The following is a 104,323-nucleotide window of genomic DNA, read 5'->3' as shown; positions in this document are numbered from 1 at the left end:
TGAAACACATTCTTGGCCAGATCGATTCCAAATCTGATAGCTTGCATGACGGACGGTCTCCTCCGCTGGTGTTTCAACACGACCAGCTTGGCACATTCGATGCCGCAAGGGGCCGTCCACCCATCATTCTAGGGCGGAGCAAGGAGCGGAGCGAAGCGCGCAGACCCTAGAATCCATGCCGCGACCGCGGCGCGCCGCAACAGTGCAGAATTCCGTTCCACGGCATCCTTCGGCAAGGTCACGGCATGGATCCTCGGGTCAAGCCCGAGGATGACGAAGCGATAGGAGGCTTCGCTAATCGCAGAGGTCTTGTGGGAGCCTACTAACCCTACTGCTCTTCCACCGTCGTCATGCCCTCGAATTCCGGAAGCCAGTGCAGCGCCGACCGGTGCCATTTCTGGTGTCTCGGGACCAGGTCCTGACGCTGCCGCGAGGTCCCGACCCTGATCCCATAGACCTTCGGACCGTCGCCGACCGATGTCGCATAAAGGTGCGAGCCGCAATCGGCACAAAAAGCCTGGGCGCGCTTGGCGCCGCTCGCCACGGTCTTGATATAGATTTTCGGCGCGCCCCTGGTGATCCGGTAGTGATCCTGCGGCGCGGGAACGGTGACGCGAAAGGCCGTACCGGTCAGCTGTTGGCAATCGGTACAGTGGCAGATCGAGGTCTTTTCCGGGTCGACCTCCGCCTCGTAGGTGATAGCACCACAATGACAGCTGCCGTCGATCTTCATCGTCATTCCTCCAAAATCGCTCGGCTGATCTTAGCGACGCGGGGATGCGAGGCAACGGCGCGGCGCTGGTCCAGAGGCCAGGGCATGATCAGGAAGAGGGTTTCGGGGTCATGCTCAACTTTCTCCTGACGCGGATTCGATCACCTTGCGCCGCTTTTCCCAGGTGCCTGACGTCTGCGGCTTGACGAACAGGCGCGCGATCTCAGGCATTTCCTTCTTCAGCCGCGCCTCGATGCGCTCGACACAGGCCTCGATCTCCGGCGCCGCCAGATGGTCCTCGAATTCGACGCTCAGGGCGGCAACGATCTCTTCCGGTCCCATATGCACCGTCAGCACACCGTTCGCCCGCTGCACCGCCGGATCCTGCTGGACGATCGCCAGTACCTTCCTCTGCACCTCGGGTGAGGCCGGCTCGCCGATGAGCAGGCCCTTGCTTTCACGCGCCAGGAAGATTGCCGTCGCGCCGAGGATGAGCGCGATGCCGATCGAGCCGGCGCCGTCGAGTTCGGGCATCTCGAAAATCTCCGCCGCCAGGATGCCGGCAAAGGCGACGGTCAGGCCGAGCAGCGCGGCACTGTCTTCGAACAGCACCGTATAGACGCTTGGGTCCTTGCTCGATTGCACGGCCTGCAGCCAGCCTTGCCTTCCCTTCTGCTTGCGGAATTCCTTCAGTGCCACCAGCCAGGAGCTGCCTTCGAACAGGAAGGACAGGCCCAGAACGATATAGTTCACCTTGACGTTGGAGACCGGCTCCGGCGCCAAGATGTGGACGACGCCCTCGTAGAACGACACGCCGGCGCCCAGCGCGAAGACCAACAGGGCGACGATGAAGCTCCAGAAATAGAGTTCGCGGCCATGGCCGAGCGGATGCGTACTGTCCGCAGGGCGCGCGGCGCGGTGCATGCCGTAAAGCAGCAGGCCGCCATTGCCGGTGTCGACCAGCGAGTGCACGCCTTCCGACAGCATGGCCGAACTGCCGGTGAAAAAGGCGGCGGCGAACTTGGTCAGCGCTATGGCGAGATTGCCGGCAAGCGCCGCATAGATGACCGTTCTGGAGCCGCCGTGCCCTGCCATCTTCCTCGCCGCCTCCGATACTCGCGAGCTTGTGCCGGGGAGCTTAGCCACCCGCGCGCTGAAGCTCCATATCCATCCTGAACGCATAACCCGTCGATCCGTTCAGGCCTCGGCGTTGCCCGCCCGAGGCCATTGGGGGCCGGAAAAGCGGTTGATACGGGCACTGGCAGTGGTGGCGGGACGGAAACAGCCCCTTGCCTAGAGACGCTTGTCTTGTTTCACTCCGTTTCCCGCAACTGGAGGAACGAATCATGGCTAAAGGTGCGATGAAGGCAGGCAAGGAAGCCCGCAAACCGAAGAAAGACGCCAAGAAGCCTGTAGCCGCTCCGGCCCTGAAGGCGCCGCCGGTCAAGGCAATGAGGCTCAAGGAAAAGTAAGTCCCGGCAACCCGGCGCGGCGGGATTTCACCGGCGGCATTCGACAATGCCGCCGGCACGTGTTGATCGGGCATTCGGACAGCCCTATATCGACGGCGCGGGGACGACCTCGCACTTTCCGAAAATTCGGCCGGGACGACCCGCCATTGTCGAGTGAGCAGCCAAGGCCGGAAGCCTGGATGCTCCGATGGAGCGTTGCGATGTCCTGGACTTTTCTGTTTTTCGCCGGCCTGTTCGAAATCGGCTGGGCAATCGGCCTCAAATACACCGACGGGTTCACCAGGCTGGTTCCAACCGTGCTCACGGTCGCGTCGATGATCGTCAGCCTCACCTTGCTCGGCCTGGCGCTGAAGGCGCTGCCTGTCGGCACCGCCTATGCGGTATGGACCGGTGTCGGCACCGTCGGCACGGCGCTGCTCGGCATCTGGCTGCTGGGCGAGCCCGCCACGGCGATCAGGCTCGGCTGCATCGCGTTGATCGTCTGCGGCATCATGGGGCTGAAATTCGCGGCCTGAACGGCCTTGTCCGCCGGCGGGCGACATCGACCGAGCCGATATCCCCGGATGTCCAAGCCGACATCCTGGATGCAGGGGCTTCCGGTCGGCGACATGGACAAGCGAAAAAGGGCCGCGCCTTGGCGCGTCCCTTGTTGGTCATCCGTCGAGGCGAGTGCGCTCTTAGCGACCCGTAAAGCCGGGAGGAGTCCTGCCGGTGCGCTGCTTGCGTGCTGCGTAGCGCGCGTCGCGCTTTGCCTTGCGCTCGGCTTCATCGGCAAGCAAGCGAGCAATACGCTCGTTCTCTTCAGCCTCCCGAAGCTTTGCTTCCGCCTCCGCTGCCTCTTCGGCGGCAATGCGCGCCGCTTCAGCTGCTGCCTCACGCTCGGCCTTCTCGATCGCCTCGCGCGCCAGCTTTTCCTGCTTCAGCTTGGCCTTTTCGGCCTCGCGGATCTCACGTGCCGCAAGAATTGCCTTGCGTTCGGCCTGTCGTGCCAGCACCGCGGGATCGTCTGCTGCCGGCTTTGACTTGAAGCGCTCCAGAAGCGCCTTCTTTGCCTCGGTCGCGGCATTGCGCCGCTCGAAAATGTCTTTTTCCCTGTAGATAGCCAAGTCCACTTCCTTGAAGTCTATTCGCGAGGCTTACATACGCGTGAAAACCGGGAGTTCAAGCGCCAAAACGGTATGGCAGCCATGAAATTCCGGGATGTTGCACCGGGGAGACGCATTTCCCGCCGAAATCGACATGCACTGTTCACCAGCCACCCTCTGGCGGCGCGACGGACGCGTCGCTACCTCTAGGGCGACAATCAACACACTGGGATGACATTCAAATGGAACTCGGCCTCTACACTTTTGCCGATGTGAGCCCTGTGCCGGGTCCCGGCGCCATCGGCCCGCATGAGCGGCTGCGCAACCTGATCGAGGAGGTCGAACTGGCCGACCAGGTTGGCCTCGACGTCTTTGGCCTCGGCGAACACCATCGGCCCGACTATGCCGCCTCGGCGCCGGTCGTGGCTTTGGCCGCGGCGGCGGAGCGTTCGAAGCGCATCAGACTGACCAGCGCTGTCACCGTGCTCTCCTCCGACGATCCGGTACGCGTCTTCCAGCAATTCGCCACGCTCGACCTTCTGTCAGGCGGCCGCGGCGAGATCATGGCCGGGCGCGGATCGTTCATCGAATCCTTCCCGCTGTTCGGCTACAACCTCGAAGACTATGACGAGCTGTTCGCCGAAAAGCTCGACCTTTTGCTTGCCATCCGCGATCAGGTGAAGGTGACCTGGTCGGGCAGTCTGCGCGCGCCGATCAACGATCGCGGCGTCTATCCCAGACCCTTCCAGGACAGGCTGCCGGTCTGGATCGCGATTGGCGGAACGCCGCAATCGGCAGCCCGCGCGGGCGCGCTCGGCCTGCCGCTGGCGCTTGCCATCATCGGCGGCGAACCGGCGCGCTTCGCGCCGCTGTTCGACCTCTACCGTGATGCAGCCAAGCGCGCCGGCAGCGATCCGGCAGGCTTGGCCACCAGCATCAACGTGCATGGCTTCATCGCCGACACGACCGAGCAGGCGGCGGACGATTTCTACGGCCCGCAAGCCGAGGTGATGAACCGCATCGGCCGTGAGCGCGGCTGGGGTCCGACATCGCGCGCGCATTTCGACCAGTCGCGTGGTCCCGATGGTGCGCTGTTCGTCGGCAATCCGGAGCAGGTGGCGGAAAAGATCGTCGCCCAGCACAGGATTTTCGGCAACGACCGCTTCCTGCTGCAAATGGCGATCGGCACCATGCCGCACGCCAAGATCATGAAGGCGATCGAGCTTTATGGCACCAAGGTGGCGCCGATCGTGCGCAAGGAAACGGCGAAATCCGTGCCGGCCGTGGCGGCGCCTGAGGGCTTGGATTTCTCCGGCGCCGACTCGATTGTCTGAAGGGTAAATCTTTGCATCGTATTGTCCTTTTTTCAGGGTAGGTGTATCGCGCGGGCGATTTCTCGCCGCGCTGGCCCTGCGACCGTTGCGAAGGCTTGCTCCCGTACCAGGCCCGCCACCTGCGCGGGCTCAATTACACCGCATGTAATATGGCGCACTCGCAGCCGAGTCTCCGGTTGCGCAATTGGCGGCACGATCCCTTGACGGCGGCCCGTGCGGCAGTGCCGGCTAACGGAACCTTGAAGCCGTGCCGGCGTTTTCGTCTGCGGATTGCATCAGTTGTGGTGCGCCACCGAGGGGGCCACGATGAAAGCCGAACCCGCCGCTTTGGGCGCAGGCGTTGCCGAGGCCGAGGAGTCACGTTTGGTAACGCGCGCCGACACACGCCTGATGCGCTCGCTGCTCATCGGCATCTTCCTGTTCATGAGCATCTATGCGCTCTATTTCGCGCGCGCCTTCTTCATGCCGGTCATCCTGGCCTTTCTGCTGACGCTGACACTGACGCCGATCGTGCGGCTGCTGCGCAAGCGCGGCATTCCCGAAGTGGTCTCGGCGACGCTTCTGGTGCTTGTGTCCCTCTTCGTCTTCGCGAGCGCCGGCTATGTGCTCAGCGGCCCCGTCATCGATCTCATCAACAACACGTCGTCCATCGGCCAGCAACTGACCGAACGGCTGGCGCAGTTGCGGCGGCCGGTCGAGAGGATCATGGAGATCGCGCACCAGATCGAAGGGCTGACCGAGACCTCGCAGGAACCGGGTGTGCAGAAGGTCGCGGTGGCGCAGTCCGGCTTCCTGTCGTCGGCGGCGAGCAACATCCTGTCGGCCGGAACAAGCCTGACCATCATCTTCGTTTTGTCGCTGTTCCTGCTCGCCTCGGGCACGATGTTCTACGAGAAGATCATCCAGTCCTTCGCCAGCCTCACCGAAAAGAAGCGGGCGCTGCGCGTCGTCTACGACGTCGAGCGGGAAATCTCGCACTATCTGCTCACCGTCACAATCATCAACACCGGCCTCGGCACGGTCATCGGCCTCGGCCTGTGGGCGCTTGGCATGCCCAATCCGCTGGTCTGGGGCGCCGCGGCCGCTCTGCTCAATTTCCTGCCTTATGTCGGGGCCATGATCACGCTCGTCCTGGTCACGGTCATCGCGCTGATCAGCTTCGACACGATCGCCTACGCGTTGTTGGCGCCTGCCTTCCTGGTGTTGTGCGACATCGTCGAAGGCCAGTTCGTGACGCCGATGGTGGTCGGGCGGCGGCTCGAGATCAACGCCGTGGCGATCTTCATCGCCATCGCATTCTGGTCATGGCTGTGGGGCTTCGTCGGCGCGCTGATGGCTGTGCCGCTGCTGGTCGTCGTCAAGGTGTTCTGCGACCATTTCGAGAGCCTTAGCCATGTCGGCAATTTTCTCGCCGCCCAACATACGGCGGTCGTGGAGGAGGACGCCGACGAACAGGACGGCACGACCGCCGCATAACAGGCGCACCGTTTGCGGCGGCGGGATCGAATGCCTATATCCGCCCGATCAGTGCCCGGTGCCCTTCCCGATGAACGACGCTCCCTTCGACCTCGACGCCTATTTCGCCCGGATCGGCCATGCCGGTTCCAGTGATGCTTCGCTCGACACGCTGAAGACGCTTCATTTCCTGCATCCGCAGGCGATCCCCTTCGAGAACATGGATCCGTTTCTGGGGCGCCCGGTCCGATTGGACGCCGCATCGCTGCAGGACAAGATGGTCCTCGACGGGCGTGGCGGCTATTGCTTCGAGCACAATCTCATTTTCATGCACGCGCTGAAGGCGCTTGGCTTCGAGGTCGGCGGCCTCGCCGCCCGTGTGCTCTGGGGTCAGAGCGAGGACGCGATCACGGCGCGTAGCCACATGCTTTTGCGCGCCGAGCTCGATGGCCGGACCTATATAGCCGATGTCGGCTTCGGCGGCCTGACGCTGACCGCCCCGCTGCTGCTCGAGCCGGACCTCGAACAAACGACCCCGCACGAAACGTTCCGCATCGTTGAAACCGGCGATCACTTCCGCCTGCAGGCCGCCATCGGCGGCGGCTGGCGCTCACTGTATCGCTTCGATCTGCAGCCGCACTATGAGGTCGATTATTCCGTCACCAGTTATTTCATGTCGACCAACCCGGCATCGCATTTCCTGACCTCGGTTCTGGCGGCGCGCGCCGCGCCCGACCGGCGCTACGCGCTGCGCGGCGATCGCCTGTCGATCCATCACATTGATGGCCGCACCGAACAGAAGCAGATCGCCACAGCCACTGAACTCGCCGACACGCTGGAAGGCCAGCTCGGCATCACCATTCCCGACCGCACGGCCCTCGAGGCTCGGGTGCGCGAGAAGAAGATCGTGGAGACCAGTACATGACCGAACTTTCCGTCCTCGACCTGTCGCCGATCGTCGAAGGCAGCGATGCCTCGCAATCGCTCGCCAATTCGCTCGACCTCGCCCGCCACGCCGAGCGGCTCGGCTACAAGCGCTACTGGCTGGCCGAGCACCACAACATGCCAGGCATTGCCAGTGCGGCCACATCGGTTGTCATCGCCCATGTTGCCGGCGGCACCAAAACCATTCGCGTCGGCGCCGGCGGCATCATGCTGCCCAACCATGCCCCGCTGGTGATCGCCGAGCAGTTCGGCACGCTGGCGGCCTTGTTTCCAGGCCGCATCGACCTTGGCCTCGGCCGCGCTCCCGGCACCGACATGAACACGGCGCGGGCGCTACGCCGCAATCTCGAGGCCGGCGTCGACAATTTCCCGCAGGATGTCGTCGAGCTGATGGGTTATTTCCTGCCGGCCGAGGAAGGCCAGCGCCTGCGCGCCGTGCCTGGCGAAGGCCAGACGGTGCCGATCTGGATTCTCGGGTCGAGCCTCTACGGCGCGCAGCTCGCCGCCATGCTCGGCCTGCCCTATGCCTTCGCTTCGCATTTCGCCCCGGCGGAACTCGACCACGCGCTGGACATCTACCGCTCGCGCTTCCAGCCGTCTGAGCAGCTCGACAAGCCACATGTCATGCTCGGCCTCAATGTCTTTGCAGCGCCCACCGACGCCGAGGCACGTCTGCTGTTCACCTCGCTGCAGCAGGCCTTCGTCAATCTGCGCACCGGCAGGCCCGGAAGATTGCCGCCGCCGGTCGAGAGCTATGACCGGAATCTCGACCCGATGGCCAAGACCATGCTCGGCCAGGCGCTGTCCTGCGCCGTCGTCGGCTCGCCGGAAACGGTCCGCCAAGGCATCGATGCGTTCGTACGCCGCACCGGCGCCGATGAGCTGATGGTCACCGCGCAGATATTCGATCACGCCGCCCGCGTGCGTTCCTTCGAAATCCTGGCCGAGGCACACAAATCGCTGTCGCAAGCGGCCTGACGTCTTGTACTTCGCCGGGTGCTTTTGCCGGTCACAATGCTCTGCTAAGTGCAAGGCATCCATCGGCAGCAAGTGAGCTTTCCCGTGACACATGATCTCGAAGCACGCATGCGGTTCGCCATCGATCTGGCGCGGCGCGCCGGCGAACTCGGCCTGAGGTATTTCCGCGATCTCGACAGCCTGACCATCGAGAGCAAGGGCCATCAGGACCTGGTCTCGCAAGCCGACCGCGAGGTCGAGCTGTTCATCCGCGCGGCGATCGCCGCCGACTATCCGCGGGACGGCATCATCGGCGAGGAGCATGCCTCGGTCGCCGGCTCTACCGGCCATGTCTGGGTGATCGACCCCATCGACGGCACCGCCAATTTCGTGCGCGGCATTCCGGCTTGGTGCGTGGTGATCGCTTGCGCCCGGGATGGGGAGACGATCGTCGGCGTCATCCACGAGCCATCGACCGGCGAGACCTTCCACGGAAGGCTGGGCGGCGGCGCCTTCGTCAACGGCAGGCCGATGAGGACGAGCGCGGCGACCAGCCTTGAAGAAGGTTCGGTGGGCACCGGCTTCTCAAACCGGGCCGAGGCCGAAAACATCGCCGTGCTGATCAAGAAGATCCTCGCCGAAGGCGGCGTCTTCTTCCGCAACGCGTCAGGCGCCCTGATGCTCGCCTATGTCGCCTCGGGCCGGCTGCTCGGCTATGTCGAAGAACACATGAACGCCTGGGACTGCGTGGCCGGCATGCTGTTGATCGAGGAGGCTGGCGGCACCGTTCTGAAGGCGGACCCGAAGACGGTGCTGCAGAGCGGCACGCAGGTCATCACGGGCGGCAAGGGCGTGTTTTCGAAGCTGCAGGCGCTGTGTTCCGGTGTCTTTACGCCCTGATCAGGCTCCAAATCTCGGGAAGCAGGATGGCGTCCGAAAACCGCTTCACATTTTTCGGCATCATGCTTTAGGCACTGACGCTCTGAACCGCCCCCAGCGGCCGGCATGAATTGCGGATCATCAGGCGGCCCTTGAGCACGAGCTTGCGCGGCGGCGTGTCCCGGTTGCCGGCGAGGCGGTCGAGCAGCAGATTGGCCGCTTGCTCGCCGATGGCCTGCACCGGCTGCGCCACCGTGGTCAGCTGCGGCTGGAACACGTCGGACCAGGGAAAATCGTCGAAGCAAGCGACCGAAATGTCCTCCGGACAGGACAAGCCGATGTCGCGGATCGCCTTCATGGTTCCGATCACCATCGGGTTGTTGGCCGAGAAGATCGCGCTTGGCCGGTCATGCAGCGACAGCAGCTGCATGGTTGCGTTGTAGCCGTCGATCTCGTGGAAATTGCCGGAGCGAACCAGTTCCTCGGCCACCGGCAAGCCGGCGGCCTGGAGCGCCTCGCAATATCCGGTCATGCGGTCATGCATGGGTGAAATATCCGAGGTGCCGGTGATGTACCCGATGCGGCGGTGGCCGAGGTCGATCAGATAGCTGATGGCGTCGAACACCGCGCGCTGGTTGTCGAGAACCACGGCGTCGGTGTCGACCCCCTCGCACAGGCGATCCATCAGCACCACCGGCACGTTGGCATCGGCGACGATCCGCTCGAGGATCGCGCCGTCACCGACGCGCGCCACGATCAGCCCGTCGACCATGCGGTCGAGCAGCAGCCTGATCTGGTCGTCCTGGGTGTTCAAATCCTCGTCCGTACAGCACAGCATGACGGCATAGCCGGCGCGATCGAAGGCCTGCTGGATGACCGAGACGACGGCGGTGAAGAACGGGTTGGTGATGTGGGGAACGGTCAAGCCGATGGTGCGCGTCGTACCCATCTTCAGGCTGCGGGCGATGGCGTTGCGCTTGTAGCCGATATCGCGGATCGCCTGCTCGATGCGAGCGCTGAGCTCCGGACTCACGGTTGCGGTGCCGTTGATCAGCGCCGACACGGTGGCGACCGAGACACGCGCCGCTTCGGCCACGTGCAACATGGTGGGCGCGGTGGATTTGCGTTGTTTTTTTGGCCCTGACGCTGTCATTTTCGAAACGTTTCGTCACCCCTTGCCAGCAATACCTACGGAATCCCGTCATTTTAGGCAAGAATTGAAATGCATCAAAGTTTCGTCACCCTATATCGGCTTGACAGGATCGAAACGTTTAGATTAGCGTTCGAGAAGCTGACGAAGACGGAAGGGAGGCCGCCATTGTCATGGAACAGAGCAATTCCCTTTCCTCGGCGCGCAATGCGACATCGGATCGCTCGGACACCGTTCTGAGCGCCGAGCATATTTCGAAGAGCTTTGGCGGCATCGCCGCGCTCGTCGATGTCGGCTTCGAATTGCGGCGCGGCGAAGTGCATGCCTTGATGGGTGAGAACGGCGCCGGCAAGTCGACGCTGATGAAGATCCTCTCCGGCGTCTATACCGGCTACGAAGGCACGGTCAGCATCGACGGAAGGCCGGTCAGCTTCGCCGGCGTGCGCGACGCCGAGGACGCGGGCATCGCCATCATCCACCAGGAGCTCAACCTGGTGCCGGAGCTCAGCGTCGCCGACAACATCTTTCTCGGGCGCGAGAAGCTGATCGCGGGTCTGATCGTCGACCGCAAGGCGAGCAGCCGCGCGGCAAGCGCCCTCCTGCAGCGGCTCGGCATCGAACTCGATCCGGACGCACGCGTCGGCGCGCTGCGTGTCGGCGAACAGCAGCTGGTCGAGATCGCCAAGGCGCTGTCGATGTCGGCGCGTATGCTGATCATGGACGAGCCGACCTCGGCACTGTCGCCGGCCGAATGCCAACGGCTGTTTCGCATCATCGGCCAGCTTGCCGACAGCGGTGTCGCCATCGTCTACATCTCGCACCGCATCGACGAGGTCATGCATCTGGCCGGCCGCGTCACCGTGTTCCGCGACGGGCGCCATGTGCTGACGCGGCCGATGGCCGAGCTTGACGAAAATGCCATCATTTCGGCGATGGTCGGACGGGACCTGCTCGCATCCTCCCAGGACGAGCGGGATCCCGGCGGCAGGATCGTGCTTTCGGTCAGCGATCTGTCGCTGTCGAAGCCAGACCGCCAGGGCTGGCGGCAGGTGATCGGCGGCGTCAGCTTCGATCTGGCCGCCGGAGAAATCCTCGGCATTGGCGGGTTGCTGGGCTCCGGCCGCACCGAGATCATGGAAGCGATCTTCGGCTCGAGCGATGGCCGTGCGGGCGGCGAGATCCGGCTCGACGGCCAGCCGGTGGATATCCGCTCACCGCGCGATGCGCGGCGGCTGGGCATCGCACTGGTCACCGAGGACCGCAAGACGCAAGGCTTGCATCTACAGGCCTCGATATCGGACAATGTGGCGCTGCCGCTGGTCGGAGCGCTGGCCCGCTTCGGCATCCGTTCGCTGGCCGGCGAACAGGGGCTGGCGCGGCAGGCTGTCAAGGCGCTCGGCATCCGCTGCCGGGATATCGACCAGCCCGCCGGCACGCTGTCGGGCGGCAACCAGCAGAAGGTCGTCATCGGCAAGTGGCTGGCGACCAGGCCGAGGGTGCTGTTGCTCGACGAGCCGACGCGCGGCATTGATGTCGGCGCCAAGCGCGAGATCTACGACCTCATCTTCCGGCTGGCGGGCGATGGCCTGGCCATCGCCGTCATCAGTTCCGAGCTGCCGGAATTGCTGCATCTTTCCGACCGCATCCTGGTGATGGCCGACGGCCGCCAGACAGGCATCCTTTCCCGCGAAGCGGCGAGCGAGGAGGCCATCATGCGCCTCGCGGCACCGCGCCGGACCCTATCGAGACCCGCCGCATGACCGCACTGAAACTCCTGTCCCGCACCAAGCTCTACTGGGGCCTGATCGCCATCTTCCTGATCGGCGTGCTGGGCTCGCCAGTGAGTTCCAAGGGCAACAACATCTTTCTGTCCTACGGCAATCTCCTCGACGTGCTGCGCCAGGTGTCGACCACCGGGCTGATCGCCACCGGCATGACGGCGGTGATCATCACCGGCGGCATCGACCTTTCCGTCGGCTCGCTGATGGCCATCTGCTCGGTGGTGTGCGCCATGCTGCTGACGGTTCCGGGCGTGACGCCGGGCGTCGTGCTGGGCGTGCCGACGGTTGCCCTGGTTGCGCTGTGTCTCGGCTTCGTGGTCACGCGCTTCATCTTCCTCAACGTGGAAAAGTCCCGCGCCGGCGTTGATGCCGTGGCCCGCGACGTGAGGCTGGACACCGTTCGCGGCCTGGTCACGCCGGCAATCGTCGGCATCGTCCTGTGCTGCCTTTCGCTCTCGTACCTGCTGCCGCAGATCGAGCCCAAATTCGGCGTTCTCGGCGTGCTTCTGGTGGCGCCTTGCGTTGGTCTGCTGTTCGGCGCCATCAACGGTTTCATCATCGTCGGCGGACGGCTGCAGCCTTTCATCGTCACGCTGGCGATGATGGTGACGGCGCTCGGCATCGCCCGGCTCACCGCCGGCCAGAACAATGCCGTGTTGCCGGTCTATACCGGTTCCAACGCCACCGCCGATTTCGAGCTGCTGCGCTCGCTGGTGTTCGGCGTCATCCCGATGCCCGGCCTGTTCTTCCTCGGCGCCATCGTCATCTACGGCGCGGTGCTGCGCTTCACGCCGTTCGGCCGCTATGTCTATGCCATCGGCGGCAATGAGGAGGCGGCCAGGCTTTCCGGCATCGCCGCCGGCCGCGTCAAGATCGCCACTTATGCCATATCAGGACTGCTCGCCGGCATCGCCGCCGTGCTCTACGTAGCGCAGTACCGGCAAGGCAAGCCGGACGCCGGCGCCGGGCTGGAGCTCGACGCCATCGCCGCCGTGGTCATCGGCGGCACCAGCCTGATGGGCGGGCGCGGCAGCCTGATAGGCACCTTCTGCGGCGTGCTGATCTTCGGGCTGCTGTCCAACATATTGCAGCTCCACAACATCAATTCGAACCTTCAGCTGGTGCTGAAGGGGATGATCATCATCGGCACCGTGCTCGTGCAGGAGCGCAATGCCGGCGATCTCATGGCCTATCTGCGCCTGCCCGGAGCGGCGCACAGGGAAACGGCCGCCGCGAAACGGCCGTCGCAAGAGACACCGTCTCTCAATCTCGGAGGAAACAAGAAATGAAACGACGTGACATGCTGAAGCTTGCCGCATTCGGTGCGGCCCTGCTGACCACCACGGCAATGCTCTCCACCGGACATGCCTTCGCCCAGGACAAGAAGTGGAAGATCGGCTTCTCGCAGGTGACCACCATCGAGCCCTGGCGCGCCCAATTCAACAAGGACATCATTGCCGAGGCCGCCAAGCATCCCGATGTCGAGCTGATCATCACCGACGGCGAGGACAAGACCGAGAAGCAGGTCGCCGACGTCGAGAACCTGATCCGCCAGGAAGTCGACGCGCTCCTGGTGTCGCCGAAGGAATCGGCCGGCCTGACCGGCGTCGTGCAGCAGGCGATCGACGCCAAGATTCCGGTCTTCGTGCTCGACCGCAACGTCGACACCAAGGACTTCACCCAGTTCGTCGGCGGCGACAACAAGCTGATCGGCCGCGCGGCCGGCGAATATGCCGTCGAACTGCTCGGCGGCAAGGGCAAGGCGGCAGGCAATGTCGTCGAGATCTGGGGCGGCATGGGCACCCAGCCGGCGCATGACCGCCATGACGGTTTCCATGAATTCACCGACAAGGAACCGGGCATCAAATATCTGCTCGACCAGCAGTCGGGCGACTGGAAACAGGACCAAGCCTATAATTTGATGGCCAATGCGCTGAAGACCAACGAGAAGATCGATCTCGTCTACGGCCATAACGACCCGATGGCCTACGGCGCCTATCTCGCCGCCAAGGATGTCGGCCGCGAGAAGGACATCAAGTTCATCGGCATAGACGGCCTGCCCAACGAAGGCGTGCAGATGGTGAACAAGGGCGAGCTGACGGCGACCTTCACCTATGTCACCCCAGGTGCGGAAGGCCTGCGCCAGGCGATCAAGTTCCTGAACGGCGAGAAGGTCGAGAAGACCATCACCTTGCCGACGCAGAAGATCACCAAGGAAAACGCCGCCCAGGTGCTGAAGGACAACGGCCTGTGAGATAGTGGAGCTTGAGGGGCCTCGGTTGGCGCAGCCCCTCATCCGCCTGCCGGCACCTTCTCCCCGTATAGTGACGGGGAGAAGGGAGCTGTGGTGAAGCCGGCGCCCTTCTGCAACGCCGGCGACTAGCGAAGCCGTCGATGACAGCGCCTTTCTCCCCGTCCCTATACGGGGAGAAATGTCCGGCAGGACAATGGGGGGCAGCGCAGACCAACCAATTCTACTCAACTCAATCGTTCGGTGACCAGCTTCTGCAGGCTGGTAAGATCCGCACCTTACGCCAGCTTGGCCAGCAGCTTCATGAAAGTGGCGGCCTCCTTGGCCGTGAGCGGCGCCAGGGTCTCCAGCGTGATCTCGCGGGCCAGCGGGATCAGGCGCTCGATCGCGTCGCGGCCCTCCGGCGTCAGGTTTACCAGCAGCCGCCTTTTGTCGACCTCATGCCTGGAAAGCTCGACCAGGCCACGCGCCTTCAGCCGGTCGATGACGCCTTTCACCGTCGCCGCGTCCATGGCGATCAGCGTGCCGAGCTGGTTCTGCGAAGTTTCGCCAACGTCGCGCAACTTGGCGAGTGCGGCGAATTGCGGCGGCGTCAGATCGGCGATACGGGCAGCGAAGATCGAAACATGGCGCTGGTGCGCCTTGCGCAGAATGAAGCCGACCTGCTCCTGCAGGAGGTAGTCGTGATCGTCGGCCTCTTCGGCCTCGACCAGCTTGAGCAGGTTGTCCTCGCCGCTCACCGCAGCCCGTCCCAGGCTTTTATGTCATCCGCAGCGAGGCCACCCATCCGATTATGGACGCGCGGGCCGCAGGTCATGGCGAGGCAGAACAGGATCTCGTCGGGACGCGGGCCGTCACTGATGCCGACTTCCATGGCGTCGAAATGGCTGCGCACATAGGCGGCGTTGATGTGGCCGAGCGGCACGTCGAGCTTTGAGCCGAAGGCGCCGACCTTCTTGGCCGACGGCACGATCGCCTTGGCATCGCCCAGCCGCTCGCGCATCGCATAGCCGCCCGGCACATGCCACAGCGCGCCATGTTCCAGCTCGCCCGCGCTGCCGACGATGGCGCCCTTGCCGTAGCCGTCGATCTGTTTGACGTCGCCGCCGAGGGCGGCGATCAGCCGGTCGGCGAGCAGCAGGCCGAGCGGCTTCAGATCATCCATGGCGCTCTGCAGATCCTCGACATAGCGCCCGGCGAACGGGTTCCTGACCACGGCCATGGCAGCGGCACGCCGGCGCGGCACCGCGGCGGCCGGTCCGCCATCGTGGAAGATTTCTTCGCTCAGCACCGCGATCTTGCGGATCGGAAATTCAGGCATGGGCAACTTCCTCCGGTTCATGCTTGTTGGGCGCGACGAGTGCAACGGAGCCGCTGATGCGGGCTTCCCCGCCAAGAAACAGCGCCGATGCGGCGATCAGGCCGCGCCGGCGAAAATCTTCGGCGACGGCAAGGCCATTGTCCAGGGCGCGTGCCACCTCATCAGGTGCAAGCGTGCCGACGGCTTGCGTCACCAGCCGCGCGCCAAGATCGCTGTCGGGCGACAGGTCGCGTGCGGGAACGCGCCTGATGGCGAGATTGCCGGGCAGGTCCACCGCGTTGGCTATCAGCGTTGCCGCCGCATCGGCCTCGGCGCCAGTCCGCGCCAGCACGGTGACGGCGTCGGCAATGCCAAGCGAGAAGGAGCGGCCACGCCAGCCGCTGGTTGCAACGCCACGCACGCCATCCTGCGCGCGGATCGTGATCCGGTCGGCCATGCCGTTGCCGGTGCCGGCGACCGCCAATCCCATCGAGCGGCCTCTGCCGATGTGGAGGGCGCTGTCGCCGCCATTGTTGACATAGGCGCGATCGAGCTTGCGTCCGGCAAGCAGCGCGGCAAGCATTTCGTCGGCTACCGACCCGGCAACGGCGGCCATCGGTGTGATGAAGCATTCCGCCATGGGCATGACGGCTGCTTCCATGCGGCGCGCCGTCGGGCCGGCGAAGGCTCGCGGCGCCAAGAAAAATGCCGGGAGCCGCAATTCGGGAAGCTCCTCGACCAGCTCGATCAGGATCGTTTGGAAGCGCGCGACGGCCTGGACGTAGGCGGCTCGACACTCATCAGCCTCGCCAAAGGCCTCGACGATCAGGTCGATCGGCCCATGGTTGAGATGCAGCCGCTTGCCGTCCTGCAGCCAGTGCGCTTGCGGATCTTCCATCACCCCGCCCCGTTCGGACCCACGCGGCGCAATTGCGCCAGCGGCGGCCATGGATTTTGGGTTGCGGCGCCTGTGCCGCGTCGGGGATTGAGATACTCGCCGCCCTTGGCGACGATGTCCGCAACGCTGCGGATTTCGGCCTCGTAGCCGCCGAGCCTGACATAGTCGTCGCGACGCAGCGTGAACTCGATCGGCGCCACCAGCGCCGGCGTCGGCACATAGCCGAAGGCGCCTTCCGGAACCCTGGTGACATCGACCATCAGCGTGATGCCGCCGCCCGGCCAGACATAGACCGGGGCGCCGCCAACGGTGACATAGGTAGTCAGGCCTTGCACCGAACGGGTGAGATTGACCGGGTTTTCGGTGACGCCGGCGCGCAGCGACCCGCCGGCGCCGCCGATGAACAGCACGGTGCACAAGGCCGGCTCGCAATTGTCCTCGATCAGGTTGACCGATTTCCTAAGCCGTTCCGGAAACGGTTTTTCGACCGGCTTCAGGTCGTCATCGAGCTCGTAATAGGCGAACTGCTCGCCGGTGGTCGAAACCATCAGCAGCGACAGGCCCGGGCGCGCGCCCTTCTTGGCGTTCCATTCGCCGAGTATCGACAGCGGATCTGAAATGCTGGTGCCGCCCCAGCCGAGGCCTGGCTCGGACACTTTGAAATAGCGGCCCGGTGTCGAGCGGCGGCCAACGATCTTGATGCCCGTATCCTGCCAGCCCAGCACCTTGCCGGCCTGGTGTTCGGAGACGACACCGGTGATGTGATCGTCGACCACCACGACCTCGTCGACCAGCCCGCGCCATTGCGTGGCGAACATGCCGATCGTCGCCGAGCCGCAGCCGACACGCATGCGGTGTTCCTGCTTGCCGTCGATGACGGGCGGTTTGCCGGCTTCGACGATGACCGTGGCGCCGCCGTCTATGCTGAGTTCCACCGGTTTGCGGTTGCACAAATTGAGCAGGGCGTCACAGGTGGCGCGGCCTTCCGCCTTGGAACCGCCGGTCAGATGATGCACGCCGCCCAGCGACAGCATCTGCGAACCGTACTCGCCCGTCGTGACATGGCCGATGGCCTCGCCCTCGGCCCGCACGACAGCCGTTTCGGGTCCGATATGACGGTCGGTGTCGATCTTCACCTTGACGCCGCAGTAGGAGAAGATGCCTTCCGTCACCACCGTGACGAGATCGACGCCCTCGACCTCCTGGCTGACGATGAAGGGAGCAGGCTTGTAGTCGGGATAGGTGGTGCCGGCGCCGATTGCCGTGACGAAGCGGCGGCCGGTGTTGATGAGTTCGCCGTCCCACTGCTCGCCCTCGGCGACAAAGGGCACCATGGCAGCGCCGGTCTCGGCCGCATGGTCGAGGATGGTCAGCGGGTCCATGCGCACGATCCGGCCCGCGACATTGCCATAGCGGTCGCAAGCGCCGGTGCGGCCGTCGGCGATGTAGCACATGACGGGACAGGCATCGCAGCGGATCTTCTCCGCCACCAGCTTCTCGCCGGGATCATGGGTTTCGAAGCGTTCGGCAAGCTCGCTCATGCCCGTGCCTCCTTCTCGCGGATGGCCGCCAGGATGCGGCTTGGCGTTGCCGGCACCTTGGTGACCAGCACGCCGGTGGCGTGGCGGATGGCGTTGAGGATCGCCGGCGCCGTCGGGATCAGCACGTGCTCGCCCAGGCCCTTGGCGCCGAACGGCCCTTCGGGATCGGGCACCTCGATAAGGATGGTCTCGATCGGCGGCACGTCGCCAATGGTCGGGATGAGATAGTCGTGCAGGTTTTCGGTGCGCCCGGGAATATATTCTTCCATCAACGCCATGCCGATGCCTTGGGCGATGCCGCCTTCGATCTGGCCCTCGACCAGCAACGGATTGATCGCCTTGCCGACGTCATGCGCCGCCGTGATCTTGATCAGCCTGACAGTGCCGAGTTTGAGGTCGACCTCAAGTTCGGCAATCTGCGCGCCATAGCCATAGACCGCATAGGGTTTGCCCTGGCCCTTGGCATCGAGGGGCAGCGTCGGCGGATCGTATGTCTCTTCGGCGCGGAAGACGAAGCCGTCGGCATTCGCATCGAGCGCGGCAAGGTCGATGCGGCGTGTCGCCTCGCCTTCGCGGATGACGATCACCGCGCCATCCAATTTAAGGGAAGCCTTATCCGAGACATTGGCAAAGCGCAGGATTTTTTCGCGAAGGGCCCGCCCAGCCTTTTCAGCCGCCTTGCCGGTCACGAAAGTCTGTCGCGAGGCCGAAGTCTTGCCGGCGTCTGGGCTGATTGCCGTATCGGCGCTCTTCAGCTGGAATTTCTCCAGCGGCAGGCCGAGCGCGTCGGCGCAGATCTGCGTAATGACGGTGTTGGACCCCTGGCCGATATCGACGGCGCCCTGGTGCAGGATGACGTCGCCCGATGGCGCGATGCCGACCCTAATGGTCGACGGATTGGGAAGCGAGGTGTTGCCGCAACCATACCAGCAGCACGCGACGCCGACACCGCGCTTTCTATCTATGCTGGTGCTGTTGAAAGTATCCGCGTCGACCGTCGCCCGCGCCCAGTGCAGCCGCAGCGCTTCGAGGCATTCGGCGATGCCGACGCCAGACACCAGAAGCTGCCCGGTAACCGTTTCGGAGCCGTTCCGAAGGCAGTTCTTCAGGCGAAAGTCTAGCCGATCCATGCCGAGCTTGCCCGCAAGCTCGTCATAGAGCGTCTCCTGCATGATCGTCGCCTGCGGCACGCCGAAGCCACGGAAGGCGCCGGCAATCGGACCATGGGTGTGGATGGCGCGGCCCTCGGCACGATAGTTGGGCGTGAGATAAGGGCCGGAGGCATGCACCGGCACGCGGTTGGCGACCGTCGGACCCCAGCTGGCATAGGCGCCGGTGTTGAAATCGCCGGTAAAGACCATGCCGGTGACGTAGCCGTCGGAGGCGGCACCGATGGTGGCCTTCATCTGCGCCGGATGGCGCTTGGTGGTCGACATCATCGATTCGTTGCGGGTGTAGGCAAGGGCCGCGGGCCGTCCCGTCTTGATGGCGACGAGGCCGATCAGAGGCTGCAAGGAAACGTCGAGCTTGGAGCCAAAGCCGCCACCGGTCGCGGTCGGCACGATGCGCACCTTGTTGACGGCAAGGCCGAGCACTTTCGCGGTGTCGTCACGGTCCATGTAAGGCGCCTGGGTGCAGGCGACGACGACAAGCGTGTCGCCGTCGACATATGCATAGCCGGCTTCCGGTTCGATATAGGCGTGCTCGACATAGGAGGTGTCGATCGCGCCGCTCGCGGTGACGGCCGCATTGGCAAGTGCCGCCTCGGGATCGCCGCGTTCGACAAAGCCCTTGGTCAGCAGGTTGTCCGGCCGGTTGCCGTGGATCAGCGCAGCACCCTCGGCCTGCGCGTCACGAGGCTGGAGAACATGCGGCAGTTCGGTCCAGCGGATAGGGAAATCCGACAGATCGAGATCGAGGATCGCCTCTCGCTCGCCGGCGACCAGGGCGACCGCCTCGCCGCGAAGCCGGGCAAAGCCTTCGGCCAGCGCCGGCTGGTCGGCGAATGGGCCGATAACGCCGAAACAGTTTTTTCCCGGGATGTCGGCGGCCGTGAAAACGCCCACGATGCCTGGATGCGCCTTGGCCCAGCCGTCGAGGTCGCCGAAATCGAACTTTGCATGATAGTGCGGCGAGCGGACCACCAGCACCGCAAGCGCATCGGCCGGGAAGGAATCGCCGCCGAATTTCTCGGCGCCGGTCACCTTTGGCACGCCGTCGAGCCTGATCGGCGACGCGCCAATGGCGTGGCCCGAGGCCGGCATCCTCCGATCGAGATCGCGATCCAGTCCATAAAGTTGGCGCTGCCCCTCACCCTTACCCTCTCCCCGCAAGGGGCGGGGAGAGGGGGGCGCCAACGCTGGAGCGCTTCCCTTCTCCCCGTCACTATACGGGGAGCCAGCAGGCGGATGAGTGGCGGCGCTGGCAGTTGACCGTTCACTGCCGAACCATCCCGCCTCCATCACCGCCGCGATGATCTTCCGGTAGCCGGTGCAGCGGCAGAGGATGCCGCCCAGCGCATCCTGCACCTCGGTCTCGGTCGGCCTGGGTTTCGTGTCCAGCAACGCGGTTGCGGCGACCAGCAGCGCCGGCGTGCAGATGCCGCATTGCGCGGCGCCATGCGCCAGGAACGAGGCTTGCAACGCCGACAGCCGGCCATTGGCCAGTCCTTCGACCGTCGTCACCGCGGTGCCAGCGGCCGAGGCCGCCGGCATCAGGCAGGCGCAGACGGGATCGCCGTCGACCAGCACCGTGCAGGCGCCGCAGTCGCCGGCATCGCAGCCGACCTTTGTGCCGGTCAGCCGCAATTCATCGCGCAATACCGAAGACAGCCTGCGCAGCGGCGGCACGTTGACCGAGACAGCGGCGCCATTGACGGCGAAGGCGATATCGGCGCGGTCCATGCTCATGCGGCCACCTTGTCGCCTGCTGGCGTCTCCGTGGCCGCGAGCACGGCGCGGGCAACGATCTCGCGCACCGCGTCAAGCCGGTATTCGGCGCTGCCGCGCACGTCGGCGATCGGCGACAGCTCAACCATCGGCGCCGACCGAACCGCGGCGACAAGCCCGGCGCCCACGGCAAGGCCGCGCAGTGCCGTCTCGACACCGACCAGCCGCCTGGCGACGGCGGAACACGAGCCGACGGCCACGGCCGCATCCGCGACAGTGCCGTTCTCGACAACCAGACGCGCCGCCACCATGGCGATGGAGATGACGAGATAACGCCGGGCGCCGAGCTTGACGAAGGCCGATGTGCCGGAGGGTTTCGGCACGCGGATGGCAGTCACCATCTCGCCAGGCTGCAAGGCGGTACGGCGGTTGCCGAGGATGAACTGCGACAAGGGCAGATAGCGTGTCGCCGCCACCGAGCGCAGTTCTACCTCGGCGTCGAGCACGAGCAGGCCCGGCACACCATCGGCGGCAGGTGAAGCGTTGCAGAGATTGCCGGCGACCGAGGCGACGTTCTGGATCTGCGCCGAGCCGACCTCCCGCGCCGCCTGTTTCAAGGCGTCAAAGGCTGGCGGCAAGGGGTGGCGGATGACATCGGTCCATGTCGTGCGCGCGCCGACGATCCAGTGGCTGGCGGTTTCGGCGATGCCGCGCAGCGTTGTCAGGCCGTTGACATCGAGGACATTGTCGCGAAACGGCTTGCTTCCCTGTACCGGATAGAAATCCGTGCCGCCGGCAAGAATGCGCCAGGTGCCGCCGCCAAGCAGCGCGAGCGCCTCGTCGACCGTGGTGGGTTTCGCGTAACGGATCACGCTTTCCTTCCCAGTAAGATGGGCCTTCCCAACACAAAATGGGCTTTCCCAACAAGATGGGCCTTCCCAGAGATCGGCCCTCCCAAGACGTTTCGCCTGGGAATATCCTGCCGGCTTTCGATCCAGCAAATTCATTCGTATGCAAATGATATCAAGACGGCGGAATTTGTCAAAGCCAGAGTTTACGCCGGTGCCCATGTGGCGGGCATCGCCACGTATTTGTTATTCCGCTGGAGGTTGACGCGGCCCGCCATCTGGTCAAGTTTCTCCCTCCGGTCGCGCCAGCGGCTTCTTCTTTCGCCGGGCGCCTCATTCGGAGCCCGACCGCAGCCTGACAGGAAGGAAACTCCATGGCCGACGAAGCGCTCGTTGTCATCGACCTGCAGAACGACTTTTGCCCGGGCGGCGCGCTGGCCGTTGCCGGCGGCGACGAGATCGTGCCGCTGGTCAACGACATGATCCGGCGAACCGACCATGTCGTGCTGACGCAGGACTGGCACCCCGCCGGCCATTCCAGCTTTGCCTCCAGCCATCCGGGTTCGCAGCCCTATTCGACGATCGAAATGCCATACGGTGCGCAGACCTTGTGGCCGGACCATTGCATCCAGGGCAGTCTCGGTTCGGATTTCCACTCGGGGCTGGCCTGGACCAAGGCCGAACTCGTCATCCGCAAGGGATTTCGTCCCGCCATCGACAGTTACTCCGCCTTCTTCGAGAACGATCACGCGACGCCCACCGGACTCGCCGGTTATCTCCGGGAACGCGGCATCGACACGCTGATCCTGGTCGGCCTGGCGACCGATTTCTGCGTCGCCTTCTCGGCGCTGGATGCGGTCAAACAGGGGTTTAGAACCACGGTCAGGCTCGATGCCTGCCGTGGCATCGATCTCAACGGATCGCTCGAGACAATGCTGGCGAGAATGCGCGACGCCGGCGTGACGCTCGAAGATCATACGTCGGACTGACCGCACCGTGGCGGGCAGAGGGGGATGCATGCCGATGGCGATCGGGGCGGCCGGCGCGATCATCGTCGCGTTGCTGTTTCCGGCATCGGCCTTGGCGGCAGAAGAGCATGGCCTGCCGGGCGCCGCCATGTCGCTCTGGTGGGCGCTGCCTTTTGCCGGACTGCTCCTGTCGATCGCCACCGGTCCGCTGCTGTTCCACCATGTCTGGGAACACCACTACGGCAAGATCGCTGCCTTGTGGGCGGCGCTGGTGATCGTGCCGCTCGCGGTCGCCTTCGGCACCCCGGCGGCAACCGAGGCGGTGCTGCACGCGCTGCTCACCGAATACATGTCGTTCATTGTCCTGCTGTTTGCGCTCTACACGATTTCAGGCGGCATCCTGCTTGCCGGCAACATCCACGGGACACCGCTGGTCAATGCCGGACTGCTGGTCGTCGGGGCGGCGCTTGCCTCGGTGATCGGCACGACGGGCGCCTCGATGATCCTGGTCCGGCCGATCCTGCGCGCCAACGACAACAGGCCTTTCAATGCCCATGTCGTCATCTTCTTCATTTTCCTGGTGTCCAACATTGGCGGCTCGCTGACGCCGCTCGGCGACCCGCCGCTGTTCGTCGGCTTCCTGCGCGGCGTCGATTTCTTCTGGACGACCGCCAATCTCTGGCGCGAGACGCTGTTCGTCGTTGTGGTCGTGCTCGCCGTCTTCCTGGCGATCGACCTCATCCTGCACCGGCGCGAGGCCGGGGCACCGAAGATCAAGGATCCGACACCGGACACGAAAGTGCGCCTGCGCGGCCTGGCCAACCTTCCGCTGCTGGCCGGCGTGATCGGCGCCATCCTGCTGTCGGCGGCCTGGAAGCCGGGTGTGAGCTTTTCCGTGTTCGGCGTTAGTCTCGAACTGCAGAACCTGGTACGCGACGCCATCATCCTCGCGCTGGCCCTGCTATCGCTCCCCCTCTCCTACAAGAGCCACCGCCGAGCAAACGGCTTCAACTGGGGACCGATCGCGGAAGTGGCCAAGTTGTTTGCCGGCATCTTCATCTGCATCGTTCCGGTCGTCGCCATTTTGAGAGCCGGCCATGACGGCGCGCTGGCGCCGCTGGTCGCGCTCGTCACCTCGGCGCAAGGCACGCCCAACGACCTCGCCTATTTCTGGCTGACCGGGGCGCTGTCGTCCTTCCTAGACAATGCGCCGACCTATCTGGTGTTTTTCGAGCTGGCCGGCGGCGACCCCCAACACCTGATGACGGAGTTCGCCTCGACGCTTGCCGCGATCTCGGCGGGCGCCGTGTTCATGGGCGCCAACACCTATATCGGCAACGCGCCCAACTTCATGGTCTATGCCATTGCCAGGCATCGTGGCGTCAAGATGCCGGGCTTCTTCGGCTATATGCTGTGGTCCGGGCTGGTGCTGATTCCGACCTTCTTGATCGCCGGCTTTCTGTTTCTCGGTTGATCAGCCGACACCGACATAGCGCCTGACCGCCGACGGGTCGGCGCGCAGGGCGTCGACATCGACCGTCTCGCGGTTGCGGCCGTTCTCGATGAACGAGACTCGGTCGGCGATCGACAACACAGCGTCGACCCGCTGCTCGACCAGGATGGTGGAGACGCCCAGCTCGCGCAGCTTCGATACAGTCTCGCGGATCTTGGCGATCATGGACGGCATCAACCCTTCGGTCGGCTCATCGAGCAAAAGCACCTGCGGCTCGAGACAGAGCGCACGCGCCATGGCCAGCATCTGCTGCTCGCCGCCGGACAAGGTGCCGGAGCGCTGCTTCAGCCGCTGGCGCAGCAGCGGGAAAAGGTCGAGGACGTTCTCGCGCGTCGCCTTGCCCTTGCCGCGCGCCATCAGCCCGATCTCGATGTTTTCAGCCACCGTCATCTCGGCGAACAGCCGCCTTCCCTGCGGTACATAGGCGACGCCGGCCTTCGGTACTTCATGCGCCGGCAGGCCGGTCAGCTCCCGGCCGGCGAGCCTGATCGAGCCGGCACTCGCCGGAACCAGGCCCATGATCGCCTTCAGCGTCGTCGTCTTGCCGGCGCCATTGCGGCCGAACAGGCACAGCACCTCGCCCTTGTTCAGCACGAGATCGAGCCCGTAGAGCACCTGGACCTCGCCGTAGAAGCAGTCCAGCCCCGAGATCACCAATGCATCGGTCATGGGGCGGTCCCCAGATAGGCGTCCTGCACCGCCGCGTCGTTTCGGATCGCTTCGGGCGCGCCCTCGGCCAGGATCCTGCCGGCGTTGAAGACGGTGATGCGGTCGGCCAGATGCATGACCACAGGCATGTTGTGCTCGATCAGCAGCACGGTGGCGCTCTTGGCGATGTCGCGTACCAGTTCGACGAAATTGTCGATCTCGCTATCGGCAAGGCCTTGCGTCGGCTCGTCGAGGATCAGCAGGCGCGGTTTCAGCGCCAGGCCCATCGCCACTTCGAGCAATCGCTGATGCCCGTAGGACAACTGCCCGGCCGGCATATGGGCGCGGTCGGCCAGCCCGGTGCGTTCGAGCGCCGACATGACGCCGGCGCGCACCGCACCCTTCGAGCGGCCGTCGCTCAACGTGCGCTGCACCGGCAGCGCGACATTGTCGTAGGCAGGCAGGTTGGCGAAAACGCTGGTGATCTGGAAGGTGTAGGCGATGCCCTGGCGGACCCTGACATAGGCCGGCAGGCCGGTGATGTCGGCGCCGTCGAAGAGGATCGCCCCCGAAGATGGCCGGATGCGGCCGCTGACCAGGCTGACGAAAGTGGTCTTGCCTGCCCCGTTGGGCCCGATGACGGCGCGGATTTCTCCGGGCATCAAGGTGAAGTCGACGCTGTCGACGGCGCGCAGGCCGCCGAAATTGCGCGACAGGCCCTTGGTGGTCAAAAGCGGCGTCATGGCAACCACCCGAGCCAGCGCTGGCGGATGCTGCCGAGAATGCCCTTGGGGAAGAACAGCACCAGCAGGATCAGCGCGATGCCGACGATCAGCAGATAGGCCGATGTGTAGCCGCTGGTGACGTCGATGACATAGTACATGAACAGCGTGCCGATCAGCGGTCCGAGCGTCGTGGCGGCACCCCCGAGCAGGACCCACAGCAGCGGCAGGATCGAGTATTGCACCGAGGCGAAGCTCGAGCCGACATAGCCGAACAGCAGCGCGTAGGCGGCACCCGAGGCAGCGCAGATCGTGCCGGAGACGACGACGGCGGCGAGCTTGTTGGAGAAGGTGTCGTAGCCCAGCATCTTCGTGCGTTCTTCGTTCTCGCGGATGGCGACCAACACGCGGCCATAGCGGGACCGGACGATGGCGAGCGTGATCAGCAGCACGAGTGAGAACAGCGACAGCGCGCAGATATAGCGCACGGTCGGGTTGGTGAGGTCGAGCGAGGTTGCGCCGAACGTGAGGACACGCGCCGGCTGCGGCACCACCATGCCCTGGTCGCCCCCGGTCCAAGCCGCGAAATAGAGGATGAGAAGATAAAAGACCTGGGCGAACATCATGGTGACGATCATGAAGGCAACGCCCGTGGTGCGCAGCGCCAGAAGGCCAATGATCAGGGAGAGGACGGCACCACAGCCGAGACCAGCGGCGAATGCCGCGGGCACGCTCCAGCCGAGCTGGATGACGGCGAGCCCGGCGCCATAGAGCCCGGCGCCGAAGAACATGGCGTGGCCCAAACTGAGCAGGCCGACATAGCCGAACAGCATGTTGTAGCCCATGGCGAAGACCGCTAGCACCATGATGCGGGCGAGCAGGCCGTGATAGTACTCCGGCAAAAGGAAGCTCAGCACGAAGAGCAGGGCGATGACGCCGAGATGCAGCGCGTAGGCCTTTGCCGGCGAAGCTTCGCTCATCGCGATGCCGTCCCGAACAGGCCTTGCGGCCGGAACACCAGCACCATGGCGACCAGCAGCGTGGCGATGATCTTGGCCAAGGTCGGCGAGAAGAACATCGAGATGATGCCGTCGGACAGCCCGATCAGCACGGCGGCGACGACGGTGCCGCGCAGCGAGCCGAGGCCCCCGATGATGACGACGATGAAGGACAAGAGCAGCGGGTCCTGTCCCATCAGGTAGTGCGCCTGGCTGATCGGCACGATCAGCACCGCAGCGATCGCCGCCAGCATGGCGCCAAGCGCGAAGACGCCGCCATAGACGCGGCCGACAGAGATGCCGAAGGCTTGCGCCGTCTCGCTGTCGTACTGCGTGGCGCGCATGATGAGGCCGATCTTCGTGCGCGTCAGCACCAGCCATGTCGCGATCAACAGGACAGCGGATGCGGCGATGATCGACAGCTTGTAGCCGGAATAGCCGAACCACGGCAGAAGGATGCGATAGCTGAAGGGCGGCTCCACCGGCCGCGCTTCGGGACCATAGAAAGTCAACGCCAGCTGCTGGATGATGTAGAGCATGCCGATGGTGGCGACGATGGTGGCTTCAGGGTTGTAATTGAGCCGGCGCAGCACCAGCCGTTCGGCGACCACCGCGATGGCGCCGACGATCAGTGGCGCGATCACCAGCGCCGCCAGGAAGCCGAGCGCGGGGTGGCCGCCGATTGCTGATGTGATCGCCCAGGCAAGCACGGCGCCGAGCATGAAGAACTCGCCGTGGGCGACGTTGACGACACGCATGACGCCGAACACCAGCGACAAGCCCAGCGCCGTCAGCGCCAGCACGGCCGAGGTGACGAGGCCTTCGAGGGTTGCCAGGAGGAGATGAGGTCCGAAGTGCATTGATTACACGCTTGATAGGGCGGCGCGAAGCGCCCCCCTCTGCCCTGCCGGACATCTCCCCCTCAAGGGGGGAGATTGGCAGCTCCTGCGACGGCTCTTTTTTTCCATCGTCTGCGATTGGCGAAACCCGCCGTAAAATCCAATCTCCCCCCTTGAGGGGGAGATGTCCGGCAGGACAGAGAGGGGGGCCTGGGCGCTCACGCTTGCTGGAAAAGCAACGCCTACAGCGCCTGCGTCGTGTAATCCCCTTCGGCCTCGTAAAGCCCGTCCTCGATCTTGGTCTTGTGCACGACCTTGAGCTTGCCGCCTTCGACCTTGGAGATGTTCTGGATGCCAAAGCACTGATGAATCTTGCCGTTGAAGGTTTTCGGCCCTTGCGGATGCTCAGGCCCTTCGGCGAATTCCTTCAGCGCTTCGGTCGCCTCGACCAGCTTGGCGCGATCTTCCGGTCCCTTGTAGCCGGCGTCTTCCATCGCCTTCTTGACGACGTAGAGCGTCTCCCAGCAGCCGAACATGTGCGCGGCGGTGGAGACATCCTTGGGATCGCCGACAGCGGCGCCATTGTCGTCGATGCCGACGGCGGCGCGATAGGCTTTCTGCGCGGCGGAATCATCCGGTTGCGCATAGCGCGGCGAGCCCTCCCAAAAGTGGCTGCCGTCGAGGAATTCCAGGCCGGGGCTATTGATGTCGGTGGCTTCGAGCGAATCGATGAAACCGAACAATTGCGGCCGGTTGGAGCCGTAGAATTCGCCGAGTTCCTTGACGAAGGTGAGCACCGCCGGTCCGACCATGACATGGTAGATCACCTCGGTCTCGGCCGGGATCTGCGGGAAATATTTGGTGAAGGACGATTCCGTCGGCGGAATGGCGATCTGGGCAATCACCTCGGCGCCTTGCGCCTTCAGCGCCGGCGGCAGGTAGTCGCGATGGTCGTAGCCGAAGGCGAAATCGGGGAATATCTGCGTCACCTTCTTGCCGGCATTGGCGGCGATCCACGGCGCCATCGACTGGATCTGGCTCTTCACATCGGTGATGCCGGGCTGGAAGACGTAACGGTTGAGCTTGGTCGAGGCGACGTGGTGGCCTTCGCTGACGACGAAATAGGGCATCTTGGCTTCGCCGGCGGCGGGCGCCGAGCCGATGACGACATGCGAGAACAGCGTGCCGAAGACGATGTCGGTCTTGTGCTGTGTGGCGAACTTGCCGACCACCTCGGCGCCGCGGCCAGGATCGGTGCCGTCATCCTCGATGATGACCTCGACCTGACGGCCATTGATGCCGCCGGCGGCATTGATCGCCTTGATCGCGGCGGCGGTGGTCTTCTCATACCAGCGGCCATAGGCGGCGCCGATGCCGGTTCGGTGCGACTGGAAACCGATCTTGATCGGCGCCGAGCTTTGCGCCTGGGAATAGCGGACAAAGCCGGGCGCCATGGCGAGACCGGCGCCGGCGGCGAGACCCTTCAGCGCATTGCGGCGGGTAAGTGTGGTTTTGGAGAGGTCGAAAAATCCGTTCTTGTCAGTCACGTTCGTTCCCCTGTTTTTGCGTTTTGACCAACGATAAGGCGGCTCGAACATCCTCGGCAAGAGGATGCAAAATTGCATGTGTACAAACTAAATCACCAAAGGCTTGGCCTGGCAAGCGAGCTTTCCGTGGGGGCAAGCCCGCACGGGATGGCTTGTCTCATCCGACCGTCGGCGTGGCAAGCAGCCAAAGACCGAAAATGGTGTAGGCGATCATCAAAACAGTGAGCGGAAACTGGCTGAGCGCGGCGCGAGTGGGCTGGGGATGCAGGCGCCAGGCAAAGCCGTGGGCGACGAGAACCGCCAGCACATGGCCAAGGATGATGGCGCTGGCCTGGACATTCCACAACCACCATGCGGAGCCGGCGCCGGCAACGATGCCGGCTTCGACCTGCATGTCGGCGGTGCCGAACAGGTTCCAGCCCAGCGCGAATGGATCGGACAGGGAGGCCAAAGCATACTGGCCGTCGACCAGCAGCGCCGTCAGATAGTGCGCGACATGATAGGCGAGCGCGATCGGCACGATCGACCACACCAGCAGTCCCGCCGACTGGGCGAGAGACCGATCGCTGCGGGCAAGACGCTGGCCGAGAAAGACGGCGAGAAGGAACACCGCTGTCAGCAGCGCGAATGTCATACCGAGTCCCAGCGTGCCGCTGTCGATCACCGCCGTGCGGCCGGGAAATTCCAGCGGGTTGATGCCGAACAGGCCGAGCCAGAAGAAGGTTTTCGACAGGCCGTCGAACGAGACCGAGGACAGAGCGAGCAGCAGGAACGCCATGCCGCTGGCCGGCAAGGGTTCGGCCGCCAGCAGCTTGGCGCCCGGCCAGCACAGCGCGAGCCGGCCGTCATCGTCGCGCGCGACGGGCGCGAAGCGCGACACCATCGAGAAGAAGATGCCGAGGAATTCGCCGCCGCGGCTCCACTTGTCGTAGCCGAACACCAGCATGGCGATAAAAGTAACCAGCCAATAGAAGCCGGCGGCAAAGGCAAGCCGTGCCGGATCGTCCGGCGCCGGATCGATGAGTTCGAACCAGGCAAAGGCCAGGAACAGGATGACGGCCGGCCAGCAGCCAAGCCATTGCGGAAGTTGCCTGGCCACCTCATCGCCTCTGCCCGTCAGGCGGGACAGCAACCGCCAGGGGCCGTACCACGGGTTGAGCCACGACCAGAGATCGCCGAACACCCCTTGCAGCAGGGTCAGCCCGGCCCATAGCAGCGTCCACACCACCAAAGGCAGCGGATTGGAAAGCGGATCGCGGCTCCCGATGAAGCCGGCGGTGATGAGGATTGCCAAGCCGGCAAAGGAAATCAGGCTGATAACGATCCGGGCGCCGTCGCTGAATGTGAAAAGCGGTACGCGCCGACGCCAGAAACGGTCGAGGGTGTCGGGCGGCAGCAGGGCAAGGACAAGGAAGCTGACGGCCACCGCGAACGCGCCGCCGATCAGGTAGTAGCCGGTCGGAAGGAGGAGGACGTGGCCACGGTCGGAGGCGTGGGCGAAGGCAGGAGTGGGTAAGACGAGCCCCAAAGCGGCAGACAGCAACGCTAATGACCAGCGACAGCCCTCTACGGCGGAACTCGACCTCTCCAAGATCCCGCCTACCTCCTCACACCTTGACCAGTTGCTCCACGCGATCCTTAGCGCCAAAAATCCGCAAATACCGCTCGATCTCCTTGAGATCGCCGGTCGCCTTGGCCGGGTTGTCGGACAGTTTCACCGCCGGCCTGCCATTGGCCTCGGTCACCTTGCAGACCAGCGATATGGCATCGAGGCTGTTGGTCTCCGTCGGCGCACAGCCTTCGAAATCATTGGTCAGGTTGGTGCCCCAGCCGAAGGACATGCGCACCTTGCCTTTGAAGTGGCGGTAGGTTTCCTCGATGCTCTCCACCTCGAGCCCGTCGGAGAAGATCAGCAGCTTCTGCCTGGGGTCCTTGCCCTTCTCGCGCCACCAGTCGATGATTTTTTCGCCGCCCTCGATCGGCGGCGCGCTGTCGGGACGGAAGCCCGTCCAGTCGGCGACCCAGTCCGGCGCGTCGCGCAGGAAGGAAGCGGTGCCGAAGGCGTCGGGCAGCACGATCAGCAGATTGCCGCCATAGTAACGCTGCCAATCCTGCAGCACCTTGTAGGGTGACTGCTTCAGCTCTTTTTCCGAATTGGCGAGTGCCGCAAACACCATCGGCAGTTCATGCGCGTTGGTGCCGAGCGCTTCGAGGTCGTTGTCCATGGCCAGAAGCACATTGGAGGTGCCGGTGAAGGCTTCGCCAATGCCTTCCTTCAGCGCCTCGACGCACCAGCGCTGCCACAGGAAGGAATGGCGCCGCCGGGTGCCGAAATCGGAAATGCGGATGCCGGGCAGCGCCTTCAGCCGTTCGGTCTTGGCCCACATCTTGGCCTTGGCGCGGGCATAGAGCACGTCGAGCGCGAACGGCCCGAACGACCGCAATGCGGCCCGCGAACGCAATTCGTTGATGATGGCGAGCGCGGGGATCTCCCACAGAGTGGCGTACATCCAAGGGCCGGAGAAGGAGAGTTCGTACTGGCCGTCATGCCTGGAGAGTTCATATTCAGGCAGCCGGAAGCCTTCCAGCCAGGCGAGGAATTCCGGTTCGAAAATCTGCTTGCGGCCGTAGAAATTGTTGCCGCCGAGCCAGATCATCTCCTTCTTGGAGAAGCGCAGCGTGCGGGCATGGTCGAGTTGTTCGCGCAACTCGCCTTCGTCGATCTCGTCGGCGAGCCGAACCGAGGTGGTGCGGTTGATCAGCGAAAAAGTGGCATCGACCTTGGGATACATCCCCCAGATCATCTGCAGCATCAAAAGCTTGTAGAAGTCGGTGTCGAGCAGGCTGCGCACGATCGGGTCGAGCTTCCAAGTGTGGTTATAGACGCGCCGTGCAATATCGGTCTTGGCCATGTCTCGTTACCGCCTTCGCTGCCCTGCCACCACAATAGCGACAGGCCTCATAGCATCGAATTGACCAAAACGCTGCCCGCTTTCAGGCTGGCCCGACAAAAAGAAAGCCCTGCGTGCGGCTACGAGGGTTTGCCGCCCATCACCTTGAGCGCTGGACGTTTGCGGCGGGTGACGAGGCGGCCCGCCACGGGGGCGCCGGCGCGGCCGTCATCCCCCGCCTTCTCGGCGAACAGCCAGTCCATGAACACCTGCACGATCGGCGTCGCCCGCATTTCGTTGCGGCAAACGACATAGAAATCATCGACCGCGGGCACCGACAGGCTGAACGGAGCGACCAGCATGCCCCTGGCCAGCAGCGCGCTTGCCGTCACCGAGTCGCCCAGCGCCACGCCATGGCCGTGCACCGCGGCCTCCGCCGTCATGCGCGCATCGCCGAGATGATGGCGCCGACCGCGCTCCAGGTCCAGCGCGTCGGCGGCGGCCAGCCAGGTGTGCCACTCGCGGCCATCGTCACCATGCAGCAAGACATGGTCGGCGAGGTCGCGAACATTGCGGATCGGCCGGTTGTTGATCAGCGTCGGGCTGACCACCGGGAACAGCTCCAGGCCCGACCATTTGCGCATCCAGCAATCGGTCCAGCTGCCATCGCCATAGTGCACGCAGACATCGATATGCGGCGCCCGGATATCCCTTGGGTCGTTGGAGGGGATGAGCGTCAGCTGGATATCAGGATATTGCGCGGTGAAGCTGCCGAGCCTCGGCGTCATCCACAAAAGCAGCAGTGCCGGCACGCAGGACACCGACAGCGCGCCGCTGCTTGCCGGCCGCGTCAGCCTTTGCGTTGCGGCGGCGATGCCGTCGAAGGCCGTCGACACCGCCGGCAAAAGTTCGGCGCCATGCGGGGTCAACTTGACCCGCTGGCCGACGCGTTCGAACAGCTTGACGCCGAGCGATTGCTCCAGCGCCTTGATCTGGTGGCTGACGGCGCCATGCGTGACATTCAGCTCACTCGCCGCCTTGGTCAGCGAGGCATGGCGCGCCGTGGCCTCGAAGGCGCGCAGCGGGTTGAGAGGTGGCAGGCGCTTGGCCATGGGCGCTCGGCTTCATTGTGAGATTTTCTCACAGAAACCACCCTAACAATATCAATTGCTTTTTCAATGCGGCTGCCGGACACTTTTGCCCGGAACAACATCAAGACGTGAAATCTGCATTCAGCCAGCGGGACAGCGGCCCGGCCGGATGACGGTCGGTTCGCCCGAGATCACCGACGGCGACACTGCATCACTTGAGGAGGAGCGGATATGGGATACGATCGCGGCAAGCTCGACGCGCTGCGTCGCAAATATGGCGAGAGCCATGGCGGCGAGATGTACGATCCGAAATTCCGCAAGGTCGCCGACAAGATCTTTTCCAAGAGCGGCACGCGGCTGGCGCCCTATTCCGGCATCCCGACCTTCCTAACCGCACCCTATCGCGAAATCGCGGCCGAAAATCCCGACTTTGGCGACCTGCAGGTGGCGATCATCGGTGTGCCGATGGATCTTGGCGTCACCAACCGGCCGGGCTCGCGCTTCGGGCCGCGCGCATTGCGGGCCATCGAGCGCATCGGCCCCTACAATCATGTGCTTGAATGCGCGCCGACGCATGAGCTCAGGGTCGCCGACATCGGCGACGTTCCGTTCCAGAGCCGCTACAGGCTGGAGACCAGCCATGAGGATATCGAGCGGCGCATCAACCAGATCGTCGTCGCCGGTGTCATCCCGCTGTCGGTTGGTGGCGATCACTCGATCACGCACCCGATCCTGAAGGCCGTCGGCAAGAAGGCACCGGTCGGGCTCATCCACATCGACGCCCACTGCGACACCAGCGGCCTGTTCGACCTGACCAAATTCCACCACGGTGGCCCGTTCCGCAACGCGGTGCTCGATGGCGTGCTCGATCCGACGCGCACCATCCAGATCGGCATACGCGGCGCGGCCGAGTATCTGTGGGAGTTCACCTACGAGTCCGGGATGACCGTGGTCCATGCCGAGGAGGTGACCGGTCTCGGCATTCCCGCCATCATCGAGAAGGCGCGCAAGATCGTTGGCGAAGGCCCGACCTATGTGTCCTTCGACATCGACAGCGTCGATCCGGCCTTCGCGCCGGGCACCGGCACGCCGGAAGTCGGCGGGCTGACCACGCGCGAAGTGCTCGAATTGCTGCGCGGCCTCAAGGGCCTTAACATCGTCGGTGGCGACGTCGTCGAGGTGGCGCCGCAATATGACGCGACCACCAACACCGCGCATGCCGGCGCGCAGGTGCTGTTCGAAATCCTGAGCCTGATGGTGTTCAGCCCGGCCCTGGCCGGCAAGGGAGCCTGACGGCCGGAAAGCAAAGGCGGCCGCCGCGCTGGAGCCGGCGGCCGACCCAAACAATCAAAAGCATCCAGAAGGGGAATGACAATGACAATCCGATCGACGTTCAAATCATCCATCGCCGCCGTCCTGGTCCTGGGCGCGGCAGGTCTCGGCCTCGCCACGCAGGCGGCCAAGGCCGACGCGCTGGCCGATATCACCAAGGCCGGCACCGTCAATGTCGGCGTTTTCGCCGACTTCCCGCCTTTCTCCTCGGCCAGTGCCGACATGAGCCTCAAGGGCTACGACATGGACGTCGCGCAGTACATCGCCGACACGCTCAAGGTGAAGCTCAACACCGTGGCCGTCACCGGCCAGAACCGCATCCCTTACCTCAACGACCACCGCGTCGACATCCTGATGAGCGTCGGCTACTCGAAGGAACGCGAGCAGGTCATCGACTTCGCCGCCGCCTACGCGCCGTACTACATCGCGGTGATCGGTCCGGCGGCGATGTCGGTGAAGGGCAAGGAAGACCTTGCCGGCAAGTCGATCGCCGTCAATCGCGGCACGCTGGAAGACACCTCGCTCACCGAGGCAGCGCCCGCTTCTGCCGACATCAAGCGCTTCGACAACTACAATTCGGTGATCCAGGCCTTCATTTCCGGCCAGACCCAGTTGATGGTCGTCGGCAACGATGTCGGCGCCCAGGTTCTGGCGAAGCAGGACGTGCTGAAGCCGGAGCAGAAGTTCCAGCTTCTGACCTCGCCCTCGCATATCGGCCTCAACAAGAATGAGGATGCCCTCAAGAAGGCCGTCAACGATGCCGTCGCCAAGATGCTGGCTGACGGCAAGCTGGATGAAAGCTCGAAGGCCTGGCTGAAGACGCCGCTCAACCCCGACAATCTCAAGGATTGAGTTGCCGTGGCCTTCGGCTGGCTTCCAGGTGCCGTGGGCGACATCGCGCACGGCGCCGCCACGACGATCCTTTTGATCGCCGTGACAACGCTGGCGGGAACGCTGCTCAGCATTCTGGGTGCCGCCGGACGGCGAAACGGCCCCGCGCTGCTGCGCCACGCCATCGCCTGGTATGTCGAGGTGATGCGCAACACGCCGTTCCTGGTGCAGCTGTTCTTCATCTTCTTCGGCCTGCCGAGCCTCGGCATCAGGCTCGACCCGATCCTGGCCGCCATGCTGGCGATGACGCTCAACATGGCGGCCTACACGATCGAGATCGTCGGCGCCGGGCTCGACGCCGTGCCGCACGGGCAGACGGAGGCGGCCCTGGCGCTTGGACTGCGGCCGCGCCAGGTGTTCATCAAGATCGTGCTGCCGCAGGCGCTCAAGATCATCTATCCCGCGCTGACCAGCCAGATCGTCATCATGATGCTGGAATCCGCCGTTGTGTCGCAGATCGCGGTGCGTGAGCTGACCTATGAGGCCGACATGCTGCAGGCGCGCACTTTTCGCTCGTTCGAGACCTATTTCGTCGTGACGCTGGTCTATCTCGCCCTGTCGATGGCCTTGCGGCGGCTGCTGGTTACAGGCGGGCGCCGCGCGCTCGGAGCTGGCGTGTCATGATCGAGTTCACGCTGTGGGACATCGTGCGCAACCTTCTGCTCGCCGCCCGCTGGACGGTGCTTTTGTCGCTGACCGCCTTCGTCGGCGGCGCGCTGGTCGGAATGGTGGTGCTGTTCTTCAGGATCGCCAAGAACAAATGGAGCCGGCGCCTTGCCTCGGGCTACATCGCCCTGTTCCAGGGAACACCGCTCCTGATGCAGCTCTTCCTGATGTTCTTCGGTCTGCCGATGCTCGGCCTGCGCATCGAGCCCTGGACGGCGGCCGTGCTCGGCCTGACCTTCTTCGCCAGCGCCTATCTGGCCGAGATCTGGCGCTCTGGTGTCGACGCGCTGCCGCTTGGTCAATGGGATGCCGGAGCCAGCCTCGGCCTGCACTATCTGCAGGAACTCAGGCTGATCATCCTGCCGCAGGCGTTCGCCATCACCCGCGCGCCGACCGTCGGGTTCCTGGTGCAATTGATCAAGTCGACAGCGCTGACCTCGATCATCGGCTTCGAGGAGCTGGTGCGGACCTCGAACGCCATCAACAACGCCACTTTCGAGCCGTTCAAAGTCTACGGACTGGTGGCGCTCATCTTCTTCCTGATGTGTTTTCCGCTGACGCAATATGCACGGCGGCTGGAGCGGCGGGCGGCGGCCCGCTAGGGCGATATCGGCGCGGAGCATTCGCCGCGCGACTGCGACGTGTCGCAAGCCGCAGCGCGGACGCGCAGAAGCTCCACGGATTGGCCTTCACCGCCAATGACGACCGCGTTGGCAACGGCGGCTATGCGGTTCAATGCCTGAACGCCAATGCCGGCGCCAGCCTCGGCCTGCAATGTCTGCAGGAATTCCGGTTGATCATCCTGTCGCCGGCGTTCTCGATCACCCGTGCGCCCAAGGGCTGGCTTCCTAGTGCGTGGTATCGGTCGACGGCGCCGCGATCGCAAAGTCGGCTTGGAGTGGCTCCGCATCGATGCCGGTGTCGTCGCGGCGATGGCAGGCATAGAGCATTCCTGTTAGGAATAGGCCTTGACATGTCGTCGTGCGAATTGTCCATTCGAAGCTTGGCCATGCCGAATGGGGCGGCAAGGGCGGACAGGGGCAAGCCTGCGCGTGGACAGACAGTCGAGCCGAGTGCTGTTGAGGACGGACGGGCTGACAAAAGCCTTCCGGGGCCTGGTTGCACTCCGGGATCATTCCATCGAGCTCCACGAAGGTGAAATCGTCGGGGTGATCGGCCCGAACGGCTCCGGCAAGAGCACGCTTTTCAACCTCGTCACCGGTTTTTCCCAGCCGAATTCCGGCAGCATCGAGATGAAGGGCCGCTCGATCATCGGCCTGCGCACATCGCAGATCGTCGCGATGGGCATCGCCCGCACCTTCCAGGGGTCTCGCCTGTTCGGCAGTCTCAGCGTCGCACAGAACGTGCTCACGGCGGCGCAGTTGCGCCATCCTGTCGGCTTCGCCGATACGGTGCTGCGCGGCCGGCGCTATCGCCAGCGGGTGGACGCCACGCGCCAGAAGGCCGACGAACTCCTCGACCTCATGGGCCTGACAGATCAGGCCGGCAGGATCGCGGCGGATCTTCCTTACGGCGATCAGCGACGGTTGGAGATTGCGCGTGCGCTGGCGACCGGCCCGCAACTGCTGCTGCTCGATGAGCCCGCGGCCGGCCTTGATTCCAACGAGACCAAGGTGTTGGCGGGGCTGATCCGGACGATCCGTGACCGCTACGGTGTGACCGTGGTCGTCGTCGAGCACGACATGGACCTGATCATGGCGCTGTGCGAACGCATCCAGGTGCTGGCGACCGGCGAGGTGATCTGCGTCGGAACACCGGAGCAGGTACGCGAACACCCGAAAGTAAGGGAGGCGTATCTTGGCCACGCCTAGCCCTGCCCTGCTCAGCGTCGAGAACCTCGAGGTCAATTTCGGCGCGGTGCGGGCACTGAAGGGCATTTCGCTCGACGTCCATGCCGGCGAGGTGGTGGCGCTGGTGGGGGCCAACGGCGCCGGCAAGAGCACCACCTTGCGCACCATTTCCGGCCTGTCGCGGCCGCGTGGCGGCAAGATCATCTTCGGTGGCAAGCCGATTGGAGGTGTCGCTCCGTCGCAGATCGTGAGTCTGGGCATAGCGCAGAGCCCGGAGGGAAGGCGGCTGTTCGGCGGCCTGACGGTGGCCGACAATCTGCGGCTCGGCGCCTGCACCCGCACCGACAAGGAGGCCGTCGCCCGGGACAGCGAGCGCATGTTCACGCTGTTCCCGATTCTCAAGCAGAGGCTGAGGCAGCTGGCCGGCACGCTGTCGGGCGGCGAGCAGCAGCAGCTTGCCCTGGCGCGTGCGCTGATGGCGGCGCCGCGCCTGCTGCTGCTCGACGAACCTTCGCTCGGCGTTGCGCCGCTGCTGGTACGCCACATCTTCAGCGCACTTGCCGAACTCAAGCGCCAGGGCATGACGATGCTGCTGGTGGAACAGAACATCGCGCTTGCCCTGGACCTCGCCGACCGCGCCTATGTGCTGCGCACGGGTCAGGTGGCGCTGTCGGGCCTGTCCGCGGAACTACGCGACAGCGAGCGCGTGGCGCAGGCATATCTCGGGGCGGCAACATGACCCAGCTGGACTATATCCTGCAGCAGATCGTCAATGCGGTGAGCCTCGGCAGCCTCTACGCGCTGGTGGCGGTCGGCCTGTCGATCGTCTTCGGCGTCCTCAAGCTGACCAATTTCGCGCATGGCGACGTCATGATGGTCGGCGCATTCGGAGTAGCACTGCTGGCGGGAGTGGGCGTTCCATTCCCGGTCGCCGTGATCTGCGGCATCGCCGCGGCCGCCGTCGCGGGCTTCCTCATCGAACGCATCGCCTATCGCCCGATCCGCGACGCGCCAGACGTCGCGCGACTGCTGACAAGCCTCGCCGTCACCTACATCATCGAGAATGTCGGCATCCTGGTGTTCACCTCCTCGCCGCGCAATTTTCCACTCCCCGATATTCTCAACACCTCCTGGGAAGTGTCGAACGGCGCCATCACCTTCACCAGCATCAATCTCCTGACCATCGCGCTGACCTTCGTGTCGCTGCTGCTGCTCGGCTGGTTCATCACGCGCACCACGACGGGGCTTGGCATGCGTGCCGCGGCCGAGGACATGTCGGCGGCACAGCTTGTCGGCCTCAACGTCAACCGGCTGATCATCGTCGCCTTCTTCGTCGCGTCCGCCTATGCCGGCCTAGCCGGCATTCTGTGGGCGGCACAAGCCGGCGTGGTGCAGCCGCAGATGGGCTTCACGCCACTCCTGAAGGCCTTCGTGGCGGCGATCATCGGCGGCTTCGGGTCGATCGCGGGCGCCCTGGTCGGCGGTTACATATTGGGCGCGCTGGAGATCTTCATCGTCGCGTTCCTGCCGAGCGCCGTCTCGTCCTATCGCGACGCAATCGTCTTCGCGGTGCTGATCGCCTTCCTGCTGGTGCGCCCGGGCGGACTTCTCCAGCCGAACCGGGAGATAAAGCTGTGAGCCGGGAAGCGCGGATCACACTCCTCGTCCTCGCCGCCCTGGTGGCAGGCGCTGCCATCGCTTTTGGTGCGCCGCACGTGCTGAGCGACTATTTCGTCCGGATCATCCTGCTGATCGCGCTCAATGCGATCCTGGTGCTGGCACTGTCGCTGAGCAATGGTTTTACCGGCGTGTTCTCGCTCGGCCATGTCGGATTCATCGGCGCCGGCGCGTATATTTCGGGGATCCTGTCGATCCCGGTGCAGCAGAAGATGGCATTGCTGCCGCATCTGCCGGCGTTTCTGCATGCTTTCAGCCTCGCCTTCCTGCCGGCGACGCTGGTGGCGGGTCTTCTGACGGCGCTGCTTGCGGTGGTCGTCGGGTATCCGTTGATGCGCCTGTCGGGCTACTTCGTTTCGGTGGCGACGATGGGATTCCTGATCATCGTCAACGTGGTGCTGATCAATGCCTCGGATTTCACCAGAGGCGCCCGCACCTTCACCGGCGTGCCGCTGGAGACGACGTTGCCATGGGTGATGGGTTGGCTCGCCATCACGCTGTTCGTGCTGGCCCGCCTGGTTTATTCGCCTTTCGGGAGCGCCATGAAGGCGGTGCGCGACGACACCATCGCGGCCAGCGCCGTCGGAATCGGCGTGCTGCGGACCAGACTGATCGCCTTCGTTACCGGCGCGTTCTTCTCGGGGGTCGGCGGTTCGCTCTACGCGCATTATCTCGGTTCGTTTTCGCCAAACACCTTTTACTTCGCGCTGACGATGAGCCTGATCACCATGCTGGTGCTGGGCGGCATGGGCTCCCTGACCGGCGCGATTGTCGGCGTCATCTGCGTTTCGCTGTTGTCGGAGGTTTTGCGCGCGGTCGAACGCGGCTTCACCATCGGCGATTTCGCGGTGCCGGCGCTTTTTGGCGCCAGCCAGATCGTGCTCGGCTTCATTTTCATTCTAATCATGATCTTCCGGCCGAACGGGATCATGGGCGACCGGGAGCTCACGTTCGGATTAACCCAAAGATCGGCAACGGTGAACCAGAGAGAGGAACGAAAACCATGATCAGACTCACTCGACGCGGCACAATCGGCCTGGGACTGGGCGCATTCTTCGCGCTTGCCTCGGCCAGTACGGCACTTGCTGCCGACACGATCAAGATCGGATATCCGGCGAACCTGACCGGCATTCAGGCCTCGCTCGATGGTCCGATGCTGAATGGCGCCAAGCTGGCAGCGAGCCAAATCAACGCCGCCGGCGGCGTGCTGGGCCAGCAGATAGAACTGGTGATCTACGACTCCAAGAGCGATTCGACGACGATCTCGACCGTCGCCAGCCAGTTGATCGACAGCGACAAGGTCGTCGGCATCATCGGCTTCGCCGATTCCGACTCGGTGCTGGCCATCGGACCGCAGGTCCAGAAGGCGCAGATACCATTCATCACGCCCGGCGCGACCTCGCCGAAATTGCCGAGCCAGCTCGGCAACGAGATCTTCCTCGCCGCTTTCGGCGACAATGTTCAGGCCGCGGTTGGCGCGGAATTCGCGCTGAACAAGCTGAACGGCAAGACAGCCTATCTGCTGACCGACATCGGCACCGAATATACAACGCTGCTGTCGGACTACTTCGTCTCCGCCTACGAGCATGGCGGGGGCAAGATCTTGGAGCGCGACACCTACAAGATCGGCGACAAGACCTTTACCGCCCAGATCGCCAAGCTGAAGGCGCTGTCGCCGCAGCCCGACTTCGTCTATTCGTCGTCGAATGCCGAGGAAATCGGGCTGATCCTGAAGCAGATGCGTCAGGCCGGCATCAATCTGCCGGTGGTCGGCGGCGACGGCTACGACACGCCGTTGCTGATCCAGGTCGGCGGCGACGCGGCCAAGGATACCTACTTCACTACCCATGCCTATATCGGTGAGGGCGCCAGCCCGAAAGTGCAGGCCTTCATCGACGCCTACACCAAGGCGGTCGGCAATGCGCCCGAGAACGCCTTCGCCGCGCTCGGCTACGACTCGGTCAAGCTGATGGCCGACGCGATCAAGCGCGCCGGCGCACCGGATCCGGCCAAGATCCGCGACGCGCTTGCCGCCACGTCCGGTCTCGACGGCGTGACCGGCACCATCACCTACCGTCCGGGCATTTCGGTGCCGGACAAGTCGGTTTCGGTCATCGGTGTCAAGGACGGCAAGCTTGTCTTGGCGAGTGAAGCGGCACCGACCTTCGTCGCGGAGCCGTGATCTTGTCGACTCGGGGCTCGCTTTGGGACATCTACAGGTCGCGGCTCTCCGCCGCGACCTTCACCGACCTGACGCATGCCTTTCGTCCGGGCCAGCCGCATTTCCCGGCCTTCCCGGATGAAGAGCGCAACGCGTTGCTCGACTTTTCGAAGGGCGACGCCTTTCAGGTGCACCACTACGCCTTCGTCGGGCAATGGGGCACGCATGTCGACCCGCCGGTGCACTTCATCGACGGCGGCCGCTCGATCGATCAACTGCCGGTGTCGGAGATGCTTCTGCCACTGGTCATCCTCGACATCACCGACAGGGTAGCGGCCGATCCCGATGCGACGCCGACGCTGGACGACATTTCCGCCTGGGAGGCCCGGAACGGCCGCATCCCGGAAAAGTGCTTTGTCGCGCTTCGCACCGGGTGGTGGCCGCGCTGGCCGGACCCGGTGACGTTTCAAAACAGGTCGGCCGACGGTATCTCGCATGCGCCGGGCTGGTCGAAGCCGGTGCTGGAGGAACTTCTGGAGCGCCGCGGTGTCACTGCGATCGGGCACGAGGGCATGGACACCGACCCCGGCCGCGCCACTTCGGCGGGCGATGCAAGTCTGGAATATTATGTGTTGTCCCGCGACTGCTGGCAGATCGAGCTCCTGGCCAATCTCGACAAGGTGCCCGAAGCCGGTGCGTTGATAATGGCAAGCTGGCCAAAGCCGAAGGCCGGATCCGGCTTCCCGGCTCGCGCTGTCGCGATCCACGAAGCGACCGGCTGAACGCCTGAAGCCTCTGTCGGCGGCAGGACCCCGCACAACGACCAGTCAGACACGGAATTCAGACATGGATGTAAACACAGTCCGCGATGCCTTTCCGGCGATGGCGAGAGATGCCGCGCCGACGAAGCGGATTTTCTTTGACAATCCGGCGGGGACCCAGATGGCGGGCCGATCGATCGAGCGCATGACGCGCGCCATGATCGAGACCAACGCCAATCTCGGCGGCTATTTCGAAACCTCGCTCGCTGCCCAGGCGATGGTCGACGACGCGCATCAGGCGATGGCCGATTTCTTCAACGCCGCCGACCTCCGTGAAGTGGTGTTCGGCCAGAACATGACGACCCTGACTTTCGCCGTCTCGCGCGCCATCGGCCGCGACCTGAACGCCGGCGACGCGATCGTGCTGACGCGCATGGATCATGACGCCAACGTCGCGCCCTGGCTGATGCTGGCGGAGGACCGCGGGCTTGAAGTCCGCTGGATCGACCTTGATCCGAAAACCTTCGAACTCGACCTGTCCACGCTGGAGACAACGATCGACGAGCAGGTCAAGCTTGTCGCCGTCGGTTATGCCAGCAACGTGACCGGCACGATCAACGACGTGAAGCGAATCGCTCGGCGCGCCCGCGCGGTTGGGGCACTGAGCTATGTCGACGCTGTGCAGTTCGCGCCGCATGGGGTGATCGACGTCCAGGCGATTGGCTGTGATTTCCTGGTTTGCTCGGCCTACAAGTTTTTCGGACCGCATCACGGCGTGTTGTGGGGCCGGTTGAATCTGCTGCAGGCGTTGACCGCCTATAAGGTGCGTGCGGCTTCGAACACGCCGCCCGGGAAATTCGAGACGGGGACGACCAGCCGCGAGGCGCTTGCTGGAGTGCTTGGCGCGGTCGAGCACTATGCCTGGCTCGGACAGTCCTTCGGCAATATCCACCCGCATGCGACGCGGCGTGAGCGCATCGTCGCCGGCATTGAAGCCGCCGACCGTTATGAGCGCGTCCTGACAGCACGGCTGATTGCCGGACTGTCCAGAATCGATGGCGTCGTCATCCAGGGCATAACCGATGTGGCGGCGCAGGCGCGCCGGGTGCCGACCGTGTCGATCACCGTCGCCGGGGCCGATCCCGCCGACATCGCCAAAGCAATGGCAAAAGAAGGCATCTATCTCTGGCACGGACACAATTACGGTTTGGAGCCGATCAGGCGGCTGGGGCTTGCGGACCGAAACGGCGTCGTGCGGATCGGGCTCGCCCACTACAACACCGCGGCGGAGGTCGATTTCCTGTTGGCGAAGCTGGCGGACTGGATGAAGATGCGGACCTGAGATGCGCGACAGAAACGAAACCCCGAAGATCGGCGTCAAGCTGCGCCATGCCAGACAGGTGCTTGGCCTCAGTCTGGAGGAGCTCGGCGCCCGCATCGGCCTGACGGAAGGGTATCTGTCGAAGATCGAGAACGACCTGGCGACGCCCTCGATGGCGGCCCTGCACCGGCTTGTGCAGGCGCTGGGCATCAATATGAACGCAATGTTCGGCACGCTGCAGCACAATGCCTCGGAAGTGTTCGTGTTAAGGCAAAACGAGCGTCCACACATGGAGACGGGACATCGGCGTTCGGGCAACCATGTCGTGCTCGAGCAATTGGTGCCGTCCGGTCCGGAATATCTGTTGCAGATCAACGTCCATGTGATCGAGGCCGGCGGCGGCAGCCTCGAGTTGATCCGCCATAAGGGACAGGAATTCGGCTACGTGCTCGAAGGTTCTGTCGAGTTGCTGGTCGAGGCGAACGTGGTGGCACTGGAGGCCGGCGACGCGTTCTACTTCAACTCCGAACTCGGCCATGGCTACCGCAATGTCGGTTCGACCACCGTCCGTATCCTCTGGGTCAACACGCCGCCGACATTCTGACCGCCGCCAGGCCTGGCGGCCCTCGGGATTCAATGTCCGAACGCCAGCGACGGCGCGATGCGGTTGCGCCGCAGCCAGCGCGCCAGAAGCAGCGCCGCCACCACGGCCAGCCCCGATGACAGGCCGATCCAGATGCCGACGCCGTGGAAGCCGAAATGGAAGGCGAGCAGCACGCCGAGCGGCAGGCCGACGCCCCAGTAGCCGATCGCGGCATAGATCATCGGCACCTTGGTGTCGTGCAGGCCGCGCAGCATGCCGGCGGCAACCGCCTGCGCGCCGTCGAAGACCTGGAACAGGGCGGCAAAGACCAGGAACGACACGGCAAGCGCGATCACCCTGGCATTGGCGGGATTGCCCAGGTCGATGAAGGCGCTGATCAGGAGATGCGGCCAAAGCACCATCACCAGCCCCATCAGCGCCATGAACGAAACGCCGATGACGAAGGCGGTCCAGCCGGCACGCGACACGCCCTCGGGATTGCCGGCGCCATGCGCCAGTCCGACCCGAACCGTCACCGCCTGGTTGAGGCCGAGCGGGACCATGAAGGAGATCGAGGCGATCTGGATGGCGATCGCGTGCGCGGCCAGCGAATCGGCGTCGATCAGGCCCATCAGCAGCGCCGCCGCGTTGAAGATCGTCACCTCGAAGGCGAGGATGCCGGCGATCGGCAGGCCGAGCCGCAGCAGGCCCTTGAAGCGCGGCCAGTCGGACCGCCAGAAGCGGCCGAACAGATGGTAGCGCCGGAACTTCTTCTCCCACATCACCACGACAGCCATGCCGACGAACATCAGCGTGCTGGACAGCGAGGTGGCAAGGCCCGAGCCGGCGATGCCCATCGCCGGAACACCCAGATTGCCGAACATGAACACCCAGTTCGCAAACACGTTGAAAGCCACGGCGACGAAGACGATGACCAGCGCCCAGCCCGGCCGCTCGAGCGCCGAGATGAACGAACGCAGCACGATGTAGCCGTAGAAGGGCAGCACCGCCCATTCGAGCCAGCGCAGATAGATGCCGGCCTGATGCGCCAGCGCGGGCTCCTGCCCCATCGCCAGCAGGATGGCCTCGCCGTGCCAGAGAACGAGCCAGATCGGGATCGAGATCAGGATTGCCAGCCAGAGGCCCTGGCGCACGGTGCGGCGCAGGTCGCGCACGGAATGGCGGCGGCGGCCAAGCTCGGTGGCGATCATCGGCGAGGTCGCCAGCATCAGGCCGAGGCCGAAGATCAGCGGCATGAAATAGAGGTTGGCGCCAAGCGCGCCGCTGGCCAGCGTATCGGCACCGAGGCGCCCCATCATCATGACGTCGGTCGCGGTCATCGCCGTCTGGCCGAGATTGGTCAGCACCATCGGCCAGGCCAGCGCCAGCGTCGCCCTGATTTCCTGGCGCCAAAGATTTTCCGGCGCGCGGGCGCCGGCTTCGATCGCGGACATTGTCCTGCTCTTTCAAGGTTGCGGCGCATCGGCAAAGAGCCGGAAGCCGCATTGCAAACGGCAAAACCTTCGGTTTCGCGGCGTTTGCGCCGTCTATTGAACGAAATGCGACATGAAGGCAAGGGAGGAGGCGCGTGAACAGATTGAGCCAGCGGCTTTGCCCGGCAGGCGTCGCCTCGTTCCCTTGCCGGCCGGGGGCTGCTACGGATTGGACATCGGCAACCGGCGAATGTGGGAGGCAGGATGGCGTTCAGGCGCAGAAAGAACCCGGCCGCGATCCCGCGCACGGTGCCTTCCTTCGAGCATATCGTCACCGAGGCGAGCGACAGTTTCCTGTGGCGCCTCGACGACTATCCCTGGGAGCGCAATGTCTGGAATTTTCATCCGGAATACGAGATCCATCTGCTCAGGAAGTCCTCCGGCGTCGTGCTGGTCGGCGACCATATCGGCGAGTTCGGCCCGGGCTACCTGACCATCGTCGGCGGCGGCCTGCCGCATGACTGGGTCACCGCGGTGCAGCCGGACGAATTGATCGAGGGCCGTGACATCGTGCTGCAATTCGATCCCGAGCGGCTGCGCGGATCGGCGGGATTGTTGCCGGAACTGCGCGAACTGGAGCCGTTCCTCGAGCGGTCGCTGCGCGGCATCGTCTTCCACGGCCGAACCGCGCTTGAAGGCGCCGCGCTCATGGAGCGGATGGGCACGGTGCAGGGGCTCGCCCGCCTCTGCCTGTTCCTCGAACTGGTCGACCTGCTGGCCAGGACCGACGAATACGAGCTGTTGTCGTCGCCGGATTTCTCGCCGGTTCTCGACGCCGCTTCGCTCGATATCATCCAGCGCACGCTGACCTATCTGTTCCAGCACTTCGCCGAGGATCTCAAACTGCCTGACATGGCCGATCTGGCCGGCATGACTGAAAGCACTTTCTCGCGCTTCTTCCAGAAGAACACCGGCAATTCGTTCAGCGACCATCTTGCCAAGCTGAGGCTCTGGCAGGCCTGCAAGCTTCTGGCCGATACCGACGTCCCGATCACCGATATCTGTTTCCAGGTCGGCTACATGAACATCTCCAATTTCAACCGCGCCTTCCTGCGCAAGCACAAGATGACGCCGTCATCCTATCGCAAGCTGTCGCGACAGCGTCTGGCGATGCGCGCATAAGCGCTTCCTGAATCATCGTTTTGGACCAGATCGATACTCGTGTGACAGGCTCCCCATAGGGAGGCCGGGTTTTGCGCTGCACAATGCATAAAAGTACAGGTCTGCTGCAACGGGGCTTCTAGCTTGGCCCATCGCAACTGCGCATTTTGGCGATGGGCGGCATGTCGTTCGGGCGATGGTGAGGATCGCGTAACCCGAGGACCTGCGCTTCCCGCGAAATATTCCTGGAGGAGAAAAAGATCATGAAACCAGTTCGGCTCGCTGCCAGCCTTGGCGCAGCTTTCGTGCTTTCCGCTACCGTTTCAACCATTGCCCTGGCACAGGCGCCGGTCTGCTCGGCACCGGTCAAGGTGCTGGCGCAGCCGCGCGACGGCCTGACGCTTCTGGAGGACTCCAAGGCCGAGTTCGAGAAGCTTGCCGGCGCGAGCTTCAAGATCGATTATCTCAATGAAAACGATCGCCGCGCGAAGTCGCGCGCGGACGCCTCCACGGTCGGCAACTACAACGTCTACTATGTCGATGAAGCGAACGTGGCGCTGTTCGCCTCGTCGAAATGGATCGTGCCGCTGACCGATTATTATCCGGCTGATTATGACTATGCCGACTTCGACCCCGGCCGCCAGAAGGTTGCCACCTATGACGGCAAGGTCTGGTTCGCGCCGCTGACCGGCGGCGGCGACCTGATGGTCTACCGCAAGGACGTGCTGGAGGCCGCCGGCATCCAGCCGCCGAAAACGCTGGACGAGCTGATCGCTGACGTGCCGAAACTGACCAACGCCGACAAGGGCATGTACGGCATCGCGCTACGTGGCGCGCGCGGCTCGGGCGCCAATGTCTGGCGCTGGATGCCGTTCTTCAAGGCCTATGGCGGCAAATGGTTCGACGGCGACAAGCCGGCCTTCAACTCGGACGCCGCCGTCAAGGCGACCGAGACCTATCTGAAACTGTTCAAGGATTCCGCTCCCGGCACGCAGACCGGCAGCTGGGATGAATCGACCGGCGCCTTCCTGTCGGGTCAGGTCGCGATCCTCGTCGAATCGACGCCGCTTTCGGGCATGGCGGTGGACCCGAAGACCTCGCAGGTGGTCGGCAAGATCGGCTTCCTGCCGCCGCCCTCACCGCTTCCCGGCGGCGGTTACGGCCATGGCCTCGCCATCGCGGCGAAGGCCAATGCCGATGACGCTTCCAAGAAATGCGCCGGCCTGTTCATCGCCTGGGCAACGTCGAAGGAAAACGAGAAGCGCCGGCTCGACGCCCACCAGTTCGGTGAGCTGAACCGCACCAGCATCCTGTCCAGCAAGGAGTTCGCCGATATCTACGGCGCCGATCTCGGCCAGGCGCTGGCCGAAACCGGCAAGGTGACGGCTGTCAACTTCTGGCAGGACCCGCGCTGGCCCGATCTCGGCGACCGCTGGGGCATCATCCTCGAGGAACTGGTCGCGGGAACGCGCACCGACGTCAAGGGCGGCCTCAACGAACTCGAAGCCTATGCCAATGAGCTGGTGAAGAAGTAGGCCCCTCCCTCTTGCGGCGTACGGTCCGCGGCATTCCCGCGAATGCCGGGACCTGTGCGCCGCAGGAGGGCCTGCCTTTCCCTGAAATGCGCGACGGTTCCGTCATGTCCAGATATCAGAGACACAGCAAGGCCTGAGACCAATGCCTCGACGTTCATCCCTGCCGGTCACCTTTGTCGTGCCGACGCTGGTCATTCTGCTGATCCTGTCGATGGTGCCGACGCTCTATGCCATCGTCATCGCCTTGCAGAACCGCGAATTGAGCGCACCCGGCTATTCCTGGGTCTGGTTCGCGAATTTTGCCGATCTGTTCCTCGACCGCCGCTTCCTCAACGCCGTCTGGGTGTCGGTGAAGTGGGAGATCGTTACCGTCGTGGCGACGATGGTGGTGGCGATCGGGCTCGGCGTGCTGATGTTCGAGGTCGCCAGCCCACGTCTGGGCAATGTCTACTGCCTGCTGTTCATCATCCCGGTGCTGTTGCCGCGCGTCTCGGCGGCCTTCGTGTGGAAATTCGCCTATCATCCGCTCTACGGCATCGCCACCTATCCTTATCGCCTGCTGACCGGCGGCCTGATCTTCGACCCGCTCTCCAAGCCGTCGACGGCTTTGTTCGCGGTCGCTTCGGTCGATGTCTGGCAATGGGGCCTGTTCTTCGCCGTCATCGTGCTGAAGCTGTTGGAGACCTTGCCGCCTCAGCCGATCGAGGCCGCCCGGCTCGACCATGCCAAACGCTGGCAGATCCACGCCTATGTGACCTTGCCGATGCTGAAGGCGCCGCTGGTCAGCCTGATGTTCGTCAAGATGATCGAATCCCTGCGCTCCTTCGACCTGATCTATGTGATGACCCGCGGCGGGCCGGGCGTGGCGACCGAGACGCTCGACATGTACGCCTTCTCGCAAGGCTTCATCGAATCCGGCAAGGTGTCCTATGCCTCGGCCATGGCGGTGCTGATGATGATCGCCACCGTCATCACCTTCACCATGCTGTGGAAGCGGGTGCAGGCATGAAGCCCGGCCGCATCATAGCCAAGGCCATCCTGGCCTTCGCCGGCTTCATCGCGGTGTTCCCGCTGCTGTGGACGGCGCTCAACTCGCTGAAGAACAGCGTCGACATCATCACCCGCGTGCCACGCCTGGTGTTTACGCCGACGCTTGCCAACATCAGCTACGTCCTTGGCCGCGACAGCGTCATCACCGGCCTCTACAATTCGGTCGTCGCCTGCGGCACAGCCGTGCTGATCGGCGTCGTGCTCGGCCTGCCCGCGGCTTACGCGGTGGCGCGCTATCCCAACCGCTGGGCCGGCGACATCCAGTTCTTCGTGCTGTCGCTGCGCTTCCTGCCGCCGGTGGCGGTGGCGATCCCGCTGATGGTGATCTGGCTGCAACTCGGCCTCTACGACACTTTGCCGGCTTTGATCGTCACCTACTCGCTGCTCACCATCTCGGTCATCATGTGGCTCGCGATCCCAGCCTTCCAGGGCGTGCCGAAGGAGATCGAGGAAGCCGCCTTCGTCGATGGCTACGGAGCCTACGAGGTGTTCTGGCGGATCGCGCTGCCGGTCGCGGCCCGCTCGCTGATCGGCGCGGTCGCCTTCAGCTTCGTGCTGGTCTGGAACGAATTCCTGATCGCGCTGATGCTGTCGAGCTCCAACGCCAAGACCTTGCCGATCGTCGCCTCCGAACTGTCCCAGCAAGGCATGAACGTACCGTGGGGCATTCTCAACGCCTCGGTCGTGCTCCTGTCGCTGCCGCCGCTGTTGTTCCTCGGCGTGCTCAGCGGTTTCCTGAATTCCGTTTTCCGGCAAAAAAAGAGTTGAAGTGAGGACGACCCGATGCGGGCTTTGGTGCTTGAGAAAAAAGGTGAACTGTCGCTGCGCGAGATCGCATTGCCGCTCGATGTCGGACCCGACGATGTCAGGATCGCCATCCACACGGTCGGCGTCTGCGGCAGCGACGTGCACTATTACACGCATGGCGCCATCGGCAGCTACATCGTGCGGGCGCCGATGGTGCTCGGCCACGAGGCGGCGGGCACCATCGTCGAGGTCGGCGCCAATGTGACCAGCCTGAAGGTCGGCGACCGCGTCTGCATGGAGCCGGGCGTGCCCAACCTGTCGTCGCGCGCCACAAAACTCGGCATCTACAATGTCGATCCCGACGTGCGCTTCTGGGCGACGCCACCGGTGCATGGCGTGCTGGCGCCCTTCGCCGTCCACCCGGCGGCCTTCACCTACAGGCTGCCGAACAATGTCTCCTTCGCCGAGGGCGCGATGGTCGAGCCCTTCGCCATCGGCATGCAGGCGGCAAGCCGTGCCCGCATCGTCCCGGGCGATGTCGCCGTCGTCGTCGGCTGCGGGCCGATCGGCATCATGATCGCGCTTGCCGCCCTTGCCGGCGGCTGCTCGAAAGTGCTGATTTCCGATTTTTCCGCGCCCAAGCTGAAGATCGCCGCGCAATATGCCGGCATCGTCCCGGTCAATATCGGCGAGCAGTCGCTGGTCGATGCCGTCGCCGCCGCGACCGACAAATGGGGCGCCGACATCGTCTTCGAGGCGAGCGGCAGCCCGAAGGCCTTCGCCGACCTGTTCGACGTCGTGCGGCCGGGCGGCGCGGTGGTGCTGGTCGGGCTGCCGGTGGAGCCGGTGGCCCTCAACGTGCCGGCGGCGATCTCGAAGGAAGTGCGCATCGAAACGGTGTTCCGCTACGCCAACATCTTCGATCGCGCCCTGCAACTCATCGCCTCCGGCAAGGTCGATCTCAAGCCGCTGATCACCGGCACCTATGATTTCGCCGACAGCATCAAGGCGTTCGAACGGGCCGCCGAAGGCAACCCGCAGGACGTCAAACTGCAAATCCTGCTTACCGGCGAAAAGGACTGACCATGTCCGCGATCGTTTGCTCCCATGTCGACAAGGCCTATGGCGCCACCACGGTGATCCGCGATCTCAACCTCTCGATCGAGGAACACGAATTCGTCGTCTTCCTCGGACCGTCCGGCTGCGGCAAGTCGACCTTGCTCAGGATGCTGGCGGGGCTGGAGGAGATCAGCGGCGGCGAGGTCTCGATCGGCGGCAAGGTAGTCAACGACCTCGATCCCGGCGACCGCGGCATCGCCATGGTGTTCCAGAACTACGCGCTCTACCCGCATATGACGATCTTCGACAACATCGCCTTCGGGCTGCGGCGCCAGAAGGTGCCGGCGCCCGAAATCCGCAAGCGGGTCGAAGCGGTGTCGAGGACGCTCGGGCTCGACCCCTATCTCGGCCGCAAGCCGGCCGAGCTCTCCGGCGGCCAGCAGCAGCGCGTGGCGATCGCCCGGGCGATGATCAAGACGCCCAAGGTGTTCCTGTTCGACGAGCCGTTGTCCAATCTGGACGCCAAATTGCGCAACCATATGCGCGTCGAGATCGCGCGGCTGCACCAGTCGCTGAAGACCACCACCGTCTACGTCACCCATGACCAGCTGGAGGCGATGACGCTAGCCGACCGTATCGTGCTGCTCAAGGATGGCGTCATCGAGCAGGTCGGCTCGCCGGCGGAGATCTACGGCCGGCCGGGCAATATGTTCGTGGCCGGCTTCATCGGCACGCCGAACATGAATTTCATCGAGGTGACGGTCGGCAGGGCGGCGAACGGCTGGACGCTGACCGGCGCCGGAACGGTGCTTTCGTTAGACGGGGCGGGCTTTCATCTCCAGCCTGGCGATCGCGCCGTGCTGGGCATCCGGCCCCCGGACCTGAAGACAGGCAGTGACGGCGCCGCCGGCATATTGCAAGGCACCGCCGATCTCATCGAATTCCACGGCAATGACGCTCTGGTGACATTCGGCTCCGGCGGCAAGGAGATCAGCGCACTGGTACCGGCACGCGAATGCCCGGTGCTGCATGCCCCTGTCCGCTACACATTCGAGGAAGAAAGCATCCATTTGTTCGACGCGACATCAGGCGCGTCGCTGCGCAAGCAATAGGCAAAGCCTACCGGATCGCGTCAAGCGCCTGGCGTTGCCGGTGCATCTCCAGGAAGATCCGGTAGTCGCGATCGAAGCGGGCGCCGGCGGCCGGGTTGGCAGCACGCCTCTTGCCGCCCTGCTGCATGGCAAGGCAGGCGGCGTTGAGGTCGGGAAACAGCCCGGCGGCGGTCGCGGCGACCATGCCGGTGCCGAGCAGCACCGCCTCGTCGGCCAGCGGTTCGACCACCGTGCAGCCGGTGGCGTCGGCATAGAGCTCCATCAAGAGCGGGTTCTTGGTGTGGCCGCCGGTGACATGCAGCGTGTCGATCAGGTAGCCATTCTCGTTCAGCGCCTCCAGCACATGGCGCACGCCGAGCGCAATGCCGACGGCGGTGCGCCAGTAGAGCTTGCACAGGCTGTCGAAGGACGAATCCAGCGTCAGACCGCTGACGACGCCGACCGCGTGCGGATCGGCGAGCGGCGAGCGGTTGCCATGGAAATCCGGCAGCACGTGCAGCCGGCCGGCAAGGCTCTCGCCCTCGGCGGCGCGCAGTTCGGCGACGCGCGCGGCGATCCTGGCATGCATGGCCGCGTTCGGTTCGCCGCCGGCACCATGCCAGCGGATGATGTGGTCGAGCAGGGCGCCGGTCGCCGATTGGCCGCCTTCCGACAGCCACAGCTTCGGCAGCGCCGCGCCGTAATAGGGTCCCCAGACGCCGGCGAAAGGCTGTGGGTCGGGCGACATCGCCATGACGCAGCTCGATGTGCCGGCGATCAGCGCCAGATGGCGGCCGATATTCTGGTCGTCGCCGGCAAAGCCGCCAAGCACGCCAAGCGCGCCGGCATAGGCGTCGATGACACCTGCGCCGACGCGGCAGTTTTCGGTCAGGCCGAGTTCTGCCGCTGCCCGCGCCGTCAGCGGGCCGATGTAGGCACCCACCGGGCTGGCCCGCTCCGGCAGATTGCCGTGCTCGAAAAGGTCGTCGAGGCCGACGAGTTCGAAGAAATCGCGTTGCCACGCGGTTTCCTGGTGCGCCAGGTAGGTCCATTTGGCGGTCAGCGTGCATTGCGAGCGCGCCAGCGAGCCGGTCGCCTGCCAGGTCAGGTAATCAGTCAGGTCGAATAAATAGCCGGCTTCTTTCCACGTGCCGGGCAGATTACGCTTCAGCCACATCAGCTTCGGCGTCGCCATCTCCGGCGACATGACGCCGCCGATATAATTCAGCACCTCGTGGCCGCTTGCGGTGCATTCGTCGGCCTCGGCGATGGCGCGATGGTCGAGCCAGACAATGGTGTCCCAGCGCTTGTCACCGGTGGTCGAAACACTGAGCTGGCCGCCTTGCCTGTCACGCACGACCAGCGAACAGGTGGCATCGAAGGAGATACCGGCGATATGCTCGGCGGCGACGCCTGCCTTTTCCCGCGCGGCACGCACGGCGGTGCAGACGGCGGACCAGATGTCGCGTGAATCATGCTCGGCATGATCGGGCTTCGGCTGATTCATGGCGATCGGCCGCTCGGCACGGCCGAGCAAGGAACCACTGGCGTCGAGAATGCCCGCGCGAGCGCTCCCGGTGCCGACATCGACCGCGCAGACAAACTGTTTCGTCAAGATGCTCTAACTCTCGCTCCCAGGCCTGCAATCAGATCCGGCAATTGCAGCATGTCAGCGAATATAAAGTCCGGTTCGGTCGAAGCAAGCCGCGCTTTCAATCCCGGATTGCCGGCGTGCGCGCCGCCGGTGAAGGCGAAGACGTGCATGCCGGCCGCGCGTGCTGCCGCGACGCCGGCGGGGCTGTCCTCGATGACCAGGCAGTTGCGCGGACGCGCCCGCATGCTGGCGGCAGCGTGGAGAAAAAGGTCCGGTGCCGGCTTTCCCCTGGCAACCATGGCGGCGCTGAACAGATGCGGCTCCATCAGCGTGAGCAGACCGGTGACGTCGAGCGCGTAACGAATCCGTTCCAGCGTACCGGAAGAGGCAACGCAATACGGCAGGCCGAGCTTCGGCAACATCTCCCTGACGCCGGCGATCGGCTTCAGCTCCTCGCGGAACTTTCGCATGAGGTCAACGCGCAGGGCGGTGAGATGCCGATCGGTGATCTCCAGGCCGAAGTCGCGGCCGAGGATCTCGCGCACGCTCTTCATGCTCTTGCCGAGGAAATGTTCGTAGGCGGCGTCTTCGCCGATGCTGCCGCCGGCAAGTTCGATCATGCCGAGCAGCGCCGAGACGGAGAGCGCCTCGCTGTCGACCAGCACGCCGTCGCAGTCGAAGATGACCAGTTCAGGCGTCATGGTGCCGGCTGGCTCTCAGAGCTTGCCGGCGATGTAGCGCGTCAGCGTGGCGCGCGTGCCATTGGCCCAGAGCACGTTGAGCGCGTGGGCGAAGGCCTCGACGAAGGCGGTGGCGCGGCCGACATCGCCATAGATGTCGTCCATCGCAAGCCAGGCGGCAGGCGCGGCCTTTGCCGCCTTTGCCGTTGCCTGCATCCGATCCCAGCTCGGGTCGTTGGGTTCGATGACGGCGCCGCTGTCCGTCGTTCCGAAGCAGTAGCGGCACCACAGCGCCGATTCCAGCGCCAGTCCGGTAACGCCTTTGCCCGCCTTCAGCCGGTCCGCGATGGTCGGGATGATGAATTTCGGCTGGCGGTTGGAGCCGTCGAGGCAGAGCCGGCGCACTGTGTCGCCGATCTTGGGATTGGAGAAGCGCTTCTCGATGAGCTGGTAGTAGTCTTCCAGCACCGTGTCCGGCACGGGCGGCACGGTCGGGATGATCTCGTCATGCTCGAGCTTGTCGAGGAAGCCGCGCACCAGCGGCTCCTGCATCGCCTCATGGACGAAATGGATGTCCATCAGCCCGGCCGGATAAGCAATGGTGGCGTGGCCGCCATTGAGGATGCGGATCTTCATGAGCTCGTAAGGGGCGACCTCCCTGACGAACTGCACGCCGACCTTTTCCAGCGGCGGGCGGCCATCGGTGAAATGGTCTTCCAGCACCCATTGCCGGAATGGCTCGCAGAACACCGGCCAATTGTCTTCGAGGCCGAAATCGTCGGCGAGGATCTTGCGCTCGCGGTCGCTGGTCGCCGGCGTGATCCGATCGACCATGGCGTTCGGGAAGGCGACGTGGTCGCTGACCCAGCTCGCCAGGTCCTCGTCGATCAGGCGGGCAAGGCCGATCACACCGTCCGACGTGACATGGCCGTTATGGGGAATGTTGTCGCAGGACATGACGGTGAACGGCACGATGCCGTCCTGACGGCGGCGCAGGAGGCCAGCCAGGATGATGCCGAACACGGTCTTTGGTGTGGCGCCCGGCTGCGCGTCGGCGACAATATCAGGATGAGTCGGATTGAAGACTCCGGAGGCCGGATCGATGAAATAGCCGCCTTCAGTGATGGTCAGCGATACGATCCTGATCGCCGGATCGGCCAGCCGCTCGATGATGGCGGCGGCATCGCCCGGCATCAGGAAATCGATCATCGCGCCGGTGACGCGGGCGCTCATGTGGCCTTCGTCCTGCTCGACCACGGTGGTCAGCCAGTCCTGCTCTTCGAGCTTGCCGCGGCCGATCTTCTCGCCGTCGAACACGCCGGCGCCGACCAGCGCCCAATCATGGCCGATGCCCTGACCGAACAGGTCGTCGAGATAGACGGCCTGATGCGAGCGGTGGAAATTGCCGACACCGAAATGCACGATGCCGGCTTTCAACGCCGACCGGTCATAGTTCGGACCTGCGACCTTGGACGGAAGCGTGGCGAGGCTCGAGGAAGAGAGTTTCACGGTCATCTGCTTTACCCTTTGGCCGATTTGCAGCCCGACTGTTTCGCCTCCTTCGGGAGGGCGAGGATGAGGGGCCGCACCTGATGTTCCAGTATGCTGCCCCTCACCGCCCCTCGGCACTTCTCTGGAGGAAATGAGAGAAGCGCCTTCCCCCTCAACTCATCCATTGGCCGCCATCGACATTGTAGGTCTGGGCGACGATGTATTCGGCCTCGTCGCTGGCGAGGAACACGGCCATGCCCGCGAGGTCTTCCGGCTTGCCCATGCGGCCGTACGGTACGCCCTCGCCGACCAGCCGTTTCTTTTCGCCTTTCGGCCGGTTCTCGTATTTGGCGAACAAGGCATCGACCTCGTCCCACATGTCGCTGTCGACGACGCCGGGCGCGATGCCGTTGACATTGATGCGGTGTTTGATCAGGTCGAGTCCGGCTGACTGCGTCAGCGAGATGACCGCGGCCTTGGTGGCGCAATAGACCGCGACCAGCGGTTCGCCGCGACGCCCGGCCTGGCTCGCCATGTTGATGATCCTGCCGCCCTTGCCCCGCGCGATCATCGACCGGGCGGCTGCCTGCAACATGAACAGCGTGCCGGCGACATTGACGGAAAACAGCTTTTCGTAGCTCGCCCTCGAGATCTCCACGATCGGCGCCAGGTCGAACAGAGCGGCGTTGTTGATCAGGATATCGAGGCCGCCGGTCCTGCTCTCCACCGCCTTGACCGCGGCATCGATGGATGCCTGATCGGTGACGTCAAGCTTTAGCGCATAGGCGTGGTCACCGATTTCAGCCGCGGTCTTGCGTGCTGCGTCGAGGTTGATATCGGCAATCGCCACGGTGGCGCCTTCGCGCACATAGGCTTCGGCGAAGGCTCTGCCGATGCCGCGCGCCGACCCCGTGATCAGCGCCGATTTGCCTGTCAGCCTCACCGCTCCATCCTCACCGCTCCATCCTCACTGGGCCATCGCCTTGCCGTCGGGGCCGAAGCGGTGCAGCTTGGCTTGGTCGGGCGTGAGATAGATGGTGTCGCCATGGCGGACCGCCAGTTCGCCGTCTGCGCGCACCGTCAGCGGCCCGACACCATCGGCCTGGACGTGCAGGAACGTGTCGGAACCCAGATGCTCGGCCACGCCGACGGCGGCCTTCCAGTCGCCCGCCGTGGTCGAGATCTGCATATGTTCAGGCCGGATGCCGATCGTCTTGGCGCCATATTTGGCGGCCGGTGCGCCCTCGATCAGGTTCATCTTCGGCGAACCGATGAAGCCGGCGACGAACAGGTTGCGCGGCGTCTTGTAGAGCTCCATCGGCGAGCCGACCTGCTCGATGTTGCCGGCGTTGAGCACGACGATCTTGTCGGCCATGGTCATGGCCTCGACCTGGTCGTGGGTGACGTAGATCATCGTCGTCTTGAGCTGATGGTGCAGCTCGCTGATTTCGAGCCGCATTGTGCCGCGCAGTGCCGCGTCGAGGTTGGACAAGGGCTCGTCGAACAGGAAGGCCGAGGGCTGGCGCACGATGGCGCGGCCGATGGCGACGCGCTGGCGCTGGCCGCCGGAGAGCTGGCCGGGACGGCGTTCGAGATAGTTGGTGAGGTTCAAGACGCGCGCCGCGTCCTTCACCTTCCTGTCGATGGTCGCCTGATCCTCGCCCGCCATCTTCAATGGGAAGGCGATGTTCTTGGCAACCGTCATATGCGGGTAGAGCGCATAGGATTGGAACACCATGGCGAGCTTGCGCTTGGCCGGCGCCTCGCCGGTTACGTCACGGCCATCGATGTTGATGGTGCCGCCGCTGGTGTCTTCCAGGCCGGCGATCAGCCTCAGCAATGTCGACTTGCCGCAGCCCGACGGGCCGACGAAGACGACGAACTCACCATTCTCGATCACCAGGTCGAGACCGGGGATGATGGACGTCGATCCAAAGGATTTGGAGACGTTCTTGAGCGTGATGTTTCCCATGGTTTCCTCCCCGAGAGCTATTTTTCGCCGATTGCTTCAGGCAATTTCCGTTACTTCACCGCACCAAAGGTCAGGCCTCGTACCAGCTGCTTCTGGCTGAACCAGCCCATGATCAGGATCGGTGCGATGGCCAGCGTCGAGGCCGCCGAAAGCTTGGCCCAGAATAGGCCTTGCGGGCTGGAGAAGGAGCTGATGAAGGCGGTAAGCGGTGCTGCTTCCGTGGTCGTCAGCCGGATCGTCCAGAATGCCTCGTTCCAGGCCAGGATGATGTTGAGCAGCATCGTCGAGGCGATGCCCGGCACCGCCATCGGCGTCAGCACATAGATGATCTCGTTCCACAGCGAGGCGCCGTCCATGCGGGCCGCTTCCAGGATCTCGCCGGGGATCTCGCGGAAATAGGTGTAGAGCATCCAGATCACGATCGGCAGGTTGATCAGCATCAGCATGACCATCAGGCCGATGCGGCTGTCGAGCAGACCGGTGTCGCGGAAGATCAGGTAGATCGGAAACAGCACCGCGACCGCCGGCATCATCTTGGTGGACAGCATCCACATCAGGATGTCCTTGGTCCGCTTGGTCGGCGAGAAGGCCATCGACCATGCCGCCGGAATGGCGACGAGCAGGGCCAGGACGGTCGAGCCGACCGAGAGCAGCACCGAGTTGAAGAAGAACTTGAAATAGCCGCTCTGCGCTTGGACCTCGGAATAGCTTTCGAAGGTTCCCGACGGGATCAGGTTGAAGCCCTGGATCGCCTCCTGTTCCGACTTGAACGAGGTGATGATCGTGTACAGGATCGGAAAGAAGATCAGCAGGGCGACGATCCAGGCGGCTGCCGTCGCGATGGTCTTGTGCTGGGTGGTGACTGCGCGTGCCATCTTGTCCTCCCTTACTTGTCCAGGTTCTTGCCGACGGCGCGCATGGCGAAGAAGGCGACGATGTTGGCGAGAATGACGGCGATCACACCGCCCGCGGATGCCTGGCCGATTTTGAACTCCAGCAGCGCCTTCTGGTAGACGAGGAAGGGCAGGTTGGTGGAGGCATAGCCGGGGCCGCCATTGGTGGTGACCAGGATCTCGGCATAGACGGAGAGCAGGAAGATCGTCTGGATCAGGATGACCACGGTGATCGCTCGCGACATGTGCGGCAGCGTCAGATAGATGAAGCGGCTGATGAAGCCGGCGCCGTCCATCTCGGCGGCTTCCTTCTGCTCGCCGTCGAGCGATTGCAGCGCGGTCAGCAGGATCAATGTCGCGAAAGGCAGCCATTGCCAGGCGACGATGATGATGATCGCCGTCATAGGATGCTGCCCGAACCAGTCGATCGGTTGCGCCCCGAAGAAGCGCGCTATGTCGGCGAAGACGCCATATTGCGGGTGCATGATCATGTTCTTCCACACCAGAGCGGCGACCGGCGGCATGACGAAGAACGGCGAGATGACGAGGATGCGCACGATCCCTTGGCCCCACATCGGCTGATCGATGAGCAGTGCCAGCAGGATGCCGCCGATCACCGTGATCAGCAGCACGCTGACCACCAGGACCAGCGTGTTGAGGATCGACTGCAGGAAAGCCGGGTTGGAATAGAACAGCGCGTAGTTCGAGAGGCCGACGAAGCCATCGCGAACCGGATTGAGCGGGTTGTACTGCTGGAAGGAGAACCACAGCGTGAGAGCGAGCGGAACAACCATCCAGACCAGCAGCAGCACCACGGATGGCGCCATCATGAATCGGGCAAGCGAACGGGTCTGCTGAGTAGCCATGACGGTCACCCTTCAAGGATCAGACTGAATTTTCACAGGCGTTGGAAAGGCGGCCGCCCGAACTGGGTTTCGGGCGGCCGTTGCCGGTCGAGGAGGTGACCGGCATTCGGCACCGGGAGGAGCCTTACTTGATATAACCGCCCTCGGTCATCGCCGCGGTCGCGGCGTCCTGGGCCTGCTTCAACGCATCGTCGACGCTCGACTGACCGGCAAGTGCCGCCGAGAAGAGCTGGCCGACGGTTGTGCCAAGGCCCTGGAATTCAGGGATGGCGACGAACTGCACGCCGACATAGGGCACCGGCTTGACGGTCGGATGCGTCGGGTCGGCGGCGTTGATGGAGTCCAGTGTCATCTTGGCGAACGGAGCCGCCTTCTGGTACTCGGCGTTCGCATAAAGCGAGGAGCGCGTGCCCGGAGGTACGTTGGCCCAGCCTTCCTTCGACGCGACGAGCTCCGCATAGTGCTTGCTGGTCGCCCAGGAGACGAACTTCTCGGCAGCGTCGGCCTTCTGCGTGCCGGCGGGGATCGCCAGCGACCACGCCCATAGCCAGTTGCCGCGCTTGCCAAGGCCGTTGTCAGGCGCCAAGGCGTAACCGACCTTGTCGGCGACGGTCGAGTTCTTCGGGTCGGAGACGAAGGAAGCCGCGACTGTGGCGTCGATCCACATGCCGCACTTGCCCTGCTGGAAGAGCGCCAGGTTTTCGTTGAAGCCGTTGGAGGACGCGCCTTCGGGGCCGTCGGCCTTCATCAGGTCGACATAGAACTGCAGCGTCTTCTTCCACTCGGGCTGGTCGAACTGCGGCTTCCAGTTCTCGTCGAACCAGCGGGCGCCGAACGAGTTCGACATGGCGGTCAGGAAGGCCATGTTCTCGCCCCAGCCGGCCTTGCCGCGCAGGCAGACGCCGTTCACGCCATTGGCGCGGTCGGTCATCTTGTCGGCGGCCTGTTTGATGAAGTCCCAGGTCGGCGCATCGGGCATCTTCAGCCCAGCCTTCTCCATCAGGTCCTTGCGGTACATGACGAAGGAGCTTTCGCCGTAGAACGGCGCGGCATAGAGCTTGCCGTCGACCGAGAGGCCGCCGGCGATGGCCGGGATGATGTCCTTGGCGTCGTAGTCGTCGCCGAGCTTGTCGAGCGGCAGCAGCCAGCTCTGCTTGGCCCAGATCGGAACCTCGTAGGTGCCGATGGTCATCACGTCATACTGGCCGCCCTTGGTGGCGATGTCGGTGGTGACACGCTCGCGCAGCACGTTCTCTTCGAGCGTGACCCAGTTGAGCTGGATGTCGGGGTTGGCCTTGGTGAAGTCGTCGGTCAGCTTCTGCATGCGGACCATATCGCCATTGTTGACGGTGGCGATGGTGATGGATTCGGCATGTGCGGCGAAAGCCAGCGCGCTGGCCGAGCACAAGCCCAGGATGAGCGTACGAAGTTTCATCAAATTCCTCCCATGGACCAAGATGAGCATTTGCCTTGGCTGTGAGCAATTACTCACTAAGTGTGAATTATGTCAAGCCGGATTCGATGCTGCAGCGCAGCACCGGGCTTGCCGATGGACCGCCGACGGATGGAAGTTGGAGACGACGAGCCGCGCGCGTGCCGGATATCAGGCAACGGGACAGGAAGGGGTCCAGGATCGAAGCGGGCGCGACGAACCGGTCAGCAGGCGATCTCGGCCAGCAGCCAATCGCGGAAGGCGCGGATCTTGGGCACGTTGCGGCGGGCTTCCGGATAGACCAACCAGTAGGCGTGGCCGTCGTCGCCGACCAGGTCGAACGGCTGGATCAGGCGGCCGTCGGCGAGTTCGGCCTTGAACAGGGCCCGGGTCAGGATGGCCACGCCATGGCCCGATATGGCCGCGTTGGCTTCATAGGCTTGCGCGCCCATGCTGCTGCCGGGCCGCCTGGCAAGGTCGTGGCTGTGCACGCCGGCGGCCTCGAACCATTGCGTCCACCAGATATCGCTGGGATCGAGGATCGGCAGCTTGAGCAGATCGGCCGGTTCGTTGATGCCGCCGATGCTCGCCGCGAGCTTCGGGCTCAGCATCGGCGTGAAATCGGCATCGAGCAGCTTGTGGGCTTCCAGCCCGGGCCATTTGCCGCCGCCAGAACGAATGGCGAGGTCGACGTCCTCGCGGGAGAAATCCGTCAGCCGGCTCGACGTCTCGAGCCGCACGGCAAGCGACGGATGCGCGATCTGGAACGCGCCCAGATGATGCGCCAGCCAATTCGAGGCAAAGGTCAGCACCGTGGTGACACATAGCAGCCCGTCCGCGCCGCCGCGCGCGGCGGCATAGGCCTGGCTGAGGATGGCAAAGGCCTCGCTGACAGCCGGCGCTAGGCGCTGGCCCGCTTCGGTCAGTTCGATCTGTCGCGGCCGGCGCAGGAACAGCGGCGCGCCGACGCGCTCCTCCAGCACCTTGATCTGGTAGCTGACCGCGGCTTGCGTCATGGCGAGTTCCCCGGCGGCCTTGGTGAAAGAAAGATGCCGCGCCACCGCCTCGAACACCCGGATCGCCTGCAATGGCGGCAGTTGCGAAACCTGCGGCGCGCTGAGGTCAGGCATAAAGCCTCCTTATGGGTCGTTATCGACGTTCGATTGGCAAAGGCGGCCGGCAAGGCCGACATTCATCCTCAACCCGTCATTCGGGTTCAGGATAGCGAAGGTTGACGATCATGACCATGACGCAGCAAAAATGCACTCCCGCTCCCGATCATCGCTGGATTTCGTGGTTGGTGGACGGATTCGGCTGGTTCGCGCCCCGAAAAAAGGCGCATCTCGACATCAGGGACCTGTCGCCCCATCTGCAGCGCGACCTCGGTTTTCTCGACGGCAACGACCCTTTCGGCCGGCACCAATAGCCTTCCTGGCTTTATCAGGAAGCCGTCAAATACCGGCCAGCAGGGCGGTCGCCGTCCGCTCGTCGGTGATGAGCCCGTTGACCAGCCGCCGGTTCACGGCCGCCAGGATTCCCGGCAGCTTACGCTCGCCCATGGCGAGCGCGATGACCAGCGACTTCTCGCGCGACGGCAGCGCCGCCGACGACACCCGGTCATTGGTGATGCCTTCGATCATGCGGCCCTCGCGATCGAACACCCAGCCGACGATTTCGGCGACGCCGCCCGCCTTCTGCAAGGCTTTCAGCTCGCTTTCGGAAATGAAGCCGTCCTCGTAGAGCGGCGCCTTCGGGCCGAGGTCGCCAATGCCGATGAAGGTGACATCGGCCTCGGCGGCAAGCGCCAGCGTCGGCTGGATCATCGGCTGGTTGAGCAGCATTTCGCGCTCCTGCGGCGAGGAGGCGATGACCGGCAGCGGCATCGGGAAGGACCGCGCCTTGACCCTGTCGGCCATGGTGAAGATGACGTTGTAGAAGGCGGCCGAACCGTCCGGCGAGATGTTGCCGGTCAAGGACACCACCTTATGCTGCGGGCATTCCATCGGCGGCAATTGTTCGATCGCCGCCTTCAGCGTGCGTCCGGTGCCGATGCCCATGACGATCGGTGTCGGCGACCGCAGCCGCCGTTCGATCTCGGCGGCGGCCGCTTCGGCGATGCCGATGGTGGTGGAGGATGAGTTGGGATCGCTCGGCACCACCTCGACAAGGTCGAGCGCGAAGCGTGATTTCAGCCGCGCGGCAAGGTCCAGGCAGTTGGCGATCGGATGATCGACGCGGACCTTGATCAAGCCTTCCGACACCGCCAGCGACACCAGCCGCTGCGCCGTCTGCCTCGATATGCCGAGCGTGGCGGCGATCTGGTCCTGTGTGTTGCCGGCAACATAATAGAGCCAGCCGGCGCGCGCCGCGTCGTCCAGCCTGTTGCTGCCGCCATCCTGCCGGCTATTCACGTCCTGCCTCCCGAAACCCGCCGATCATCAGGCGATCCGTATCAGTTTCGCAGGGAATGGCCGCCTGCGCAATTGTCAATCTCAAGAGCAAATGCCTACGCTGATACAGCGGAGGTTTCTCGGCCAATACCCGGTCGGAGAAAACGCGGCCGGTTCCGTTTCGCTTTGAAGGCATGTTCTATGGCCGCCAAAGGTTTATCTCCCGCCGCAAACCCTTTAAGGGATCGCAAAAAGGAGCGCTGCATGACACCGAAGGCGGTTTTCTGGGACATGGACGGCACGCTGGTCGACAGCGAACCGCTGCATGAGGCAGCCCTCATTGCAGCGATGCGCAATGCCGGCCTGACGCCGCCTGACGATCTGCATGAGCGCGTGCTGGGCGTCGCCGCCTGGCCGGTCTACGAAATGATGCGCGACGAGTTCGGGCTGCGACTGCCCTTCGACGAGTGGATCGTTCACAAATATGAGCATTACCTGCCGCTGGTCGAAGGGCTGAAGCCGCGCCCAGGCGCTATCGAGGTCTTCCACGAACTGCACGCGCTCGGCGTGCAGCAGGCGGTGGTGTCCAATTCGGACCGGATGATCGTCGACGCCAATCTGCGCATGGTCGGCCTCACCTATCCCGGCATGAAGACGATCAGCCGCAACGACGTGCGCGACGGCAAGCCGCACGCCGAGCCTTTCTTGCGCGCCGCCTATCTGGCCGACGTCGATCCCGCGCACGCCGTCGCGGTCGACGACAGCTGGCCGGGCGCCATGGCGGGGCTGGCGGCGGGAATGAAGACCATCTTCTGGCCTGAAAAGCCGATGGAAGGACCGCCCGGCGCCATCGTCATCAACAGCGCCGGGGAATTGCGGGCTCAGCTCGGGCTGTGAGTAGCCTCCTTCTCCCCCGTCACTATACGGGGAGAAGGTGCCGGCAGGCGGATGAGGGGCAGCGCTGACTTGGCAAAACGTCGGCGTGCAGGTTCTGATTTCTGAGACCTTGGTGCCGCCCCTCATTGTCCTGCCGGACATTTCTCCCCGTATAGTGACGGGGAGAAAGTGGCGGTGCTGACGGTTTCGCCAATTACCGGCGTTGCGAAATGATCGCTTAATTCCGGTACACCGGCTCCTGCTCGTCGAGGATCGCCTTCAACTCGGCGAGGTGACGCTCGGCCTGGCCGGGATAGTCGTCCATCTCGCTCGCCGCCTTCTCGGCGATCGCGTCGGAGAGCGTGCGCAGCGGGCGACCGGTCCACAGCGCCTTGATGTAGGTCTCGGCGGCGCGCTCGAAATAGAACATGCGGTTGAAGGCGTCGGCGACGGTGTCGCCGATGACCAGCACGCCATGGTTGCCCATCACCATCACCTTGACCTTGGGGTCAGCGAGAAGCTGCGAGCAGCGTTCGCCCTCTTCCTCGAAGGCCAGCCCGCCATAGTGCGCGTCAACGACATGGCGGTTGAAGAACATTGCCGAATTCTGGTCGATCGGCGGCAGCGTCGAGTCGGCCAGCGAGGCCAGCACGGTGGCGTGGATCGAATGGACATGCATGACGCAGCGCGCGTGCGGTACGTTGCGATGGACGGCGCCGTGCAAGCCCCATGCCGTCGGGTCGGGTGCATTAGGCCCCGAAAGCGTGTCGGGGTCGTTGGCGTCGATCTCGATCAGGTCGCTCGCCTTGACGCGTGAGAAATGCACCTGGTTGGGGTTCATCAGGAACCTGGTGCCGTCGTCGTTGATGGCCAGCGAGAAATGGTTGGCCACCGCTTCGTGCATGTTGAGCCGCGCCGTCCAGCGGAAGGCGCAGGCGAGATCGACGCGCTCTTCGTAGAAGGGCAGGTTGGTCAGCTTTTCCTTCTGCAGGCGGGCAATGCTCATGCTAAAATTCCTCCGGTTTCGGCAAGAATGCCGCGCTCCGCTGGTGCCCGCAACCGCTTTCGCTTGGTGCAGACGGCCAGCTATGCCGCGGTGCTTGCGGCGCCAATGGTCCGCAGTCCGCCGTGCTCGACGATAAAATCGATCACCTCCCGCAGGCCCTTGCCGCGTGAAAGATCGGTGAAGCCGAACGGCCGCTTGCCGCGCATGCGGCCGGCGTCGCTCTCCATGACATCGAGATTGACGTTCACATAGGGCGCGAGGTCGCTCTTGTTGATGATGAGGAAATCGGAACGGGTGATCGCCGGGCCGCCCTTTCTCGGAATCTCCTCGCCCTGGCAGACCGAGATGACATAGAGCGTCAGGTCGGCAAGGTCCGGCGAGAAGGTGGCGGCCAGGTTGTCGCCGCCGGATTCGATGAAGATGATGTCGAGATCGGGGAATTTGCGGTTCAGTTCGGCGATCGCCTGCAAATTGATCGAGGCGTCCTCGCGGATGGCGGTGTGCGGGCAGCCGCCGGTTTCGACGCCGACGATGCGGTCCTCCGGCAGCGCCTGCAGCCGGACCAGCATCATGGCGTCTTCCCTGGTGTAGATGTCGTTGGTGACGACGGCGATGGAAAACTCGTCGCGCAGCGCCTTGCAGAGTTTTTCGGTGAGCGTCGTCTTGCCGGAACCGACGGGGCCGCCAATGCCGATGCGAAGAGGACCGTTAGCTTGTGTCATATCGGAAACTCCATAATGGCAAGAGCCGCGAAGCCGAGCCCGATCAGCAGGCACAGCGGCGAATAGAGACTGGTATCGAGCCACGCGAAAGGCTGTTGCGGCGCCAGCCGGCGCCACCAGGGCGTGAAACCGGCAATGCCACGCCCCAGGAACACCAGACCGATCAGCATCGACGTGGCGGCAAGGCCCTCCTTGGGAAAGGGCGAGGCGAAGAACCCGATGAGCGCCAGCGGCCAGAGCGTCGCCAGGCCAAGGCAGGCGGCAACGGCGAAACTGGCGATCGGTGTCGGCATTTCGTCGACGCCGCGAAAACCGACGACGGCATGGGCGCAGGACGCGGCATCCCTGCCCGGCCAGATGCCGCCGATGCCCCAATAGACATGCAGTGCCGTGATCAGCAGCAGGACGAATGAGAGGACGAAGGCGAGTAGGATCATGAGCGGAACAATCGCGAATACTGGGTTTCGTGCTTCATCGCCATGACGTCGGAGACGAAGGCGCAGCCGCCGAGATCGTCCGATGTCGAGCGGGACGCGCGCGCCGCCGTCGAGAGCGCCAGCGGCTCGAAGCCGGCAAGCAGCGCGGTGGCTTCGTTCTGACCGATGACGCCGAGCCGGATCGCGGCCTGGACGAGGTTGGAAAAGAAGGCTTGCAGGAAGGCGGACAGCGCGTCCTGCAGCGCAATGCCATTGCCCCCGGCGACGGCGCCGACAGCGACGCAATAGGCGCATTCGGCCGGCAAGCGCTCCAGCACGGAATTGGGCCAGGCGCCGGCCGCTTTAAGGAAGGCCGCACCTTGCAGCATGGCCTCGGCGTGGCGTTCGCGCGAGCCGGCCAGTGCCTCGGCCAGCGCGGCGACCTCGGCCGGATCGCCGCCTTCGCGGGCGCGGCGCCAGCTCTCGGCGAACAGCACGGCATCGTTCCAGCCGGAGCCCATCTCGACCAGTGTCTCCAGCCAGCTGGCAAGGCCGGCGGCATCGGCCACCAACCCGTCATGCACCGCGCGCTCCAGACCATGGCTGTAGGCAAAGCCGCCGACCGGAAAGGCCGGCGACAGCCATGCCATCAGCCGCAGCAGGGCGATGCCGGAGGGCTGGTCAGTCATGATGATGATCGTGATGCATGGCTGTGCGAATGGGATTCGCCGTGGCCATGGCTGTGCGCCTCGGCGTGGGCATGGCCATGCCCGCCGGAATAGGCGCCGCGCACCGGCTTGAACGGCTCCGAGACGTCGCGCACCGTGGCGCCGAGCCCCTCCAGCATCGCCTTGATGACATGGTCGCGCAGGATGAGGATACGGTGCGCCTCGATGCCGGCGGCGAGGTGGCGGTTGCCGATATGCCAGGCGAGTTCGGTCAGATGCACGGCGTCGCGGGCGCGGATGTCATAGACCTCTTCGGGCGCCGCGATAATCTCGATATGACCGCCGTCCTCCAGCACCAGCCGGTCGCCGTCGTTCAGGGCAACGGGCTCGGGCAGGTCGACCAGCACCTTGCCGCCGTCGGCAAGTTCGATGGCGCGGCGGCGCAGATGCCGCTCGTCATGGGCGAGGACCGCACGGCCGGAAGGCACGGTGGCCGCGGCCGTGCCGGCAGGCAGCACCGAGACGGCGCGCGGAAATTTGGTGAAGTCGGTGTTGAGGTTGAGCTTCATTTCATGGCTCCGCCATTAGAGCGCCGCGCGTCCCCTTGGACGCGCAAAGGACGCTCTAACATGTTTGAATCTATGCATCGTGCTTTCCGAAAACCGATTCCGATTTTCGGGCCGATGCATTGGCTTGGGCACGGGCGCGGGCTGGGCGGCCCAGCACGCGGTCGAAATAGGCGTTGACGCGGTCGGATTCGATCGGGAAGCGGCCGGCTCGGGCCCAGCCGCCCATATCGCCGAGCAGCACGTCGACGGCGGAAAACCGGTCGCCGAGTGCGAACGGTTTGTCGCCGAGCCGGCGATCCAGTGCCTTGAGCTCCGTAGCGAAATCATAGGCCGCCGCGGGGCCGACCTCGACCCGCACTTCCCTGGGTAAGAGGAAGCGATGGCGCAATTTGTTCCACAGCGGCGCCTCGAATTCGCTCTGGGCAAAATGCATCCAGGAATCCATCTCGGCACGGCCCGCAAGGCCCGGATTGGCACCCATGCCTTTATCGGCGTGCTTGTCGGCGAGATAGACGCAGATCGCCGCCGAATCCGTCACGATCAGCTCACCGTCGATGAGGATCGGCACCTTGCCCGACGGATTGAGCGCATAGGCTTCCGGCGAGCGGAGCTTGACCTCGACGAATTCATAGGGCTGCCCGAGTTCCTCGAGCATCCAGAGGACGCGGCTGACCCGGGACCCACGCGATCCAATGGCCTTGTACATCGCTGAACCTGCCTTTCCCCGAAACTCTAGATCATCGGCTGGCGTCATACGATCGTGTCGAAGAGCCGCAGGATGAACGATATCTGGTAGATCAGCGCCGCCGTGACGAAGGCGATGTGGAAGCGGCGGTCGCGGACCAGGATCGCGGCGATGCAGAGCGCGACGAAGATCGGCGTTCGGAACAGATATTCGTTGCCGAAGCGGGCGAAATGCTCCGGCCCTTTCAGCAGGGTGTCGATCACATCGAGCAGATAAGTCGCCGCCAGAAGGCCGAAGAACCAGGCGCGGCGCGAGTAAAAATAGTCCTCGTAGCTGGTGTAATCGAGCATCGAATCCGGAAACAGCAGCGCGCACAGCAGGAACAGCGTGATGGCGTAGAAGATGATGAACAGGTACTTGCCGAAGGTCCAGGTTTCGATGGCGTAAAGGCCGAACTCCCACCACCAGAAATGCACCATCATCAGAAGCACCGAGGCGACCCAGGCGAGGTGCACGGGATAGAGCCGGTACTGGCCGGGATGCTGGACGATGCGAGCCAGCCCCGACAGAAGGCGAGTGACGCCGAGCCCGATCACCATGCCCATGACGATGCGAATATGCGGGAAGATGTCGTGGGGAGAGGCTATTTCGGTGGCCATGCCTAATCACAATACGGCTTTTCGAGGCCGCATATTGCGGTGTGGAATCCTCCCCTGCAATGGATTTTGCACCACTTGAGGCGGTCGCCGATTTCGCGTCAAAACAGAAAATACCGCTGCGCCATCGGCAGCACGGTTGCCGGCTCGCAGGTCAACAGCTCGCCGTCGGCGCGCACCTCGTAGGTTTCGGGATCGACCTCGACATGCGGTGTGGCATCGTTGAGCACCATGGAATGCTTGCCGATACCACCGCGCGTGTTTTCCACGGCGACGAACTGCTTGTCGACGCCGAGCCGGCCATGCAGCCCCGACTCGAGCGCGGCTTTCGAAACGAAGGTCACGGACGAATTGGTCCGGGCTTTGCCATAGGCGCCGAACATCGGCCGGTAGTGCATTGGCTGCGGCGTCGGGATCGAGGCGTTGGGGTCGCCCATCGGGGCGGCGGCGATCATGCCGCCGATCAGCACCATGTCCGGCTTGACGCCGAAGAAGGCCGGGTTCCATAGCACCAGATCGGCGCGTTTGCCGACCGCGATCGAGCCGATGTCCTTGGACAGGCCATGGGCGATGGCAGGATTGATCGTGTATTTGGCGATGTAGCGGCGGACGCGGAAATTGTCGTTGTCGCCGGTCTCCTGCGGCAATGACCCGCGCTGGCGCTTCATCTTGTCGGCGGTCTGCCAGGTGCGGATCGCCACCTCGCCGACGCGGCCCATGGCCTGGCTGTCCGACGAGATGATCGAGAAGGCGCCGATGTCGTGCAGTATGTCCTCGGCAGCGATGGTCTCCTTGCGGATGCGGCTTTCGGCAAAAGCGATGTCCTCGGGAATCGATGGCGACAGATGATGGCAGACCATCAGCATGTCGAGATGCTCGGCCAGGGTGTTGACCGTGTAGGGCCGCGTCGGATTGGTCGAGGACGGGATGACGTTGGGTAGGCCGCAGACCTTGATGATGTCGGGTGCGTGGCCGCCACCGGCGCCCTCGGTGTGGAAGGCATGGATGGTGCGGCCCTTGATCGCCGCCACAGTGTTCTCGACAAAGCCGGATTCGTTCAGCGTATCGGTGTGGATCATGACCTGCACGTCGTGGTCGTCGGCGACCGACAGGCAGCAATCGATCGCCGCCGGCGTCGTGCCCCAGTCCTCATGCAGCTTGAGCGAGCAGGCGCCGCCCAGCACCATCTCCTCAAGCGCTGCCGGCAGAGAGGCGTTGCCCTTGCCCGACAGGCCGATATTCATCGGAAAGGCGTCGAAGGACTGGATCATGCGCGCCATGTGCCATGGCCCGGGCGTGCAGGTGGTGGCCAGCGTGCCATGCGCCGGGCCGGTGCCGCCGCCGAGCATGGTAGTGATGCCCGACATCAGTGCTTCCTCGATCTGCTGCGGGCAGATGAAGTGGATATGCGCGTCGAAGCCGCCGGCGGTGAGGATCTTGCCTTCCCCGGCGATGATCTCGGTGCCGGGTCCGATGATGATGGTGACGCCGCCTTGAGTGTCGGGATTGCCGGCCTTGCCTATTGCGGCGATGCGACCGTCCCTGAGGCCGATGTCGGCCTTGAAGATGCCGGCGCTGGCATCGATCACCAGCGCGTTGGTGATGACGGTGTCGACCGCTCCTTGGGCACGGGAAACCTGGCTCTGGCCCATGCCGTCGCGAATGACCTTACCGCCGCCGAATTTCACCTCTTCGCCATGGATGGTGAAATCCTTCTCGACCTCGATGATCAGCTCCGTGTCGGCAAGCCGCACTCTGTCGCCGACCGTTGGGCCATACATCTGGGCGTAGGCGGCACGGCTCAGTCTGGCCATCAGCGATTGCTCCCGAAATGCGATATGGTCGAAACCCGGCTACACATTGCCGCCACCCAATGGTCACGCAATGACCCGCTGGGCGACACCTTCTGATCCCATTTGGCGGTTGAGGTTGGCAGGCCACCCCAAAACGACCGTTTGCCAAACCGATGGAAGGAAAATCCATGCGCAAAACGATAGTTCTTGCAACCGCCGCCAGCCTGATGCTGGCGGGTGCCGCCAGTGCCCAGCAGCAGCCTGCTCAACAGCCCGCTCCGACCGCGCCGGCCCCAGCCGCCCCCGGCGGCCAGCAGGCCGCGCCGGCGATTCAGAGCGTCAACATCGTCGACATCAGCGAGTTGCCGAAGGACACCCAGACGCAGGTCAACCAGGTGATCACCCAGCGTGGCGATGCCGGCCTGCAGAAGCTGCGCAGCTCGATCGATGCCACGCCCAAGGTGAAGTCCGCCCTCCAGGCCAAGGGAATGACCTCGGCCCAGGTGGTCGCGGCCAGCATGGAGCCAAACGGCGCGCTGACCCTGATCACCAAAAAGGCGAGTTAAAGGCCCGGCGCGGCGGGCCGGTATCCGGTCCGCCCACCGAATCGGAGAGGGAACCGTGGCAGGGTTGGCGTCGTTTTGTTTCCTGAGCGTTGGAACAAACCGCGGAAGTGAACGATGACCGATACCACCTTGCCCGATATCCGTTGGCTGCATGCCATTGCAGCGGCTGCGTTTCTGGCAGTGGGCCTCCCCCAGGCCGCGCTGAACGCGCAGGGCCTTCAGAGCCCGGAAACCGTCGACCGCATCGTCGGCTCGCAAGTCAACCAGGAAGAGGCCAAGACGACCGCCGAGATTGGAAAGGTCAATTCGGCGATCGACCGCACGCGGGAAAACATCAGTACGGTGCGCAAGACGTCCAAGCTCGACAAGGTCGATATCGTGTTCCTGACCGATGCGGCGCGCAGCGAAGGCGGCCCGCCGCCGGTCATCGAGAACAAGGTCCGGCAGCATCAGGACGATGTTACCGAGCTGCGCAAGGAGATCGAGGCCAACGCCCTGCTCTTCAACGCCATCGAGTCGCGGCGCGTGCTTGCGCAAGACGTTCTCGCCGTGGAGTTCGACGATCCCGGAAAGATCGTCATCTACGCGGCCGCCAAGCCATCGGACTGAGTGACGCGCAGCGCGTGCGTTCATGCCTGCCCTGAAGCCGCTCGCCGGCCTTGCGCGCCACGCATGAGACGTCCTCACAGCTTACCCATCACCTTCTGCTGGAATCCATAGACCTCGCGCTTGCCGCCAAGCGGCACCAGCGTGACGTCGCGTTCCTGCCCCGGCTCGAAGCGCGTGGCGGTGCCGGCGGCGATGTCGAGGCGCATGCCGCGCGCGCTCTCGCGGTCGAATGTCAGCGCCTCATTGGTTTCGAAGAAATGGTAATGGCTGCCGACCTGAACCGGCCGGTCGCCGCTGTTGGCCACTTTCAGGGTGACGGTCGGCAGACCCTTGTTGAGTTCGATGTCGCCTTGGGCAGGGATGATTTCGCCGGGGATCATCGGACCTCACACGACGCCGAAAACGAGGCCGACGCCGATCGCCGCGCAGGCGGCACCCACGATGCGGGCCACACCACGAAATCTCATGCCGCGGCCGAGCCCGGCGGCGATGCCTATGGCATGGAGCAGCACGGTGGCGATGGCAAAGCCGGCCATATATTCGAGCCCGCCGGCATTTTCCGGCACTTCCGTGCCATGGGCGTGGCCGTGAAACAGCGCAAACAGGCCGATGATAGCGACACCGGCCGAAACGGGGAGATCGACCGCCAGCGCGACCAGCAGCCCGAGCGCCACGACCGAGGCCAGTATGCCCGGCTCAACGAACGGCAACGGCAGATGGGCCATGCCAAGGGCCGCGCCGGCCAGCATGATGCCGACGAACGCCGCCGGCCAGGCCCAGATCGCCTTGCCGCCCTTGAGGGCCGCCCACAGGCCGACAGCGAGCATCACCGTCATGTGGTCGAGGCCCGACAATGGATGCGTGAAGCCGGCCATGAGGGAGGACGTCGGGCCGATGCCGACATGGGCGTAGGCAGGCATGGCTGCCGCCACGAGCAGGATCGCCGAGAGGCACAGGCGTTTGACAGGGATCATTTACTTGCCTTTCGTTTGCGGTGTCAGGCGGCCCTGCGGGGACCGCAGCCCTCGGCCTTGAGCACGCGTTTGGTCGAAGCCGGATATTTCTTCAGCATCGCGGCGGGACGGATCGGCCGGGCTGTAAAATCGCCGCCGCAGTTCGGGCAGACGCCGCCAAGCACGTTTTCGACACAGCCGGCGCAGAAGGTGCACTCGAAGGTGCAGATCCGCGCATCCCGGGCTTCCGGTGGCAGGTCCTTGTCGCAGCATTCGCAGTTCGGGCGCAGCTCAAGCATGTCGGCCTCCTCACCTGATCGGTTCGTGCACGGTCACCAGCTTGGTGCCATCGGGAAAGGTCGCTTCCACCTGCACGTCATGGATCATCTCGGCGATGCCTTGCATCACCTGCGCGCGGCTGACGACATGGGCGCCGGCCTCCATCAGTTCGGCCACCGGGCGGCCATCGCGGGCGCCCTCGACGACGAAATCGGTGATCAGCGCGATGGCTTCCGGATGGTTGAGCTTGACGCCGCGCTCCAGCCGCTTGCGCGCCACGATCGCCGCCATGGCGATCAGCAGCTTGTCCTTTTCCCTTGGCGTCAGGTTCATGCGTCTTCCTGAAATGATGCGGACACAGTCACAGTGACCATAATTTGGGCAACCCCGCCCTTCCGTTGAGCAATCCGACGAGCGGGACCAGCCGTTGGCGCAGCTGGTAGCCGTCCTCGGCGTAGAGCCTCGCAAGAAGCTTGCCAGATGTCTTCACGGTCCAGACACTGGCGCCACCTCGGTCGCCAATGATCTCCCGGACCGGATCGAGCAGAGCCTCGGCTCGCGGCGACACCAGCAGCAGCGTTGCCACGGCGATCGCGCCACCGGATATCGCCGTACGGGCCAGTGTGTCGGCAATGGCAGGTCCGATGCGGAAATCCTCGGCATGAATGAGGGCTCCTTGCCTCCGGATACGCCAGCGATCGCGAAAAGTGCCCTGCGCGGCACGTTCGCCCATGGCCAGGCGGCCGAAGACGGCCGCTTCCAGCACCAGCGCCTCGGCTCCGGCCGCAAGCTCGACATCGAGCGTGCGGGCAAAGGCGGCGCGGTCGAAGACGATGGTTTCCTGCGGCAGCCAGGCGATGCTGCCGTTCTCGCCGACGGTCAGCTTGACCCGCACTTCGGCATGGTCCGATGCGGCGCGATAGACTTTTTCGCAGGCCTGGGTTGTTATCGCGGCGCTGGCATCCGCGCCGACATCCACGTCCCAACCGAGGCGATCGCCGCCGGTCAGCCCGCCGGCGGTGTTGATCAGGACGGCCTCCAGCGGACCGGCCGAAACGGCCGGCAGCCTTATCTTGGCCGAGCCGTCCTGATAGAGGCGCCGCAGCCGCGTGCGGCCGTCGACGCTGGCGCAACCAAGCTGCGCCTTGCCCGCCGCGCGCTGGGCCAGTTGACCTGATAACTTCGTATTTTCGATCGTATCCACGCCGTCAGGTTAAGCACTGTGGCGGTTTTGTCGACATATAGCTTGTTGCTTGATGGCGTTTCCGTTTCTATAGAGGGAACCACCTTGGTACGGTCGGGCGACGCTTGACGGGGGTATAAGGCGAAGATCGCGGCCTGATATCGAGGATAAGAAGGCGCTGTTCAGTTGGCGCCGGGAAACGACAAGTGGGGAAGAAACCGAATGGCTGACCAGCTGGCAACGGACATCATCGAGAAGATCAAGGCCCATGCCGAGCCGGGCGGCGAGGAAATCACCACCACTACCGAATTGACGGCGCTCGGCATCCATTCGCTGGAGTTGACCGAGATCATCTTCGACCTCGAGGAGCAATATGGCATCGAAATCGAGATGAACACGGTCGATGCCTGGAGCAATCTCAAGAATGTCGGCGACATGGTCGAGGCCGTTCGCGCGCTGATCGCGAAAAAAGCCTAACCGAATGCTGAAGCGCGTCGTCATTACCGGCATCGGCGGGCTGTGCGGATTGGGCACCGACGCGCAGGCAATCTGGGCCGAGATGCGGGCCGGCCGATCGGCGATCGGCCCGATCGACAATCCCTTCCTGCACGACCTGAAGGTCAAGACCGGCTGCGAGATCAAAGCACTGCCGGATCACGGCATCGAGCGCAAGCAACTGGTGTCGATGGATCGCTTCAGCCTGCTGGCGGTGATCGCGGCGAAGGAAGCCATGCGGCAGTCCGGATTGGTGCCGCATGCGGACAATACCTATCGGATGGGAACCATTGTCGGTGTCGGCGTCTGCGGGTTCGAGACGGTCGAGGAGAACTATCGCGCCATCCTGATCGAGGGCAAGAATCGCGCCGGCATCTTCACCGTTCCCCGGGTCATGCCGGGCGCGGCCGCCGGCCAGGTCAGCATGCATCTGGGTTTGCGCGGACCGGTGTTCGGCGTCACTTCGGCCTGTTCGTCAGCCAATCATGCCATCGCCTCGGCGGTCGACCAGATCAGGCTCGGCCGCGCCGACGTCATGGTGGCCGGTGGCACCGATGCGCCGCTGGTGTGGGGCGTGCTGAAGGGCTGGGAGGCGCTGCGCGTTCTGTCGCCCGACACGTGCAGGCCGTTCTCGGCCGACCGCCAGGGCCTAGTGCTGGGCGAAGGCGCCGGCATGGCGGTTCTGGAAAGCTACGACCACGCGATGGCACGCGGCGCCACCATTTTGGCCGAGATCGCCGGCGCCGGCCTTTCGGCCGACGCCTCCGATATCGTCGCGCCGACCGTCGAGGGCCCGGAAGCCGCCATGCGCTTCTGCCTGGCCGATGCCGGCCTCAATCCCGAGGATGTCGACTACCTCAACGCGCACGGCACCGGCACCAAGGCCAACGACCAGATCGAAACCCTCGCGATCAAGCGCGTCTTCGGCGACCATGCCCGCGCGCTCTCCGTCTCGTCGACCAAGTCGATGCACGCGCATTGCCTCGGCGCCTCGGGCGGGCTGGAGATGATCGCCTGCGTCATGGCGATCCGCGAAGGCGTCGTGCCGCCAACGGCGAATTACCGCGAGGCCGATCCCGACTGCGATCTCGACGTGACGCCGAATGTCGCGCGCGAGCGCAAGGTGCGCGCCGCCATCAGCAATGGCTTTGCCTTCGGCGGCACCAATGCGGTGCTGGCCTTCAAGGCCATCTAGTACCGGGCGGTCACCACCTGTTCGGGCGGCTACTATCCGCCCGGGCGATCCGATCGATTGACTATCCATGCACGGTGAAAGCGTCGCCGCCATATTGATCCGGCCCGACCGCAGCCCTAATTCTTGGCCGACCCGCCAACACCGCGCCGCTTGGTGCGAATCCCCCCGCTCAGGAGTTCTCGATGGCCGACCTGTCCGCCTTTCCGATCGCAACCCGTTGGCCTGCCAAGCATCCCGACCAGATCCAGCTCTATTCGGCAACGACGCCGAACGGAGTGAAGATATCGATCGCGCTGGAGGAACTCGGCCTGCCCTATGAGCCGCATCTGATCAACATCGGCAAGAACGAGAGCTGGACGCCGGAATTCCTGTCGCTCAACCCCAATGGCAAGATCCCGGCGATCATCGATCCCGACGGCCCGGACAGCGCGCCGATCGGCCTTTTCGAATCCGGCGCCATCCTGCTCTACCTGGCGGAGAAGACCGGCCTGCTCATGCCCGTTGACGCGGCGCGGCGCTACGAGACGATCCAGTGGGTCTTCTTCCAGATGGCGGCGATCGGGCCGATGTTCGGCCAGGTCGGTTTCTTCCACAAATTCGCCGGCCGCGAGATCGCCGACAAGCGGCCGCTGGAGCGTTACCGCGACGAATCGCGCCGCCTGCTCGGCGTTCTCGACGTCAGGCTGAAGGGCCGCAAGTGGATCATGGACAATGACTACACCATCGCCGACATCTCGCTGCTCGGCTGGGTGCGCAACCTGATTGGCTTCTACGAGGCGCGCGACCTGGTCGGCTTCGACGATTTTGCCAATCTGGCAGCGTGGCTGGAGCGCGGCCTGGCGCGGCCGGCGGTACAGAAGGGCCTGACCATCCCGGCGCGAAGCTGAATCTGCCCCCGCCGGGAAGCGCGTCGCTACTTTGCTTTCGCCTTGGACCCGCCCTTGCCGACGACGGATGCGGCGAGAGACGCGACACTCCGCGCCGTGGCCACGACCGCTCCGGCCGCGACGTTGGCTGCCGTGCGAACCTTCGAGCCGCCGGCCGCGGCCGGTTTCTTCGCCTGGGCGGTCTTCGCTGCCGCTTTGGGCGCGGTCACCTTCGACGCGCTGCCTGGCACGACTTTCTTGGGCGATGCCTTGCCGAAGGCCGGCTTGGCATCCTTTGAGCGCTGGGCGACCGCTGGACCAGCCCCGGCCTTCGATTGCGTCGCTTTCGGTTGGGCTGACTTGCCCCTGACGGGCTTTTTTGCCTTGGTTGCCATCGGACGGAATCCCTCTTCTGGCATGATTGCCTGACCGGGATAACGCCTTGTAAGTCTTAAGGTTCCCGTCGAAAAATACTGAAAATTAAACAGGTTAATCCAGATTGACCCGGGTTAATCGAACCCGGGTTGACCAATGACCAGGTCGGCCGCCCGGCGTCGTGCCAGCACGCGTTCGATGTTGGGCATGTCGTTGGAGGCGATCCAGGCGCGCGCATCGGCTTCGGAACGGCCATGCTCGTGCCAACGTTCCATCAGGCGGCGTTCGAGTTCATTGCGCGGTACGTCGACGAAGATCGAGAAATCGAACAGTGGCGCAAGGCGCGACCACGGCTCCTCGTCGAGCAGCAGGTAATTGCCTTCGACCAGGATGAATTTGGTCTCGGCATCGACGATCGCCGCGGCGGCGCGCGACAATTCCATGCTGCGGTCGAAGACCGGAATGGCAATGTCGGGCTCGCCGGCGCGGATGCGTTTCAGAAGCGTCTCGAAGCCGCCGAAGTCGAACGTGTCCGGCGCACCCTTTCGCGCGCGCAGGCCGCGCCGCTCGAGCACGATGTCGTCAAAGTGGAAGCCGTCCATGGGCACGACTTCCACCGCGCCTTCCGGCAAAAGGTCGTGCAGGCCCGCCGATAGTGTCGACTTGCCGGCGCCCGGCGGCCCGGCAATGGCGACGATGAAGCGCTTGGCCTTGCCGGCGCGCTTGAAGATGGTGGCGGCGAGGTGGGCGATTTCAGACATTTTGGCTCCTTCCGCACGATTTCAGGCGCATCTTGTCGGCAGTTGGCGGAAATTTCAAACCCTGCCGTTGGCTGGGTTGCACTATGTCGCCGCTGGCTGGCCGATGCGCAGGAAATCACTGTCGAACGGGACCTCCGATGCCGCGGAACCGGCCAACCGAAGGCGGCCATCCGCCGTGGTGATCTCTCGTGGGGGTTCGCCATCCGACAGCGGCAACGCACCGATGACATGGCGGAACGAGACGCGGCGGCCTTCGCCGAGCGCGAATGCCGTCGCCACGCCTTCGCGCTTCAGCCAGTTGTCGCCGAGCGAGGCGGCGTGGCCAATCGCCGTGCGCCCATCCTCGATGCCGAGCACGCCGAGATGGCGGCCGCTCCACGGCGCGTAGTCGCGCCCGCCATTGCTGAACCACAGCATGGTGACCGGCAGTTCGGCCGGGTTTTTCAGCACCAGCACCAGATCGTCCTCGGCCTGACGCGCAAGCGCGGTCCAGCCAGGCCCGCGATGGTCGTCCTCGACCAAGGTGAGGAAATCCTCGCGCCGATCCTCCATGCGGTAGTCCGTGAGATCCAGCGTACCGCCGCCGGCAGCGGGGAAATGCGCGAGGTCGGACGACCGGCTGGGATAGGCCAGCATGAAGCGGCCACGTCCAGGATCCGGCTCCAGCGGATCGGCAGGCGTGGCGGCAAACCGCTTCGGCGAGAAAGCCAGCCTGCCGCCGCCTTTCATCGCCGTCATCGGGTGATGGGCGACCGAGATCCCGCCATGGCCGCCGGAAAATACGTGTTCCTGGTAGAGGAAGGGATGGTCGTCGCGCAGCGTGAAGATCTTGTCGACGCTGGCGCCCATCACCTTGTGGCGCAGCCGGAAGACGGCGCGCCATCCGCCATCCGTGGCGCCGCTTTCGACCACATCCCAGGCGCTGTTGGCCGGCCAGCCATGCAGCGGCGCCTCCTCGACATCGCTGCGCGAAAAAGGCGCGCAGAGAAAGTCGCCGGAGAGCCGGACGGTGCCCTGCGGCAGGTCTTGAGGCAGCGTCTCGCTTGCGTCGACCCATGGCGCGCGGTGCAGTGGCCGCAATTGGCGCCCGCCGCTCTCGATGCTCATGTCGGCGATGTGGCCAACCGTGAGGCCGAGCGAAACCGAAATGCCTTTGGCCTTGATCGTAACTGTATCCATGGCGCTCTCACCCGAATCTGACGGGTGCCAAGAAGAACCGGTTCGGCGCACCGCGCAAGCGCGCGGGCGCGCATTTTGCATCAGATTTATGCCCGCCTTCCCACACGCCGAAAGGTGCCGCCCTACTGCCGCTTGTATTCCCGCACCGGCGATTTTGTCCCGTCGGTATAGGTCACCTGCACCGACATCGATTTCACGCTGTCGGCAACCTTGAAATAGGGCTGGAAATCATCGGGGATGGCGTAGGGGTCCTTGGCATTGCAGGGCGGCATGGCAAGCGCCTTGTCGAGCACGGCGCCATTCAGGCTGTAACGCACCTCCTTGATGGCGCAGCGGTAGGACAGCATCTGCGTGAAATAGACCAGCCCATGATTGCCGCTGGCGTCGAAGGCGATCCATGACGTCCAGAACTGGTCGAGGATCTGCTTGTTGCCTTGCTGCAGGGCGGCATCCGGATCGAAGCGGATGTCGAACGGGCCGGTCTCGCGCCCCCTGATGTCGAGATATTTGATGGCGATGGTGGTCGCCGCCGTGCTGTCGGGCAGCTCAAAGCTCGGATTGGGCATCGGCTTGCCGGTGCGCTGGTCGTTGAGCGCCAGCGGGCCGGTGTCGGTGAAGGGGCCGGTGTCGCCAAGACGCCAGGATATCGCGGTTGCCGGCTCGGGCAGCGAAATGGTCATCGACCAGCCCTGGTTGGAGCGCATCGGCGTCAGCGAAGGCACGAAGCGGGCGGGGTCGAGGACGTCGCCAAGGGCCGCCAGCCGGCTGCGGCTGCGGTCCAGCCAGTCGGCAAGCTGGGTCTGGTCGACGAAATATTTGAGCAGCCCGCCATCTTTTTCGTAGGAGACGAATTTGGTCAGCGACTGGGCTTCGCTGCGCTTGTCGGCCAGCGTCTGGCTGCCGAGGCGATCTTCCGAAAACTCCTGCGCCTCGAGGTAATAGGCCGGCGCGAAATCCGGATTGGCCGATATGAAGGCGCTGAGCTTGTCGAGCCGCTGCGCGTCGTCGAACTGCATGATATGCACCAGCTTGATCGACAGCGCCTTGCCCTTGTCGGCCAGTGCTCCGAACACTTCGCGGGCGCCCGCCTTGCCGTCCTGGACCCGCAGCAGCGTGGCAAAGCGCGTATAGGGGTCGATGGCGTCGACATCGAAACCGGCAAAGGCGAGGTAGGAGCGCCGCGCGTTGAGCATGTCGCCCGACAGCTCGTAGACACGGGCATTGTGGTAGAATTCGTCCGGCCGTTTCGGTTCGGCGATGGCGCCGCCTTGCGCGGCCAAGGTGGCAAACCCCTTGGCGATCGTGTCGATCGAGGCGGCGATCTGTTCGGTCGTCGCCTGCAGCTTTTCGGCCTGGGCCACTTGCTGCTGCTGGCCTGCGGCGAGCGTCTCGGTCGTCTGCTTGACCGCTTCGACGGTCTCTTGCGTCTGCGCCCCTTGCGCCGTCTGCTGCTGCTGGACGGAGGCGATCTGATCGGTTTTTTGCGCAGCCGTGTCGGTCGATTTCTTGACCTCTTCGACGGTTTTCTGTGTCTGCGTGACGGTCTGCTCGATCCTGGCCACCTTTTCGGCGACGATGCCCATCGACTTCTGCAGTTGCGCGACCGCCGGCACCAGGCCGGCGATGATGCCGTTCTGCGAACTGGTCTCCTTCTGCACGGCGTAGACGCCGCCGGCAACCGCCGCCGCACTGGTGGCGAACACCAGCGCCGGCAGCGCCTTGGCCGCCAGCACCAGCCTGAGCACGATGGCAATGGCGATGATCACGGCCGCGATCGAGGCAACCAGCGCGATATAGGCGGCAAACGGCGCCAGCGGGTTGAGGATGTCGGAAACGGCGCCGCCGATGAAGGCGATGCTGCCGGCCCATTTGCCGGTGCGGCTGAGCGATGCCCTGATCAATGACGGCGCGGCGCCAGCCCCAATGTCAGTCATTTTGCAACCCCCAAGCCGCCAGATGCCACACTCCTTCCCACGGGAAACGCGGCTCTGGCAAGGAAAGACAGGAACGGGGCGATTTCGGGGCGGCGGAAGCGGAGCTCGAGTTCCTCGCCCCACTCGACATTCCCAGGGCTAACCGGCATTAACCAAATGGACGCATCCGCCGCGTTACGTTAGCTTCGCCTTATCTCAGCAACAGCATCGCCAGAACAGTCAGCCCTTGTCCTTTCCGCGTCTCTTTCCGCTCTTCCAGAAAATCCTGGCTGTCCTGGCCCTGGCGGCCTTGGTTGCCGGCTGCTCGACCATAACCCCGCCCGACACGGTGCTGTCCGTGCCGGCGCCGCCGCAGAAATACGCCGCCATCGTCGTCGATGGAAAGAGCGGCAAGCAGCTGTTCGAGGTCAATTCGACGGCGCAGCGCTATCCGGCGTCGCTGACCAAGATGATGACGCTCTACCTGCTGTTCGAGGCGATGGACACCGGCCGCGTCACCAAGGAGACGCAGATCCCGGTTTCCGATCACGCCGCCTCGCAGCCGCCGACCAAGATGCGCTTCCGGCGCGGGGAGACGATCGACGTCGATTCCGCCATCCGTGCCATCGTCGTCAAATCGGCCAACGACGTGGCGGTCGCGGTGGGCGAATATCTCGGCGGCTCGGAAGACCAGTTCGCCGCCATGATGACATCCAAGGCGCGCCAGCTCGGCATGAGCAGCACCACCTTCCGCAACGCATCCGGCCTGCCCGACGACGGCCAGATGACGACCGCGCACGATATGGCGGTGCTCGGCATGTCGTTGCAGCGGCGCTTCCCGCAGCACTTCCATTATTTCTCCGAAAGCGACTTCATGTTCCGCGGCAGGCTGGTGCGCGGCCATAACGACATGCTCGGCCGCGTGCGAGGCGTCAACGGCATCAAGACCGGCTATATCAGGGCTTCCGGCTTCAACATCGTCACCTCCTACGATGCCGACGGCCGTCAGCTGATCGTGGTGGTGATGGGCGCCGACTCAGCCCGCCAGCGCAACGACCATGTCGAAGCGCTGATCCAGCGCAGCCTGTCGCCCACCATGGCCGACACCAAGACCAGGCTGATGTACGCCGAACAGCAGTAAACTGGCCTTGTTGCCGGCGATTGCGCGGAGCCTCCCCCGAATTCGTCATCCACGGGCGGAGCAAGGAGCGTAGCGACGCGGCGCAGACCCGAGGATCCATGCCGGGACTCTGAAGCTGTCGCCACGGTCCAGAATTCTGCACCGTTGCACCCTCCGACAAAAGTCGCGGCATGGATCCTCGGGTCTCCGCGACGCCGCTGCGCGGCTGCTCCGCCCGTGGATGACGAAGCGCCTGCGGAGGCCGTCGCCGCCAAGAAGCTAACAAAAACCCTGCAGCCGGCTATTGTTTCACGACTGTCACGCAATCGTGCGGAAGGCATGCCATACGCTGCGAAAACCCATGGTGGCACTGCCCCGCCGCCATGGCGTATCCTAACTTACAGCGCGACAGCAGGAGCCCATCATGAGCACCGTTCCCAAGGCATCCGAGCAGCAGGGCGCCGACAACCAGAACGACAGCGGCGGCGAGTATTTCGAGGCGCCGACCACCGAGGCCGATCTGCAGGAGGTTTCGGACGAGCATTTCGACACACCCGAAGTGCCGGACTCCGAACCGACGCCGCCCGACGCGTCGCGGATAAAGCCCAGGAAGAAACCGTCGGCGATCTCGGGCCGCAAATTCCGCAAGCGCGACCTGGTGCGCATCGACACGCTGCGCCCGAGCCTTGCCGACCGTATCCGCTCCGACCATCCGGACCTGCCCAAGGGCGCGCGCGTCAGCCGCGAGGAGCTCGGCCGCTACCGCATGCGCTACATGGAGGAGCTCCTGCAGCAGGAGCACGGCGAATTCTCCGAGCTCGACCGCCAGGTGGTGGAATCGATCGCCAAGCAGGACACGATCTCCGAAAACTCGGAAGAGGAATTCGAGGAGCACAGGACCTTTCCCGACCGCGTCTCCGACAACATGGCGGCCTTCGGCGGCAGCTGGTGGTTCCTGATCTCGTTCGCCACCGTGCTTCTGGTCTGGATCGGCATCAACCTGTTCGAGGGCTTGAACGGCGCCTTCGACCCCTACCCGTTCATCCTGCTCAACCTCTTGCTCTCCTGCATCGCCGCCATCCAGGCGCCGGTCATCATGATGAGCCAGAAGCGCCAGGAGGTGAAAGACCGCCTGCGCTCCTTCAACGAATACCGCGTCAACCTCAAGGCCGAGCTCGAAGTGCGCCACCTGCACGAAAAGCTCGACTATTTGATCTCGCGCCAATGGACACGGCTGGCCGAAATGCAGCAGATGCAGCTCGATGCGATGAACGAGCTGGCCGGCGCCAAGAAAGCCAAACGCGCGGTGCGCCGGCGGCGGACGGCGAAGGGTGCGGCGGGGCCACAGTGAGGAGTTCCTCGCCCCCACGCAGTGGGGGAGAGATGGCTCGGCGAAGCCGAGACGGAGAGGGGGAGCGCCATATCCAACAAGCGCACGCCGTGAGAGGGCAATCGCCAATTGCCCGTTGAAGCCAGCGCCTGCTTCCGCTAAGAAGCCGTGACTTGCCGGTTCACCGGCTGGTTCGTTTTCCGGACTCCTTGTCCCGAAAGCACCCGTAGCTCAGCTGGATAGAGCGCTGCCCTCCGAAGGCAGAGGTCACAGGTTCGAATCCTGTCGGGTGCGCCATTTCTCTTTTTTGCCAAGGTTGAGATCGAAGTTTCAAATCCCCCGGATCGCGCCACGCCTTAAGCTGCTAATCCGAATCGACGGTTCGCGTTCAGCTGGGCTCACTAATCTCTTTCCCACACGGCCGAGAAGTCAGCCGGACCGCTGCCCATAGGTTCTAACCGGGGCGCACCGCGATCGCATTGAACCGCGCCTTGAGATTGTCGAGAAGCCAGGTGCCTGCACGGCCCAAGGGGCGGTCTCGCAACTGCGCGGCATGGATGACCAGGGGCCCGTGAACGCTGGCGGGATCGTCTTCTATTGGCAGCGGGACAAGGCGTTTCTCGGCCTGATGGAGAGACCATGTTCGTCGTCACCCTTCGCTTTGCTGACAAGACCAAAGCGCCCCTATTCATGGATGGGCACAACGCCTGGATCAAACGCGGCTTCGACGATGGCGTTTTCCTGCTGACCGGCAGCCTTCAGCCGAGCGCAGGCGGTGCGATCCTCGCGCACAATGCGTCTCCTGAAGAGATCGAGGCTCGTGTGCAGGATGACCCCTTCGTCGCCGAGGGGATTGTCAGCGCTGAAATCCTCCCCATCACACCGGGCCGTACCGACGAACGGCTCGCCTTTCTGAAAGGCTGAGTGATGAGCGCGACGATCCTCGGGCCGGACGGACGCCCGCGTTGCCGCTGGTGCGCGGCCGCGCCCGAATTCCTCGCTTATCACGACACCGATGGGGCAAGACGAGGTCAAGGTCGTGCACGTCGATATGCGGCTCATCCCAGTCGATCAGAGACGAAACTTTATCACCAGACGCGCCACGATGGCCGCTATGGTGCCGTGCCCAACTCTTTGAACAATATACGTGCGTAGAACTCCACGCATTCTCCAACCCGTGCGGTGACTTCCTCATCGCTATCGTTCCATGGTGTTTCAAGGCCGATAGCGGCCCTGCGCAAGGGTTCAGCAACAAGAGCGGCAAGGATCATCCGGGCAGATCGGATGCCATCAAATGATTGGACATCGGCTTGGTACTCGCGCAGCCAGTTCGCCACGGCCAGCACTCCCCGCTCGACTCCGTTTCGATTATAGATTTCTGCGAGCCGTTCTCGGCCCTCCGTGTCAGCGCAGATGAGACGGAAAAGGGCTACAGCTTCCTTGGATAGGGCGATCCGAAAAATCCTGCTCAATAGCTCCCGCAAGCTCCCCGGATCAGGACGCGGCTCGCCCGGCCGGTGATCTCCACTGGTTTGGAGTTGCTCAGTCCAGGACGCTACGATTTTCCCGACCAGTTCCTCACGATTGGCCGCCATAGCGTAAACAGTCTTTTTGGCAACTCCTGCGCTACGCGACACCGCATCTATGCTGAACTTGGCAAATCCCTGGTCAAACAGAAGCTGTGTTGAGGCTTGGAGAATTTTGCGTTCCACCTCAAGCCGATTACGGGCCGGACGCCCTCTCGCTCGCTTTTCCAATCTTGATCTCCTTGACCAACGTCGTACGAACGGTATACCGATCATATTTAGGAAACGAAGAGCGTTTCCTAAATATGGGAGATGGAAATGCAACATGAATTGGACGCAGCAATCCCTGTCGCACTGCTGCACGCCGACCCAATTAGACTCGAAATGGGTATCGAGCGCTTCGCCTCCGGCACCCTCACGGTCGCCTGCAGAACGATAATGCCAGGGTGCAATGGAGCGATGCTGGAATGGTGGTTCAAGTATTTTGAAACCGACGAACACCTTCGCTGGTGGCACCCAATTGATCACAAGCGCCATTTCGGTTGGGACGAGCTTTGGAAAAAAGGTGAGAACTACATCGGCGCGACGATAAGGGCGACGGAGTCGCTAGGAGAGGTTCCTCCGGTCAAAGCAACCATCAAATTCCTGAGCCCAGCCGCATACTTCAGTGCCACGGACATCGATGCCGCAAAGAAGGTGGGCGGCGTATCCGCACTTTTCTACGCCGGAATTGGCTTTGGCGATGATGTTGAGGTTGACGAGCATGGAATTCCAACAAGCGGCCGGATGATGCACGTCACACGGGACACGCCCGATGGCCTCGTTCTGCGAAGCAGATTCGTTCTTGGTCTCGATAGCGACAAGGGCGGCCACGCTGTCCCGGACGAGATCGGACTGGGGCTGATGCGCCATTGCCATTCGGAGTTCTCGTTCCTCGCGAAGGCACTTCCGTCTGTATATTATGGTGATCTCGCAAATTCTCGACCTGCCGACAACTGGTAGCCTCTCCCGACTGAAATAACGCTAGATAGCCGAGCGTCTGCGCATCAGAGACGCTCGGCCTTCTAAGATGCCTCGTTGATAAGGCACAGCTCTAACAAGCCCTGCTGCCAAGCGTTGGGAGGAGCGGTCTTCCACGCCCTGTCCAACACTCTTGGCACTTTTCCAGTTGTCGTCTATGCGCGCTCTGCGACATTGCGGTCGCGGTGCGGGTAGGTGGGCTGCCGACCAATCGGTTCGGTCAATGACACTCGGGTTCAGGTCGCCACTTGCTCGAGTTCCGATGGCCCATTTGGCGACAGGCAATAGGTTGTTGAATGGCAGACATGGGACCGTGAGCCGAATGTCGGCTTATTCAGGTCGTCTGGCCGGAACCGGCCTTTCTGGAGTCGGCCCCATTTCAGACCTTCAAACGTTGCCCGATTGCATGGAGTCCTCCTTCGTCAGCCGCTTTGTGCAACGGGGCAATCGGCGGTCTGCTGAAATCCTGGGTGCGAAACTGCCTAAAGGAGGGCTATAGCGTAGACGTAGTTCTCATCATCACCCGGCGCGGCGCGCCATCAGGCAGTTGATCGATGGCGCCAAATCGGTGATTTCCAACGACCAGAAGGCCTTGCTCGCTTCGGGCGAGAAGGGGATTTTCGAGATCATGGCGGCGACGCACGCCGGAATGACCACGGAGGAGTTCACAAAGGCGGTCGTCGAATAGACAAAAAACGCCCGGCACCCACGCTTTAATCGCGCCTATGTCGAACTTGTCTACCAGCCGATGCTGGAGTTGCTGGAGTATCTGCGGCAAAACGAGCTCAAGATGTTCATCGTTTCGGGCGGTGGAATTGATTTCATGCGCCCCTGGGTGGAGCAGGTCTACGGCATTCCGCCCGAAAGGATTGTCGGCTCGTCAGGGATTACGAAATTCACGGTTCAGCCGGATGGAACGCCGGCATTGGTCAAGGATGCGAAAGTCGATTTCATCGACGATGGTCCGGGCAAGCCTGTCGGTATCCACAGGTTCATTGGGCGCAAGCCGATCCTTGCCTTCGGCAATTCGGATGGTGACCAGCAGATGTTGGAATGGACCGCCTCCGGCAATGGAGCGCGATTCATGGGGATCGTGCATCACACCGACGCCAAGCGCGAATACGCCTATGACCGAAATTCGCCGGTCGGCAAGCTTGACAAGGCCTGGGACCAGGCGACCAAGCGGGGCTGGATTGTCGTCGACATGAAGCAGGATTGGAAGAAGGTCTTTCCATTCGAAATCGCCGACTAAGGCTTGCTCGGCAGCGCGCCTTGGTGGTGACGCCGCGCTATCTCCCTGGGACCGAACCATCGCTCCTTTTCGCTGCCATACCGACCTCCCGTTCCGGACCCTCGCCGTAAGGGCGGCCCCAGGGTCCGATGCAAGAGCTCGTCGGCCGGTTCGCTCGCGCCGACCGCTCACCACCGTCCCAGCCTCTCCGGGAGTCCGTTCGGCAGGAGCCTATCTTCGCGCCGGCAGGCGCTTTGCCTCACAATCGCAGCAGGCCTATCATAGCGTCCCCTCGCAGCACATCGCGCCGCAAGCCGTAGCTGGGTGATTAGGACCGTTATTGCTGGGGTGTGGTGTGGACTTAGTTGTCGCTTTCCTCCACCGTGCGATGCCGGTTCCATAGGGTCCGTTCCCGACACATAGGTTACGGTTTGTACCGGAGACATAGGTGACACGTTTGGCCCGAACGGGTTTTGGAGCCTGATTTGGCCGCAACCACCCCCAAAACCAGGCGTGTCCTGATCACCGGCGCCGGCGCTGTCGACGGCATCGGCTTCGCCATTGCGCGCCAGTTTGGCCAGGCCGGGCATGCCGTTTTCCTGACCGGCGCCAGCGCGCGGGTGCTTGAGCGCGCCGGCGGGCTTCGCGGCGAGGGCATCGATGCCAAAGCCGCTATCGCCGATCTCACCATCGCCGCGGAGGTGGAGCGGCTGCGGGCAGAGGTCGGTACTGTCGATATCCTGGTCAACAATGCCGGCATGGGATCGCTGGCGACGCCGTCCGTCGACAAGACGTTCCTGACGATGAGCGAGGCCGAGTGGGACCAGGGCATAGACACCAGCCTGAAGACGGCGTTTCTCGTCACCAGGGCGTTTCTGCCGGCGATGGTCGAAGCGGGGTATGGGCGCATCGTCAATGTCGCATCGGTGACCGGGCCGCTGGTCTCTTACCAGGGCACCGCCGCCTATTCCGCGGCTAAGGCCGGGATGGTCGGCCTGACCCGGACATTGGCGCTGGAAGTGGCGCGCCACGGCGTCACCGCCAATGCCGTGGCGCCGGGCTGGATCGAGACAGGCGCCTCGAGCGAGCCGGAGCGGATAGCGGCCCTGCATGCGCCGCCGGGCCGCGCCGGCCGGCCGGACGAGGTCGCGGCGGCAGTCGTGTTCCTGGCCTCCGAGAGCGCCAGCTATATCAACGGCGCCTTGCTCGTCGTCGACGGCGGCAACAGCCTTGAAGAACGCAAGGGATAGATCTCGCGGCCGGGTGGATCTCGACCTGACGTAATTCCTTCCATCCAAACGAATGCGATCTCTCTTTCGGGAGAAATTCCCGCACTGCCAAACAGGGCCTACTAGGTGCGCCCGCTTGACTCAATCATCAGTCTGCACTAATCATAAGTCATGACTGTTGATAGTCCACAGCTTGCCGCCTTGGGCGATCCGACCCGAAGGCAGATTTTCGAGCTGATCGCGGAGCGGCCGCGCTCCGTGGCGGAGGTCACGCGGCAGGTCAGCGTGTCGCAGTCCGCGGTGTCACAACACCTGAAGGTGCTCAGGGATTCGCGGCTGGTGCGCGCGGAGCCGAAGGGCGCCAGCAACGTCTACCACATCGATCCGCACGGGCTTGGCCAGATGCGCGCCTGGCTCGACCGGTTCTGGAGCAAGACTCTCGCGGCCTACAAGCTGGCTGTCGAGACCCCACCAGAGGAGTCACCATGAACACCCAGGTCCCCATCGCCTCCGTGAAACAGTCCGTCGTGGTCGAGGCGCCGATCGAACGCGCCTTCAAGGTTTTCACCGAGGAATTCGGCAGTTTCAAACCGCCAGAGCACAATCTGCTTGCAGCCGAGGTCGCCGAGACGGTGTTCGAGCCTCGGGTCGGTGGCCACGTCTATGATCGCGGCGTCGACGGCAGCGAGTGCCGCTGGGCGCGCGTGCTGGCCTATGAGCCGCCCAACCGCGTGCTCCTGAGCTGGGACATCAGCCCGCAATGGCGCATCGAGACCGACCCGGCCAGAACCAGCGAGTGGGAGGTGCGGTTCACCGCCGAAACGGCTGAGCGTACCCGCGTCGAGATCGAGCACAGGAACCTGGAGCGCCATGGCCAGGGCTGGGAAGGCGTCCGCGATGCCGTCGCCGGCGATCAGGGCTGGCCGCTCTACCTGCAACGCTATGTCGATCTGGTTGCACGGCAGGCCTGACAGCAGCTTTTAAAGGCGCTTCGCCGCCTGCGGTCAGGGCACCACGCCCCTGCACGCCCAGGCCACATTGGCGAACGACCTCGGCCCGTCGGGTCGTCCGGCCTGATAGGCATCGCGGACGGCAGCCTCGGTGCGCTCGCGCTCGGCTGCCTCCAGCGTGCTCATGTATTTGCCGAGCGGGCCCTCGCCGGCTGATATCGGCGCCCAAAAATCGGCGAAGTCCTGGTAATCCATGCGGATCATCAGCTCGGTTTCGGTCACGTCGGCCAGCCCCTGTTCCACGAAACTCCGCTTCATTTCGCCGGGCTGCATCATCGGCTGGAAGCAATAGCGGCCGCGCAGCTGGCGTCCGCTCTCACTGAGCGCCGCCACAGTGTCGATCATCATGCGCATGCCCGCCATGCCGCCGAGATGGTCCCACACCACGGCCGCGACCACGCCGCCCGGCCGCGTAACACGGCGCATTTCGGCAACCGCCTTGCCGGCTTCCGGCACGAAATGAAGCACCAGCAGGGCCAGCGCACGGTCGAACGCATTGTCCGCGAACGGCAAGGCGGTGGCGTCCGCCTGCTGGATTGCGATGCGCGGATCGGCGTTGCGCCGCTTTGCCGCCTCGACGAAAACAGGCGAAAAGTCGATTGCCTCGATCGACGCGAGTTCGGCGGATTTCGCCAGCTCGAACGTCAGGCTGCCGGTGCCGCAGCCAACGTCGAGTATCTTTTCGCCAGGGGCAAGTCCGGCGAAGCCGATGAACTTGGGCGCGAGCTTTCGGCTCCAGCGGCCCATGAGTTGCTCATAGCCGGACGCGTCATGAACGGTGAAACTCGATGTCATAGGCGCCTCCCCCGGCTGCAGGCGCAGGCTAGACCCCTATCGAGATGAAGCCAAGACGCGGGGAGCACGGTGAATGCCTGCATCCGGGACGGGACAAGGGACCGGTGGTTTATGCGAAGCCCCTGAACGTCGCCACGCTCTCCCGCTCCACCAGTGGACACTCCAGCTTGGTGATGGGATAGCGCCCCCGTCCCGCCACCGCCGGCGCTTCCAGCTGCTCGATCGCCCATTGGCCCATGGCCATATGCGGCAGGATCGACGTCGTCAGCGGCGGGAAGAGATGGCGGGCGATCTCCTCGTCGTCGTAGCCGACGACGGAGATATCTTGCGGGATGTGCAGGCCGGCTTCCTTCAGCGCTTCGTAACAGCCGATCGCGGTGCGGTCGTTCTGGCAGAAGATGGCGGTCGGGCGGTCCTTCAGGGCCAGCAGCTTCACAGTCGCGGCATAGCCGGCGCTGGCCGACCAGTCGCCCTCCACCACCAATTCGCCGTCGAACGGGATGTCGGCGGTGGCGAGCGCCCGGCGGTAACCTTTCAGCCGGTCCTGCGCCGCCTGCATCCAGGGTTCGCCCGTGATGGTGGCGATGCGGCGGTGGCCGTGACTGATCAGATGGCGGGTCGAGCTCTGGCCGCCGGCGATCTCGGAGGGCACGACGGCGGGGAAGGCATAGTCCGTCGTGTAGCAGTTGAGCAGGATGACCGGGATGTCGAGGCCGTAGAGGAAATCGGGCGCCGTGATCTCGCGGGTGAAGATGGTCATGTAGATCAGCGCCGAAATGCCCCGCCTGGTCAGCGCTGAAATGGCGCGCGGCTCCATCACGGCGTCGCCCATGGTCTGCGCCACCAGCAGCACGTTGCCGGCATTCCACGACGCCTGGCGCGCGCCCTCGATGGCGACCACGGCCTCCGGGCTGGTGGCGAGCTGGTCGACAGCGAAGCCGATCACGCCGTCGAGCCCATCAAAGGCGGCGCCCTCGAAAGCCGCAACCGGCTGCTTCAGCGCCGAGAAGGCGGGGGCGCTGTAGCCGAGCGCCCGCGCCGCCTCGATCACCCGCTCGCGGGTCTGCTGCGACAGGCGAATGCCGGGCGAATTGTTGAGCACGAAGGAAACCGTGGCCTGCGAGCAGCCGGCGGCGCGCGCTATATCGGTCATGGTGACGCGGCCCTTGGGCTTTGCCGGCGCCTTGCGACGCTTCGCGGTTGCGATGTCCGGATCCGTCGTCTCGCTCATGCCGTAGATGTCCCCCAATCCCCAGCCTGTCTAACGGCGGCCTGCCGGGCCGACAAGATGACGTGACGCCGCCAGTCCGTGGGCGCGTCGGCCATACTAATAATTATTAGCATCTGCGGCCCATCCCGTCGTGCAGGCCCACGCCTCGCAAAAATGCCCAGACTTCAAGGCTCCGGCTGCGCGCGGGCAAGCATCGCTGCATCGTCAAATCCGTTCGGCTATGACACCCCAGCGCCACCAGATCCGTCCTTTGCTAATAGTATTTACTAATACAAGGATGCGCTGTACCGTCAATCCATCGCATCCGGCGATCGGTCCGGCTGCGGTGGAAGTGTCGGTGAATGGCTCGACGGCGAGCGGATACTGCTTCCGCAAACCGTGTCTCAGATATGTGATATGTCAGACAAATCGGACTATTTACGAATGAAGAATGGTTGTCTAAAGTCCGTGGCCGTGGCTGGGAACGACGGCATTCTTTTCAGTGCCGGGAACCCCTTGAGGAGGAGGGCGTCCACGCCGCAGACGGCAATTCAGGTGAGCAAGACAATTCTAGTGAGCAAGTCCGGCCAGTCCTACGACTGACCAAAACGGGAGGTTGAACATGAAATCCTTGATACGCAATGCATCCATGGCCGCCGCGGCCCTGGCTGTCGGCCTGACGGCGACGGCCATCGCGCGCGCCGACGACAAGCCGACGCTGGCCTTCGTCGTCAACGGCGCTTCCGACTTCTGGAAAGCGGCCGAAGCCGGCGTCAAGAAGGCGCAGGGCGAACTGCCCGACTACACGCTCGAACTCAAATATCCCGAACAATCCTCGGTCGCCATCCAGCAGCGGCTGATGGACGATCTGGTGACCGCCGGCGTCAAGGGCATCATGGTCTCGGCCGTCGATCCCAAGACCTCGACCGATGGCTTGAACAAGATCGCCTCGCAAACGGCGCTGTTCACCACGGACTCCGATGCTCCGCAGACCAAGCGTGTCGCCTATATCGGCTCGTCCAATGTCGACGCCGGCAAGCAGGCGGCCGAAATCGCCAAGAAGGCGATGCCGAACGGCGGCAAGTGCCTCGGCTTCGTCGGCCTGCTCGGCGCCGACAATGCCAAGGAGCGCATCCAGGGCATGAAGGACGGCCTCGCCGGCACCAAGATCGAGCTCGTCGACGTGCGCGGCGACGACATCGACCAGGCGCGCGCCAAGAAGAATGTCGAGGACGCGCTGGTCGCCAGCCCCGACGTCACCTGCATGGTCGGCTTCTACTCCTACAACACGCCGCGCATCTATGAAGCGCTGCGCGACGCCGGCAAGCTCGGCTCGATCACCGTCGTCGGCTTCGATGACGATCCGATCACGCTGGGCGGCGTCAAGGAAGGCACAGTTGCCGCCACCGTCGTGCAGCAGCCCTTCGAATGGGCCTATCAGGGCATGAAGCTGATGGCCGCCTATCTCAAGGGCGACAAGTCGGGTATCCCAGCCGGCAATTTGATCATCATCCCGACCAAGATCATCGGCAAGGATGACGTCGACGCCTATGCCGCCAATCTCAAGGCGATGGCAGGTAACTGATCGGCGTTGGCGCTGCCCCTCATCCGCCTGCCGGCACCTTCTCCCCGTATAGTGGCGGGGAGAAGGGAGATGGCCGCGACGCTGGCGACCCCCTCTCCCCGTCTCTATACGGGGAGAGGGTAAGGGTGAGGGGCGGCGCGACGTTTCGCTTTTTATTGACGGGTTCGATCAGGCCAGTCAGTCTGTGAGCCCGCCAAACGCTGTCAGGCATGATGAATTATTCCGACACATCCATCGCTGCGACCACCCCGTTCCTCAGCTTGGAGAACGTGCGCAAGACCTATCCGGGCGTCGTGGCGCTCGACGGGTTTTCGATGGAGGTCAGGCCGGGCGAGGTCATCGGCCTGGTCGGCGAGAACGGCGCGGGCAAATCCACGCTGATGAAAATCCTCGGTGGCGTCACCACGCCGGATACCGGCACCATCACGGTCGACGGCACCGCCCATAACGGCCTGAGCGTGGAGGGCAGCCTGGGGTCCGGCATCGCCTTCGTTCACCAGGAACTCAATCTGTTCGAAAATCTCGATGTCGCCGCCAACATCTTCTTCGGCCGCGAGCCGCTGCGCGCCGGGCCGCTGCGGCTGGTCGACCGCGCGAAACTGCGCGAAATGGTGGCGCCGCTGCTGAAGCGCGTCGGCGCCAATTTTTCCGCCGACACACAGGTCGCGGATCTCTCGCTGGCGCAGCAGCAGATGGTCGAGATCGCCAAGGCGCTGTCGATCAAGGCAAGGCTGGTCATCCTCGACGAGCCAACATCGAGCCTGCCGCTCGCCGAGACCGACAAGCTGCTCGACGTCATCAAGGCGCTGAAGGCCCACGGCATCTCGGTCATCTTCATCTCGCACCGCCTGCACGAGATCGAGCGCGTCGCCGACCGCGTCGTCGTGCTGCGCGACGGCATGCTGGCCGGAACATTGGGCAAGCGCGACATCAACCACGACCAGATGGTCAAGCTGATGATCGGCCGCATGCTGAAGGAACGCGAGAAGGCCTCCGAAGCCGCGCGTGCCCCCGGCGCCGTGGCGCTCTCGGCCAAGGCGGTCCGCACCCCCACCTATCCCAGCCGGCCGGTCGATCTCGACGTCAGGCGCGGCGAAATCCTTGGTCTCGCCGGCCTCGTCGGCTCCGGCCGCACCGAACTGGCACGGGTCTTCTTCGGCATCGAAGCCAGCCTTGGCGGCACGCTGGAGCTCAACGGCAAGCCGCTTGCGCTGGCGAGCGCGGCCGATGCCGTCGCGCAAGGCATTTTCCTCGTGCCGGAAGACCGCAAGCTGACCGGCATCCTGCTCGACCTGTCGATCGCGCAGAACATTTCACTGCCCAATTTGCCGGCACATGCCAAACGCACGCTCGTCTCGAACAGCGCGGAAGCGGCTACCGCCGAGAAGCAAAAGAAGAATCTCGGCATCAAGGCACCTTCGGTGCAGACACGCACCGGCACCCTGTCTGGCGGCAACCAGCAAAAGGTCGTGCTCGGCAAATGGCTGGCCATGAACCCCAAGGTGATGATCCTCGACGAGCCGACGCGCGGCATCGACATCGGCGCCAAGGCGGAGATTTACGGGTTGATGCGGGCGCTGGCCGATGCCGGCGTCGCCGTGCTGATGATCTCCAGCGACATGGAAGAGGTGATCGGCGTCTCCGACCGCATCGCCGTGATGCATGAGGGCCAGATCTCGGGCATCCTCGACAAGGACCATTTCAGCCAGGAAAACGTGCTTTTGCTCGCGGTGGGCAAGCCGGCAAACTAATGCATGCCCGCGCAAAAGTTGCCCGCGGTTTTTGCGGCAACGGCATGCATAAACAAAGAGCTGAAGCGCGCGACGCGCCTTAGCTAAGCGGAGACGGCGATGACAAAGAAAGATCTCGGCCTGCTGATCCTGATCCTGGTGGTCGGAGCGATCGTTGCCATCATCAATCCGCGCTTCCTCTTGCCGATCAATCTCGCCAACACCTCGAACCTCATCGGTCTCTTCGGTATCCTGTCGATCGGCCAGGCCTTCGTCATCATCACCGGCGGCATCGAGCTCTCCGTCGGCTCCGTCGTCGCGCTGCTGGGCACGCTGTTCATCGACTTCATCGCGGTGCGCGGCATGGGATGGCCGATCGCCTTCGTGCTGATCCTGGTGCTCGGCGCCATCATTGGGCTGGCGCATGGCTGGCTGATCACGCGGCTCAAGCTGCAGCCCTTCGTCGTCACCCTGTGCGGCCTGTTGATCTATCGTGGCGTCGCGCGCTTCTACACCGCCGACGGCACGGCGGGCTTCGCCTTCGGCCAGAATTTTCCCGATCTCGAATTCCTGACCGCCGGCCGCTCCTGGGGCGTGCCTAACTCCTTCTTCGCGCTGATCGTCATCGCCATCGTCATGTGGGTGGTGCTGCACCGCTCGGTGTTCGGGCGCTATCTCTACGCCATCGGCAAGAACGAGGAGGCGGCGAAATATTCGGGCATCCGCACCGGGCGGGTCGTCATGGCGGCTTACGTCATCTGCGGCGTGCTCACCGCGCTGTCTGCGATCTATTTCGCCATGTACACGCGCTCCATCTCGCCGGCCAGCCATGGCCAGTTCTACGAGCTCTACGCCATTGCGGCCGCGGTGCTCGGCGGCTTCTCGCTGCGCGGCGGCGAGGGCTCGCTGATCGGCGTCCTCCTCGGCACGGTGCTGCTGCAGGAATTGCAGAATCTGGTCAACCTGCTCGGCATCCCCTCCTCGCTCAACTTCGCGGTGATGGGGGGCGTCATCCTCGTTGGCGTGCTGGTCGACCAGCAATGGGGCGTGTTCCGGGCGCGCCGGCGGATGGTCGATGCCGCCCGCAAGGGCGCGGTCGGGGCGGCCGCGGAATAAGTCCCGCCCGCCCGTGTAGCTGCTTGTTCCTGCCGCCAGATTATTATAATAGCATAACCTGTGCTGCGGGAGGCTGACGGGACATGCGCTGCGATTTGCGAGGCAAGGTGGCGCTGGTCACGGGAGCCGCCGGCGCCATCGGCAGTTCGATCGCCAAACGCCTGTCGGACAATGGCGCGGCGATCGTCGTCGCCGACATCAATGGCGAGGGCGCAAGCCAGGTCGCGGCCGGGTTGAGCGATGCGATGGCCTGCACCACCGACATCCGCGATCCCGCATCGGTGGACGCCGCGATCGCCGCGCTCATGCAGCGCTTTGGCCGCCTCGACATCCTCATCAACAATGCCGGCGTCAACACGCTGGCGCATCGCGTCACGTTAGACGAATTCCCGGCCGACGAATGGGACCGCATCACGGGCATCGACCTCGATGGCCTCTACATCATGAGCCGGGCAGCACTGGCCCCGATGCTTGCCGCCGGCAAGGGCGGGCGCATCGTCAACATCGCCTCCGTCGTCGGGCTCGCCGCCATGCGGCTGCAAAGCCCGTTCGTCGCCGCCAAGGCCGGCATCATCCATCTGACGCGGTCGATGGCAATCGAGCTCGGCGCCAGGGGCATTCTCACCAACGCCATCGCGCCGGGATCGGTGATGACGGCGCTGACCGCCAAGCTGTTCTATGGCGAGGACGGCAAGTTCGCCGGGCGCACGCAGGAATTCCTCGCCCATGTGCCCCTCGCCCGGCCTGCCCAGCCGGAAGAGATCGCCGAGGCGGTGCTGTTCCTGGCCTCGCCGGCCGCCAGCTATGTCAACGGGCAGGTGCTGGCCGTCGATGGCGGCTGGACGGCGGGATACATGATGTGAGCGGGGCCATGGAAATCGATCTCACCGGCTCGACAATAGAACTGAAAGGCGCGAGCAATCCGGTTGCCGAGGCAGCACTCGCCGCCTTGCGCGCCAATGGCGGCCGCGTCCTCGAAGAGGCGCGGCCCGCCGGCGTCCTCTCTCCCGACATCGTTCTGGTATCATGCCCGCTGCGTCCGGGAAGCACGGCCGAAAATCCCGGCACCTTGTACGCGGCGGCGCGCAAGGCGGCGGTGGCCATGACCGAGCGCGGCGGCGGACGCATCGTCTTCCTGCTTTCGGTGACCGCCGGCATGCCGATGCGCCGCCATCCGCGCTTCTCCATGGAGAACGCCTCGATCCTGGCCGGCATGCGCACGCTGGCCATGGAGTTCGGCCCCAAAATCCTGGTCAATGCCGTCGGCGTCGGCTTGGTCGAGGACGAGACCATGGTTTCGGGTGACAAGGCGATGCTGAGCCATGTCCCGGTCAACCGCCCCGGCAATATCGAGGAAGCGGTTGCGGCCGTGCTGTTCTTCTGCGATCCACTCAACACCTATACGACGGGCCAGATGCTAGGCGTCGACGGGGGATGGATGGCGGGCTATGGGCGCAATTTCTGAACCGTTGACGCTGAAGGCCGGCGCAATCGAGGTCGGGCTGGTGCCGCAAATCGGCGGGTCCGTCAGTGCGCTGCGCTGGCGCGGCATCGATCTGATGCGCCGGCTTTCGGACGGCGATCGCGAGGCCGGCAACGTGCTGGGCGTCGCCATGTTCCCGATGACGCCCTATGCCAACCGCATCGCCGGAAATGCCTTTGAGTTCCGGTCAAAGCGTTGGCAGGTGCTGCCCAACAATCCGCCGGAAAAATTCAACGTGCATGGCAGCGGCTGGCAGCATGGCTGGACTGTCGTGGAGGCAGGGGCCGGTAGCGTGACCCTGGCGCTGGATATCGCTGGCGCCGGCGAACCCTATTCCTATCGCGCGACGCAGACTTTCGTGGCTTCCGACGAAGGGCTTGACGTGACCATGACGCTGACCAACACCGGACCGGTTTCCCTGCCGTTCGGCTTCGGCCTGCACCCCTGGTTCGATCGCGATCCGGACGTCACTCTGCAATTCAAGGCCAAGCGTTTCTATCTCGAAGAGCCCGACGGCGTTTCCGGCGATCCAATCACGCTGCCACCCGAACTCGACTTCGCCGAGGGCCGGCCATTGCCGGCGGGCTGGCGCAACAATGACTATGGTGGTTGGGGCGGCGAGGCGATCATCCGCTTTCCCTCGCGTGGTGTGGGGCTGCGGATCACGGCCGATCCGGTCTTCAGGCACCTGATGCTCTATGCCGACCCGACAAAACCGTTTTTCTGCATCGAACCCCAGACCAATGCCTCCGGCGCCTTCAACCGCGGCCGATGGGATGATTCGGAAGAGGGCGTCATCGTGCTTGGCCAGGGGCAAAGTGCAGCCGGCACTGTTTCGTTCATGCCTTTTGCGCTGCAATCTAAAGCAGCCGAGCCAGCAGGCCGCCGTCCACCTGCATGGCACTGCCGGTGACGAAGGACGCGGCATCCGAGATCAGGAAGCCGATGGCCGTGGCGATCTCCGAAGGGTTGGCGATGCGGGCGATCCGGTTGGGCTCGAAGGAGAGGCCCAGCGCCTCCGCGCCGCCGGCCGCTTCCAGGCCGTCGAGCGTCATTCTTGTGGCGACCGAGCCGACCAGCACGGCGTTGACGCGGATGCGGTCGACGGCATAGTCGAGCGCCATCTGCCGCGACAGGCCGACGACCGCCGCCTTGGTCGCCGCATAGGCGGGCACACCGGGAACGGTGGCGTCGGCATGGACGGAGGCGATGTTGACGATCGAGCCGCCGCCGGCCGCGCGCAGCAGCGGCAAGGTCGCCCGGCAGACGCGGAAAATGGCCGTCAGATTGACTGATATGGTCCTGTCCCAGTCCTCGTCGGAAAGCTCTTCCAGCCGCTTGCCGGTCGGATAGATGCCGGCGCAGTTGACGACCGCGTCGAGCCCGCCGAACCGTTCAGTCGCCGCCGCAACGGCTGCCTGGACGTCCGCTTCGCGCGTGAGGTCGCTCTCCCGGAAGATCAGCTGGCTCTCGCCATAACGGCTCGCCAGTGCCTTGCCGTCATCGCCGTCCAGCCCGGCGCCAAAGACCTTGGCGCCGTCGGCGACAAGGTATTCCGCCGTTGCCCGGCCGATCCCGGTCGCGGCGCCGGTGACGAAAATGCGTTTGCCGACAAATGTCATGCGGAAACCTGTGCCTGACGCTCGGCCTGCGCCGCGGTGACCGAACGCAAGACGCGATCCTCGCCGCCTTCGCCGCGGCCGAATTCATCGACGATGCGGCCGTCGGCGACGACCAGGCAGCGGTCGCAAAGGCCAATCAATTCCTCGAGTTCCGACGCGACGATCAGCAGTGCGACGCCCTTGTCGGCCAACTCGACCACGAGCCGGTAGATCTCATGCCGGGTTGCCGCGTCGACGCCCTTGGTCGGCTCGTCGAGCAGCAGTACCTTCGGCGCCCGCATCAGCACGCGGGCAAACAGCAGTTTCTGCTGGTTGCCGCCCGACAGATGGGTGACCGAGGCCCGCGGCGACGATGCCTTGACGTTGAGGGCACGCATGGCTGCCACGATGGCGTTGCGCTCCAGCCCGCCGCGCACCACGCCGCGCCGCGACAAGGGCGCGAGATTGCCGATGGTGATGTTGGCGCCGACCGGCAGGTTGAACAGCAGGCCGTCACGCTTGCGATCCTCGGTCAGCAGCGCGATGCCGGCCGCGCGGGCATCGGCGGGCGACTTGATCGATACCTCCTTGCCGCCGACGTGGATCTCGCCCTCGGACAGCACGCGGCCGTAGATGCCGTGCAGGATCTCGCTGCGGCCGGAGCCAAGCAGTCCCGCCAATCCGACGATCTCGCCGGCCGCGACGGACAGGTTGATGTCCCTCGCGCCATGGACAGCACCGCCGTGGCCGGCGACGCTGAGGCGGCGAACCTCCAGCGCGGTCGGGGTGCCGACAGGCGCGGCATGCTCGGGGAACAGCCGCTGCAACCTTTGCCCGGACATCGAGAAGATGAAGGTCTCGGCGTCGAAATCCTCGCGGGCAATGCGCACCGCCACCTGTCCGTCGCGCAGCACGGTGGCGCGGTCGCAGATGGCGAGCACTTCCGGCAGGCGATGGGTGATGTAGATCATCGCCACGCCCTGTGCCTTGAGCCGACGCAGCACGGCAAACAGCGCGTCGACTTCGGTGCCCGAGAGCGACGCGGTCGGCTCGTCCAGCATCAGCACGCGCGGCTTCATGACGATGGCGCGGGCAATCATCACCAGATGACGCTGCGCCGAGGGCAGCGATGCGACATAGGCCCTTGGGTCGATATCGATGCCAAGATCGGCAAATATCTCGGCCGCCCGCTGCTCGAGCTTCCGCTGGTGAACCAGCACGCCGTCGCCCAGACCGGTGCGGCCGGCAAAGACGTTCTCGGCGACCGAGAGCTGTTCGAGCACCTCGATTTCTTGCGGGACATAACCGACGCCGTTCGATCGCGCGTCGGCCGGCGAGGCAAAGCTGACGGGCTGGCCGTCGAGCTGGATCGTGCCGGTGTAGGAGCCGGCCGGATGCACGCCATTGAGGATCTTCACAAGGGTGGACTTGCCGGCGCCGTTCTGGCCGAGCAGAGCATGGATTTCACCAGAGACCACGTCGAAATCGACCCCGCGCAACGCCTGCACGCCGCCAAAATTCTTGGCGATCGCGGTGGCTGAAAACAGCGGCGCTTGGTTGGTCGACACAGTGGTCCCTCAGGATGTTGCCGGGTCCGCAAGATGCGAGCCCGGCGGCAGGCGTTACTGGCCGGCGCTGTCCAGCATCTTGTAGTACGGGTCGAGGTCGGCTGCGGTGATCACCTTGGCCGGCAACGGATTGCTGTAGGGAACCGTCTTGCCCTGGGCGAGGTCGCCGAGCAGTTCGGCCACCTTGGCGCTTTCCTCGTAGAGCGGCTGTGCGACGATGCCGTAGGCGGCGCCCGATTTCACCAGATCGAGGTTCTGCCTGATATAGTCCATGCCGATGATGACGACGTCGCGCCCGGCCTTGCGGGCCGCGCCCGACCAGGTCTGGATGCTGTTGCCGGTGGTGCCGAAGGCGGCGGTCACGTCGGGATTGCCCTGCAGGATGGCCACCGCCTTGGCTTCGGCGGCGGAAGGCTCGAAGCCTTCCATCTGCGTATCGAGCACCTTGATGCCGGGATACTTTGCCGCGATGGTCTTGCGGAAGGCATCCGACATGGCGTTCTCGGTGTCGTTGGAAGCGCCTTGCGTCAGCGCCACAGTGCCCTTGCCGCCGAGCTTGTCGCCGATGGCGATGGCCGCATTGGCGCCGACCTCGGCAATGTCTTCTCCGGTCGCAGCCTTCAGTCCATTGACGGTGCCTTCCGGCGGCAGGACGTGCCAGGTGACGATCGGGAAGCCCTCCTTGGCAAGCTTGGTGATGTAGGAATAGATGGCCGGGTCCACCCCGTAGACGCCGATGGCGTCATATTTGGTACGGGCAAGCGCGGCCTCGGCAAGTGGCAAGGTCGCGGGGATGTCCCAGTTGGTGGCGCTCGGGTCGCCGACGACCTCGCAGGTGTAGCCGAGCTCCTTGCACTTGTTGAGGAAGCCCGCCTGCATCAGCCGGTGCACCGGGTGATCCTTCATCGCCTGCACCCAGAGCAGATGCACATCCGCCGCCCGCGCTAGGCCCGAGGTGGCGACTGTCGCCGCCACCAATGCGGCCCGGATCAGCCCCTTCTTCACCTGAATTTTCATGCCTTACCTCCCATGGTTCACCGGCATTTTTGCCGGCGCAATATCTCGGCCGGTTCAAGCCCCGGCGATGAAGTAGCGGCGGCGCACTATGTCGAGGCCGACGGCCATGACCATGATCACGCCGACCGCAATCTGCTGCCAGTTGGAGTTGACGCCGATGACGACGAGGCCGCTCTGCACCACTTTCAGCATCAGGATGCCGACGACACCGCCGGCGACCGTGCCGGCCCCGCCGAACAGGCTGACGCCGCCGACCACGACACCGGCGATGACCGTCAGTTCCCAGCCACTGCCGATCGATGTGCCGCCGCTGCCGAGATCGGCCATGACGAACATGCCGGCGATCGCCGACAGCGCGCCGACGGTGATGAAGGCGCCGATCTTGCAGGCATTGGTGTTGATGCCGACGAGATGCGCCACTTCCTTGTTGCCGCCGGTGGCATAGATGTTGCGGCCGAGTACGGTGCGCCGCAGCACGAAATCGGCTGCCACCGCCGCGATGATGAAGAAGGCGAAACTCCAGCCGAGGCCGAAGGCGAGATCCGTACCGCCGATCGTATTGATCGCCTCCGGCAGCGGATAGACCGGATAGCCTCCGGTCACCACCTGGATCAGCCCCTGACCGATGAACAGCATGCCGAGCGTCTGGATGAAGGCGGGGATACCGAGCCTGACGACGATCAAGCCGTTGAGCAGGCCGATCAATGCGCCGACGCCGATGCCGCCGAGAATGCCGACGGTCACCGGCAAGGCGGCAGCGGTCATCAGCTTGGCGGCGACCACTGCGGACAGCCCGGCGACCGAGCCGACGGACAGGTCGAACTCGCCGGCAACCAGCAGAATCGTCTGGCCGATGGCGATGATGCCGACAAAGGAGACGACGTTGAGAATGGCGCGGATGTTGCGCTCCGACAGGAAAGCCGGTTCGAGCAACCAGAAGAAGGCAATCAGCAAGGCCATCGCCGCCAGCACGCCGACTTCGCCCACCGCAATCAAGCCGATCAGTCGCCGCCGGAACGATTGCGTGTCCCGGCGCGGAGAGCTCACCTCAGCCGCGCTGTTCATCCTGACCTCCCTGGCGGCGCCTGTTGCCGGATCCCGCGGCCGGCTCCATTCACCCGCGCCAATCCCGGCGCGCTCCTCGCCTTCATTAAGATTATAATATTATAACTTGTCAACGATGAAAATTCCACGCCTCGCGACAGCGCGTCGCGTCGCTGGAAAGCGTCCGCTGCAACCGCTATGAATGGGCTGATGTGATCCGTGGGACTTTGCCTTGGTGGATCGCGCTCTCTTGGAGCAGGGTGATGACCGATAAGCCGCCGGCGGGCGAGAAAAAGCCGCAGCGCCTCGGCGTCCGCGAGATCGCCAAGCGTGTCGGCGTTGCGCCGATGACGGTGTCACGTGCGCTGTCCAATCCCGACATGGTGTCGCCGGAGACGCGCGCCAAGGTGCTCGAGGCGATCGCGCAGGCCGGCTTCGTGCCCAACCGCCTGGCCTCCAGCATGCGCGGCAATGGCCGCATGATCGGCACGGTTGTGCCACCGCTGATCAATTCGGGCATAGCCGAACAGGTGCAAGGCATGTCCGACGAATGCCACGAGAGCGGCTATTCGATGCTCCTGGTGCAAGGTGAATTCACGCAGGAGGCCGAGGAGAAGGCGATCCGCAATCTGCTTGGCTGGCGCCCGGTCGGCATGATCCTGCAGAGCTTCGTGCAAAGCGAGACGGCGCGCGCGCTGCTGAAGAGCAGCGGCGCACCGGTGGTCGAGATCTCCGAGATCAAGGGCCGCAAGCCAATCGACATGGTGGTCGGCGTCTCCAATTTCGAGACAGCCTATGCCATGACCATGCATCTGGCGGCGAAGGGCTACAAGCGCATCGGCTTCGTCTCGACGCCGATCCACGGCAACGATCGTCTCCAGCAACGCCGCACCGGCTACCACGCGGCCTTGACCGAACTCGGCTTCAAGAACCATGCCGACCTGGAGGTCGAGGTGCCGATCACCGCGCAAGGCGGCGCCGAAGCGCTGGTGACGCTGACCTCCCGCCACAGGGATATCGACGCGATCTTCTTTTCCAGCGATACGCTCGCTGTCGGCGCCGTGCAGGAATGCCACCGGCGCGGTTGGGCGGTGCCTGGAAAAATCGCCATTGCCGGCTATGGCGACATGGATCTGGCCGCGCAGCTTCATCCGCCGCTGACCACGGTGAAGGTCAACCGCTACGAGATGGGCCGGCGCGCGGTGCGGCAATTGCTGGCAAAGCTCGGCGGCGACACCAAGGTGCCGACCATCACCAGCCTCGGCTTCGAGATCGTCGACCGCGAAAGCGCTTGACGTCTTGATGTTAGTCGAAACGCGCCCCCCAGCTTCGTCATCCTAGGGCGGAGCAGCCGCAAAGCGGCGTCGCGAAGACCCTAGGATCCATTCCGTGACCGTGGCCGTAGGGTTCAGCGGAGCAGAATTTTGGACCGCAGTGTCGCTCGGGAGTCCCGGCATGGATCCTAGGGTCTGCGCCGCGTCGCTTCGCTCCTTGCTCCGCCCTAGGATGATGGGTGGACGGCCCCTTGCGGCATCGAATGTGCCAAGCTGGTCGTGTTGAAACACCAGCGGAGGAGACCGTCCGTCATGCAAGCTATCAGATTTGGAATCGATCTGGCCAAGAATGTGTTTCA

At 64.1% G+C, this 104,323-nt stretch carries 103 protein-coding genes, 1 tRNA gene and 3 pseudogenes; 54 read left to right on the top strand and 53 right to left on the bottom strand.

Going from position 1 to position 104,323, the window contains the following annotated elements:
- Positions 1 to 328: 328 nt before the first annotated feature.
- A complete protein-coding gene (locus EN804_RS30430) occupies positions 329 to 733 on the bottom strand; it encodes a GFA family protein (protein WP_135862588.1) in 405 nt (134 codons plus the stop codon).
- Positions 734 to 847: 114 nt separating this feature from the next.
- Positions 848 to 1,807 (bottom strand): cation diffusion facilitator family transporter, encoded by a 960-nt coding sequence (locus EN804_RS30425; protein WP_135921974.1) that lies wholly within the window; start codon positions 1,805 to 1,807, stop codon positions 848 to 850.
- A gap of 251 nt (positions 1,808 to 2,058) precedes the next feature.
- On the opposite strand from EN804_RS30425, the gene EN804_RS38745 reads away from it, so the two are divergent.
- Entirely contained in the window at positions 2,059 to 2,184 is a 126-nt protein-coding gene (locus EN804_RS38745; protein WP_127278273.1) for a hypothetical protein, read from the top strand.
- A gap of 200 nt (positions 2,185 to 2,384) precedes the next feature.
- Positions 2,385 to 2,699, top strand: a complete 315-nt coding sequence (gene sugE / locus EN804_RS30415) for a quaternary ammonium compound efflux SMR transporter SugE (protein ID WP_135921973.1) — start codon at positions 2,385 to 2,387, stop codon at positions 2,697 to 2,699.
- 162 nt (positions 2,700 to 2,861) lie between these two features.
- Here the strand turns inward: sugE and EN804_RS30410 are convergent, their stop codons facing one another.
- On the bottom strand, positions 2,862 to 3,290 hold the full coding sequence (locus tag EN804_RS30410) for a DUF6481 family protein (protein WP_127873285.1): 429 nt from the start codon (positions 3,288 to 3,290) through the stop codon (positions 2,862 to 2,864).
- Between the two features lie 221 nt (positions 3,291 to 3,511).
- On the opposite strand from EN804_RS30410, the gene EN804_RS30405 reads away from it, so the two are divergent.
- The 5 genes from EN804_RS30405 (at position 3,512) to EN804_RS30385 (ending at position 8,860) form a co-directional block, all read left to right on the top strand.
- The gene (locus EN804_RS30405) at positions 3,512 to 4,603 is read left to right on the top strand and encodes an LLM class flavin-dependent oxidoreductase (protein WP_135921972.1); all 1,092 of its coding nucleotides are present in this window, start codon (positions 3,512 to 3,514) and stop codon (positions 4,601 to 4,603) included.
- Positions 4,604 to 4,909: 306 nt separating this feature from the next.
- Complete coding sequence (locus EN804_RS30400; RefSeq protein WP_135882719.1) at positions 4,910 to 6,079, top strand: AI-2E family transporter; 1,170 nt, start codon at positions 4,910 to 4,912, stop codon at positions 6,077 to 6,079.
- 70 nt (positions 6,080 to 6,149) lie between these two features.
- Positions 6,150 to 6,983 carry an arylamine N-acetyltransferase gene (locus EN804_RS30395; protein WP_135921971.1) on the top strand — a complete coding sequence of 278 codons (834 nt, stop codon included), beginning with the start codon at positions 6,150 to 6,152 and terminating at the stop codon, positions 6,981 to 6,983.
- A complete protein-coding gene (locus EN804_RS30390) occupies positions 6,980 to 7,981 on the top strand; it encodes an LLM class flavin-dependent oxidoreductase (RefSeq protein WP_135921970.1) in 1,002 nt (333 codons plus the stop codon). Before EN804_RS30395 ends, EN804_RS30390 begins: the two co-directional genes overlap by 4 nt.
- An 84-nt stretch (positions 7,982 to 8,065) precedes the next feature.
- Entirely contained in the window at positions 8,066 to 8,860 is a 795-nt protein-coding gene (locus EN804_RS30385; RefSeq protein ID WP_135921969.1) for an inositol monophosphatase family protein, read from the top strand.
- A 67-nt stretch (positions 8,861 to 8,927) separates the two neighbouring features.
- Here the strand turns inward: EN804_RS30385 and EN804_RS30380 are convergent, their stop codons facing one another.
- Complete coding sequence (locus tag EN804_RS30380) at positions 8,928 to 9,944, bottom strand: LacI family DNA-binding transcriptional regulator (protein WP_127280930.1); 1,017 nt, start codon at positions 9,942 to 9,944, stop codon at positions 8,928 to 8,930.
- Positions 9,945 to 10,162: 218 nt separating this feature from the next.
- On the opposite strand from EN804_RS30380, the gene EN804_RS30375 reads away from it, so the two are divergent.
- Genes EN804_RS30375 through EN804_RS30365 form a run of 3 tightly spaced genes read left to right on the top strand, consistent with a single transcriptional unit; the run spans position 10,163 to position 14,024 of the window.
- The gene (locus EN804_RS30375) at positions 10,163 to 11,749 is read left to right on the top strand and encodes a sugar ABC transporter ATP-binding protein (protein ID WP_135921968.1); all 1,587 of its coding nucleotides are present in this window, start codon (positions 10,163 to 10,165) and stop codon (positions 11,747 to 11,749) included.
- Positions 11,746 to 13,059: an ABC transporter permease gene (locus EN804_RS30370; RefSeq protein ID WP_135921967.1), complete on the top strand. Its 1,314-nt coding sequence runs from the start codon at positions 11,746 to 11,748 to the stop codon at positions 13,057 to 13,059. Before EN804_RS30375 ends, EN804_RS30370 begins: the two co-directional genes overlap by 4 nt.
- Positions 13,056 to 14,024: a substrate-binding domain-containing protein gene (locus tag EN804_RS30365; protein ID WP_127873277.1), complete on the top strand. Its 969-nt coding sequence runs from the start codon at positions 13,056 to 13,058 to the stop codon at positions 14,022 to 14,024. Before EN804_RS30370 ends, EN804_RS30365 begins: the two co-directional genes overlap by 4 nt.
- A gap of 275 nt (positions 14,025 to 14,299) precedes the next feature.
- On the opposite strand, the gene EN804_RS30355 is transcribed toward EN804_RS30365, so the two are convergent.
- The 6 genes from EN804_RS30355 to EN804_RS30330 are packed head-to-tail and all read right to left on the bottom strand — an operon-like array spanning position 14,300 to position 21,520.
- Entirely contained in the window at positions 14,300 to 14,761 is a 462-nt protein-coding gene (locus tag EN804_RS30355) for a MarR family transcriptional regulator (RefSeq protein WP_127279119.1), read from the bottom strand.
- Positions 14,758 to 15,342, bottom strand: a complete 585-nt coding sequence (locus EN804_RS30350) for an amino acid synthesis family protein (RefSeq protein ID WP_135917072.1) — start codon at positions 15,340 to 15,342, stop codon at positions 14,758 to 14,760. Before EN804_RS30350 ends, EN804_RS30355 begins: the two co-directional genes overlap by 4 nt.
- A complete protein-coding gene (locus EN804_RS30345) occupies positions 15,335 to 16,219 on the bottom strand; it encodes a UPF0280 family protein (RefSeq protein WP_135921966.1) in 885 nt (294 codons plus the stop codon). Before EN804_RS30345 ends, EN804_RS30350 begins: the two co-directional genes overlap by 8 nt.
- The gene (locus EN804_RS30340) at positions 16,219 to 17,760 is read right to left on the bottom strand and encodes a 6-hydroxynicotinate reductase (protein WP_127279116.1); all 1,542 of its coding nucleotides are present in this window, start codon (positions 17,758 to 17,760) and stop codon (positions 16,219 to 16,221) included. The genes EN804_RS30345 and EN804_RS30340 overlap by 1 nt, the downstream gene beginning before the upstream one ends.
- Complete coding sequence (locus EN804_RS30335; RefSeq protein ID WP_246693508.1) at positions 17,757 to 20,663, bottom strand: molybdopterin-dependent oxidoreductase; 2,907 nt, start codon at positions 20,661 to 20,663, stop codon at positions 17,757 to 17,759. Before EN804_RS30335 ends, EN804_RS30340 begins: the two co-directional genes overlap by 4 nt.
- A gap of 2 nt (positions 20,664 to 20,665) precedes the next feature.
- Positions 20,666 to 21,520, bottom strand: coding sequence for a xanthine dehydrogenase family protein subunit M (locus tag EN804_RS30330; RefSeq protein WP_135921964.1), 855 nt, complete (start codon positions 21,518 to 21,520; stop codon positions 20,666 to 20,668).
- Positions 21,521 to 21,870: 350 nt separating this feature from the next.
- On the opposite strand from EN804_RS30330, the gene pncA reads away from it, so the two are divergent.
- Both pncA and EN804_RS30320 read left to right on the top strand, forming a co-directional pair.
- Positions 21,871 to 22,485: a bifunctional nicotinamidase/pyrazinamidase gene (gene pncA / locus EN804_RS30325; RefSeq protein ID WP_127871280.1), complete on the top strand. Its 615-nt coding sequence runs from the start codon at positions 21,871 to 21,873 to the stop codon at positions 22,483 to 22,485.
- 28 nt (positions 22,486 to 22,513) lie between these two features.
- Complete coding sequence (locus tag EN804_RS30320) at positions 22,514 to 23,938, top strand: sodium:proton antiporter (RefSeq protein ID WP_189524592.1); 1,425 nt, start codon at positions 22,514 to 22,516, stop codon at positions 23,936 to 23,938.
- Here the strand turns inward: EN804_RS30320 and EN804_RS30315 are convergent, their stop codons facing one another.
- The 8 genes from EN804_RS30315 to gcvA (EN804_RS30275) form a co-directional block, all read right to left on the bottom strand.
- A complete protein-coding gene (locus EN804_RS30315; protein WP_135921962.1) occupies positions 23,939 to 24,646 on the bottom strand; it encodes an ABC transporter ATP-binding protein in 708 nt (235 codons plus the stop codon).
- On the bottom strand, positions 24,643 to 25,368 hold the full coding sequence (locus tag EN804_RS30310; protein ID WP_135921961.1) for an ABC transporter ATP-binding protein: 726 nt from the start codon (positions 25,366 to 25,368) through the stop codon (positions 24,643 to 24,645). Before EN804_RS30310 ends, EN804_RS30315 begins: the two co-directional genes overlap by 4 nt.
- Entirely contained in the window at positions 25,365 to 26,327 is a 963-nt protein-coding gene (locus EN804_RS30305; protein ID WP_135921960.1) for a branched-chain amino acid ABC transporter permease, read from the bottom strand. Before EN804_RS30305 ends, EN804_RS30310 begins: the two co-directional genes overlap by 4 nt.
- The gene (locus tag EN804_RS30300; RefSeq protein WP_135921959.1) at positions 26,324 to 27,205 is read right to left on the bottom strand and encodes a branched-chain amino acid ABC transporter permease; all 882 of its coding nucleotides are present in this window, start codon (positions 27,203 to 27,205) and stop codon (positions 26,324 to 26,326) included. The genes EN804_RS30305 and EN804_RS30300 overlap by 4 nt, the downstream gene beginning before the upstream one ends.
- Positions 27,206 to 27,426: 221 nt before the next feature.
- Complete coding sequence (locus tag EN804_RS30290; protein WP_127278104.1) at positions 27,427 to 28,731, bottom strand: ABC transporter substrate-binding protein; 1,305 nt, start codon at positions 28,729 to 28,731, stop codon at positions 27,427 to 27,429.
- A gap of 157 nt (positions 28,732 to 28,888) precedes the next feature.
- Positions 28,889 to 30,274: a hypothetical protein gene (locus EN804_RS30285; RefSeq protein WP_189524591.1), complete on the bottom strand. Its 1,386-nt coding sequence runs from the start codon at positions 30,272 to 30,274 to the stop codon at positions 28,889 to 28,891.
- 64 nt (positions 30,275 to 30,338) lie between these two features.
- The gene (gene pncB, locus EN804_RS30280; RefSeq protein WP_135921958.1) at positions 30,339 to 31,643 is read right to left on the bottom strand and encodes a nicotinate phosphoribosyltransferase; all 1,305 of its coding nucleotides are present in this window, start codon (positions 31,641 to 31,643) and stop codon (positions 30,339 to 30,341) included.
- Positions 31,644 to 31,762: 119 nt separating this feature from the next.
- Positions 31,763 to 32,734 (bottom strand): transcriptional regulator GcvA, encoded by a 972-nt coding sequence (gene gcvA, locus EN804_RS30275; protein ID WP_127871275.1) that lies wholly within the window; start codon positions 32,732 to 32,734, stop codon positions 31,763 to 31,765.
- A 210-nt stretch (positions 32,735 to 32,944) separates the two neighbouring features.
- On the opposite strand from gcvA (EN804_RS30275), the gene speB reads away from it, so the two are divergent.
- The 12 genes from speB to EN804_RS30210 all read left to right on the top strand — a co-directional run bounded on the left by speB (position 32,945) and on the right by EN804_RS30210 (position 43,937).
- Complete coding sequence (gene speB, locus EN804_RS30270; RefSeq protein ID WP_135921957.1) at positions 32,945 to 34,006, top strand: agmatinase; 1,062 nt, start codon at positions 32,945 to 32,947, stop codon at positions 34,004 to 34,006.
- Between the two features lie 81 nt (positions 34,007 to 34,087).
- On the top strand, positions 34,088 to 34,897 hold the full coding sequence (locus EN804_RS30265; RefSeq protein ID WP_135921956.1) for a transporter substrate-binding domain-containing protein: 810 nt from the start codon (positions 34,088 to 34,090) through the stop codon (positions 34,895 to 34,897).
- Positions 34,898 to 34,903: 6 nt separating this feature from the next.
- Positions 34,904 to 35,560 carry an amino acid ABC transporter permease gene (locus EN804_RS30260; protein ID WP_135921955.1) on the top strand — a complete coding sequence of 219 codons (657 nt, stop codon included), beginning with the start codon at positions 34,904 to 34,906 and terminating at the stop codon, positions 35,558 to 35,560.
- Positions 35,557 to 36,204 (top strand): amino acid ABC transporter permease, encoded by a 648-nt coding sequence (locus tag EN804_RS30255; RefSeq protein ID WP_135921954.1) that lies wholly within the window; start codon positions 35,557 to 35,559, stop codon positions 36,202 to 36,204. The genes EN804_RS30260 and EN804_RS30255 overlap by 4 nt, the downstream gene beginning before the upstream one ends.
- Positions 36,205 to 36,618: 414 nt before the next feature.
- A complete protein-coding gene (locus EN804_RS30245) occupies positions 36,619 to 37,434 on the top strand; it encodes an ABC transporter ATP-binding protein (RefSeq protein ID WP_189524590.1) in 816 nt (271 codons plus the stop codon).
- Positions 37,421 to 38,152: an ABC transporter ATP-binding protein gene (locus EN804_RS30240; RefSeq protein ID WP_135921953.1), complete on the top strand. Its 732-nt coding sequence runs from the start codon at positions 37,421 to 37,423 to the stop codon at positions 38,150 to 38,152. Before EN804_RS30245 ends, EN804_RS30240 begins: the two co-directional genes overlap by 14 nt.
- Positions 38,149 to 39,051: a branched-chain amino acid ABC transporter permease gene (locus EN804_RS30235; protein ID WP_135921952.1), complete on the top strand. Its 903-nt coding sequence runs from the start codon at positions 38,149 to 38,151 to the stop codon at positions 39,049 to 39,051. The genes EN804_RS30240 and EN804_RS30235 overlap by 4 nt, the downstream gene beginning before the upstream one ends.
- Positions 39,048 to 40,097 carry a branched-chain amino acid ABC transporter permease gene (locus EN804_RS30230; RefSeq protein WP_135921951.1) on the top strand — a complete coding sequence of 350 codons (1,050 nt, stop codon included), beginning with the start codon at positions 39,048 to 39,050 and terminating at the stop codon, positions 40,095 to 40,097. Before EN804_RS30235 ends, EN804_RS30230 begins: the two co-directional genes overlap by 4 nt.
- Positions 40,094 to 41,272: an ABC transporter substrate-binding protein gene (locus EN804_RS30225; protein ID WP_135921950.1), complete on the top strand. Its 1,179-nt coding sequence runs from the start codon at positions 40,094 to 40,096 to the stop codon at positions 41,270 to 41,272. The genes EN804_RS30230 and EN804_RS30225 overlap by 4 nt, the downstream gene beginning before the upstream one ends.
- Complete coding sequence (locus EN804_RS30220) at positions 41,269 to 42,033, top strand: cyclase family protein (RefSeq protein ID WP_245520805.1); 765 nt, start codon at positions 41,269 to 41,271, stop codon at positions 42,031 to 42,033. The genes EN804_RS30225 and EN804_RS30220 overlap by 4 nt, the downstream gene beginning before the upstream one ends.
- Before the next feature lie 64 nt (positions 42,034 to 42,097).
- Positions 42,098 to 43,354 carry a cysteine desulfurase-like protein gene (locus tag EN804_RS30215; protein ID WP_135921948.1) on the top strand — a complete coding sequence of 419 codons (1,257 nt, stop codon included), beginning with the start codon at positions 42,098 to 42,100 and terminating at the stop codon, positions 43,352 to 43,354.
- Between the two features lies 1 nt (position 43,355).
- Positions 43,356 to 43,937 carry a cupin domain-containing protein gene (locus EN804_RS30210; RefSeq protein ID WP_135921947.1) on the top strand — a complete coding sequence of 194 codons (582 nt, stop codon included), beginning with the start codon at positions 43,356 to 43,358 and terminating at the stop codon, positions 43,935 to 43,937.
- 29 nt (positions 43,938 to 43,966) lie between these two features.
- Here the strand turns inward: EN804_RS30210 and EN804_RS30205 are convergent, their stop codons facing one another.
- Complete coding sequence (locus EN804_RS30205; RefSeq protein ID WP_127871273.1) at positions 43,967 to 45,370, bottom strand: MATE family efflux transporter; 1,404 nt, start codon at positions 45,368 to 45,370, stop codon at positions 43,967 to 43,969.
- Positions 45,371 to 45,613: 243 nt separating this feature from the next.
- Here EN804_RS30205 and EN804_RS30200 point away from each other — a divergent pair, with 243 nt between their 5' ends.
- The 6 genes from EN804_RS30200 (at position 45,614) to ugpC (ending at position 52,013) form a co-directional block, all read left to right on the top strand.
- Positions 45,614 to 46,531, top strand: coding sequence for an AraC family transcriptional regulator (locus EN804_RS30200; RefSeq protein ID WP_127871272.1), 918 nt, complete (start codon positions 45,614 to 45,616; stop codon positions 46,529 to 46,531).
- Positions 46,532 to 46,773: 242 nt separating this feature from the next.
- Positions 46,774 to 48,045: an extracellular solute-binding protein gene (locus EN804_RS30195; RefSeq protein ID WP_135921946.1), complete on the top strand. Its 1,272-nt coding sequence runs from the start codon at positions 46,774 to 46,776 to the stop codon at positions 48,043 to 48,045.
- 142 nt (positions 48,046 to 48,187) lie between these two features.
- A complete protein-coding gene (locus EN804_RS30190; protein WP_135921945.1) occupies positions 48,188 to 49,054 on the top strand; it encodes a sugar ABC transporter permease in 867 nt (288 codons plus the stop codon).
- A complete protein-coding gene (locus EN804_RS30185) occupies positions 49,051 to 49,863 on the top strand; it encodes a carbohydrate ABC transporter permease (protein ID WP_135921944.1) in 813 nt (270 codons plus the stop codon). Before EN804_RS30190 ends, EN804_RS30185 begins: the two co-directional genes overlap by 4 nt.
- A gap of 15 nt (positions 49,864 to 49,878) precedes the next feature.
- A complete protein-coding gene (locus EN804_RS30180) occupies positions 49,879 to 50,925 on the top strand; it encodes an NAD(P)-dependent alcohol dehydrogenase (RefSeq protein WP_127871268.1) in 1,047 nt (348 codons plus the stop codon).
- A 2-nt stretch (positions 50,926 to 50,927) separates the two neighbouring features.
- Entirely contained in the window at positions 50,928 to 52,013 is a 1,086-nt protein-coding gene (gene ugpC, locus EN804_RS30175) for a sn-glycerol-3-phosphate ABC transporter ATP-binding protein UgpC (protein WP_135921943.1), read from the top strand.
- Positions 52,014 to 52,020: 7 nt separating this feature from the next.
- Here ugpC and EN804_RS30170 read toward each other — a convergent pair whose 3' ends face one another.
- The 9 genes from EN804_RS30170 to gcvA (EN804_RS30130) all read right to left on the bottom strand — a co-directional run bounded on the left by EN804_RS30170 (position 52,021) and on the right by gcvA (EN804_RS30130) (position 62,050).
- Positions 52,021 to 53,607 (bottom strand): FGGY-family carbohydrate kinase, encoded by a 1,587-nt coding sequence (locus tag EN804_RS30170; protein WP_135921942.1) that lies wholly within the window; start codon positions 53,605 to 53,607, stop codon positions 52,021 to 52,023.
- Positions 53,604 to 54,287, bottom strand: a complete 684-nt coding sequence (locus EN804_RS30165) for an HAD-IA family hydrolase (RefSeq protein WP_135921941.1) — start codon at positions 54,285 to 54,287, stop codon at positions 53,604 to 53,606. The genes EN804_RS30170 and EN804_RS30165 overlap by 4 nt, the downstream gene beginning before the upstream one ends.
- A 15-nt stretch (positions 54,288 to 54,302) precedes the next feature.
- Positions 54,303 to 55,781 carry a mannitol dehydrogenase family protein gene (locus EN804_RS30160; RefSeq protein WP_135921940.1) on the bottom strand — a complete coding sequence of 493 codons (1,479 nt, stop codon included), beginning with the start codon at positions 55,779 to 55,781 and terminating at the stop codon, positions 54,303 to 54,305.
- Between the two features lie 148 nt (positions 55,782 to 55,929).
- On the bottom strand, positions 55,930 to 56,700 hold the full coding sequence (locus EN804_RS30155) for an L-iditol 2-dehydrogenase (protein WP_127275234.1): 771 nt from the start codon (positions 56,698 to 56,700) through the stop codon (positions 55,930 to 55,932).
- A 24-nt stretch (positions 56,701 to 56,724) separates the two neighbouring features.
- Complete coding sequence (locus EN804_RS30150) at positions 56,725 to 57,729, bottom strand: ABC transporter ATP-binding protein (protein WP_127275235.1); 1,005 nt, start codon at positions 57,727 to 57,729, stop codon at positions 56,725 to 56,727.
- Positions 57,730 to 57,779: 50 nt separating this feature from the next.
- Complete coding sequence (locus EN804_RS30145; protein ID WP_127275236.1) at positions 57,780 to 58,604, bottom strand: carbohydrate ABC transporter permease; 825 nt, start codon at positions 58,602 to 58,604, stop codon at positions 57,780 to 57,782.
- A gap of 11 nt (positions 58,605 to 58,615) precedes the next feature.
- A complete protein-coding gene (locus EN804_RS30140; RefSeq protein ID WP_127275237.1) occupies positions 58,616 to 59,488 on the bottom strand; it encodes a sugar ABC transporter permease in 873 nt (290 codons plus the stop codon).
- Between the two features lie 124 nt (positions 59,489 to 59,612).
- Complete coding sequence (locus EN804_RS30135; protein ID WP_127871260.1) at positions 59,613 to 60,923, bottom strand: sugar ABC transporter substrate-binding protein; 1,311 nt, start codon at positions 60,921 to 60,923, stop codon at positions 59,613 to 59,615.
- Positions 60,924 to 61,144: 221 nt separating this feature from the next.
- Entirely contained in the window at positions 61,145 to 62,050 is a 906-nt protein-coding gene (gene gcvA, locus EN804_RS30130) for a transcriptional regulator GcvA (RefSeq protein WP_127275239.1), read from the bottom strand.
- Between the two features lie 110 nt (positions 62,051 to 62,160).
- Between gcvA (EN804_RS30130) and EN804_RS30125 the strand changes: the two genes are divergently transcribed.
- Positions 62,161 to 62,346 carry a hypothetical protein gene (locus EN804_RS30125; protein ID WP_127275240.1) on the top strand — a complete coding sequence of 62 codons (186 nt, stop codon included), beginning with the start codon at positions 62,161 to 62,163 and terminating at the stop codon, positions 62,344 to 62,346.
- A 25-nt stretch (positions 62,347 to 62,371) separates the two neighbouring features.
- Here EN804_RS30125 and EN804_RS30120 read toward each other — a convergent pair whose 3' ends face one another.
- Positions 62,372 to 63,331 (bottom strand): sugar-binding transcriptional regulator, encoded by a 960-nt coding sequence (locus tag EN804_RS30120; protein ID WP_127275241.1) that lies wholly within the window; start codon positions 63,329 to 63,331, stop codon positions 62,372 to 62,374.
- A 243-nt stretch (positions 63,332 to 63,574) separates the two neighbouring features.
- Here EN804_RS30120 and EN804_RS30115 point away from each other — a divergent pair, with 243 nt between their 5' ends.
- Positions 63,575 to 64,207, top strand: a complete 633-nt coding sequence (locus EN804_RS30115) for an HAD family phosphatase (RefSeq protein WP_127275242.1) — start codon at positions 63,575 to 63,577, stop codon at positions 64,205 to 64,207.
- Between the two features lie 217 nt (positions 64,208 to 64,424).
- Here EN804_RS30115 and EN804_RS30110 read toward each other — a convergent pair whose 3' ends face one another.
- From EN804_RS30110 to ureC, 8 genes and pseudogenes are all read right to left on the bottom strand, one after another.
- Positions 64,425 to 65,192 (bottom strand): class II aldolase and adducin N-terminal domain-containing protein, encoded by a 768-nt coding sequence (locus EN804_RS30110; RefSeq protein ID WP_127275243.1) that lies wholly within the window; start codon positions 65,190 to 65,192, stop codon positions 64,425 to 64,427.
- 80 nt (positions 65,193 to 65,272) lie between these two features.
- Positions 65,273 to 65,914, bottom strand: coding sequence for an urease accessory protein UreG (gene ureG, locus EN804_RS30105; RefSeq protein WP_127275244.1), 642 nt, complete (start codon positions 65,912 to 65,914; stop codon positions 65,273 to 65,275).
- On the bottom strand, positions 65,911 to 66,351 hold the full coding sequence (locus EN804_RS30100) for a DUF3995 domain-containing protein (RefSeq protein ID WP_127275245.1): 441 nt from the start codon (positions 66,349 to 66,351) through the stop codon (positions 65,911 to 65,913). The genes ureG and EN804_RS30100 overlap by 4 nt, the downstream gene beginning before the upstream one ends.
- Positions 66,348 to 67,019, bottom strand: a complete 672-nt coding sequence (locus EN804_RS30095; protein ID WP_127275246.1) for an urease accessory protein UreF — start codon at positions 67,017 to 67,019, stop codon at positions 66,348 to 66,350. Before EN804_RS30095 ends, EN804_RS30100 begins: the two co-directional genes overlap by 4 nt.
- Positions 67,012 to 67,567: pseudogene (locus tag EN804_RS30090) on the bottom strand (urease accessory protein UreE). The gene EN804_RS30095 and the pseudogene EN804_RS30090 overlap by 8 nt, the downstream one beginning before the upstream one ends.
- A gap of 70 nt (positions 67,568 to 67,637) precedes the next feature.
- The gene (locus EN804_RS30085) at positions 67,638 to 68,273 is read right to left on the bottom strand and encodes a glutathione S-transferase family protein (protein WP_127275248.1); all 636 of its coding nucleotides are present in this window, start codon (positions 68,271 to 68,273) and stop codon (positions 67,638 to 67,640) included.
- Between the two features lie 44 nt (positions 68,274 to 68,317).
- Entirely contained in the window at positions 68,318 to 68,911 is a 594-nt protein-coding gene (locus EN804_RS30080; RefSeq protein ID WP_135862646.1) for a hypothetical protein, read from the bottom strand.
- Positions 68,912 to 69,009: 98 nt separating this feature from the next.
- Positions 69,010 to 70,725 carry an urease subunit alpha gene (gene ureC / locus EN804_RS30075; RefSeq protein WP_189522215.1) on the bottom strand — a complete coding sequence of 572 codons (1,716 nt, stop codon included), beginning with the start codon at positions 70,723 to 70,725 and terminating at the stop codon, positions 69,010 to 69,012.
- 164 nt (positions 70,726 to 70,889) lie between these two features.
- Here ureC and EN804_RS30070 point away from each other — a divergent pair, with 164 nt between their 5' ends.
- Positions 70,890 to 71,267: a hypothetical protein gene (locus EN804_RS30070; RefSeq protein ID WP_127275251.1), complete on the top strand. Its 378-nt coding sequence runs from the start codon at positions 70,890 to 70,892 to the stop codon at positions 71,265 to 71,267.
- A 114-nt stretch (positions 71,268 to 71,381) separates the two neighbouring features.
- Positions 71,382 to 71,876: a hypothetical protein gene (locus EN804_RS30065; RefSeq protein ID WP_127275252.1), complete on the top strand. Its 495-nt coding sequence runs from the start codon at positions 71,382 to 71,384 to the stop codon at positions 71,874 to 71,876.
- A gap of 74 nt (positions 71,877 to 71,950) precedes the next feature.
- On the opposite strand, the gene EN804_RS30060 is transcribed toward EN804_RS30065, so the two are convergent.
- Genes EN804_RS30060 through EN804_RS30040 form a run of 5 tightly spaced genes read right to left on the bottom strand, consistent with a single transcriptional unit; the run spans position 71,951 to position 74,312 of the window.
- Complete coding sequence (locus EN804_RS30060) at positions 71,951 to 72,256, bottom strand: urease subunit beta (RefSeq protein ID WP_127275253.1); 306 nt, start codon at positions 72,254 to 72,256, stop codon at positions 71,951 to 71,953.
- A 6-nt stretch (positions 72,257 to 72,262) separates the two neighbouring features.
- Positions 72,263 to 72,850, bottom strand: a complete 588-nt coding sequence (locus EN804_RS30055; protein WP_127275254.1) for a HupE/UreJ family protein — start codon at positions 72,848 to 72,850, stop codon at positions 72,263 to 72,265.
- Between the two features lie 23 nt (positions 72,851 to 72,873).
- A complete protein-coding gene (locus EN804_RS30050) occupies positions 72,874 to 73,128 on the bottom strand; it encodes a DUF1272 domain-containing protein (RefSeq protein ID WP_127275255.1) in 255 nt (84 codons plus the stop codon).
- Between the two features lie 10 nt (positions 73,129 to 73,138).
- Positions 73,139 to 73,441, bottom strand: coding sequence for an urease subunit gamma (locus tag EN804_RS30045; protein WP_127275256.1), 303 nt, complete (start codon positions 73,439 to 73,441; stop codon positions 73,139 to 73,141).
- A 28-nt stretch (positions 73,442 to 73,469) separates the two neighbouring features.
- Positions 73,470 to 74,312 (bottom strand): urease accessory protein UreD, encoded by an 843-nt coding sequence (locus EN804_RS30040; RefSeq protein ID WP_127871248.1) that lies wholly within the window; start codon positions 74,310 to 74,312, stop codon positions 73,470 to 73,472.
- Positions 74,313 to 74,513: 201 nt separating this feature from the next.
- Here EN804_RS30040 and EN804_RS30035 point away from each other — a divergent pair, with 201 nt between their 5' ends.
- From EN804_RS30035 to EN804_RS30025, 3 genes are all read left to right on the top strand, one after another.
- On the top strand, positions 74,514 to 74,768 hold the full coding sequence (locus EN804_RS30035; protein WP_027145432.1) for an acyl carrier protein: 255 nt from the start codon (positions 74,514 to 74,516) through the stop codon (positions 74,766 to 74,768).
- 4 nt (positions 74,769 to 74,772) lie between these two features.
- Entirely contained in the window at positions 74,773 to 75,981 is a 1,209-nt protein-coding gene (locus EN804_RS30030; protein WP_127275259.1) for a beta-ketoacyl-[acyl-carrier-protein] synthase family protein, read from the top strand.
- A gap of 182 nt (positions 75,982 to 76,163) precedes the next feature.
- The gene (locus EN804_RS30025; protein WP_135921939.1) at positions 76,164 to 76,868 is read left to right on the top strand and encodes a glutathione S-transferase N-terminal domain-containing protein; all 705 of its coding nucleotides are present in this window, start codon (positions 76,164 to 76,166) and stop codon (positions 76,866 to 76,868) included.
- A 26-nt stretch (positions 76,869 to 76,894) separates the two neighbouring features.
- On the opposite strand, the gene EN804_RS30020 is transcribed toward EN804_RS30025, so the two are convergent.
- The 4 genes from EN804_RS30020 to EN804_RS30005 all read right to left on the bottom strand — a co-directional run bounded on the left by EN804_RS30020 (position 76,895) and on the right by EN804_RS30005 (position 81,096).
- Positions 76,895 to 77,242 (bottom strand): hypothetical protein, encoded by a 348-nt coding sequence (locus EN804_RS30020; RefSeq protein WP_127871246.1) that lies wholly within the window; start codon positions 77,240 to 77,242, stop codon positions 76,895 to 76,897.
- A 114-nt stretch (positions 77,243 to 77,356) separates the two neighbouring features.
- Positions 77,357 to 77,983: a nucleoside triphosphate hydrolase gene (locus EN804_RS30015; RefSeq protein ID WP_135882679.1), complete on the bottom strand. Its 627-nt coding sequence runs from the start codon at positions 77,981 to 77,983 to the stop codon at positions 77,357 to 77,359.
- A gap of 81 nt (positions 77,984 to 78,064) precedes the next feature.
- Positions 78,065 to 79,162, bottom strand: a complete 1,098-nt coding sequence (locus tag EN804_RS30010) for a hypothetical protein (protein ID WP_135921938.1) — start codon at positions 79,160 to 79,162, stop codon at positions 78,065 to 78,067.
- A gap of 122 nt (positions 79,163 to 79,284) precedes the next feature.
- A complete protein-coding gene (locus EN804_RS30005; protein WP_135921937.1) occupies positions 79,285 to 81,096 on the bottom strand; it encodes a methyl-accepting chemotaxis protein in 1,812 nt (603 codons plus the stop codon).
- Between the two features lie 226 nt (positions 81,097 to 81,322).
- Here EN804_RS30005 and EN804_RS30000 point away from each other — a divergent pair, with 226 nt between their 5' ends.
- From EN804_RS30000 to EN804_RS38270, 5 genes and pseudogenes are all read left to right on the top strand, one after another.
- Positions 81,323 to 82,216, top strand: a complete 894-nt coding sequence (locus EN804_RS30000; protein WP_135921936.1) for a D-alanyl-D-alanine carboxypeptidase family protein — start codon at positions 81,323 to 81,325, stop codon at positions 82,214 to 82,216.
- 403 nt (positions 82,217 to 82,619) lie between these two features.
- On the top strand, positions 82,620 to 83,546 hold the full coding sequence (locus tag EN804_RS29995) for a DUF1003 domain-containing protein (protein WP_135862665.1): 927 nt from the start codon (positions 82,620 to 82,622) through the stop codon (positions 83,544 to 83,546).
- Positions 83,547 to 83,745: 199 nt separating this feature from the next.
- Positions 83,746 to 83,822, top strand: a tRNA-Arg gene (locus tag EN804_RS29990).
- Between the two features lie 342 nt (positions 83,823 to 84,164).
- Complete coding sequence (locus tag EN804_RS29985) at positions 84,165 to 84,449, top strand: YciI family protein (RefSeq protein WP_127275267.1); 285 nt, start codon at positions 84,165 to 84,167, stop codon at positions 84,447 to 84,449.
- Between the two features lie 3 nt (positions 84,450 to 84,452).
- Positions 84,453 to 84,542 (top strand): annotated as a pseudogene (locus tag EN804_RS38270) (DNA-3-methyladenine glycosylase I); the annotation flags it as partial.
- Between the two features lie 95 nt (positions 84,543 to 84,637).
- Here EN804_RS38270 and EN804_RS29975 read toward each other — a convergent pair.
- A complete protein-coding gene (locus EN804_RS29975) occupies positions 84,638 to 85,282 on the bottom strand; it encodes a TetR/AcrR family transcriptional regulator (protein WP_189343555.1) in 645 nt (214 codons plus the stop codon).
- A gap of 87 nt (positions 85,283 to 85,369) precedes the next feature.
- Here EN804_RS29975 and EN804_RS29970 point away from each other — a divergent pair, with 87 nt between their 5' ends.
- The 5 genes and pseudogenes from EN804_RS29970 to EN804_RS29950 all read left to right on the top strand — a co-directional run bounded on the left by EN804_RS29970 (position 85,370) and on the right by EN804_RS29950 (position 89,502).
- Positions 85,370 to 86,053, top strand: coding sequence for a hypothetical protein (locus EN804_RS29970; RefSeq protein WP_210212391.1), 684 nt, complete (start codon positions 85,370 to 85,372; stop codon positions 86,051 to 86,053).
- A 580-nt stretch (positions 86,054 to 86,633) separates the two neighbouring features.
- Positions 86,634 to 87,323: pseudogene (locus EN804_RS29965) on the top strand (HAD family hydrolase); the annotation flags it as partial.
- Positions 87,324 to 87,787: 464 nt separating this feature from the next.
- A complete protein-coding gene (locus EN804_RS29960) occupies positions 87,788 to 88,552 on the top strand; it encodes an SDR family NAD(P)-dependent oxidoreductase (RefSeq protein WP_135921935.1) in 765 nt (254 codons plus the stop codon).
- A 150-nt stretch (positions 88,553 to 88,702) separates the two neighbouring features.
- Positions 88,703 to 89,020 carry a metalloregulator ArsR/SmtB family transcription factor gene (locus tag EN804_RS29955; protein WP_135862671.1) on the top strand — a complete coding sequence of 106 codons (318 nt, stop codon included), beginning with the start codon at positions 88,703 to 88,705 and terminating at the stop codon, positions 89,018 to 89,020.
- The gene (locus EN804_RS29950; RefSeq protein ID WP_135921934.1) at positions 89,017 to 89,502 is read left to right on the top strand and encodes an SRPBCC family protein; all 486 of its coding nucleotides are present in this window, start codon (positions 89,017 to 89,019) and stop codon (positions 89,500 to 89,502) included. The genes EN804_RS29955 and EN804_RS29950 overlap by 4 nt, the downstream gene beginning before the upstream one ends.
- A 33-nt stretch (positions 89,503 to 89,535) precedes the next feature.
- Here the strand turns inward: EN804_RS29950 and EN804_RS29945 are convergent, their stop codons facing one another.
- Together EN804_RS29945 and EN804_RS29940 are read right to left on the bottom strand one after the other, a co-directional pair.
- Entirely contained in the window at positions 89,536 to 90,336 is an 801-nt protein-coding gene (locus tag EN804_RS29945; RefSeq protein WP_135921933.1) for a class I SAM-dependent methyltransferase, read from the bottom strand.
- A gap of 109 nt (positions 90,337 to 90,445) precedes the next feature.
- Positions 90,446 to 91,567 (bottom strand): LacI family DNA-binding transcriptional regulator, encoded by a 1,122-nt coding sequence (locus tag EN804_RS29940; RefSeq protein ID WP_189521931.1) that lies wholly within the window; start codon positions 91,565 to 91,567, stop codon positions 90,446 to 90,448.
- 601 nt (positions 91,568 to 92,168) lie between these two features.
- Here EN804_RS29940 and EN804_RS29935 point away from each other — a divergent pair.
- From EN804_RS29935 to EN804_RS29910, 6 genes are all read left to right on the top strand, one after another.
- Complete coding sequence (locus EN804_RS29935; RefSeq protein WP_127275274.1) at positions 92,169 to 93,131, top strand: sugar-binding protein; 963 nt, start codon at positions 92,169 to 92,171, stop codon at positions 93,129 to 93,131.
- Between the two features lie 212 nt (positions 93,132 to 93,343).
- Positions 93,344 to 94,882: a sugar ABC transporter ATP-binding protein gene (locus tag EN804_RS29930; RefSeq protein WP_135921975.1), complete on the top strand. Its 1,539-nt coding sequence runs from the start codon at positions 93,344 to 93,346 to the stop codon at positions 94,880 to 94,882.
- Between the two features lie 99 nt (positions 94,883 to 94,981).
- A complete protein-coding gene (locus EN804_RS29925) occupies positions 94,982 to 95,977 on the top strand; it encodes an ABC transporter permease (RefSeq protein ID WP_135917671.1) in 996 nt (331 codons plus the stop codon).
- Between the two features lie 83 nt (positions 95,978 to 96,060).
- The gene (locus EN804_RS29920; RefSeq protein ID WP_135921932.1) at positions 96,061 to 96,840 is read left to right on the top strand and encodes an SDR family NAD(P)-dependent oxidoreductase; all 780 of its coding nucleotides are present in this window, start codon (positions 96,061 to 96,063) and stop codon (positions 96,838 to 96,840) included.
- An 8-nt stretch (positions 96,841 to 96,848) separates the two neighbouring features.
- Positions 96,849 to 97,442, top strand: a complete 594-nt coding sequence (locus tag EN804_RS29915) for an SDR family oxidoreductase (protein ID WP_135921931.1) — start codon at positions 96,849 to 96,851, stop codon at positions 97,440 to 97,442.
- Positions 97,426 to 98,373 (top strand): aldose 1-epimerase, encoded by a 948-nt coding sequence (locus tag EN804_RS29910; protein ID WP_135921930.1) that lies wholly within the window; start codon positions 97,426 to 97,428, stop codon positions 98,371 to 98,373. Before EN804_RS29915 ends, EN804_RS29910 begins: the two co-directional genes overlap by 17 nt.
- On the opposite strand, the gene EN804_RS29905 is transcribed toward EN804_RS29910, so the two are convergent.
- The 4 genes from EN804_RS29905 to EN804_RS29890 are packed head-to-tail and all read right to left on the bottom strand — an operon-like array spanning position 98,321 to position 102,711.
- A complete protein-coding gene (locus EN804_RS29905) occupies positions 98,321 to 99,082 on the bottom strand; it encodes an SDR family NAD(P)-dependent oxidoreductase (RefSeq protein WP_135921929.1) in 762 nt (253 codons plus the stop codon). The genes EN804_RS29910 and EN804_RS29905 overlap by 53 nt on opposite strands.
- The gene (locus EN804_RS29900) at positions 99,079 to 100,629 is read right to left on the bottom strand and encodes a sugar ABC transporter ATP-binding protein (protein ID WP_135921928.1); all 1,551 of its coding nucleotides are present in this window, start codon (positions 100,627 to 100,629) and stop codon (positions 99,079 to 99,081) included. Before EN804_RS29900 ends, EN804_RS29905 begins: the two co-directional genes overlap by 4 nt.
- A 54-nt stretch (positions 100,630 to 100,683) precedes the next feature.
- Positions 100,684 to 101,646: a substrate-binding domain-containing protein gene (locus tag EN804_RS29895; RefSeq protein ID WP_135882665.1), complete on the bottom strand. Its 963-nt coding sequence runs from the start codon at positions 101,644 to 101,646 to the stop codon at positions 100,684 to 100,686.
- Positions 101,647 to 101,700: 54 nt separating this feature from the next.
- On the bottom strand, positions 101,701 to 102,711 hold the full coding sequence (locus tag EN804_RS29890) for an ABC transporter permease (protein ID WP_127871230.1): 1,011 nt from the start codon (positions 102,709 to 102,711) through the stop codon (positions 101,701 to 101,703).
- Between the two features lie 242 nt (positions 102,712 to 102,953).
- Here EN804_RS29890 and EN804_RS29885 point away from each other — a divergent pair, with 242 nt between their 5' ends.
- Positions 102,954 to 103,985, top strand: coding sequence for a substrate-binding domain-containing protein (locus tag EN804_RS29885; RefSeq protein ID WP_135921927.1), 1,032 nt, complete (start codon positions 102,954 to 102,956; stop codon positions 103,983 to 103,985).
- Positions 103,986 to 104,323 lie beyond the last annotated feature (338 nt).

It is taken from the genome of Mesorhizobium sp. M8A.F.Ca.ET.161.01.1.1 (assembly GCF_004792105.1).
Lineage (GTDB): Bacteria > Pseudomonadota > Alphaproteobacteria > Rhizobiales > Rhizobiaceae > Mesorhizobium.
Note: the sequence above shows the minus strand (reverse complement) of the source record. Positions and strands in the feature narration are given on the sequence as shown.

Coding starts and splice junctions, on each gene's coding strand:
- EN804_RS30430 (WP_135862588.1), bottom strand. CDS start 733: ATGAAGATCGACGGCAGCTGTCATTGTGGTGCTATCACCTACGAGGCG.
- EN804_RS30425 (WP_135921974.1), bottom strand. CDS start 1,807: ATGGCAGGGCACGGCGGCTCCAGAACGGTCATCTATGCGGCGCTTGCC.
- EN804_RS38745 (WP_127278273.1), top strand. CDS start 2,059: ATGGCTAAAGGTGCGATGAAGGCAGGCAAGGAAGCCCGCAAACCGAAG.
- sugE (WP_135921973.1), top strand. CDS start 2,385: ATGTCCTGGACTTTTCTGTTTTTCGCCGGCCTGTTCGAAATCGGCTGG.
- EN804_RS30405 (WP_135921972.1), top strand. CDS start 3,512: ATGGAACTCGGCCTCTACACTTTTGCCGATGTGAGCCCTGTGCCGGGT.
- EN804_RS30400 (WP_135882719.1), top strand. CDS start 4,910: ATGAAAGCCGAACCCGCCGCTTTGGGCGCAGGCGTTGCCGAGGCCGAG.
- EN804_RS30395 (WP_135921971.1), top strand. CDS start 6,150: ATGAACGACGCTCCCTTCGACCTCGACGCCTATTTCGCCCGGATCGGC.
- EN804_RS30390 (WP_135921970.1), top strand. CDS start 6,980: ATGACCGAACTTTCCGTCCTCGACCTGTCGCCGATCGTCGAAGGCAGC.
- EN804_RS30380 (WP_127280930.1), bottom strand. CDS start 9,944: ATGTTGCACGTGGCCGAAGCGGCGCGTGTCTCGGTCGCCACCGTGTCG.
- EN804_RS30375 (WP_135921968.1), top strand. CDS start 10,163: ATGGAACAGAGCAATTCCCTTTCCTCGGCGCGCAATGCGACATCGGAT.
- EN804_RS30370 (WP_135921967.1), top strand. CDS start 11,746: ATGACCGCACTGAAACTCCTGTCCCGCACCAAGCTCTACTGGGGCCTG.
- EN804_RS30365 (WP_127873277.1), top strand. CDS start 13,056: ATGAAACGACGTGACATGCTGAAGCTTGCCGCATTCGGTGCGGCCCTG.
- EN804_RS30350 (WP_135917072.1), bottom strand. CDS start 15,342: ATGCCTGAATTTCCGATCCGCAAGATCGCGGTGCTGAGCGAAGAAATC.
- EN804_RS30345 (WP_135921966.1), bottom strand. CDS start 16,219: ATGGAAGATCCGCAAGCGCACTGGCTGCAGGACGGCAAGCGGCTGCAT.
- EN804_RS30340 (WP_127279116.1), bottom strand. CDS start 17,760: ATGAGCGAGCTTGCCGAACGCTTCGAAACCCATGATCCCGGCGAGAAG.
- EN804_RS30335 (WP_246693508.1), bottom strand. CDS start 20,663: ATGGACCGCGCCGATATCGCCTTCGCCGTCAATGGCGCCGCTGTCTCG.
- pncA (WP_127871280.1), top strand. CDS start 21,871: ATGGCCGACGAAGCGCTCGTTGTCATCGACCTGCAGAACGACTTTTGC.
- EN804_RS30320 (WP_189524592.1), top strand. CDS start 22,514: ATGCCGATGGCGATCGGGGCGGCCGGCGCGATCATCGTCGCGTTGCTG.
- EN804_RS30315 (WP_135921962.1), bottom strand. CDS start 24,646: ATGACCGATGCATTGGTGATCTCGGGGCTGGACTGCTTCTACGGCGAG.
- EN804_RS30310 (WP_135921961.1), bottom strand. CDS start 25,368: ATGACGCCGCTTTTGACCACCAAGGGCCTGTCGCGCAATTTCGGCGGC.
- EN804_RS30305 (WP_135921960.1), bottom strand. CDS start 26,327: ATGAGCGAAGCTTCGCCGGCAAAGGCCTACGCGCTGCATCTCGGCGTC.
- EN804_RS30300 (WP_135921959.1), bottom strand. CDS start 27,205: ATGCACTTCGGACCTCATCTCCTCCTGGCAACCCTCGAAGGCCTCGTC.
- pncB (WP_135921958.1), bottom strand. CDS start 31,643: ATGGCCAAGACCGATATTGCACGGCGCGTCTATAACCACACTTGGAAG.
- gcvA (WP_127871275.1), bottom strand. CDS start 32,734: ATGGCCAAGCGCCTGCCACCTCTCAACCCGCTGCGCGCCTTCGAGGCC.
- speB (WP_135921957.1), top strand. CDS start 32,945: ATGGGATACGATCGCGGCAAGCTCGACGCGCTGCGTCGCAAATATGGC.
- EN804_RS30265 (WP_135921956.1), top strand. CDS start 34,088: ATGACAATCCGATCGACGTTCAAATCATCCATCGCCGCCGTCCTGGTC.
- EN804_RS30255 (WP_135921954.1), top strand. CDS start 35,557: ATGATCGAGTTCACGCTGTGGGACATCGTGCGCAACCTTCTGCTCGCC.
- EN804_RS30245 (WP_189524590.1), top strand. CDS start 36,619: ATGGGGCGGCAAGGGCGGACAGGGGCAAGCCTGCGCGTGGACAGACAG.
- EN804_RS30235 (WP_135921952.1), top strand. CDS start 38,149: ATGACCCAGCTGGACTATATCCTGCAGCAGATCGTCAATGCGGTGAGC.
- EN804_RS30225 (WP_135921950.1), top strand. CDS start 40,094: ATGATCAGACTCACTCGACGCGGCACAATCGGCCTGGGACTGGGCGCA.
- EN804_RS30215 (WP_135921948.1), top strand. CDS start 42,098: ATGGATGTAAACACAGTCCGCGATGCCTTTCCGGCGATGGCGAGAGAT.
- EN804_RS30210 (WP_135921947.1), top strand. CDS start 43,356: ATGCGCGACAGAAACGAAACCCCGAAGATCGGCGTCAAGCTGCGCCAT.
- EN804_RS30205 (WP_127871273.1), bottom strand. CDS start 45,370: ATGTCCGCGATCGAAGCCGGCGCCCGCGCGCCGGAAAATCTTTGGCGC.
- EN804_RS30200 (WP_127871272.1), top strand. CDS start 45,614: ATGGCGTTCAGGCGCAGAAAGAACCCGGCCGCGATCCCGCGCACGGTG.
- EN804_RS30195 (WP_135921946.1), top strand. CDS start 46,774: ATGAAACCAGTTCGGCTCGCTGCCAGCCTTGGCGCAGCTTTCGTGCTT.
- EN804_RS30190 (WP_135921945.1), top strand. CDS start 48,188: ATGCCTCGACGTTCATCCCTGCCGGTCACCTTTGTCGTGCCGACGCTG.
- EN804_RS30185 (WP_135921944.1), top strand. CDS start 49,051: ATGAAGCCCGGCCGCATCATAGCCAAGGCCATCCTGGCCTTCGCCGGC.
- EN804_RS30180 (WP_127871268.1), top strand. CDS start 49,879: ATGCGGGCTTTGGTGCTTGAGAAAAAAGGTGAACTGTCGCTGCGCGAG.
- ugpC (WP_135921943.1), top strand. CDS start 50,928: ATGTCCGCGATCGTTTGCTCCCATGTCGACAAGGCCTATGGCGCCACC.
- EN804_RS30165 (WP_135921941.1), bottom strand. CDS start 54,287: ATGACGCCTGAACTGGTCATCTTCGACTGCGACGGCGTGCTGGTCGAC.
- EN804_RS30160 (WP_135921940.1), bottom strand. CDS start 55,781: ATGACCGTGAAACTCTCTTCCTCGAGCCTCGCCACGCTTCCGTCCAAG.
- EN804_RS30150 (WP_127275235.1), bottom strand. CDS start 57,729: ATGGGAAACATCACGCTCAAGAACGTCTCCAAATCCTTTGGATCGACG.
- EN804_RS30145 (WP_127275236.1), bottom strand. CDS start 58,604: ATGGCACGCGCAGTCACCACCCAGCACAAGACCATCGCGACGGCAGCC.
- EN804_RS30140 (WP_127275237.1), bottom strand. CDS start 59,488: ATGGCTACTCAGCAGACCCGTTCGCTTGCCCGATTCATGATGGCGCCA.
- EN804_RS30135 (WP_127871260.1), bottom strand. CDS start 60,923: ATGAAACTTCGTACGCTCATCCTGGGCTTGTGCTCGGCCAGCGCGCTG.
- gcvA (WP_127275239.1), bottom strand. CDS start 62,050: ATGCCTGACCTCAGCGCGCCGCAGGTTTCGCAACTGCCGCCATTGCAG.
- EN804_RS30125 (WP_127275240.1), top strand. CDS start 62,161: ATGACCATGACGCAGCAAAAATGCACTCCCGCTCCCGATCATCGCTGG.
- EN804_RS30115 (WP_127275242.1), top strand. CDS start 63,575: ATGACACCGAAGGCGGTTTTCTGGGACATGGACGGCACGCTGGTCGAC.
- EN804_RS30110 (WP_127275243.1), bottom strand. CDS start 65,192: ATGAGCATTGCCCGCCTGCAGAAGGAAAAGCTGACCAACCTGCCCTTC.
- ureG (WP_127275244.1), bottom strand. CDS start 65,914: ATGACACAAGCTAACGGTCCTCTTCGCATCGGCATTGGCGGCCCCGTC.
- EN804_RS30100 (WP_127275245.1), bottom strand. CDS start 66,351: ATGATCCTACTCGCCTTCGTCCTCTCATTCGTCCTGCTGCTGATCACG.
- EN804_RS30095 (WP_127275246.1), bottom strand. CDS start 67,019: ATGACTGACCAGCCCTCCGGCATCGCCCTGCTGCGGCTGATGGCATGG.
- EN804_RS30085 (WP_127275248.1), bottom strand. CDS start 68,273: ATGTACAAGGCCATTGGATCGCGTGGGTCCCGGGTCAGCCGCGTCCTC.
- EN804_RS30080 (WP_135862646.1), bottom strand. CDS start 68,911: ATGGCCACCGAAATAGCCTCTCCCCACGACATCTTCCCGCATATTCGC.
- EN804_RS30070 (WP_127275251.1), top strand. CDS start 70,890: ATGCGCAAAACGATAGTTCTTGCAACCGCCGCCAGCCTGATGCTGGCG.
- EN804_RS30065 (WP_127275252.1), top strand. CDS start 71,382: ATGACCGATACCACCTTGCCCGATATCCGTTGGCTGCATGCCATTGCA.
- EN804_RS30060 (WP_127275253.1), bottom strand. CDS start 72,256: ATGATCCCCGGCGAAATCATCCCTGCCCAAGGCGACATCGAACTCAAC.
- EN804_RS30055 (WP_127275254.1), bottom strand. CDS start 72,850: ATGATCCCTGTCAAACGCCTGTGCCTCTCGGCGATCCTGCTCGTGGCG.
- EN804_RS30050 (WP_127275255.1), bottom strand. CDS start 73,128: ATGCTTGAGCTGCGCCCGAACTGCGAATGCTGCGACAAGGACCTGCCA.
- EN804_RS30045 (WP_127275256.1), bottom strand. CDS start 73,441: ATGAACCTGACGCCAAGGGAAAAGGACAAGCTGCTGATCGCCATGGCG.
- EN804_RS30035 (WP_027145432.1), top strand. CDS start 74,514: ATGGCTGACCAGCTGGCAACGGACATCATCGAGAAGATCAAGGCCCAT.
- EN804_RS30030 (WP_127275259.1), top strand. CDS start 74,773: ATGCTGAAGCGCGTCGTCATTACCGGCATCGGCGGGCTGTGCGGATTG.
- EN804_RS30025 (WP_135921939.1), top strand. CDS start 76,164: ATGGCCGACCTGTCCGCCTTTCCGATCGCAACCCGTTGGCCTGCCAAG.
- EN804_RS30020 (WP_127871246.1), bottom strand. CDS start 77,242: ATGGCAACCAAGGCAAAAAAGCCCGTCAGGGGCAAGTCAGCCCAACCG.
- EN804_RS30015 (WP_135882679.1), bottom strand. CDS start 77,983: ATGTCTGAAATCGCCCACCTCGCCGCCACCATCTTCAAGCGCGCCGGC.
- EN804_RS30010 (WP_135921938.1), bottom strand. CDS start 79,162: ATGGATACAGTTACGATCAAGGCCAAAGGCATTTCGGTTTCGCTCGGC.
- EN804_RS30005 (WP_135921937.1), bottom strand. CDS start 81,096: ATGACTGACATTGGGGCTGGCGCCGCGCCGTCATTGATCAGGGCATCG.
- EN804_RS29995 (WP_135862665.1), top strand. CDS start 82,620: ATGAGCACCGTTCCCAAGGCATCCGAGCAGCAGGGCGCCGACAACCAG.
- EN804_RS29985 (WP_127275267.1), top strand. CDS start 84,165: ATGTTCGTCGTCACCCTTCGCTTTGCTGACAAGACCAAAGCGCCCCTA.
- EN804_RS29970 (WP_210212391.1), top strand. CDS start 85,370: ATGCAACATGAATTGGACGCAGCAATCCCTGTCGCACTGCTGCACGCC.
- EN804_RS29955 (WP_135862671.1), top strand. CDS start 88,703: ATGACTGTTGATAGTCCACAGCTTGCCGCCTTGGGCGATCCGACCCGA.
- EN804_RS29950 (WP_135921934.1), top strand. CDS start 89,017: ATGAACACCCAGGTCCCCATCGCCTCCGTGAAACAGTCCGTCGTGGTC.
- EN804_RS29945 (WP_135921933.1), bottom strand. CDS start 90,336: ATGACATCGAGTTTCACCGTTCATGACGCGTCCGGCTATGAGCAACTC.
- EN804_RS29940 (WP_189521931.1), bottom strand. CDS start 91,567: ATGAGCGAGACGACGGATCCGGACATCGCAACCGCGAAGCGTCGCAAG.
- EN804_RS29935 (WP_127275274.1), top strand. CDS start 92,169: ATGAAATCCTTGATACGCAATGCATCCATGGCCGCCGCGGCCCTGGCT.
- EN804_RS29930 (WP_135921975.1), top strand. CDS start 93,344: ATGAATTATTCCGACACATCCATCGCTGCGACCACCCCGTTCCTCAGC.
- EN804_RS29925 (WP_135917671.1), top strand. CDS start 94,982: ATGACAAAGAAAGATCTCGGCCTGCTGATCCTGATCCTGGTGGTCGGA.
- EN804_RS29920 (WP_135921932.1), top strand. CDS start 96,061: ATGCGCTGCGATTTGCGAGGCAAGGTGGCGCTGGTCACGGGAGCCGCC.
- EN804_RS29915 (WP_135921931.1), top strand. CDS start 96,849: ATGGAAATCGATCTCACCGGCTCGACAATAGAACTGAAAGGCGCGAGC.
- EN804_RS29910 (WP_135921930.1), top strand. CDS start 97,426: ATGGGCGCAATTTCTGAACCGTTGACGCTGAAGGCCGGCGCAATCGAG.
- EN804_RS29905 (WP_135921929.1), bottom strand. CDS start 99,082: ATGACATTTGTCGGCAAACGCATTTTCGTCACCGGCGCCGCGACCGGG.
- EN804_RS29895 (WP_135882665.1), bottom strand. CDS start 101,646: ATGAAAATTCAGGTGAAGAAGGGGCTGATCCGGGCCGCATTGGTGGCG.
- EN804_RS29890 (WP_127871230.1), bottom strand. CDS start 102,711: ATGAACAGCGCGGCTGAGGTGAGCTCTCCGCGCCGGGACACGCAATCG.
- EN804_RS29885 (WP_135921927.1), top strand. CDS start 102,954: ATGACCGATAAGCCGCCGGCGGGCGAGAAAAAGCCGCAGCGCCTCGGC.